General features: G+C 44.8%; 114 protein-coding genes, 2 pseudogenes and 1 other annotated feature (1 of these 117 cut by a window edge). Of the genes and pseudogenes, 38 read left to right on the top strand and 78 right to left on the bottom strand.

What is annotated here, in order from left to right:
• The 12 genes from WKT17_RS05520 to WKT17_RS05465 form a co-directional block, all read left to right on the top strand.
• Window positions 1-1,117, top strand: the 3' portion of a protein-coding gene (locus WKT17_RS05520; RefSeq protein WP_173749736.1) for a sn-glycerol-1-phosphate dehydrogenase. It extends 224 nt beyond the left edge of the window; only the last 1,117 of its 1,341 coding nucleotides appear in the window; its start codon lies beyond the left edge, outside the window; the stop codon is at window positions 1,115-1,117.
• A 118-nt stretch (window positions 1,118-1,235) separates the two neighbouring features.
• Entirely contained in the window at window positions 1,236-2,129 is an 894-nt protein-coding gene (locus tag WKT17_RS05515; RefSeq protein WP_173749735.1) for an aldose 1-epimerase family protein, read from the top strand.
• A gap of 24 nt (window positions 2,130-2,153) precedes the next feature.
• Complete coding sequence (locus WKT17_RS05510; RefSeq protein WP_173749734.1) at window positions 2,154-3,545, top strand: TrpB-like pyridoxal phosphate-dependent enzyme; 1,392 nt, start codon at window positions 2,154-2,156, stop codon at window positions 3,543-3,545.
• A 128-nt stretch (window positions 3,546-3,673) separates the two neighbouring features.
• Window positions 3,674-4,348 carry a response regulator transcription factor gene (locus WKT17_RS05505; RefSeq protein WP_173749733.1) on the top strand — a complete coding sequence of 225 codons (675 nt, stop codon included), beginning with the start codon at window positions 3,674-3,676 and terminating at the stop codon, window positions 4,346-4,348.
• Window positions 4,321-5,559, top strand: a complete 1,239-nt coding sequence (locus WKT17_RS05500; protein ID WP_173749732.1) for a sensor histidine kinase — start codon at window positions 4,321-4,323, stop codon at window positions 5,557-5,559. Before WKT17_RS05505 ends, WKT17_RS05500 begins: the two co-directional genes overlap by 28 nt.
• A 145-nt stretch (window positions 5,560-5,704) precedes the next feature.
• Window positions 5,705-7,768: a HelD family protein gene (locus WKT17_RS05495; RefSeq protein WP_173749731.1), complete on the top strand. Its 2,064-nt coding sequence runs from the start codon at window positions 5,705-5,707 to the stop codon at window positions 7,766-7,768.
• 51 nt (window positions 7,769-7,819) lie between these two features.
• On the top strand, window positions 7,820-8,389 hold the full coding sequence (locus WKT17_RS05490; RefSeq protein WP_173749730.1) for a flavodoxin family protein: 570 nt from the start codon (window positions 7,820-7,822) through the stop codon (window positions 8,387-8,389).
• A 109-nt stretch (window positions 8,390-8,498) separates the two neighbouring features.
• Window positions 8,499-9,173 carry an ABC transporter ATP-binding protein gene (locus WKT17_RS05485; RefSeq protein ID WP_173749729.1) on the top strand — a complete coding sequence of 225 codons (675 nt, stop codon included), beginning with the start codon at window positions 8,499-8,501 and terminating at the stop codon, window positions 9,171-9,173.
• Window positions 9,170-11,635, top strand: a complete 2,466-nt coding sequence (locus WKT17_RS05480; RefSeq protein WP_294460525.1) for an ABC transporter permease — start codon at window positions 9,170-9,172, stop codon at window positions 11,633-11,635. Before WKT17_RS05485 ends, WKT17_RS05480 begins: the two co-directional genes overlap by 4 nt.
• Window positions 11,636-11,801: 166 nt before the next feature.
• Window positions 11,802-12,173, top strand: coding sequence for a GntR family transcriptional regulator (locus WKT17_RS05475; protein WP_340271893.1), 372 nt, complete (start codon window positions 11,802-11,804; stop codon window positions 12,171-12,173).
• Between the two features lie 3 nt (window positions 12,174-12,176).
• Window positions 12,177-13,028 (top strand): ABC transporter ATP-binding protein, encoded by an 852-nt coding sequence (locus WKT17_RS05470; protein WP_340271892.1) that lies wholly within the window; start codon window positions 12,177-12,179, stop codon window positions 13,026-13,028.
• The gene (locus WKT17_RS05465; protein ID WP_173749725.1) at window positions 13,025-13,675 is read left to right on the top strand and encodes an ABC-2 transporter permease; all 651 of its coding nucleotides are present in this window, start codon (window positions 13,025-13,027) and stop codon (window positions 13,673-13,675) included. The genes WKT17_RS05470 and WKT17_RS05465 overlap by 4 nt, the downstream gene beginning before the upstream one ends.
• 100 nt (window positions 13,676-13,775) lie before the next feature.
• Here WKT17_RS05465 and WKT17_RS05460 read toward each other — a convergent pair whose 3' ends face one another.
• On the bottom strand, window positions 13,776-14,480 hold the full coding sequence (locus WKT17_RS05460) for a FadR/GntR family transcriptional regulator (protein ID WP_173749724.1): 705 nt from the start codon (window positions 14,478-14,480) through the stop codon (window positions 13,776-13,778).
• 268 nt (window positions 14,481-14,748) lie between these two features.
• Between WKT17_RS05460 and WKT17_RS05455 the strand changes: the two genes are divergently transcribed.
• The 3 genes from WKT17_RS05455 (at window position 14,749) to WKT17_RS05445 (ending at window position 18,263) form a co-directional block, all read left to right on the top strand.
• Complete coding sequence (locus WKT17_RS05455; protein ID WP_173749723.1) at window positions 14,749-16,107, top strand: GntP family permease; 1,359 nt, start codon at window positions 14,749-14,751, stop codon at window positions 16,105-16,107.
• A gap of 111 nt (window positions 16,108-16,218) precedes the next feature.
• Window positions 16,219-16,449: a binding site (T-box leader), on the top strand.
• Between the two features lie 83 nt (window positions 16,450-16,532).
• Window positions 16,533-17,573, top strand: a complete 1,041-nt coding sequence (locus WKT17_RS05450; protein ID WP_173749722.1) for a bile acid:sodium symporter family protein — start codon at window positions 16,533-16,535, stop codon at window positions 17,571-17,573.
• Window positions 17,574-17,591: 18 nt separating this feature from the next.
• On the top strand, window positions 17,592-18,263 hold the full coding sequence (locus tag WKT17_RS05445; RefSeq protein ID WP_340271891.1) for a response regulator transcription factor: 672 nt from the start codon (window positions 17,592-17,594) through the stop codon (window positions 18,261-18,263).
• Window positions 18,264-18,267: 4 nt separating this feature from the next.
• On the opposite strand, the pseudogene WKT17_RS05440 reads toward WKT17_RS05445, so the two are convergent.
• The 3 genes and pseudogenes from WKT17_RS05440 to WKT17_RS05430 all read right to left on the bottom strand — a co-directional run bounded on the left by WKT17_RS05440 (window position 18,268) and on the right by WKT17_RS05430 (window position 22,365).
• Window positions 18,268-20,482: pseudogene (locus tag WKT17_RS05440) on the bottom strand (FtsX-like permease family protein).
• Window positions 20,472-21,239: an ABC transporter ATP-binding protein gene (locus WKT17_RS05435; RefSeq protein WP_330027371.1), complete on the bottom strand. Its 768-nt coding sequence runs from the start codon at window positions 21,237-21,239 to the stop codon at window positions 20,472-20,474. The pseudogene WKT17_RS05440 and the gene WKT17_RS05435 overlap by 11 nt, the downstream one beginning before the upstream one ends.
• A 112-nt stretch (window positions 21,240-21,351) precedes the next feature.
• On the bottom strand, window positions 21,352-22,365 hold the full coding sequence (locus tag WKT17_RS05430; protein ID WP_294460508.1) for a sensor histidine kinase: 1,014 nt from the start codon (window positions 22,363-22,365) through the stop codon (window positions 21,352-21,354).
• 182 nt (window positions 22,366-22,547) lie between these two features.
• Here WKT17_RS05430 and WKT17_RS05425 point away from each other — a divergent pair, with 182 nt between their 5' ends.
• From WKT17_RS05425 to WKT17_RS05350, 16 genes are all read left to right on the top strand, one after another.
• Window positions 22,548-22,997: a MarR family winged helix-turn-helix transcriptional regulator gene (locus WKT17_RS05425; RefSeq protein WP_180211140.1), complete on the top strand. Its 450-nt coding sequence runs from the start codon at window positions 22,548-22,550 to the stop codon at window positions 22,995-22,997.
• A complete protein-coding gene (locus tag WKT17_RS05420) occupies window positions 22,987-24,351 on the top strand; it encodes an MATE family efflux transporter (protein WP_298060853.1) in 1,365 nt (454 codons plus the stop codon). The genes WKT17_RS05425 and WKT17_RS05420 overlap by 11 nt, the downstream gene beginning before the upstream one ends.
• Before the next feature lie 75 nt (window positions 24,352-24,426).
• Window positions 24,427-25,740 (top strand): bifunctional folylpolyglutamate synthase/dihydrofolate synthase, encoded by a 1,314-nt coding sequence (locus WKT17_RS05415; RefSeq protein ID WP_173749716.1) that lies wholly within the window; start codon window positions 24,427-24,429, stop codon window positions 25,738-25,740.
• Window positions 25,733-26,290: a GTP cyclohydrolase I FolE gene (gene folE / locus WKT17_RS05410; protein WP_207718895.1), complete on the top strand. Its 558-nt coding sequence runs from the start codon at window positions 25,733-25,735 to the stop codon at window positions 26,288-26,290. The genes WKT17_RS05415 and folE overlap by 8 nt, the downstream gene beginning before the upstream one ends.
• Before the next feature lie 2 nt (window positions 26,291-26,292).
• The gene (locus WKT17_RS05405) at window positions 26,293-26,775 is read left to right on the top strand and encodes an HD domain-containing protein (RefSeq protein WP_173749714.1); all 483 of its coding nucleotides are present in this window, start codon (window positions 26,293-26,295) and stop codon (window positions 26,773-26,775) included.
• A 20-nt stretch (window positions 26,776-26,795) separates the two neighbouring features.
• Complete coding sequence (gene folP / locus WKT17_RS05400) at window positions 26,796-27,608, top strand: dihydropteroate synthase (protein ID WP_294460564.1); 813 nt, start codon at window positions 26,796-26,798, stop codon at window positions 27,606-27,608.
• Between the two features lie 3 nt (window positions 27,609-27,611).
• The gene (gene folK, locus WKT17_RS05395) at window positions 27,612-28,448 is read left to right on the top strand and encodes a 2-amino-4-hydroxy-6-hydroxymethyldihydropteridine diphosphokinase (protein ID WP_173749713.1); all 837 of its coding nucleotides are present in this window, start codon (window positions 27,612-27,614) and stop codon (window positions 28,446-28,448) included.
• A 2-nt stretch (window positions 28,449-28,450) separates the two neighbouring features.
• Window positions 28,451-29,149 carry a VanR-ABDEGLN family response regulator transcription factor gene (gene vanR, locus WKT17_RS05390; protein WP_173749756.1) on the top strand — a complete coding sequence of 233 codons (699 nt, stop codon included), beginning with the start codon at window positions 28,451-28,453 and terminating at the stop codon, window positions 29,147-29,149.
• Window positions 29,139-29,564: a hypothetical protein gene (locus tag WKT17_RS05385; RefSeq protein ID WP_340271887.1), complete on the top strand. Its 426-nt coding sequence runs from the start codon at window positions 29,139-29,141 to the stop codon at window positions 29,562-29,564. Before vanR ends, WKT17_RS05385 begins: the two co-directional genes overlap by 11 nt.
• Window positions 29,565-29,576: 12 nt before the next feature.
• Complete coding sequence (locus WKT17_RS05380) at window positions 29,577-30,296, top strand: sensor histidine kinase (RefSeq protein ID WP_330606206.1); 720 nt, start codon at window positions 29,577-29,579, stop codon at window positions 30,294-30,296.
• Window positions 30,297-30,405: 109 nt separating this feature from the next.
• Window positions 30,406-31,356 (top strand): D-alanyl-D-alanine carboxypeptidase family protein, encoded by a 951-nt coding sequence (locus tag WKT17_RS05375; protein ID WP_173749711.1) that lies wholly within the window; start codon window positions 30,406-30,408, stop codon window positions 31,354-31,356.
• A gap of 170 nt (window positions 31,357-31,526) precedes the next feature.
• A complete protein-coding gene (gene larB / locus WKT17_RS05370) occupies window positions 31,527-32,288 on the top strand; it encodes a nickel pincer cofactor biosynthesis protein LarB (protein WP_173749710.1) in 762 nt (253 codons plus the stop codon).
• Entirely contained in the window at window positions 32,285-33,103 is an 819-nt protein-coding gene (locus WKT17_RS05365; protein ID WP_173749709.1) for a LarC family nickel insertion protein, read from the top strand. Before larB ends, WKT17_RS05365 begins: the two co-directional genes overlap by 4 nt.
• A 137-nt stretch (window positions 33,104-33,240) precedes the next feature.
• A complete protein-coding gene (locus WKT17_RS05360; RefSeq protein ID WP_294460489.1) occupies window positions 33,241-34,827 on the top strand; it encodes a DEAD/DEAH box helicase in 1,587 nt (528 codons plus the stop codon).
• Between the two features lie 38 nt (window positions 34,828-34,865).
• Complete coding sequence (locus WKT17_RS05355; RefSeq protein WP_173749707.1) at window positions 34,866-35,522, top strand: endonuclease III domain-containing protein; 657 nt, start codon at window positions 34,866-34,868, stop codon at window positions 35,520-35,522.
• Window positions 35,523-35,534: 12 nt separating this feature from the next.
• Window positions 35,535-36,683, top strand: a complete 1,149-nt coding sequence (locus tag WKT17_RS05350; protein ID WP_340271886.1) for a M20 metallopeptidase family protein — start codon at window positions 35,535-35,537, stop codon at window positions 36,681-36,683.
• Between the two features lie 56 nt (window positions 36,684-36,739).
• Here the strand turns inward: WKT17_RS05350 and WKT17_RS05345 are convergent, their stop codons facing one another.
• From WKT17_RS05345 to rbr, 12 genes are all read right to left on the bottom strand, one after another.
• A complete protein-coding gene (locus tag WKT17_RS05345; protein WP_340271885.1) occupies window positions 36,740-37,759 on the bottom strand; it encodes an XdhC family protein in 1,020 nt (339 codons plus the stop codon).
• Between the two features lie 13 nt (window positions 37,760-37,772).
• Window positions 37,773-38,282 (bottom strand): nitroreductase family protein, encoded by a 510-nt coding sequence (locus WKT17_RS05340; protein WP_173749704.1) that lies wholly within the window; start codon window positions 38,280-38,282, stop codon window positions 37,773-37,775.
• A 51-nt stretch (window positions 38,283-38,333) separates the two neighbouring features.
• Window positions 38,334-39,227 (bottom strand): sensor histidine kinase, encoded by an 894-nt coding sequence (locus tag WKT17_RS05335; RefSeq protein ID WP_173749703.1) that lies wholly within the window; start codon window positions 39,225-39,227, stop codon window positions 38,334-38,336.
• Window positions 39,228-39,263: 36 nt separating this feature from the next.
• Complete coding sequence (locus tag WKT17_RS05330) at window positions 39,264-40,088, bottom strand: ABC transporter permease (protein ID WP_173749702.1); 825 nt, start codon at window positions 40,086-40,088, stop codon at window positions 39,264-39,266.
• Window positions 40,081-41,019 (bottom strand): ATP-binding cassette domain-containing protein, encoded by a 939-nt coding sequence (locus WKT17_RS05325; RefSeq protein ID WP_302229499.1) that lies wholly within the window; start codon window positions 41,017-41,019, stop codon window positions 40,081-40,083. Before WKT17_RS05325 ends, WKT17_RS05330 begins: the two co-directional genes overlap by 8 nt.
• A gap of 70 nt (window positions 41,020-41,089) precedes the next feature.
• Window positions 41,090-41,401: a winged helix-turn-helix domain-containing protein gene (locus WKT17_RS05320; RefSeq protein WP_308781677.1), complete on the bottom strand. Its 312-nt coding sequence runs from the start codon at window positions 41,399-41,401 to the stop codon at window positions 41,090-41,092.
• A complete protein-coding gene (locus WKT17_RS05315; RefSeq protein ID WP_291683584.1) occupies window positions 41,316-41,741 on the bottom strand; it encodes a response regulator transcription factor in 426 nt (141 codons plus the stop codon). The genes WKT17_RS05320 and WKT17_RS05315 overlap by 86 nt, the downstream gene beginning before the upstream one ends.
• A gap of 108 nt (window positions 41,742-41,849) precedes the next feature.
• Window positions 41,850-43,073 carry an ABC transporter permease gene (locus tag WKT17_RS05310; protein ID WP_291683585.1) on the bottom strand — a complete coding sequence of 408 codons (1,224 nt, stop codon included), beginning with the start codon at window positions 43,071-43,073 and terminating at the stop codon, window positions 41,850-41,852.
• Window positions 43,070-43,942, bottom strand: coding sequence for an ABC transporter ATP-binding protein (locus WKT17_RS05305; RefSeq protein ID WP_291683586.1), 873 nt, complete (start codon window positions 43,940-43,942; stop codon window positions 43,070-43,072). The genes WKT17_RS05310 and WKT17_RS05305 overlap by 4 nt, the downstream gene beginning before the upstream one ends.
• On the bottom strand, window positions 43,918-44,628 hold the full coding sequence (locus WKT17_RS05300; protein WP_173749699.1) for a hypothetical protein: 711 nt from the start codon (window positions 44,626-44,628) through the stop codon (window positions 43,918-43,920). Before WKT17_RS05300 ends, WKT17_RS05305 begins: the two co-directional genes overlap by 25 nt.
• Window positions 44,625-45,086: an RNA polymerase sigma factor gene (locus WKT17_RS05295; protein WP_173749698.1), complete on the bottom strand. Its 462-nt coding sequence runs from the start codon at window positions 45,084-45,086 to the stop codon at window positions 44,625-44,627. Before WKT17_RS05295 ends, WKT17_RS05300 begins: the two co-directional genes overlap by 4 nt.
• Before the next feature lie 100 nt (window positions 45,087-45,186).
• The gene (gene rbr, locus WKT17_RS05290; RefSeq protein WP_173749697.1) at window positions 45,187-45,789 is read right to left on the bottom strand and encodes a rubrerythrin; all 603 of its coding nucleotides are present in this window, start codon (window positions 45,787-45,789) and stop codon (window positions 45,187-45,189) included.
• Between the two features lie 115 nt (window positions 45,790-45,904).
• Here rbr and WKT17_RS05285 point away from each other — a divergent pair, with 115 nt between their 5' ends.
• Both WKT17_RS05285 and WKT17_RS05280 read left to right on the top strand, forming a co-directional pair.
• Complete coding sequence (locus WKT17_RS05285; protein ID WP_173749696.1) at window positions 45,905-46,384, top strand: OB-fold nucleic acid binding domain-containing protein; 480 nt, start codon at window positions 45,905-45,907, stop codon at window positions 46,382-46,384.
• A gap of 170 nt (window positions 46,385-46,554) precedes the next feature.
• Window positions 46,555-47,985 carry an FAD-dependent oxidoreductase gene (locus WKT17_RS05280; protein ID WP_294460467.1) on the top strand — a complete coding sequence of 477 codons (1,431 nt, stop codon included), beginning with the start codon at window positions 46,555-46,557 and terminating at the stop codon, window positions 47,983-47,985.
• Here the strand turns inward: WKT17_RS05280 and WKT17_RS05275 are convergent.
• From WKT17_RS05275 to WKT17_RS05265, 3 genes are all read right to left on the bottom strand, one after another.
• Window positions 47,982-49,046 (bottom strand): tyrosine-type recombinase/integrase, encoded by a 1,065-nt coding sequence (locus WKT17_RS05275; RefSeq protein WP_291683589.1) that lies wholly within the window; start codon window positions 49,044-49,046, stop codon window positions 47,982-47,984. The genes WKT17_RS05280 and WKT17_RS05275 overlap by 4 nt on opposite strands.
• A 226-nt stretch (window positions 49,047-49,272) precedes the next feature.
• The gene (gene dtd, locus WKT17_RS05270) at window positions 49,273-49,725 is read right to left on the bottom strand and encodes a D-aminoacyl-tRNA deacylase (protein WP_173749693.1); all 453 of its coding nucleotides are present in this window, start codon (window positions 49,723-49,725) and stop codon (window positions 49,273-49,275) included.
• Entirely contained in the window at window positions 49,722-51,026 is a 1,305-nt protein-coding gene (locus WKT17_RS05265) for an AI-2E family transporter (protein WP_173749692.1), read from the bottom strand. The genes dtd and WKT17_RS05265 overlap by 4 nt, the downstream gene beginning before the upstream one ends.
• A gap of 154 nt (window positions 51,027-51,180) precedes the next feature.
• Here WKT17_RS05265 and WKT17_RS05260 point away from each other — a divergent pair, with 154 nt between their 5' ends.
• A complete protein-coding gene (locus WKT17_RS05260; RefSeq protein ID WP_173749691.1) occupies window positions 51,181-51,912 on the top strand; it encodes a tRNA lysidine(34) synthetase in 732 nt (243 codons plus the stop codon).
• A gap of 85 nt (window positions 51,913-51,997) precedes the next feature.
• Here the strand turns inward: WKT17_RS05260 and WKT17_RS05255 are convergent, their stop codons facing one another.
• The 8 genes from WKT17_RS05255 to WKT17_RS05220 form a co-directional block, all read right to left on the bottom strand.
• Window positions 51,998-52,627, bottom strand: a complete 630-nt coding sequence (locus WKT17_RS05255) for a cytidylate kinase-like family protein (protein ID WP_173749690.1) — start codon at window positions 52,625-52,627, stop codon at window positions 51,998-52,000.
• Window positions 52,628-52,738: 111 nt separating this feature from the next.
• Window positions 52,739-53,653: an RluA family pseudouridine synthase gene (locus tag WKT17_RS05250; RefSeq protein ID WP_173749689.1), complete on the bottom strand. Its 915-nt coding sequence runs from the start codon at window positions 53,651-53,653 to the stop codon at window positions 52,739-52,741.
• Window positions 53,650-54,183 (bottom strand): signal peptidase II, encoded by a 534-nt coding sequence (lspA, locus tag WKT17_RS05245; RefSeq protein WP_173749688.1) that lies wholly within the window; start codon window positions 54,181-54,183, stop codon window positions 53,650-53,652. Before lspA ends, WKT17_RS05250 begins: the two co-directional genes overlap by 4 nt.
• A gap of 12 nt (window positions 54,184-54,195) precedes the next feature.
• The gene (aroB, locus tag WKT17_RS05240) at window positions 54,196-55,293 is read right to left on the bottom strand and encodes a 3-dehydroquinate synthase (RefSeq protein WP_294542493.1); all 1,098 of its coding nucleotides are present in this window, start codon (window positions 55,291-55,293) and stop codon (window positions 54,196-54,198) included.
• Between the two features lie 20 nt (window positions 55,294-55,313).
• Window positions 55,314-56,066: a YlmH family RNA-binding protein gene (locus WKT17_RS05235; protein ID WP_173749686.1), complete on the bottom strand. Its 753-nt coding sequence runs from the start codon at window positions 56,064-56,066 to the stop codon at window positions 55,314-55,316.
• A gap of 9 nt (window positions 56,067-56,075) precedes the next feature.
• Complete coding sequence (locus WKT17_RS05230) at window positions 56,076-56,654, bottom strand: cell division protein SepF (RefSeq protein WP_173749685.1); 579 nt, start codon at window positions 56,652-56,654, stop codon at window positions 56,076-56,078.
• A gap of 20 nt (window positions 56,655-56,674) precedes the next feature.
• Entirely contained in the window at window positions 56,675-57,370 is a 696-nt protein-coding gene (locus WKT17_RS05225; RefSeq protein ID WP_330027374.1) for a YggS family pyridoxal phosphate-dependent enzyme, read from the bottom strand.
• A 36-nt stretch (window positions 57,371-57,406) separates the two neighbouring features.
• Entirely contained in the window at window positions 57,407-58,894 is a 1,488-nt protein-coding gene (locus WKT17_RS05220) for an HlyD family efflux transporter periplasmic adaptor subunit (protein ID WP_226853669.1), read from the bottom strand.
• Window positions 58,895-59,035: 141 nt separating this feature from the next.
• Between WKT17_RS05220 and WKT17_RS05215 the strand changes: the two genes are divergently transcribed.
• A complete protein-coding gene (locus WKT17_RS05215) occupies window positions 59,036-59,260 on the top strand; it encodes a DUF378 domain-containing protein (protein WP_173749683.1) in 225 nt (74 codons plus the stop codon).
• Between the two features lie 112 nt (window positions 59,261-59,372).
• Here the strand turns inward: WKT17_RS05215 and WKT17_RS05210 are convergent, their stop codons facing one another.
• The 28 genes from WKT17_RS05210 to WKT17_RS05075 form a co-directional block, all read right to left on the bottom strand.
• Window positions 59,373-59,792: a twitching motility protein PilT gene (locus WKT17_RS05210; RefSeq protein ID WP_173750180.1), complete on the bottom strand. Its 420-nt coding sequence runs from the start codon at window positions 59,790-59,792 to the stop codon at window positions 59,373-59,375.
• A 121-nt stretch (window positions 59,793-59,913) separates the two neighbouring features.
• A complete protein-coding gene (locus WKT17_RS05205) occupies window positions 59,914-60,972 on the bottom strand; it encodes a D-alanyl-D-alanine carboxypeptidase family protein (RefSeq protein ID WP_226853738.1) in 1,059 nt (352 codons plus the stop codon).
• Window positions 60,956-61,351: a methylglyoxal synthase gene (locus tag WKT17_RS05200; protein ID WP_111919756.1), complete on the bottom strand. Its 396-nt coding sequence runs from the start codon at window positions 61,349-61,351 to the stop codon at window positions 60,956-60,958. The genes WKT17_RS05205 and WKT17_RS05200 overlap by 17 nt, the downstream gene beginning before the upstream one ends.
• Window positions 61,348-62,478, bottom strand: coding sequence for an FtsW/RodA/SpoVE family cell cycle protein (locus tag WKT17_RS05195; RefSeq protein WP_173750179.1), 1,131 nt, complete (start codon window positions 62,476-62,478; stop codon window positions 61,348-61,350). Before WKT17_RS05195 ends, WKT17_RS05200 begins: the two co-directional genes overlap by 4 nt.
• A gap of 29 nt (window positions 62,479-62,507) precedes the next feature.
• Window positions 62,508-62,777 carry a cell division topological specificity factor MinE gene (minE, locus tag WKT17_RS05190; RefSeq protein ID WP_226853736.1) on the bottom strand — a complete coding sequence of 90 codons (270 nt, stop codon included), beginning with the start codon at window positions 62,775-62,777 and terminating at the stop codon, window positions 62,508-62,510.
• An 11-nt stretch (window positions 62,778-62,788) separates the two neighbouring features.
• Window positions 62,789-63,577 carry a septum site-determining protein MinD gene (gene minD / locus WKT17_RS05185; RefSeq protein ID WP_173750177.1) on the bottom strand — a complete coding sequence of 263 codons (789 nt, stop codon included), beginning with the start codon at window positions 63,575-63,577 and terminating at the stop codon, window positions 62,789-62,791.
• A gap of 59 nt (window positions 63,578-63,636) precedes the next feature.
• Window positions 63,637-66,531 (bottom strand): penicillin-binding transpeptidase domain-containing protein, encoded by a 2,895-nt coding sequence (locus tag WKT17_RS05180; protein WP_173750176.1) that lies wholly within the window; start codon window positions 66,529-66,531, stop codon window positions 63,637-63,639.
• Window positions 66,516-67,049 carry a rod shape-determining protein MreD gene (mreD, locus tag WKT17_RS05175; protein WP_173750175.1) on the bottom strand — a complete coding sequence of 178 codons (534 nt, stop codon included), beginning with the start codon at window positions 67,047-67,049 and terminating at the stop codon, window positions 66,516-66,518. The genes WKT17_RS05180 and mreD overlap by 16 nt, the downstream gene beginning before the upstream one ends.
• Complete coding sequence (mreC, locus tag WKT17_RS05170) at window positions 67,049-67,906, bottom strand: rod shape-determining protein MreC (RefSeq protein ID WP_173750174.1); 858 nt, start codon at window positions 67,904-67,906, stop codon at window positions 67,049-67,051. The genes mreD and mreC overlap by 1 nt, the downstream gene beginning before the upstream one ends.
• Before the next feature lie 27 nt (window positions 67,907-67,933).
• Complete coding sequence (locus WKT17_RS05165; RefSeq protein WP_173750173.1) at window positions 67,934-68,923, bottom strand: rod shape-determining protein; 990 nt, start codon at window positions 68,921-68,923, stop codon at window positions 67,934-67,936.
• A gap of 30 nt (window positions 68,924-68,953) precedes the next feature.
• The gene (gene radC / locus WKT17_RS05160) at window positions 68,954-69,631 is read right to left on the bottom strand and encodes a RadC family protein (protein WP_294460430.1); all 678 of its coding nucleotides are present in this window, start codon (window positions 69,629-69,631) and stop codon (window positions 68,954-68,956) included.
• Between the two features lie 106 nt (window positions 69,632-69,737).
• The gene (locus WKT17_RS05155; protein WP_173750171.1) at window positions 69,738-71,327 is read right to left on the bottom strand and encodes an NAD(P)/FAD-dependent oxidoreductase; all 1,590 of its coding nucleotides are present in this window, start codon (window positions 71,325-71,327) and stop codon (window positions 69,738-69,740) included.
• Window positions 71,321-72,523, bottom strand: coding sequence for an aminoacetone oxidase family FAD-binding enzyme (locus WKT17_RS05150; protein WP_173750170.1), 1,203 nt, complete (start codon window positions 72,521-72,523; stop codon window positions 71,321-71,323). The genes WKT17_RS05155 and WKT17_RS05150 overlap by 7 nt, the downstream gene beginning before the upstream one ends.
• Before the next feature lie 7 nt (window positions 72,524-72,530).
• Window positions 72,531-73,823 (bottom strand): methionine gamma-lyase family protein, encoded by a 1,293-nt coding sequence (locus WKT17_RS05145; protein ID WP_173750169.1) that lies wholly within the window; start codon window positions 73,821-73,823, stop codon window positions 72,531-72,533.
• Entirely contained in the window at window positions 73,811-74,767 is a 957-nt protein-coding gene (miaA, locus tag WKT17_RS05140; RefSeq protein WP_173750168.1) for a tRNA (adenosine(37)-N6)-dimethylallyltransferase MiaA, read from the bottom strand. The genes WKT17_RS05145 and miaA overlap by 13 nt, the downstream gene beginning before the upstream one ends.
• A gap of 9 nt (window positions 74,768-74,776) precedes the next feature.
• The gene (gene mutL / locus WKT17_RS05135; protein WP_173750167.1) at window positions 74,777-76,732 is read right to left on the bottom strand and encodes a DNA mismatch repair endonuclease MutL; all 1,956 of its coding nucleotides are present in this window, start codon (window positions 76,730-76,732) and stop codon (window positions 74,777-74,779) included.
• Between the two features lie 6 nt (window positions 76,733-76,738).
• Complete coding sequence (mutS, locus tag WKT17_RS05130; protein WP_294542490.1) at window positions 76,739-79,414, bottom strand: DNA mismatch repair protein MutS; 2,676 nt, start codon at window positions 79,412-79,414, stop codon at window positions 76,739-76,741.
• Between the two features lie 7 nt (window positions 79,415-79,421).
• Window positions 79,422-80,897 (bottom strand): tRNA (N6-isopentenyl adenosine(37)-C2)-methylthiotransferase MiaB, encoded by a 1,476-nt coding sequence (gene miaB / locus WKT17_RS05125; protein ID WP_291683773.1) that lies wholly within the window; start codon window positions 80,895-80,897, stop codon window positions 79,422-79,424.
• Between the two features lie 77 nt (window positions 80,898-80,974).
• On the bottom strand, window positions 80,975-81,421 hold the full coding sequence (locus WKT17_RS05120) for a GNAT family N-acetyltransferase (RefSeq protein WP_173749545.1): 447 nt from the start codon (window positions 81,419-81,421) through the stop codon (window positions 80,975-80,977).
• Window positions 81,422-81,766: 345 nt separating this feature from the next.
• Window positions 81,767-82,318 (bottom strand): 5-formyltetrahydrofolate cyclo-ligase, encoded by a 552-nt coding sequence (locus tag WKT17_RS05115; protein WP_173749546.1) that lies wholly within the window; start codon window positions 82,316-82,318, stop codon window positions 81,767-81,769.
• Window positions 82,296-82,517 (bottom strand): DUF896 domain-containing protein, encoded by a 222-nt coding sequence (locus WKT17_RS05110; protein ID WP_294542488.1) that lies wholly within the window; start codon window positions 82,515-82,517, stop codon window positions 82,296-82,298. The genes WKT17_RS05115 and WKT17_RS05110 overlap by 23 nt, the downstream gene beginning before the upstream one ends.
• 15 nt (window positions 82,518-82,532) lie before the next feature.
• A complete protein-coding gene (gene proB / locus WKT17_RS05105; protein ID WP_291683779.1) occupies window positions 82,533-83,387 on the bottom strand; it encodes a glutamate 5-kinase in 855 nt (284 codons plus the stop codon).
• An 81-nt stretch (window positions 83,388-83,468) separates the two neighbouring features.
• The gene (locus WKT17_RS05100) at window positions 83,469-83,957 is read right to left on the bottom strand and encodes a hypothetical protein (RefSeq protein ID WP_173749549.1); all 489 of its coding nucleotides are present in this window, start codon (window positions 83,955-83,957) and stop codon (window positions 83,469-83,471) included.
• Window positions 83,958-84,039: 82 nt separating this feature from the next.
• On the bottom strand, window positions 84,040-84,534 hold the full coding sequence (gene ybeY / locus WKT17_RS05095; RefSeq protein ID WP_294542486.1) for an rRNA maturation RNase YbeY: 495 nt from the start codon (window positions 84,532-84,534) through the stop codon (window positions 84,040-84,042).
• A gap of 2 nt (window positions 84,535-84,536) precedes the next feature.
• Complete coding sequence (locus WKT17_RS05090; protein WP_173749551.1) at window positions 84,537-85,556, bottom strand: PhoH family protein; 1,020 nt, start codon at window positions 85,554-85,556, stop codon at window positions 84,537-84,539.
• Entirely contained in the window at window positions 85,549-86,778 is a 1,230-nt protein-coding gene (locus tag WKT17_RS05085) for a sporulation protein YqfD (protein ID WP_173749552.1), read from the bottom strand. Before WKT17_RS05085 ends, WKT17_RS05090 begins: the two co-directional genes overlap by 8 nt.
• A gap of 13 nt (window positions 86,779-86,791) precedes the next feature.
• Complete coding sequence (locus tag WKT17_RS05080; RefSeq protein ID WP_180211132.1) at window positions 86,792-87,073, bottom strand: YabP/YqfC family sporulation protein; 282 nt, start codon at window positions 87,071-87,073, stop codon at window positions 86,792-86,794.
• Window positions 87,074-87,106: 33 nt separating this feature from the next.
• On the bottom strand, window positions 87,107-87,646 hold the full coding sequence (locus WKT17_RS05075) for a DUF2284 domain-containing protein (RefSeq protein ID WP_173749554.1): 540 nt from the start codon (window positions 87,644-87,646) through the stop codon (window positions 87,107-87,109).
• Between the two features lie 99 nt (window positions 87,647-87,745).
• Between WKT17_RS05075 and WKT17_RS05070 the strand changes: the two genes are divergently transcribed.
• The gene (locus WKT17_RS05070; RefSeq protein WP_291683802.1) at window positions 87,746-88,198 is read left to right on the top strand and encodes a DUF2726 domain-containing protein; all 453 of its coding nucleotides are present in this window, start codon (window positions 87,746-87,748) and stop codon (window positions 88,196-88,198) included.
• 89 nt (window positions 88,199-88,287) lie between these two features.
• On the opposite strand, the gene WKT17_RS05065 is transcribed toward WKT17_RS05070, so the two are convergent.
• On the bottom strand, window positions 88,288-88,485 hold the full coding sequence (locus tag WKT17_RS05065; RefSeq protein ID WP_294462005.1) for a hypothetical protein: 198 nt from the start codon (window positions 88,483-88,485) through the stop codon (window positions 88,288-88,290).
• Window positions 88,486-88,583: 98 nt separating this feature from the next.
• On the opposite strand from WKT17_RS05065, the gene WKT17_RS05060 reads away from it, so the two are divergent.
• A complete protein-coding gene (locus tag WKT17_RS05060; protein WP_294462009.1) occupies window positions 88,584-88,931 on the top strand; it encodes a hypothetical protein in 348 nt (115 codons plus the stop codon).
• Here the strand turns inward: WKT17_RS05060 and WKT17_RS05055 are convergent.
• Together WKT17_RS05055 and WKT17_RS05050 are read right to left on the bottom strand one after the other, a co-directional pair.
• Window positions 88,928-92,401, bottom strand: a complete 3,474-nt coding sequence (locus WKT17_RS05055; RefSeq protein ID WP_294580913.1) for an SbcC/MukB-like Walker B domain-containing protein — start codon at window positions 92,399-92,401, stop codon at window positions 88,928-88,930. The two genes, WKT17_RS05060 and WKT17_RS05055, sit on opposite strands and share 4 nt — an antisense overlap.
• On the bottom strand, window positions 92,367-93,608 hold the full coding sequence (locus WKT17_RS05050; RefSeq protein WP_173749558.1) for a metallophosphoesterase family protein: 1,242 nt from the start codon (window positions 93,606-93,608) through the stop codon (window positions 92,367-92,369). The genes WKT17_RS05055 and WKT17_RS05050 overlap by 35 nt, the downstream gene beginning before the upstream one ends.
• Before the next feature lie 185 nt (window positions 93,609-93,793).
• Here WKT17_RS05050 and WKT17_RS05045 point away from each other — a divergent pair, with 185 nt between their 5' ends.
• Window positions 93,794-94,543: a prolipoprotein diacylglyceryl transferase gene (locus WKT17_RS05045; RefSeq protein WP_173749559.1), complete on the top strand. Its 750-nt coding sequence runs from the start codon at window positions 93,794-93,796 to the stop codon at window positions 94,541-94,543.
• A gap of 249 nt (window positions 94,544-94,792) precedes the next feature.
• On the opposite strand, the gene WKT17_RS05040 is transcribed toward WKT17_RS05045, so the two are convergent.
• The 20 genes and pseudogenes from WKT17_RS05040 to WKT17_RS04945 form a co-directional block, all read right to left on the bottom strand.
• Window positions 94,793-95,455 (bottom strand): YkgJ family cysteine cluster protein, encoded by a 663-nt coding sequence (locus WKT17_RS05040; RefSeq protein ID WP_291683608.1) that lies wholly within the window; start codon window positions 95,453-95,455, stop codon window positions 94,793-94,795.
• Between the two features lie 27 nt (window positions 95,456-95,482).
• A complete protein-coding gene (locus WKT17_RS05035) occupies window positions 95,483-95,953 on the bottom strand; it encodes a hypothetical protein (RefSeq protein WP_173749561.1) in 471 nt (156 codons plus the stop codon).
• 27 nt (window positions 95,954-95,980) lie between these two features.
• Entirely contained in the window at window positions 95,981-97,999 is a 2,019-nt protein-coding gene (locus WKT17_RS05030; protein ID WP_291683607.1) for a HelD family protein, read from the bottom strand.
• A 14-nt stretch (window positions 98,000-98,013) separates the two neighbouring features.
• Window positions 98,014-98,679 (bottom strand): MFS transporter, encoded by a 666-nt coding sequence (locus tag WKT17_RS05025; RefSeq protein WP_330027378.1) that lies wholly within the window; start codon window positions 98,677-98,679, stop codon window positions 98,014-98,016.
• A gap of 13 nt (window positions 98,680-98,692) precedes the next feature.
• A pseudogene (locus WKT17_RS05020) lies at window positions 98,693-99,148 on the bottom strand (MFS transporter); the annotation flags it as partial.
• Window positions 99,149-99,374: 226 nt separating this feature from the next.
• Entirely contained in the window at window positions 99,375-100,388 is a 1,014-nt protein-coding gene (locus WKT17_RS05015; RefSeq protein ID WP_173749564.1) for an aldo/keto reductase, read from the bottom strand.
• Between the two features lie 33 nt (window positions 100,389-100,421).
• Window positions 100,422-100,721, bottom strand: a complete 300-nt coding sequence (locus WKT17_RS05010; RefSeq protein WP_173749565.1) for a Dabb family protein — start codon at window positions 100,719-100,721, stop codon at window positions 100,422-100,424.
• A gap of 82 nt (window positions 100,722-100,803) precedes the next feature.
• Window positions 100,804-101,865, bottom strand: a complete 1,062-nt coding sequence (locus tag WKT17_RS05005; protein ID WP_173749566.1) for an FUSC family protein — start codon at window positions 101,863-101,865, stop codon at window positions 100,804-100,806.
• Between the two features lie 89 nt (window positions 101,866-101,954).
• Window positions 101,955-102,563: a peptidylprolyl isomerase gene (locus WKT17_RS05000; protein WP_173749567.1), complete on the bottom strand. Its 609-nt coding sequence runs from the start codon at window positions 102,561-102,563 to the stop codon at window positions 101,955-101,957.
• Window positions 102,564-102,587: 24 nt separating this feature from the next.
• Window positions 102,588-103,637, bottom strand: coding sequence for a 16S rRNA (cytosine(1402)-N(4))-methyltransferase RsmH (rsmH, locus tag WKT17_RS04995; protein WP_173749568.1), 1,050 nt, complete (start codon window positions 103,635-103,637; stop codon window positions 102,588-102,590).
• 26 nt (window positions 103,638-103,663) lie between these two features.
• Window positions 103,664-104,683, bottom strand: coding sequence for a sugar kinase (locus tag WKT17_RS04990; protein WP_173749569.1), 1,020 nt, complete (start codon window positions 104,681-104,683; stop codon window positions 103,664-103,666).
• 29 nt (window positions 104,684-104,712) lie between these two features.
• Entirely contained in the window at window positions 104,713-105,054 is a 342-nt protein-coding gene (locus WKT17_RS04985) for a PD-(D/E)XK nuclease domain-containing protein (RefSeq protein WP_226853654.1), read from the bottom strand.
• A 301-nt stretch (window positions 105,055-105,355) separates the two neighbouring features.
• Window positions 105,356-105,835 (bottom strand): 23S rRNA (pseudouridine(1915)-N(3))-methyltransferase RlmH, encoded by a 480-nt coding sequence (rlmH, locus tag WKT17_RS04980; RefSeq protein ID WP_173749570.1) that lies wholly within the window; start codon window positions 105,833-105,835, stop codon window positions 105,356-105,358.
• Window positions 105,836-105,848: 13 nt separating this feature from the next.
• Window positions 105,849-106,394 carry a DsrE family protein gene (locus WKT17_RS04975; protein WP_173749571.1) on the bottom strand — a complete coding sequence of 182 codons (546 nt, stop codon included), beginning with the start codon at window positions 106,392-106,394 and terminating at the stop codon, window positions 105,849-105,851.
• A gap of 16 nt (window positions 106,395-106,410) precedes the next feature.
• On the bottom strand, window positions 106,411-107,124 hold the full coding sequence (locus tag WKT17_RS04970; protein ID WP_173749572.1) for a DNA alkylation repair protein: 714 nt from the start codon (window positions 107,122-107,124) through the stop codon (window positions 106,411-106,413).
• 94 nt (window positions 107,125-107,218) lie between these two features.
• Window positions 107,219-108,613, bottom strand: a complete 1,395-nt coding sequence (gene gltA, locus WKT17_RS04965; RefSeq protein ID WP_173749573.1) for an NADPH-dependent glutamate synthase — start codon at window positions 108,611-108,613, stop codon at window positions 107,219-107,221.
• Entirely contained in the window at window positions 108,613-109,500 is an 888-nt protein-coding gene (locus tag WKT17_RS04960; protein WP_173749574.1) for a sulfide/dihydroorotate dehydrogenase-like FAD/NAD-binding protein, read from the bottom strand. The genes gltA and WKT17_RS04960 overlap by 1 nt, the downstream gene beginning before the upstream one ends.
• 194 nt (window positions 109,501-109,694) lie before the next feature.
• Complete coding sequence (locus tag WKT17_RS04955; protein WP_291683603.1) at window positions 109,695-110,825, bottom strand: chitobiase/beta-hexosaminidase C-terminal domain-containing protein; 1,131 nt, start codon at window positions 110,823-110,825, stop codon at window positions 109,695-109,697.
• A gap of 19 nt (window positions 110,826-110,844) precedes the next feature.
• Window positions 110,845-113,400 (bottom strand): FtsK/SpoIIIE family DNA translocase, encoded by a 2,556-nt coding sequence (locus WKT17_RS04950; protein WP_294542483.1) that lies wholly within the window; start codon window positions 113,398-113,400, stop codon window positions 110,845-110,847.
• 19 nt (window positions 113,401-113,419) lie between these two features.
• The gene (locus WKT17_RS04945) at window positions 113,420-114,292 is read right to left on the bottom strand and encodes an undecaprenyl-diphosphate phosphatase (protein WP_173749577.1); all 873 of its coding nucleotides are present in this window, start codon (window positions 114,290-114,292) and stop codon (window positions 113,420-113,422) included.
• Between the last annotated feature and the right edge of the window lie 93 nt (window positions 114,293-114,385).

Below are 114,385 nucleotides of genomic sequence, written 5' to 3'. Positions count from 1 at the left end.
ATACAACTTTAGCAAGGTTCTTTATCATGAGCCGGAACTGGTGCCGGATGAACAGGCCTTGATTTACCTTTTTACACAGGTACCTCAGGACTGTGATTTAATCATAGCTGTAGGAAGCGGAACGATTAATGATTTGTGCAGGTACGTCAGTTATAAAATGAAAATAGATTATTATGTTGTGGGAACAGCTCCTTCTATGGATGGGTATGCCTCAAATGTCTCTCCACTGATTATCCGTCATTTAAAAACAACTTATACAGCAAGACCGGCCAGAGTGATTATCGGAGATTTACAGGTACTTTGTGAAGCACCCATGCATATGCTTGCTGCAGGCGTCGGGGACATTATTGGGAAATATGTATGTTTGGCAGATTGGCAGCTGGCTCATGAAATAAATGAGGAGTATCTTTGTCCGGAAGTGACAGCATTAGTTCGAAAATCGATAGAGAAAGTAACAGAAAATGCCGAGGCAGCAGCAAAGAGAGAGAAGAATGCAGTAGCTGCTCTTATGGAAGGACTGGTTTTAAGCGGTATTGCAATGAGCTATATTGGAAATTCCCGTCCGGCTTCAGGAAGTGAACATCATATGTCTCACTATTGGGAAATGATGTTTTTGCTGAGACACCAATCTGACCCTTTGCACGGAACAAAAGTAGGAGTGGCAACAGTGGCTGCCCTGCGGTTATATGAAATACTGAAAGAGAAGAAAAACATGGGGCTTTCGCAGCAAGTATCAGCTTTTTCGTATAAAAAGTGGGCAGAAGAAATTGAGGAGGCCTATGGTCCGGCAGCGCCGGAAGTTCTAAAGCTGGAACAGGAGGTTGGGAAAAATGCGGATAATGAGGTTCTGAGAAGACGAAGCGTGTGGGAAGAAAAACAGGAAGAAATCGGGTCTGTTCTGGAAAATCTTCCTTCTGCAAAGACGGTTGCACAGATTTTAAAATCGATGGGAGCACCCAGTTCTCCGGCAGAAATCCAAGTGTCTTTGGAAACTTTTAAAAAGGGGATTTATTTTGCAAAAGATTTGAGGAATCGTTTTGGACTGCTGCAGATTTTGTTTGATTTCAGTTTACAGAAAACATGCAGTGAAATCCTGGAAGAAGAGTTTTACAGATGATATTGTCTGAAATTGCAGAGCCTTTTAAAGACTTTCTTGTATCCCTTGTCCGGCTGTGATAAACTATAAAAAAGTGAAAAGATTACAGACTTGGTATCTGGGAAAGGGAGTTTTTACAATGTACAAGATAGAGAACCAGTATTTAAAAATTGTAGTTTCCTCAAAAGGAGCAGAGTTACAGAGTCTTTTTGATAAGGAAATGAACAAAGAAGTTTTATGGTATGGAGATGAAAAGTTCTGGAAACGCCATTCGCCTCTTTTATTTCCCAATGTAGGGCGTCATTATAAAAATTGCTGCTATTACAACGGAAGGCGCTTTGATACAGACCTACATGGCTTTGCAAAAGATTCAGAGTTTATATGTATAAAACAGGAAGATAATCTTTTGACATTTTCTTTGAGAGATGATGAAGCTACCAGAGCTTATTTTCCATTTTCTTTTGTTTTAAATGTGACTTATCGGCTGACAGAAAGAACGTTGGAGGTTGTCTGGGACGTAGAAAACAACAATGAAGAAAAGATGTACTTTACTATAGGAGGGCACCCGGGATTTAATGTGCCGATTTTGGAGGATACCCGGCAGACAGAATATAAGCTTCTCTTCAACAGAAAAGAAGCACTGGAATACCGCCTTGTCTATGGAGATTCGTGCAATGCAGATGGGGAAAAAACTTACAGGCTGCCTTTAGATACATACGGTGCTTACAGCGGATGTGCGATTACGGAGCATATGTTTGATAAAGATGCTTTGATTTTTGATGGTTCTCAGATTACGCTTGCAGGGATTGCGTATCCGGATGGTACTCCATATATTCTTATGGAATGTGAAGGATTTACGAATTTTGGTATCTGGAGTCTTCCGGGCGCACCTTATATTTGCCTGGAACCATGGAGAGGAAGATGTGATGATTACGGTTTTGAAGGAGACATTTCAGAGAAACCAGATATTGTCTCTGTAGAAGCGGGAGACGTATTCCATCAAAATTACACGATAACCGTATATAAAAAATAACCATAGAAATACAGGAGAAAGCCTATGTCGAATATAAAAAAGGAAATTCCCTATAAAATTTATCTGGAAGAAAGTGAGATGCCAAAAGAATGGTATAATGTCCGGGCGGATATGAAAAACAAACCAGCGCCTCTGTTAAATCCTAAGACTTATCAGCCTATGACGGAGGCAGAATTGGGACAGATTTTTTGTGAGGAACTGGTAAAACAGGAGCTTGACACCACAACTCCTTTTATAGAAATACCGGAAGAAATCAGAAACTTTTATAAAATGTATCGTCCCTCCCCGCTAGTTCGGGCGTATTGTCTGGAAGAAAAGCTGCAGACGCCGGCTAAAATTTATTATAAGTTTGAGGGAAATAATACCAGTGGAAGTCACAAACTGAACTCTGCGATTGCACAGGCTTATTACGCAAAAGAGCAGGGATTGAAAGGGGTTACTACAGAAACCGGAGCAGGACAGTGGGGGACTGCACTGTCTATGGCCTGCGCCTATCTTGGATTGGACTGCCAGGTATATATGGTAAAATGTTCTTATGAACAAAAACCATTCCGAAGAGAGGTAATGAGGACTTATGGTGCTGCAGTCACACCATCGCCTTCAGATACGACAGAGGTAGGAAGAAAAATTTTGAGGGAACACCCAGGCACATCGGGAAGTCTTGGCTGTGCCATTTCAGAGGCTGTGGAGAGGGCTGTACAGCAGGAAGGCTACCGCTATGTTTTGGGAAGTGTGTTAAATCAGGTGTTATTGCATCAGACAGTGATTGGACTGGAGACAAAAACAGCTTTAGAAAAATATGATATCCAACCAGATATCATTATTGGTTGTGCCGGAGGTGGTTCTAATCTGGGAGGTCTGATTTCTCCGTTTGTGGGAGAAAAATTAAGAGGAGAAAAGGATTATCAGATTATTGCAGTGGAACCTGCTTCCTGTCCGAGCCTTACCCGAGGAAAGTTTGCCTATGATTTTTGTGATACAGGTATGGTTACGCCTTTGCAGAAAATGTATACATTGGGCAATAATTTTATTCCTTCTGCCAATCATGCAGGGGGACTTCGCTATCACGGCATGAGTTCCATTTTATCTCAGCTGTATCATGATGGCCTGATGGAAGCCCGGGCGGTAGAACAGACATCTGTATTTGAGGCTGCAGAGCAGTTTGCAAGAATAGAAGGAATTCTGCCTGCGCCGGAAAGCGCACATGCAATTCGTGTGGCTTTAGACGAAGCAATTCGGTGCAAAGAGACTGGAGAAGAAAAAACCATCGTTTTCGGATTGACCGGAACTGGATATTTTGATATGTACGCATATGAAAAATTCAACAATGGGCAGATGACAGATTATATTCCCACAGAGAAAGATTTGGAACAGGGATTTGCAGGAATTCCCAGATTTCCGGGGAATGAATTTTAAATGACAAAGTTCTGAACATATCTTAAAAGGAGTTGCGGCTGCTGCATGAAGCAGGAATATTCTTGACAGGTACTTAATGCGGCAGCCGTACCTTTGTCTATATCATATCTGTTTTAGGAGTGCAGACGATGAAACGAATATTATTACTGGAAGATGATAAAGCCTTAAATAGGGGAATTTCTCTGAAACTGGAAAAGGAAGGATACGAAGTTTTGTCCGCTTTTTCTCTCAAAGAAGCAAAAGCGCTGTTTCAGAAAGGGAGCATAGATTTGGTTATTAGCGATATTACGCTTTCCGATGGCAGTGGAATGGATTTTTGCAGAGAGGTAAGACAAAAAAGCGAAGTTTTTATTATTTTTCTTACTGCCCTGGACCAGGAAGTGGACATTGTCAATGGATATGACTGTGGTGCAGATGACTATATGACAAAACCTTTTAGTCTTTTGGTATTGATTTCCAAAGTAAATGCATTAATGCGCAGAGCCGGGCAGCAAGAGGGACAGATTTTGCTTTCGGATGGCATCGAAGTGAATTGTCTTACTATGCAGGTATACAGGCAGAAAGAGCCTGTAATATTGAGTAAGAAAGAGCTGCAGCTTTTAATTTGTCTGATGGAACACGCAGGGACCGTTATGACAAAGGAGCAGATACTGGAAATGGTATGGGACAGAGAGGGACAGTTTGTAGACGAAAATACGGTGACCGTTAATATTAGCCGGCTGAAAAGCAAACTGCATACCAATGCCATAGAAAATGTAAGGGGATTGGGATACATATGGACAGACACGGTAACAAAGAAATAAAAAGCATGGCCGCAGTGCTTGGGTGTGTGATGGCAGGAATTTTATTGCTGTCTTCGGTTTATCTGGTGTATCGTTATGAGGAGAGGAACAGGCAGGCAGCACAACTGGCTTTGCGGTATCCATGGTCAGAAGGTGTCTGGATAGAAATCAGAGAAGCAAAGAATACTGCCGATACCAAACAGGCGGATCGAGAAAAACAGAAAGAACTGCAGGAAAAATACGGATACTATTTTTTCTCTGCAAAGGAAAGCAAAGAAATTTTGCTTTTGTTTGCTTCGGAGATACTGATAATTGCAGGGATTTTTGCAGGTGCGGTGTTTTTTATCAGAAAAAGAGCAAAAACAGAAGAAAATCTGGAACGGGCGCAGATAAAAGTATTGGAAGACAGTATGGAACGCTTTATGGATGGAAATTTTGATACCGCAGAACTTTTGAACATCCAGTCAGATTATTTGTGGGGCTTAAGAGAGAAAGAAGAAAAGCTGGGAACTTACATAGAAAATATGAAGGAGCGCCTGGAACAGGAAGAGAGCAGTACAAAAGCCCTGATTACGGATATTTCCCATCAGTTGAAAACTCCTTTTGCAGCTTTCAGAGTATGCTATGAAATGATGGAGGATGATACACTTACAGAAGAAGAGGGGAAGGAGTTTTACATACAGGGAAAGCAGGAATTGGAGAACCTGGGAAAACTCATGGAACTGCTGCTGAATATGTCCAGGCTGGAAGGCAGCATGATTCATTTGGAGCCGCAGGTGAGAAGTCTGAAGAAAACCATTCTTGGAGCAGTCAATACGGTGATTATGAAGGCTGTAGATAAAAACATAGAACTTTCGGCAGAACTGGAGGACTGTTATTCAAATCATGATTTTCGCTGGACCCAGGAGGCCATGATTAACGTTCTGGACAATGCCATTAAGTATTCAAAGCCAGGGAAGAAAGTAGAAATACGCATGCGGAAGCTGACCTCTTATGTACTCATTGAAGTATTCGATGAGGGAATTGGAATTCCGAGAAAGGACAGAAACAAGATTTTTCAGAGGTTTTATCGTGGTGAGGAAGCGAGAGAAATGGAACGTGATGGTGCAGGCGTAGGTCTTTATTTGGCCAGGCAGATTCTGGAACAGCAGGGGGGCACCATTTGCGTCAAAGATAGAAGCGGTATTTTAGGAAGCTGTTTTCACATTATGCTGCCCTTGGCTGAAGCTTGACAAAGAGAGGATAAAACTTCTGGTATTTTTTTCAATCCTGTGCTATAATGGTAAACCGCCTAAACTGGAGGATGCTGTAAAATTTGAGAAAACGGTGTCCGAGTCAGATTTTAGAGTGAAATTTGCGAATAGTGAGGGAAAGAAAATGGAAAAAAATCAGGATATGCTGTTAGAACAACAGCGTCTATTGTCGTGTCTGGAAATCATCCGGGAAAACATTCGGGAGTATGAAGAAAAAGAAGCGGTCAGTAAAAAAGAAGTGACACAACTTTTTCAGGCTGTGAAGAAAGGGGAGGGTGACTCCTTTGGTCTGCTGGAAGCGGAGAAAAATATTCTGGAGCACATACAGAATTCTCTGCGGAAAAACAGGGCAGCGCTGAACAAGGCATACTTTGGCAGAATTGACTATGATGACGAATCTTATGGTGTGACAGAAAGCCGTTATATCGGAAAAAACGGTGTTACACGAAATTCCAATGAGGTAATGATTGTAGACTGGAGAGCCCCGGTTTCCAGTGTTTATTATGAAAATGAACTGGGAAAAGGCAGTTATGAAGTACCGGGGAGTGAGCCTGTAAACATCCGGCTTTTCAAAAAGAGAACTTATGATTTGCAGGGAGAGAAGCTGCTGGGATTTTATGACAATGATACAGCGGCCAGTGATGAACTTTTGGTAAAATATCTTTCTCAGCATAAGGAAGCCGTGCTGGGAGACATCATTGCAACCATTCAGAAAGAACAAAATGAAATTATCCGTGCTACGCCATATAAAAACATGATTGTACAGGGCGTGGCAGGCAGTGGGAAAACCACAGTGGCACTTCACAGGATTTCTTATATTCTGTATAACTATGAAGAGGTATATAAGCCATCGGAATTTTGTATTGTGGGAAGCAGCGATATGCTTTTGAACTATATCAGCAGCGGTTTGCCGGAACTGGACGTGAACCATGTGCGTCAGATGAGGATGGACGTGTTCCTTCCTTACCTCATGGAAAAGTCCTGGAAGAAAAAGTTCAGCATCATAGAAGAAGACACCAAGGCCTGCAAAAAAAGCAGACTGGATTTTGTATATGCACTGGAATGCTTTTTGAAAAAGTGGATAGAGAAACATTTGAATTTACAGGATATTCGGGACCGGGAATTAGGTGTGATACTGTCTCAAGAGAATATGCAGGATACCAGAAGCCGAAACCCGGAGCTGTCCCTGTTTCAGTTAGAGAAGCTGTTGAACCAGCGAACCCGTCAGCGAATTCAGTTTTTGTGTACGGAAAAGGAAGAGGGATTTCGCAAAGAAAAGCAGAAAGCGTACCGGAATTATTTTTGTTCTTCTAAAAATAAGTGGACAGAAATACAGATATACAGAACGTTTCTGGAAGAACTGGAACAGGCAGGCGATGAAACACATAAATTTGAAGGCGGGTATAAGGAAACCATAGCGCATGTGGAAAAGGGGCAGATGGATTTGTATGATACAGCGGCGCTGTGTCTTATCCGAAAGAGAATTTTTCTGAAAAAAGAGACGGATGAATTCAGTCAGATAATTCTGGACGAAGCCCAGGACTTTGGAGAGACGGTATACTATGTACTTCGTCAGGTGCTTCCCCGCTGTTATTTTACCATTATGGGAGATGTATCTCAGAATATTCGGTATGAGACAGGTTTAAATGACTGGGAAGATTTGAAAAAGATTCTTCTAAGAGATGACAGGGATAGTTTTTATCTGCTGGCTAAGAGTTACCGAAACACCATTGAAATTTCCCAGTACGCAGGAAGAGTCTTGGAAAAAGCCTCTCTTGGGAATTATAAAATACAGCCGGTTATCCGCCATGGAAATCCGGTCTGCGTTCAAATGCAGCAAAGAAAAGACATTGGAAAACAACTGAAAGCATTGCTGGAAAACATACAGCAGAAAGGCTTTGAAACGATTGCTGTCATCTGCAGAGATGAAAAGGATACAGAGACTGTACGGAAAGTTCTGCAGACAGAACAGGAAGAGGGCTTTCATAATGGAATTATGGTACTTCCGGTTACGCTGACAAAAGGATTGGAATTTGACGCCGTAGTTTTATGGCAGCCGGATACATTGCGATACGAAATGAATGTAAAGGAAGCCAAACTGCTGTATGTGGCTATTACCAGAGCTTTGCATGAGTTGTATCTGCTGGGAGAAAATGAACAGACGGAATTGCTGAAAAGCCGTTCTTAGAGTATAATAAGATAGAAATTTAAAAGTTATGGAGAAAGGAATGAAAATAATATGAAAGTATTGTTATTAAATGGAAGTCCCAGAAAGGCAGGCTGTACCTTTACAGCTTTAAGTACAGTTGCAGAGGCATTAAAGGAAAATGGTATTGAGACAGAAATTTTTCAGGCAGGAAATCCGGATAAAGAGCTGGTAAAGGAAGCTGCTCTGAAGCTGAAAGAAGCAGATGGTATTATTGTAGGTTCTCCGGTATACTGGGCTTCTCCCACAGGGCAGATTATAGAATTCATGGATAAGTTGTGTTCCCTGGCAGGAAAGGATATGCTGTATAAACCGGCTGCTGCCGTAGCTTCTGCCAGAAGAGCCGGCACAACCGCGACCTTAGATGTTCTGACAAAATATTTTGCCTTTCATCAGATGCCAATTATCTCCTCCAATTACTGGAATATGGTGCATGGAAATACACCGGAAGAGGTAAAACAGGATGAAGAAGGACTGCAGATTATGCGTGTGCTGGGAAAAAATATGGCATGGACACTGAAATGCATTGAGGCCGGAAAAAAAGCGGGAATAGAAGCACCCAAGCCGGAAGAAAAAATCAAAACAAACTTTATTCGCGGATAATTACAAAAAGAATTACAAAACTGTAAGGTTCCTGTCAGCAAATTGCAAGTCTTCTGTTGTATTATGCATAGTAGAGACAGAAAGAACAGAACAGAAGGGAGCATGACAGATGAAACCAATGGTAGAAATCAGAAATTTAAAGAAATATTACGGAAAGGGAGAAAATCTGGTAAAGGCAGTAGACCATACGAATCTGACGATAGAGAGAGGGAAGTTTACAGCGATTGTAGGAAGGTCCGGTTCCGGAAAAAGTACCATGCTGCATTTAATGGGCGGTCTGGACAGACCGGATAAAGGCAGGGTGTTTATTGACGGGGAAGACATTTTTAAACTGAAGGATGAACAGCTTGCAGTATTCCGAAGGAAAAAAATAGGTTTTATTTTTCAAGACTACAATCTGCTTCCTTCTTTGAACGTATGGGAAAATATTGTACTTCCTCTGGGATTGGATAATAAAAAGGTTGACCATAATTATGTTATGGAAATTATAAAAACCATTAGCATCGAGGATAAGCTGAAAAATCTTCCCAATGCTCTTTCCGGAGGACAGAAGCAGAGAGTGGCCATTGCCAGAGCACTTGCTTCACGGCCTTCGATTATTCTGGCCGATGAACCCACCGGAAATCTGGATTCCCGGACAGAATTGGAGGTTATTGCACTTCTGAAAACCTGTGTGACCAAATACGGACAGACTTTGGTGATGATTACCCATGATGAAACCATTGCTCAGATGGCAGACGAGATTATTGTCATTGAAGACGGTAAGGTGGTGACGGCAGAATGAAGACGGTAACCAGAACGGCTTTCTCCAATATCAGGGCGAATAAAAGCCGAAATATTTTAACAGGTATCGCCATTTTTCTCACCACCCTTCTGCTGTTTGTGATTCCCGGCGTTGGATTTGGTGTTGTGAATCTGGAATTTGCGGCAGTAAATCAGGTATATCCAACCTTTCATGGGCTGTATCGCGACGTGTCTCCCCAGACTGCACAGAATCTGAAGGCTTCGGACCGTCTGGAAAGTATGGGCCTGCGGTGTGACCCGGCTGTTATGGTAAACGAAACATACACCATCAGTATGGTGTATCTGGACGAAACTTGTGCCGAACTGAACAAATCAGAATTAGCAGAGGGGCATTTTCCACAGAAGGAGAATGAAATTGTGGTGTCCGAAGGACTGTTAAAGGCCATGGGACTGGAGGGAAGGATAGGTGATACTATCCGCGTGCCCTACCAGCCTATAACAAATGAAGGCCTGGATTACAGCAGGGAAAAGGATTTCGTTATTTGCGGTATGACAGCAGACAGCCAGATAAATGAAGACAAGAAGTTATACAGCGCCTTTGTTTCTGAAGAATTTGTGAAGCAGAATTTTCCCGTGACAGATATTTCCTACCGCGTCTATTTTCGCCTTCCAACGGTACCTTCAGCTACAACAGATGACATGGAAGAGGAGATGAAAGACATTGCTGCTGCCTTTGAGATTCCTGAAGACAGCCTGGTGGTAAATACAGAATATCTGGCAGCCAATTATGTGGATCCCTCTACCATTCCTATGATTATAATGATTATGCTGATTGTGGTACTGGCCGGAGTGATTACCATTTACAGTATATATTATGTATCCATGATTCATAAGGTACAGGAGTACGGCCGATTAAAAGCCATAGGAGCCACAAAACACCAGATTCGCCAGATTGTTCTGAGGGAAGGATTTTTTACGGCAGCGTTTGCCATTCCGGCAGGTCTGTTGGCAGGAACAGCTACATTGGAGGGAGTTTTTCCTTTGATGTATAAAATCATAAATGCGGATAAGAAAGAAGACATGGTGATAACTGCCATATCTGAGATTGTAAAGAATCACAAAGTACAGTATCTTCATGCATGGCTGTATTTTCTGGCTGCAGGTGTGGCGCTTATGACCGTTTACCTTTCACTTTTGAAGCCTATGAAAATTGCCGCCCGAATTTCTCCCATAGAGGCGCTTCGCTATAACGGAGAAGGCCGTAAGGGAAAAGGAACGAGAAAGGGTTACGAATATCTGAACTTGTTCCGCCTGACCTGCTCCAATCTGTCAAGGAATAAAAAGAGAACAGTGATTACCATTGTTTCCATGGCGATTACCGGAGTTTTCTTCGTGACCGTGTCTGCCGGTTTATCCTGCGCAGCTCCCAGAGAGTCTGCTGCTTCCAGTATTGACGGACAGTATTATCTTTCTGTTATTACAGAATCCGGAAATAAAGAACATCCGGAACTGGAATGGAGTCAGGTTCAGCAGAACAATCCTCTGACACCGGAATTTATCCGGGGAATTGAGAGTCTGGATGGTGTGGAGAAGACAGAAGTAAAACCGTGTATTCCATTGAAGAATAAAAAATTTGAAGAACAGTTATCCCTTGTAGGTTACTCGGAAAATTATGCTGAAATACTGGAAAAGGGTATTGTAGAAGGAAAAGTAACTTATGAAGAACTGCAGAAAGGCAATAAAGTCATTCTTTCTAAGACAGCGCTTCACTGGTATCCGGAACTGAAAGTAGGAGATAAAATTACGTTCCAGTATTCGGACGGCAATGTAGAAAAGGAGAAAAGCCTGGAGATTGCGGCAATTGGGAATTATTCAGAGGGTATTGTCAATTATTCAACTTTTCTCACTGCCAAGAGCGCAGTCAATGCTATGAGCCAATACAATGTCAATGACGCCCTGAGTATTTTTGCAGACAAGGACTATGATGCAGAGTTGGAAAAGGCCTTGGTTGCTGCCTGTGAAAAGGCCGGTGGTATCGAGCTTGCAGATTCCTGGCAGAAGGGGTATGAAGAATATAAAACATCTATGTCCTTTATGTATCTGTCCTGCTATGTTTTCCTTGGAATCTTAGGTGTTATCTGTATGATGAACATGATGAATACCATGATAAACAGCATTCATGTGAGGAAGAAAGAACTTGGTATGATGCAGGCCATCGGCTTGTCAGATAAACAGCTTGTGAAGATGCTGAATCTGGAAGGACTGTTCTATACCATGGGAACTCTGCTTTGCTCTGTGAGTCTGGGCAGTTTTACAGGTTACCTGTTTTTCCTCTATGCAAAAGAAAACCATATCATGGGGATTCAGTATTTCCATTATCCTACCCAGGCGATTCTTGGTCTGATTATTGTGATGATACTGCTTCAGGTTATCCTCAGTACGGCCATTGGAAAATCTTTGAAAAAAGAGTCTTTAATGGAAAGAATTCGCTTCAGCGAATGACAAATAGATTGGAAACATAGAGTTGCAGGAAAAACCGCTGCGTGAGACAGAAAAATGTCTGTCGCAGCGGTTTTTCTCTTAAAAAATAAAAAACAGTATATAACAGTATAAAACAGTTGACAACAGTTCTATGCTGTTATATACTGTTTACAAGAGGAGGAAAACCATGAAGATTATAATCCATCACTCATCCATGGTCCCCATTTACGAGCAGCTCGTGGACCAGATAAAAACTATGATATTAAACGAAGAATTAAATCCGGGAGAGATTCTTCCTTCTGTGCGCGGTCTGGCAAAAGAATTGAAAATCAGCGCCCTCACAGTAAAGAAATCTTACGATACCCTGGAGGCAGAAGGCTTTACCATTACCGTACACGGAAAGGGGACTTATGTGGCCCAGGTCAACCGGGATGCCAAGCTGCAGGAGCAGCAGAAGGAAATAGAGGCAGAATTTGAGCATGCCATAGAGAAAGCCAGAAGGTACGGCATGACAGAGGAAGATATCCGGGCAGTTTTCGACCTGATTATGGAGGAATAGAGTATGTTGAAAATCAAAGATTTAAGAAAGTCTTACGGAACCTTTGAGTTAAATTGTTCCATGGAAATTCCCGCAGGCTGCATTACCGGACTGGTGGGCTCCAACGGTGCGGGAAAGAGCACAACCTTTAAATCTGTTTTAGGGCTGATTTCCATAGACGGAGGAAGCATAGAGGTTTTCGGAAAGGAGATACATACCTGGACAAAAGCGGAAAAGCAGCGGATGGGAGTGGTGCTGGCAAATGGGGGATTTAATACATATCTTACGATGAAAGATATGGAAACCGTGCTTTCCCGGATGTACCCCCGGTTTGACAGAGCCATGTTCCGGGAATACTGCCGCCGCTATCAACTTCCGGCAGACAAAAGAATCAAAGAGTTTTCCACAGGTATGCTGACAAAGGCGAAAATTCTGGCAGCCATTACTCATAAAGCAGATTTACTGCTTTTGGATGAGCCCACCACCGGACTGGATGTTCTGGCCAGAGAAGAGTTGTTGGATATGCTGCGGGCCTACATGGAGGAAAACGAAGAGAGAACCATTTTGATTAGCTCTCATATTTCTACAGATTTGGAGGGGCTTTGTGATGATTTGTATATGATAGACAACGGAGAGATTGTACTTCATGAGGAAATGGATGTACTGCTGGGGCAGTACGGTATTTTAAAGGTGACACAGAGCCAGTTCGATGCCATGGAAAAACAGTATTTGCTGCGGGTAATGAAAGAAAGCTATGGTTATCGTTGTCTGACCAGAGAAAAGCAGTTTTATATGGAAAATTATCCTAACCTTGCGTTAGAAAAGGGAAACGTGGACGAAGTGATTGCCATGATGGTGAAGGGAGAAGCAATATGAAAGGATTATTACTGAAAGATTTTGCCCTGATGAAGGGACAGCGAAGATTTTTTTTGATGTTGCTGCTGATTGGAATGATTCCGGCGCTGGCCGGAGGCAATGTGGGTTTTCTTACCGTCTATCTGCCTTTTGGCTTCTGCTTTTTTACCATATCTACTATCAGTTATGATGAGATTGACAATAGCCTGCCCTTTTTGCTGATTCTTCCGGTTAGCAGAAGAGAATACGCAGGAGAAAAATATGTGTACGGCATAATCTGTGGAGTTGGAACTTTGGTGTTATGCCAGCTTTTGGGTATAGGATATGGCATATTCCATGATGATTTTCTGATGATTCCCTATTTTGTTCAAGGAGGAGTCACAGCTGTAATTATGATAGTTTTTTTTGCAATTATGATTCCCATACAACTGAAATTTGGGAGTGAAAAGGGAAGAATTTTTCTCTTTGCTATTGTGATAGCAGTAATGGGAAGTATAGCTGTGCTCAATCGTCTGCTTCATCTTAGCATAGAAGCAGAGAAAGCCGTGGGATTTTTGGCAGATATTCCCGTATGGGGATATATTTTGGGCAGTATCGTGTTGTGTGTACTGGCATTGGGAATCTCCTACAGTATCAGTGTCAAAATTATGGAGAAAAAAGAGCTGTAGAGGAAAAATATTTTTAGCAATGAGCGAAGAGAGACTTTTTTCAGATAGACCCTGGAGGGCTGCTGAGAAGTCTCTCTTTTTATCTGCGGGCCAGAAAATATCAGGTTTCTGCCATTTTCTGAATCAGTCGCCGGTTATAGACTAAATGCAAGTACATGGCATCCTGCGCACGGACAGAGTCGTGGGCGCAGATAGCTTCTGTGATTTCCCTGTGAGTTTCTATCGTCTCTGTGTAGAGACGGCTTTTGGTTATTTCCACAAACAAAGGAATAGAACTGTTAATGACAGGAATCAGGCGGGGAACCACCAGATTCTTGCTGCTCATGGCAATGGCCGTATGAAATTCAATATCTTTTTGAATGTGATTTTTCTGTTGGAGCAGTAAATCTTCCACTTCGCTGCACAAAGCAGTGATTTTCCGGATGTCGTTTTCATCTGCCCATTTTGCAGCCATTGCAGCAATGGAAGGTTCAAGTAAAAAGCGTACGTCCAGCAAGTCTGCCACCAGTTTCTTTTTATCGCCTATAAAAGTGAAACCAAGAGGGTCTTCTACCATTCCGGGAGAAGCAGCTACATAAGTTCCGGAACCCTGACGGATAGTGACAATATTTCGGGAAGCGAGAAGCTTCATGGCTTCACGAATGGAACTGCGCCCGGCATGGAGCCGATTCGACAGGTTTGATTCGTTAGGCAGCTTGTCTCCGGGCTGCAGATGTTCTTCTAAAATCAATGCAATGATATCCTCGGCTATTTTCTGCGGAAGACTTTTTTCATCTAAAGCGTCTGGTGAGATCGGATTGGTCATACGTTTTCCTCGTTTCTTTTAAATGTATCCTTTGTTCTATATAATAAAGTAGAAGGAGATTTCTTGTCAAATCGTGAAAATGCACAAAAAACAAAAGTGAAAATTGGATAAAATTACGATGTTGTTTTTTGCAAATGAAAAAATTATAATGTTAAACATCGGATGAATTTGGAGAATAAATAGATTGCAATGAAGTAAAAACAAAAAAACAAAGTGAAAATCAAAAAAAACATGAAAAAACATCAGATGATTTAGGAGGAATACAAAAATGGCAGATACAACATTTACAGCCGACCCAACAAGACTGATGGTGGCTGCCGCAGTTGGAATTGTAGTTTTGCTGGTGCTTATTATCAAAATGAAATTGCACCCGGTGTTATCTATGATGATTTCCGCTATTCTCATTGGAATCGGAGCAGGCATGCCGCTGTCTATGATTTCTGAGACTGTGGAAAAGGGAGTGGGAGAAACCCTTCAGGGAATTGCCTTACTGGTAGGACTTGGCTCTATGTTTGGAGGCATTCTGGAATCCAGCGGAGGTGCGAGAGTAGTTGCCCAGACGTTAATCAACAGATTTGGACAGAAAAAGGCAGGGGCAGCGCTGGCTATCACCGGACTGGTCATTGGAACTACAGTATTTTTTGAAGCCGGAGTTGTGGTATTGATTCCGCTGGTTTTCAGCGTGGCAAAGCAGACCCGAAAGTCCACCCTGTATTATGCGATTCCTCTTCTGGCAGGATTGGCCAGCGGATATGCCTTCGTGCCGCCTTCTGCTGCGTCTGTGCTGGTCTCCGATGCTCTTGGCGTAAATCTGGGAACTATGATTTTACTTGGCGTTCCTACAGCAATTCTCAGCATGACCACAGCAGGAATTATCTGGGGCAGATTTATTGGAAATAAGATTTTTACCGAGTTACCCCAGAATGTAAAGGAAATTCATGATGAAAAGGAGGAAACCTTTCCTTCTTTCGGACTTGTGCTGGGGGTTATTCTGGTGCCGCTGGTATTGATTCTTTGCAGTACACTTGCAGAATACATGCCTTTTCCACAAGAAGTTAAAGATGGATTGAAATTTTTAGGAGAACCTTTTCTGGCACTTACGATAGCTACTTTATTCTCTATGTATTTTCTTGGAATACGGAGAGGAATGTCCAAAAGTCAGTTGAAGCAGATACTGGAGCACTCTTTGCGCCCGGTTGGCATGATTCTTCTGGTGATTGCCAGCGGTGGTGTTATCCGCTGGATGCTTCAGGATTCCGGCCTGGGAAATGTGATTGGACCTATGCTGGAGAACAGTGACTTACCTCTGATACTTGTGGCTTTTTTCATTGCGCTTCTTGTGAGAGCGTCTGTAGGAAGTTCTATTGTAGCCATTACTATGGCATCAGGTATCATGGCTTCTATGCCGGCGGTCATGGGAGAGAATATGTTGTACCGCGGGGCTATGTGTCTGGCTATCTGCGGGGGAGCTACGGCTTTGAGTCATGTGAATGATGCAGGTTTCTGGCTGGTGGGAACATTTCTGGAAATTGATGAAAAGACTACATTGAAAACCTGGACCATTATGGAGACAATCGTAGGTGTTACAAGTTTGCTTGTAGGACTGGTCGTTTCTATGTTTGCATAAGCTCCATGATGAAAGGAAAATGGCGGAAAATAAAAAAAGTAGTTGACATTTCAGAAATCAGGGCTATAATGGTTATTAAATCAATTACAACATATTAATGTGATAAAACACCGAAATCCGATGAAGGGAACAAGGTCATATTTCAGAACGGTATTTCAGAGAGTCTGCGTTTGGTGAAAGCAGATATAGCGGGAAATGTGAATATCCTCCCTAAGGAGCTGACTGAAAGAAGCAGTAGGTTCAGCCGGAATCCTCCGTTAAAGGGAAAACATATGAAGTATGTGAGCGCTGCAGGAAATCTGCAGAATGAGGGTGGTACCGCGGATTATATTCGTCCCTTTCGGCAAGAGCCGGAGGGGGCTTTTTGTCGTGTGAAAGTTCATGAAACTTTTCTTGGGTGTTTGCACAGAAGAAGGAGGATTTCTATGAAAGCATTACAAAAAGCAAGCAAATTTCTATCCAATTACACTTCGGCCGTGGTGATTGCCATAGCGGTTGTCACCTTTTTCCTTCCGGGGCTGATGGGCTGGGTCAACTTCCAGTTGTTTACAGATATGGTGGGCAATAAATTTACCAGCCAGTCTTTGATTATCGGAATTATCATGTTCAGTATGGGACTGACACTGACGACCCAGGATTTTAAAATTTTGGCGCAGCGTCCTCTGGATATCTGTATCGGTGCAGCTGCCCAATATCTGATTATGCCGTTTCTGGCTTTTGCGGTCAGCCGTGCCCTGCATTTGCCGGATGGCATTGCCCTGGGACTGATTTTAGTAGGCTGTTGTCCGGGGGGAGTTTCCTCCAATATCATGTCCTACCTGTGCGGCGGTGACGTGGCCTTTTCTGTGGGCATGACTACGGTATCCACACTGCTGTCCCCGATTATGACACCGCTTCTGGTTTCTTTTCTGGCAAGCGGAACAAAAATCAATATTCAGGGGCTGCCCATGTTTGTGTCCATTATCGAAACCGTGATTCTTCCTATTGCCGTAGGATTTCTTCTTAACTATCTCTGGGGAAAGAAAAAGACTTTCCAGAATATCCAGAAAATGATGCCCGGTGTTGCTGTATTGGGTCTGGCCTGCGTAGTAGGCGGTGTTATTTCTTCACAGAGCGCAAACTTCTTCAACTCAGGTGTTGTCATTTTTGTAGCTGTTCTGCTTCATAACGGACTGGGCTATCTGTTGGGCTACGGTGCCGGTAAACTGACAGGCATGAACACTGCGAAGAAAAGAACAATCTCTATTGAAGTGGGTATGCAGAATGCGGGACTTGCCACCAACCTGGCCACTACTACGGCACAGTTTGCCAGCACCCCGCAGTCCGCAATTATCTGTGCGGTATCCTGTGTATGGCATTCCATTTCCGGAACCTTGATTGCCGGTTTCTTTGCAGGTCTTGACCGTAAAAAAGAAAAAGCAGAAAGCACGGTGGGAAGCGGAGCCATTCTTTCTGAAAATGAATGATTTAAAGGAATTCTGAAAATGAACTATAAAATTTTGATTATAGAAGATGATTCTGTCATACAAAAAGAACTGAAAACACTTTTAAAAGGCCACGGATATGAGGTGCAGGCTGTGGAAGATTTCCGTCAAACCATAGAAACGGTAAAGCAATTTTCCCCCCATTTAATTCTCCTGGACGTTAAACTGCCAGGAGAAGATGGATTTTCCCTATGTGCGAAAATCCGCAGCTTTTCCGCTGTGCCCATTGTGTTTGTCACCAGCTGCAGCACAGATATGGATGAATTGAACAGCATTATGCTGGGAGGAGATGCATTTATCACAAAACCCTATCATACAGCCATTCTTCTGGCAAAAATGGATTCCCTTCTCAAAAAAGCCTATCCAAGGGAACAGAATACCTGTCTGACACACAGAGGTGTCACCCTTCATCTGGAGGACAGCACCATATCCAGGGGAGAAGAGAGTGTAGAATTGACAAAAAAAAATGAAGTGAAAATTTTATATTATCTGTTTTGCCATGCAGGAAGTATCTGCGCCAGAGGGGATTTGATAGAATACCTGTGGGACAACCGTCTTTACGTAGATGACAATGCCCTGAGCGTGAATATCAATCGTATCCGGGAGAAACTTTCCTGCATGGGAGTACAAGACTTTATTATTACAAAACACAGACAGGGATACCGGATATAATGCCTTATGAATGGATGGAGCGGCTGAAAAGTATCCATGTACTTATAAAATAGCAGAGGAATAAACCGGCCAGAATACTTACAGTTGTGCCTGCCTGCAGCAGCAAGGCGGTAACCCCAATATACGCAGAGATTTCTGCTGATATAGATTGTACAAAATAGGCAATCACAACAGCAGCAACTATGACAGCTACAAGGACTGGAAGGCCAAACCAGACACCTAACTGCTTCAGCACCAGTTTCTGTATACGCGGCTCCTCCACGCCTAATTTTCTAAGTACGGAGAAGCGGTATTTGTACTGGTCTGCGTCCAAAAGCTGCTGCAGGGAAAGTATCGTAAGGCAAATCACCATGAGTACCACAGCACCATAAAGCATTGCAGCCTGTAAGATGAAATTACTTGCTTTTGTGCTGTTAATCTGCAGGGTGCTTAAACGAATTCCATAACTGGTTTCTTTATCTGTCTCTTCTGGATATTCTGCTGTGAAAATTTTTTCCAGTTGGCGGGCGTTTTCATAAGAAATCGTTTCCTTTGTTGTAATATAGCGGTTTTGCATAACCGGAAGCAAGCGCTCACACACCTTATCCGGGAACACATAAAGGACATTGGTATAGGAATTGTAGGCCGTTTCCCCAATGGGGTCTTCATAAAAGGACTGCTTAGAGAGCGTTAATGTTCCGGCGTCTGTTGCAACATGGGTATGACTTTCCAGAAAGCGGTCTATTTCTTCCGTCTCTGCAATGGACTTCCACTGCGTGGTAAACGCATTTTCTGCCAGAGAAACAGGAGTATATCCAAGCATTTCCCGTATGGCATTGTAGTCGCTTAAAGAAATTGCCGCAACAGGAAAATCGTATTTTGAGCGGCTGTGAAAATCATCTTTGTTTGGAAGGTATAGATGAAAAGTGCAGTCGTATGCCGCTTCAAGCTTGTGTTCTGCCAAAAAATCTGTCACCAGGTCATAAGTATCATGGGGCAGATTTTCTTCTTCATATACGTCGTTGTATCCGGAATAAATCTGCACATCATACATAGAGCGTATATCCAGATAACCGGAAGCCCAATTCACCAAAATGGGGGCCGCAATGAACAGAAAAACAGCAAGCACTAAGGTTATACAGATAAGAGTCATGGTCTTGCTGGTTGTATTCAGCTTCGATAAAATCTGTCCAAAAAAGAAAAGAGCTTCCTGGCGGTATCTGTGTTTGGACGATTTCTCTTTCCAGGCCAAAAGGAAGCTGCCGGCAAGGTAAAGGAAAGCACAAATAAAGAAAAGCAAATCCATCAGGACAAATACCAGATATTGATGGATGGTTCCGCTGCCTAAGGCCAGATAGTATTCCTTTGTCAATGCGGGGACACTGGCTGCTGTGCATGCATTTAGAACAGAGCATACAAGCAAACCTGAAAGCAGTGTAGAATCACTTGCTTTTTTCTTTTTTATCAGGCACAGCACAGACCAAAGCAGAGTCATGGCCGGAAAGAGAATGTTTCCCCAGAACATGATTTGTACAGGAAGGGCGAATCGGGAGTCATAGTAAAACCAGACTTTTTGTATTCCTGTAAGGAGCATCCACACGGACAATCCTTCAAAGAGGATGATCACACCAGAAATCCAACGACTCCTTTTTAATGCAGGCTCGTTTTCCCTGCCTGATAAAAGCATATCCATTATTTTTGCCTTTTGGATGGCGTGGGTATTCCACATCCCCACAAGCAGGAAACTGCATACAAAGAAGCAGACAGTCAGCAAAACCGTATCTGGAAACAGGATCCATGTCAATTCATAACTTTTCCCATAGGAGGTCAGCAGCAGGGCAGTGATAAATTGGGAACAGAACACACCAAGGAAAATTCCAATCACAATAGAGAGTGTTCCCATGAGAAAGGTTTCGGCAAAGAAAATCCTGCCAATGATTTTTTTGTTCCATATCCATGACGGACTGCACTGCAAATTCTTTTTGCCTGCGCTGAAGCATATAACGATTGACAAAATGTATCAAAAACAGCACAAGCAATGTAATGAGGCAAATGGCTGCTTTCAAGCCGTCACTTAAGAGTGTGAAGTCGTATTCACTTCCTATATCCGGCCTGTAATAGCTGCTGGCAATGGACAGGAAAGAATAAAACAGGGCAACGCAGATAGTCATGGTTACAATGTAGATTAAATAGTCTTTTACAGACCGGCGGGCATTTTTGAGAACAAGTTTAACATACATGGCTTTGCCCTCCTCCAATCATGGTAAGGACATTCAGAATTTTATTGAAAAAAGCACTTCTGCTGTCATGTCCCTTACACAGTTCCGTGAAGATTTCCCCGTCCCTGAGAAAGAGGATACGATTGGCATAGCTGGCTGTAAAAGCGTCATGGGTTACCATGAGAATCGTAGCGCCCATCTGTTCGTGGATACCTTGCATGGTGGACAAAAGCATTTGAGAGGAATGGCTGTCCAAAGCTCCTGTGGGTTCGTCTGCCAAAAGCAGCCTGGGATTGTTGATGAGAGCCATTGCACAGGCGCAGCGCTGTTTCTGGCCGCCGGATACCTGGTAGGGATATTTGTTTAGAATATCACAGATATTCAGCTTTTGCGCCATATCCCAAATGCGGGGTTCCACATCCTGAGCCGGGGTTTTATGAATGGCCAAAGCCAGGGCAATGTTTTCGGAAATTGTCAAGGTATCTAATAAGTTAAAGTCCTGAAAGACAAAACCTAAGTTTTCTCTGCGAAACCGGGCAAGAGACTTTGGCTTTATCTCCGTAATGTCTGTTCCTTCTAAATAAATGTGGCCTGCGCTTACGGTATCAATAGCAGAGATACAGTTAAGCAGCGTTGTTTTTCCGGAGCCGGACGCCCCCATAATACCGAGAAATTCTCCGGCCTCAACGGAAAAGCTGATATCCTGAATGGCCTTCGTGATATTCCCTTCATTGCCATAGTATTTTTGGATATGTTCCAATTTCAAAATGGTACTCATGTGTCTGACCTCCTTAAGTCTTTTCTGTATTGGATTATAAATGGCCTGGGAATTTTTTTGTATCAGGTTTTCTTACACAGTTCTTACAGAAATGTAAGAATTGCAGAGCCTGTCAGTTCTGTACCCCGGTAACAAAATCGTTGACAGGAAAAGACAGCGTAAGAGTTGTCCCTTTTTCTTTCGAGTAAGCAGTCAGCCCAATTCCAAGCTTATCACAAAGACGCTTGCACAGATACAGCCCAATTCCAGTGGAATTTCTGCCGGTTCGTCCATTCTGTCCGGTAAAGCCTTTTTCAAAAATGCGGGGCAGGTCGCCTGGGGGTATGCCGATTCCGTTGTCTTCTATACATAAAAGAATATGCTCCTGCTTTCTTACCGTAAAAAAGTGTAAAGCCGGCTGTTCTGTACCATACTTGACAGCATTGCTGATAAGCTGGTTTAAAATAAACCGTATCCATTTATCATCCGTATAAACACAGTGCTCCAGGTTGTCTGCAGTAATTCTCATATTGCTCTGCCGCAAAAGATATTTGTTGTCTGCAATGGCGTTATGTACCACATCACTTAGCTGGATTTCCCGTATAGAGTAATCTTTTTCTGTATGTTCACTACGGGCATAGTAGAGCGCCTGTTCTGTAAATTGCTGGACATTTTCCAATTCTGCCAGCAGTTCTCGGGTAAAGGAGGAACGGTTATTTTCGCAAAGCAGCTTCATGGCTGTGATTGGGGTTTTGACTTCATGTATCCACTGCTCGATGTATTCCTTATATTCTTTTCGTTCCCGTTGGATTTCCCCTATTTTTTCAATCATAGATTTTTCTGCCATTTTCATAATCTGGTAGAAGACCTGATCGGCGGCTTTCTCCGGTACAGCCATGATTTCCGGTATTAAGTACCGTTCCTCTAACTGCTCTGCCATGTCTAACAATTTGTTCAGACGAGTCTTTTGCATACAGCAGACAATGACTAAGTATGAAAGCAAAACAAGCAGCCAGACCATAAGAATAAACAGAACCGTCTGTACGGCATTGCCATTGGCCAGTAAAAACAGGGCAAGTGCCAGCATACCCAAAACATGGATAAAAATAACGGGCAGTTGATTTCTCAGATATTGTTTTACGCGCATAAGGTATCCCCTTTCCTGTTGTCTGTCTTCCTAAAGATGTCTTTCTGTTACTCTATTATACTGTGCAGGAGAGATTTTCTCAATATGGCAAAGTCTTGACAAAAAAGAAAAAAGGCCTATAATAGTTCTTTGCAAAACGGTTCTTTTTAAAACTATCAGCAACGGGAAAGGAGAGGTGGAAAATGAGGCCGGAAGCATCAGATATGCGGCTGTTGATGCGGTGTGTGACAAAGCTGTATGAGCAGTGTCTAGAAAATATTCGGGGAGAATATGGGCTTTCACAGATAGAAATCGCCATTATCGGATTTCTGTATAACAATCCGGGAAAGGATACTGCTGCAGAGATTGTGGAGCTGCGAAGGCTTCCCAAGGGAAATGTATCACAGGGCGTGGAACTTTTGGTAAAAAAAGGGCTTGTAAAACGAAACGCTGATACAACGGACCGCAGAAAAGTGCATTTGTCTTTGGAGGAGGCGGCAATTCCCATTTGCAGCGGAATTGAAAAGGTGAATCAAAAGTTTGAGGAGCAGCTTTTTGCCGGTCTTTCCGGAGAAGAAAAAGAGATATACGAGAGAATCAACAGACAGCTTATGGAAAATATTGAGAAAGGAATGAGTTTTCATGAAAAGTGACAAAGATTTTCTGGGTACACAGCCCATTGGAAAATTGCTTTTAAATCTGGCGCTGCCCACGGTTGCCGCGCAGATTATCAACATGCTTTACAACATTGTAGACCGTATTTATATCGGACATATTCCTAAGGCGGGGGCCATGGCGCTGACCGGAGTGGGAGTCTGCATGCCTCTGATTATGATTGTGTCTGCCTTTGCAGCACTGGTTGGAAACGGCGGTTCTCCCAGAGCTTCTATTGCCATGGGGAAAGGTGACAATGAGTCTGCAGAGAAAATTTTGGGCAACTGCTTTACTTTGCAGATAGTGATTTCCACTATTTTAACAGCCGTGCTGCTGCTTTGGAACCGAGATTTTCTCATGGCGTTCGGGGCCAGTGAGGATACCATTGAGTACGGTGTCAGCTATATGAATATTTATGCACTGGGAACTATTTTTGTACAGCTTACCCTTGGTATGAACGCTTTTATTACAGCTCAGGGATTTGCGAAGACGGGTATGCTGTCTGTGCTGATTGGTGCGGTTGCCAATATTGTCCTGGACCCCATTTTTATTTTTGGTCTGGACATGGGGGTAAAAGGAGCGGCCCTTGCCACCATCCTTTCTCAGGGATTATCCTGTATCTGGGTAATGGCATTTCTTTTCGGAAAGAAAACATTCCTGCGTATTCAGAAGAAGAATCTGAAACTGCAGAGGAAGGTCATTTTTCCGTGTATTGCTCTGGGTTCTTCTGTTTTTGTTATGCAGGCCAGTGAAAGTATTATCTCCATCTGTTTTAACTCTTCTTTGCAGAGATACGGCGGAGATATTGCCGTAGGCGCCATGACGATTCTTACCAGTGTGATGCAGTTTGCCATGTTGCCGCTGCAGGGACTGGGACAGGGAGCGCAGCCCATTATCAGTTATAATTACGGTGCCCGCAATGGAAAACGTGTAAAATCGGCGTTCCGTCTGCTCTTGAAAGTCAGTTTGTTTTATTCCCTGCTGCTGTGGGGACTGGTGATGCTGTTCCCAAGGGCTTTTGCCGGAATGTTTACTTCTGACGGAACCCTGATGAATTTTACAGAGACCGCGCTGCGTGTCTATATGGCTGCTCTGTTTATTTTCGGTATTCAGATGGCGTGTCAGATGACTTTTATGTCTATCGGAAACGCAAAGGCCTCTATCCTAGTAGCCGTTATGAGAAAATTTGTGCTCCTGATTCCTCTGATTTACCTTATGCCCTTGATTTTTGACGGGGATAAGACGAAAGCAGTCTATATGGCAGAGCCGGTGGCAGACACGTTTGCCGTGATTTTTACGGTGGTTCTTTTTGCCCGTCAATTTAAAAAGGCACTTGCTGAAATATCCCGTTGAGATATGGGGGAAAAAGGGATATAATAGGGGTTGTAATAGATTAAGAGGTGGGAAACCGTCTCGGATAGGAGTAATATGAATTACGAAGAAGCAAGAGTATATTTGGACGAAATTTCCAAATACGGAAGTGTACTTGGCTTGGAGAATATGAAAGAGCTGCTGGTCAGACTTGGTAATCCCCAGGAAGATTTAAAGTTTATCCACATTTCCGGAACAAATGGGAAAGGGTCTGTGCTGGCTTATCTTTCAACGATACTGTCCGGCGCGGGATATCGCACAGGAAGGTACATATCCCCTACACTGTTTTCTTATCGGGAGCGGATTCAGGTCGATGAGAAAGAAATTGAAAAAGAATCTCTTGCCCGTCATGTGACAGCCATTTCAGAGGCTGTGAAAGATATGGCGGAGCAGCATGCGGGAACACCTACGATTTTCGAGGTGGAGACTGCTCTGGCTTTTCTCTATTTTAAGGAGAAAAAATGTGATGTGGTAGTGCTGGAGACAGGGCTTGGAGGGGCTCTGGACGCTACCAATGTGATTACTACCACACTTTTGGAGGTCATTGCCTCTATCAGTATGGACCACATGGAATTTCTGGGAGATACCCTGGAGAAAATTGCCGTGCAGAAGGCGGGCATTATTAAGCCCCATACCCAGGTAGTCTGTGCAGCCCAGAAGGAAGAAGCCCAAAAAGTGATAGAAGAAACCTGCAAAAGGCAGCATTGCTGCCTGCGGACGGTAAAGCAGGAACAGATAAGCCAGATTTCCTATGGACTTTCCGGGCAGAGTTTTACCTACGGCAAATGGGAAGAGGTGAGAATTTCCCTGGCCGGAAGTTATCAGGTGGAGAATGGCGCTCTGGCGCTGGAGGCTGTGGAGGCTTTGCGGGAAATAGGCTTCCTTCTTTCTGACGAGCAGGTTCGGGCAGGTATGCACAAGGCCTGTTGGAGAGGCAGATTTACACGGATTGCCCAAAATCCGGATGTGATTCTGGACGGTGCGCACAATCCGGCTGCAGCTCTGGAATTAAAGCGTTCCATAGAACTGTATTACAAGGACAGAAACCTGCACTATATTTTCGGTGTGTTTAGGGATAAAGACTACCGGAAAATCATTGCATTGACCGCACCTTATGCAAAGGACATTATAACCGTGGAAACACCGGGAAATCCCCGTGCCCTGCCGGCTGAAGAACTGCGGGATGCGGTGGCAGAGGTGAATCCGTCTGTGGAGGCGGCCAAAAGTATCAAAGAAGCAGTCCAAAAGACTCTGGAACGCGCGGACAAAGAAGACGCAGTGATTATCTTTGGTTCCCTGTCTTTTTTAAAGGACGCAGTAAAAGCAATTTCATGTGAGGGTAAGGAAAATGACGAAGAACAAAATGGATAAAGAAAAAATCGAAGAAGGCGTAAGACTGATTCTGGAAGGAATTGGAGAAGATATTAACCGGGAGGGACTTTTAGAGACTCCGGACCGGATTGCCAGAATGTATAAGGAACTGGCAGCAGGCTATACAGATGATGCGGCAAAACACCTGAAAAAGAGATTTCATGTAGATAACAACGATATGGTATTGGAAAAGGATATTCCTTTTTATTCCTTCTGCGAACACCATATGCTGCCTTTCTACGGTACCGCAGCCATTGCCTATATTCCAAATGGCGAAGTGGTGGGACTGAGCAAAATGGCAAGAACCGTGGAAGTGTTTGCAAAGCGTTTTCAGCTTCAGGAACGTCTGACCGCGCAGGTGGCGGATGCTTTTATGGAGGAGCTGAAACCTCAGGGCGTTATGGTGCTTGTAGAAGCAGAGCATATGTGTATGACTATGAGAGGCATTAAAAAACCGGGTACAAAAACGGTTACTGTGGTTACCAGAGGCGTCTTTGATGACAATGAAAAGCTGCAGAACAATTTCTACCGTATGCTGGAAAGACGGTAAATATGGACAGAGTAAATAAAATCTGCAGTCATGCGCTGTGGCAGCAGGCGGTGGCCAAGATACAGGAACTGGAAAAAGAGCGGGTTTTCTGCGGGCATGATGTGGCGCATTTTTTAGATGTGGCAAGATTGGCCTATATTGAAAATCTGGAGAAAGGTCTGGCTCTGGATAAGGAACTGATATATGGTGCTGCCCTGCTTCACGACATCGGCAGAGGGCTGGAATACACCCAAAACATACCCCATGACCAGGGAAGCCAGCTTCTGGCAGAAAAGATTCTGCCGGACTGCGGCTATACGAAAGAAGAAGAAAACGCAATTCTGGAGGCAATTTCCGGCCACAGAACAGCAGATACCGGAACCAGAGCGGATTTGGCGGGACTCTTATACCGCGCAGACAAGAAATCCAGGACCTGTCTCTTTTGTTCGGCACAGGCAGAATGTAAATGGAGCACAGAAAAGAAAAATCTTACCATAGAGGTGTAAGCTAGGAGGAACTTCTTATGATGAAAATCGGAAATCGTATGTTTGATGTGGAACAGGACTGTTCCATTATGGGAATTCTCAATGTAACCCCGGATTCTTTTTCTGACGGGGGCAAGTGGAATGATATAGAAAAGGCAAAAAAGCACACAGCAGATATGATTGCGGAAGGTGCGGCCATTATTGATATTGGCGGAGAATCCACCCGCCCCGGTCATGTGCAGATTTCCATTCAGGAAGAAATTGACCGGGTAGTGCCGGTGATTGAAATGGTAAAAAAGGAATTTGACATTCCGGTATCCATTGACAGCTATAAAGGAGAAGTAGTGGAAGCGGCTTTAAAGGCAGGGGCTGACCTGGTGAATGATATCTGGGGACTGAAATATGACGCAAAAGTTGCCGAACTGATTGCCGAATATCAGGTGCCTTGCTGTCTGATGCACAACCGGGAGAAAGCGGAATACAACAACTTTTTAGACGATATGTGCCAGGATATGCGGGAGTCTCTGGCTATTGCGAAAAAAGCAGGCATTGCCGATGACAAAATCATTCTGGATCCAGGCGTTGGATTCGGAAAAACATATGAGCACAATCTGATGGCCATTCATCATCTGGAACGTCTGGTGGAATTAGGCTATCCGGTACTGTTGGCCACTTCCCGGAAATCCGTTATCGGAACGGCTCTGGACTTGCCTTCTGACGAGCGCGTGGAGGGTACTTTAGCGACTACGGTTCTGGGAGTACAGAAAAGGGCAGCTTTTGTCCGTGTCCACGATGTAAAAGAAAATTTAAGGGCTATCCGCATGACGCAGGCCATTTTAAGGGAAGGAAAATAAGCCATGAAAACATTGCAGTATGATGAAATTCATGTGGAAAATCTGGAAGTCTTTGCGAATCACGGAGTCTTTCCGGAGGAAACCAGTCTGGGACAGAAATTTGTGATTTCCCTTACCATGTATGTGGATACCAGAAAGGCAGGGAAAACGGACTGTCTGGAAGAATCTGTGCATTACGGGGAAGTCAGCAGCTTTATGACGGCCTATACAAAAGAACATCCCCGGAAACTCATTGAGGCGGCAGCAGAAGACCTGGCAGAAACGGTGCTGCTGCAGTATCCTCTTTTAAAAGGTGTGACACTGGAATTGAAAAAGCCCTGGGCGCCGGTGGGACTGCCTCTGGAGACGGTTTCCGTGAAAATTACCCGGTTCTGGCACACGGCTTATCTGGCCCTCGGCTCTAATCTGGGAGATAAGGAGGGCTATTTAAATCAGGCTATCAAAGAACTGGACAGCGCAAAAGACTGCCAGGTGGAAAAGGTATCTTCCTATCTGGTGACAGAGCCTTATGGGGGTGTGGAGCAGGATGATTTCTTAAATGCCTGCCTGAAACTGAAAACCCTGCTGTCCCCTCAGGAGCTTTTAGAACGTCTGCATGAAATTGAACAAAATGCCCACAGAGAACGGTTGGTTCACTGGGGACCCAGAACCCTGGATTTGGATATTCTTCTGTACGATGACGAAGTACTGGAAACAGAGGATTTAATCATTCCCCATGTGGAAATGCAGCTTCGGGATTTCGTATTAAAACCCATGTGTGAAATTGCACCGTATAAAAGACACCCTCTTTTAGGAAAAACCATGACACAACTTTTGTGTGAATTGGAAGAAAAGGGCTGATGATGAAAGAAAAGATACTGGTTGCAGATGATGAACAGGAAATCGCAGATTTGATAGAGGTCTACCTGGAAAATGAAGGTTTTCAAGTACGGAAGTTTTACGATTCCAAAGAGGCTCTGGCCTGCATTGAGACCGAAGTGCCGGATTTGGCTGTCCTGGATATTATGATGCCAGATATCAGCGGTCTTACCCTTTGCAGGAAAATCCGGGAAAAACATAATTATCCCATTATTATGCTTACGGCCAAAAATGGGGAACTGGATAAGATTAACGGTCTGGCTCTGGGGGCAGATGATTATATGACAAAGCCTTTTCTGCCGTTGGAACTGGTGGCGCGAATTAAAGCCCAGCTTCGCCGGTACAAGCGGTATAATACCGGAACCGTGCAGGACGCAGGGGATATTCTTACACATAAGGGATTGGTGCTGAATAAGAAAACTCATGAGTGTACTTTAAATGAACGCCCGCTTTCCCTGACGCCTACGGAGTTTGCCATTTTGGCAATTCTCTGTGAAGAAAAGGGGAAGGTAGTCAGCTCCGAGGAATTGTTTCATCAAATCTGGAAAGACGAATATTACAGTAAGAGCAACAATACCATTACAGTTCACATACGGCATTTAAGGGAAAAAATGCAGGACTCCTTCGAAAAGCCCAGGTACATTAAGACAGTCTGGGGGTGTGGCTACAAAATTGAAAACTAAAGGACGGAGAAACAAACGTCTTCGGTATATCAGGTTATTTGCTGCGCTTATAGCGGTTCCCCTTATCTGCTATACCATTTACTATATAGCGGATGTGTTTTTTAACGGGGCTTTTGTGGACTGGTTTACCCATCGGTTTGTGTATGAGCAGACCGTTTATGAGGGGGAGACGGCTTATGTAGAGCGTCAAATTGCCTGGAATGTGTTAAAACCTTTTCTGGCAAAAGTTTTTTTGCTGGCGGCGGCGTTCTTTGCCCTGTCTTTGGCGTTTGTCTCTTATTTCAGTCAGAAGCGAAAAGCAGAGAAACTTCTTTTGGATACCAGCCGGAAGATTCATCAGTATATGCACAGTGAACTGGAAGCAGAAGAAATTTTTCCTTCGGAATATGCCCAGGTCAGTACCCAGATTGTGTAGATAAAGGCGGACATGCAGCAAAAGGAACGGCGCTTAAAGGAAGAGGCCCAGAAGAAGAATGATTTGATTACCTATCTAGCCCATGATTTGAAAACCCCCCTGACTTCGGTGCTGGGATACCTGAATCTTTTAGAGGAGGCGCCGGATATGCCTGCTGCACAGAGAGAAAAATATGTGCACACTGCCCTTGGAAAGGCAGAACGTCTGGACAGTCTGATAGAGGAATTTTTTGAAATTACCCGGTATAATCTGCAGAATATGGTGCTGGAAAAAGAAAATCTGGATGTGTCTTATATGATGATACAGATGACGGAAGAATTTTATCCTGTGTTGTCATCCGGGCATAATACGGTCCGTCTGGAATTGCCCCAGGAATTTTTCGTGTACGCGGATTCGCAGAAGCTGGCCAGAGTTTTTAATAACCTACTGAAAAATGCCATTGCTTACAGTTATCCGGACACAGAAATTGTAGTAAGAGGAGAGCAGCAGGGGGAACAGGCTGTGATTTCTTTTGAAAATCATGGAAAAACCATTCCGAAGCAGAAACTGGATTTGATTTTTGAGAAATTTTTCCGTATGGATGAGGCCAGAAAAAGCAATACGGGAGGGGCAGGTCTTGGACTTGCCATTGCAAAGGAAATTGTGGAGCTTCACGGGGGAAGTATCTCGGCGGAAAGTAAGCAGGAGAAAACCGTTTTTCGGGTGACACTGCCGGAAAAACCCTCAAATTAATAAAATCTTAGGAAATACACAGGAAAATCTTAAAACACCATTCTTTTGTGTTTGTTACATTAGATACAGAGAGAAATCTGTAGAACAAACGAAAAGGATGGTGTTTTTCATGTCAAAAAGACGAAGAAGGAAAAGAAGAAAGCATATGCTGATGGGGTTTATCCTGTTTCTGACAGTGACGTATGGGCTGCTGGCATTGGGAACCTGGGCGGTGGGAAATTTACTGCAAAAGAACAGGGAAACAGAACAAGGAGTCCTCTCTGAAACTCTAAATCTCCAAAAACTCTCCAGCAAAGCAGCCGTGCTGACGGACCTTTCCACTGGAAAAATTCTGGCTGAAAAAAAGGGCGATGAACGGATTTATCCTGCGTCTCTTACTAAAATCATGACGGTGGTTCTTGCCATGGAGAAATTGGATAATCTGGATGATACAACGGTTCTTGACGGAGATATGTTCCGGGAGTTATATGCCCAGGGAGCGTCCATGGCGGGTTTTGCCCCTCAAGACCAGGTTTCTTACCGGGATTTGCTTTACGGTGCTCTGCTGCCTTTAGGCGCGGAGTGTTGTGAAGCTTTGGCAAGGGTCTGCGACGGTTCGGAGGAGGCCTTTGTAAAAGAGATGAATCAGAAGGCAAAGAAACTGGGAATGAAACATACCAATTTTAAAAATGTAACCGGACTTCATGACAAAGACCATTACACCACAGCAGAGGATTTATCCCTGCTTCTGGAATATGCGTTAAAAAATCAGGAGTTTTATGAAATTTTCACTGCAAAAAGTCATAGCATGGCTCCCACAGCTTCCCATCCGGAAGGATTTACCGTGTACAGCACCATGCGCCAGGAAATGGAGCAGAACGGAATTTCGGAGCCGGGAATTCTGGGCGGAAAGACAGGTTATACCTCGGAAGCCGGACTTTGTCTGGGAAGTCTTTTAAGCTTAGGGGGGAAGGAGTATATTCTGATAACCGCAGACGCACCGGGGAGTCATGAGACGGAACCCAGCCATATTTTGGATGCGGCAGAGGTCTGCCGGCAGTTGTCGCTCATTGGCAGTTGACAGAAAAATCAGGTTCCGGTAAAATATAAAGTAATGCAAATAGGAGAAAAATCAGAAAAACAGGATAGCTCAAACGTTTGACGCAAACCTTTGAGTAAAAAATGCTTGCCCTGGAGCCGGGTCTAAGGAGTATGATAGAGGTAAGCAAACAGAAAAGGAGCCTGAGATACATGGACAAAAAAGAGCTGCAGAATTTGCTGGAGCAGGTAGCCGGAGGACAGGTAAAGCCGGAAGATGCTCTGCTTCAGATAAAAACAGAACCTTATAAGGAAATGGGCTTTGCCAAGCTGGATACCCACAGGGGAATCCGTCAGGGCATGGCAGAAGTGATTTACGGTGCGGGAAAAACAAAAGAACAGATTTTAAAGATTGCCCAGGCCATGGTGGAAGAAAGGGAAAAGACGGTGCTGATTACCAGAATGAGCAAAGAGGCGGCGGAATATGTGGGCGCTTCCCTGGATTTGCATTATGACGACCTTTCCCGGACAGGCATTGTGGGACAAATACCGAAACCGGACGGGGTGGGCAAAATTGTGGTGGCTACCGGAGGAACCAGCGATATGCCGGTGGCAGAAGAGGCGGCTTTGACTGCCCAAGTGTACGGAAATGAAGTGGTTCGTCTTTACGATGTGGGTGTGGCGGGTATGCATAGGCTGATGGACCATATTGAGGATATTATGAGTGCCAGGGTGATTGTAGCCATTGCAGGTATGGAAGGGGCTCTGGCCAGCGTCATCGGCGGTATGGCAGACTGTCCGGTGATTGCAGTACCCACCAGCGTAGGATACGGGGCGAATTTCGGAGGACTTTCCGCTCTTTTGTCCATGCTGAATTCCTGTGCCAGCGGTATCAGTGTGGTAAATATTGATAACGGATTCGGTGCGGGGTATCTGGCAAGTATGATCAATCATCTGGAGGGGAGAAAAGAATGAAAACCTTATATTTAGAGTGCAATATGGGGGCCGCCGGAGATATGCTCATGGGCGCTCTTCTGGAACTGATTCCGGACCGGGAAAAATTTCTGAAAAAACTGAATCAGGCTGGCCTCCCCCATGTGAAGGTGTCTGCAAACCCGGCAGTGAAATGTGGGATTACGGGAACGCACGTTTCTGTGCATGTAGACGGCGCCGAAGAAGAGAGTGAGGAGGTATCCTTACAGGGAAGCGGACTTGAATCTCAGGAAGTGCATGAACACCACCACGGGCATACACACGCCCATGGACATCATCACCATGCGGGGATGAAGGATATTACAGAGCAGATTGACCGGCTGCAGACAGATGAGGCTGTCAAAGAAGATGTGAAGAATATTTACCGTATCATCGCCCAGGCGGAAAGCCAGGTACATGGCCGTGACATTACAGAAATTCACTTTCATGAAGTGGGTACGGCAGATGCTCTTGCGGATATTACAGGCTGCGTCATGCTGATACATGAACTGAAGCCGGAACAGGTGCTGGTTTCCCCTGTTACCACAGGATTTGGACAGGTGCGCTGCGCTCACGGGGTACTTCCGGTTCCGGCCCCTGCCACGGCTCGGATTCTTATGGGAGTGCCCTGCAATGCGGGAAGGATGGAAGGGGAACTCTGTACTCCTACAGGTGCGGCGATTCTCACCTATTTTGCCTCTGCTTATGGCAGAATGAGGGAGATGAAAATGGAAAAAATCGGCTATGGAATGGGGAAAAAGGACTTTCCAGCCGCAAACTGTGTCCGGGCAGTTTTGGGAGAGGCTCCCGCTGTTTGACAATTTGATACAGTTCTGGTATGATAGAAAAACGATTGCTTGATTTATGGAGTTGTTGCATTGATTGCATGTCGAGAATGTGCGGTGCGGCAACTCCATTTTTATGAGTAGTTAGAAAGAAGAGGTAAAGAATAAATATGGAAAATGTGAAATTTGAAAATCTGCAGCTTTGCCCGGAGATTTTAAAAGCTGTGAAATATATGGGCTTTGAGGAGGCTTCTCCCATTCAGGCTCAAGCGATTCCTACTATTATGGAAGGAAAGGATATCATTGGACAGGCCCAGACCGGTACGGGCAAGACCGCAGCCTTTGGAATTCCCCTGCTGCAGAAAATCAATCCTAAGGAAAAAAAGCCTCAGAGTATTATCCTGTGCCCCACAAGGGAACTGGCTATACAGGTAGCAGAGGAAATCCGCAGTCTGGCAAAATATATGCATGGCATTAAAGTTCTTCCTATTTATGGCGGCCAGGAAATTGTAAAGCAGATTCGATCTCTGAAAAGCGGGGTGCAGATTATTGTAGGAACACCGGGTCGTGTCATGGACCATATGCGGAGAAAAACGGTGAAAATGGACCAGATTCATACCGTGGTTTTAGATGAAGCAGACGAAATGCTGAACATGGGATTCCGGGATGATATTGAAACAATCTTAAAAGGGGTGCCGGAAGAGAGGCAGACCATCCTGTTTTCTGCCACTATGCCGAAAGCCATTATGGAAATTACGAAAAAATTCCAGAAAAAGGCAAAGGTTATTAAGGTTACCAAGAAAGAACTGACTGTGCCCAATATTGAGCAGTTTTATTATGAAGTAAAGCCCAAGAATAAAGAGGAAGTGCTGACCCGCCTGCTGGATATTTATACGCCAAAGCTTTCTGTTATTTTCTGCAATACGAAGAAGCAGGTGGACTTGCTGGTGACTGCCCTTCTGGGGAGGGGCTATTTTGCAGCAGGGCTTCACGGAGACATGAAGCAGGAGCAGCGTGACCGGGTTATGCAGGGCTTCCGCAGCGGGAAAACGGACATTTTGGTGGCAACGGATGTGGCAGCCAGAGGAATTGACGTGGATGAGGTCGAGGCGGTATTTAACTATGACCTGCCGCAGGATGACGAATACTATGTGCACCGCATTGGCCGTACCGGACGTGCAGGCCGTATTGGCCGTTCTTTCTCCTTTGTATCCGGAAAAGAGGTTTATAAGTTAAAAGAAATTCAGCGCTACTGCAAGACCAAGATTTTTGCGCAGAAAGTGCCGTCTTTAAATGATGTGGCAAATACTAAGATTGAAAATATTCTGGATTATGTGGAAACCATGATTGCAGAGGAAGATTTGACTGCCATGATTGATGCTATTCAGGACAAGCTGAATCATTCGGATTATACGGCTATGGATATAGCGGCAGCCTTTCTGAAAATGCAGAGCGGCATGTCTGAGATAAAAGAAGAGGAAGAGCCAGACTTCGGAGATACCGGGGCAGAAGAACCGGGGATGGTGCGGCTGTTTATTAATATCGGCAAGAAACACAAAGCAAAACCGGGAGACATTCTGGGAGCGCTGGCAGGTGAAAGCGGCATGCCGGGTAAACTCATTGGTACCATTGATATGTTTGATAAATATACCTTCGTAGAAGTACCTCAGGAATATGCAAAATCTGTGCTGTATGCCATGAAAAATGTGAAGATCAAGGGGAAATCCATTGCTGTAGAACCGGCGAACCAGAAATAACAGACAGAGAAAATGGCAGAAAGGAGAGAGATAAGGTTATGGCGAAGAATACAGAAGAAAGGAAGCGAACACTTGCGCTGGAAATCATTCAGCGCCTGAAACAGGAATATCCGGATGCCGGGTGTACGCTGGACTATGACCAGGCCTGGAAACTGCTGGTGGGCGTTCGTCTGGCCGCCCAGTGTACCGATGCCAGAGTGAATGTGGTGGTAGAAGAACTCTATAAGAAATACCCGGATGTGCAGGCTCTGGCTTTGGCTAAACCAGAAGAAATTGAAGAGATTGTCCGTCCCTGCGGACTTGGAAAAAGCAAGGCCAGAGATATCAGCGCCTGTATGAAAATCCTGTGGGAGGAGTATCAGGGAAAGGTTCCGGAGGACTTTGACGCGCTTTTAAAGCTGCCCGGCGTAGGCAGAAAGAGCGCCAATCTCATTATGGGCGATGTGTTTCACAAACCGGCCATTGTCACAGATACCCACTGTATTCGCCTGGTGAACCGTATGGGGCTGGTGGACGGATATAAAGAACCGAAAAAGGTGGAGATGGCTCTTTGGAAAATCATTCCTCCGGAAGAAGGCAGTGACTTTTGCCACCGTCTGGTTTATCACGGCAGAGACGTGTGTACGGCAAGGACAAAGCCCCACTGCGAGAACTGCTGTCTGAAGGATATTTGCGCCAGAAACGGCGTGGACTGAGAGAGGAAACCTATGAGAACGTGTCAGGAATATTACGGGGAACTTCGAGAATTCCGCCATTGGCTGCACCGCCACCCGGAGCTGAGCATGGAGGAAGAGGAAACCAGCTGTTTTTTGCTGGAACATCTGCAGAAATGGGGAATTCCCTGCCGCAGGACGGGCAAAACCGGAGTGATTGCCGATATTCAGGTAAATCCCCAGTGGAAAACCGTGGCTATCCGAAGCGAAATAGACGGACTTCCCATACAGGAACAGACGGGATGTTCTTTCGCTTCTGTTTATCCGGGGAAAATGCATGCCTGCGGCCATGACGCCATTACAGCGGTGAATTTGTGTCTGGCGAAAGCGCTCTGGGAAAACCGCAGCGCTTTGTCCTGCAATGTGCGTTTTCTCTTTGAGCCGGGTGAAGAAACCGGAGAAGGGGCAGCGTATATGATGGCGCATGGAGCGTTGAAAAATCCCGAAGTGAGGGAAATTCTGATTTTTCATTTCGCTAATCAGGAATCCAGGAGTATGGAGATTCAAAAGAGTATTACCACAGCAGCTATTGGCGGTATTACCATTTCTGTGAGGGGAAAATCCAGCCACTGGTTTCAGCCAAAAGAGGAAATTGATGCCTTGTATGCAGCGTCCAGACTGGCTGTGGAAATTCATAGATTAAATGAAACGCTGCAGACGGAATATCCCTTTGTCCTGGGATTTGGACAGATGTCTGCCGGAACGGCGGGGAATATTGTAGCAGGTGAGGCGGTATTAAAAGGCTCTCTTCGGGCTTTTGCAGAACAGGATTTCTCCTATGTGTGGCAGCAGTTGGAAAATACAATACGACAAATAGAAGAAGAAACAGGTGCGGATATTTGTCTGGAAATGAAAAAGAAAATACCGCCGATGATTAACGATGCAGAACTGGTAAAACGGGGCGCTGCCATCGGCCGGAAACTGCTTCAGGAGAAATTTTCTCTGGGAGAAAAGCCCTTTCTGGTAGGGGATAATGCAGCCTTTTATATGGAACAGATTCCTGGTATGCGGGTTGTGTTTCTGGCTGGAAAAGAGGATGAAAAAAATTATCCGGTGCATAATCCGGGGTTTGACATAGAGGAAAGCAGTATGGAAGACGCGCTGGAATTTTTGTATGAAATGGTGACGGGAGAATTTGCATAATATTTGAAAAAACAGGCATAGGAATAAAATCCTATGTCTGTTTTTTGAGGGATATTTTATCCGTTCTTTGCCCGTATCTGTATCAGTTCTCCTGCAATGCTCACAGCAATTTCACTGGGAGTTTCTGCCTGAATATTCAGTCCGATAGGGGTGGTAATTCGTGCCAGTTCTTCCGGTGTAAAGCCGTCGTGCAAGAGTTTTTCCCGTATAATGGCTTTTTTCCGTTTGCTTCCCATGACACCGATATACTTTGTAGGTGTCTTTAAAACCTGCTGCTGCACCAGATAATCGTACTGGTGTCCTCTGGTCATAATGCAGACATAATCCTCCGGCGTAATTTCAAAATAGTCGGAAAGCCGGGTGAAATCTCCGGTAATGCACTTTGCGGCAGCAGGAAAAAGCCGGGGACTGCTGAAGTGTTCCCTGTCATCGAAGACAGTGCAGGAAAACTCCAGATGTGTCAGCAGGGGAACCAGCTCCTGCGCTACATGGCCGCCGCCAAAGATGTAAACCATGCCTTTTCGTACCAAAGGTTCACTGTAGTATCTGCGCCCGTCTAGAACCGCCTGTGCAGCATTGGGCTTTAAAAGAGGGGCCGGATTTGAGAGGGAGAGCCCCCAAAGACCACTGTTTTCCTGGTAATAACCAGACTGCCATGCAGTTTCTTCCGTAATATCCAGAAGCAGCCAGGAATTTTCATTTTTGTTCCAGTCCGCTAAAAGTCTGCTGCACAATTGATAAAAATCTTGATTTTCCCATGAAATATATTGAAAATAAAGAGAGACGTCACCGCCGCATATCATACCCAGGTCAGCGGCCTGATTTTCTCTTAACCGGTAGGCCCGACAGGAAGATTTTTTCTCTGTCAGAGCTTTCTGGGCCTCTAAAACAGAAGTATGTTCTACACTGCCGCCTCCTATGGTGCCAAAAGAGGTTCCGTCCGGCAGCACCAGCATGCGGGAACCGGCGCCTCTGGGGGTAGAGCCGGAACTGGCAATCACGGTAACAAAGACGAAATCTTTTTGCTGTTCCATAGAAGCTTTCGCGATTTCAAATAATTCCTTCAAGTTTTTCATAATCCGGCAGCTCCTATTCGATATAAGTGACCCGTTCCTTATCAAAGAAACCACGGGTTTTCGGCTCTTCATCGGCTTCTCCTACGGCAATGACTGCCAGAGGCACACTGGAAACCTTCAGTAAGTCCCGAAGCTTTTCCACACGTTCCATAACCGGATAAAAACCGCACCAGCAGGTGCCGTAACCCAAATCCGTTGCCTGTAAAAGCAGGTTCTCAATGGCAGCTCCACAGTCCTGAGGGAAAAATCCGCTGCCTCTTCCTTCCTGCAAATCCGGTCTGGCGCAGACCACAATGGCAAGGCTGGCGGTCTCCAGCATTTTGGTGTAAGGGCTGATTTCCATAATCTGTTTTCGAATCTCCGGATTTTCCACGACTGCAAATTCCCATGGCCGGGTATTGCAGGCGCTTGGGGCCATCATAGCTGCTTCCAGCATGGTTTCAATATCTTTTCGGGGAATCTGCACCCCTTTTTTGTATTTTCGGACACTGTGACGGTTTCGTATTACTTCTGATGTATTCATAATGTAAACCTCCTGCTTTTTTTCTCTATTATAAACGTTTTTGGAAAAGGTTTAAACCCCTGTTTTTTCTTTTGCAAAGGTAAGGGTAATCCAAAGACGGCCGTCTTTGGATTCCGCACAAATATTTCCCTGCATTTTTAACATCAGCTCTCTGGAAATGGAAAGCCCAAGTCCCGCATGATTTCCCTGCCTTGCCTGGTCTGTCCGGTAAAAACGTTCAAAAAGCAGCTTGGGATGAACCGTCTCCCAGGTTTTGGTTTCATTGACAAAGGACAGAGTATTCCCTTTCTGATAAATAAAAAGCGTTCCTTGTCCATGGGTCAGAGCATTGGAAATCAGATTTCGGAGAACTCTTCTAAGCTGTGCGGGGTCCGCCTGTATCTCTGCATTTTCCTGCTCAAAGGAAATAGAAGGAGCTCTGTTCTGCGCCTGAAAATGGGGATAAAATCCTGCAAGGGCGTCACATAAAACAGGAAATAGCTGTATCTTTTTCATTTCTATGGGAAATTCATTTCCAGTCAGTCTGGTATAGAGAAACAACTCCTCCAAAAGTGTTTCCAAATCCTCCAGCTTCTGTCTGACAATCCGGCAGTATTTTTCACGCTTATCCGGGTCCTGGGTTCGCTCCAGAAGCTGCATATAGCCCGCTGCTCCGGTAAGCGGAGTGCGAATATCGTGGGATACACAGGACATGGTGTATTTTAAATCTTTTTCCGCTTCTTCCGCAGTCAGAACCGCCTGCTGCAAAACGTCCATAGACCGGTTTATCTGGCTGCAGAGGGCAAGATGTTCCCGGTCACGGAGAAAGCAGGTCAGACGCTGGTTGCTGTCAGGGCTGAAGTCCTGCAGCTGCCCGGTAAACTCCCGGAGCTGCTTTTTAAAGAGCATGAGCCGGAAGAAGAGAAACAGTACCAGTCCAAAAAGAATAAGAATAAGCAGTACCATGGTTTTTCCTCATCAGACAGGCAAAGAAACTGCCTGTCAGCAAATATCGTTTTTATTTAATACTACACAGGAGAGCTTTGTATAAAAAGCAGTCCAGAGAAAGGCCACCAGCAGAGCACCGCCTGGCTGCAGGAATGCACCGCTTTGAAAGGTTTTTGCCAAAGCGGGTGTTGCCAGTACATTCAGCGGCGGAAAAAGCAGACTGATGTGAACGCCGAAAAGGCCCGCCATAAAATCTGCTGCTGCGCCAAACAGCCCCAGTGCGCAGCTTACAGAAAGCAGAACGCTTACAAGCACCCGTCTGGTCAGCATACAGAACAAAAGATTCTGAGCGCAGAGACTGAAAAGCCCTGCCCAGCCAAGAACCAGCATGGCGGCCAACTGTACCGGATTGCCCAGAGGATTTTGAAAACCTGCAGCAGGAAAGAGCAGAAGCGTTGCACCTGTTAAAAACAGCAGGAAAAATCCGCTTACAAATCCCAAAGTCAGAAGTTTGCTGAAAATATAATCTCTTCGTTTAGGATAGTAGGAAAAAATGTTTTTTCCAAATCCTGTAGTAAAATCATCACACACAATCACAGAACTGACAATGACTATGAGAGTGCTCATAAGTCCTCCGGAGAAAAGCAGACTTCCCAGAAAATCAGACTGTGTCTGTTCCTGAAAAGCAAAGGCGTCAGACACATCATCTGTGGTAATCTCCATACCGGCCTGACGGGCTCTCTCTGCAAGCGCAGGGTCAGAAACCAGCCGCATGGTTCCAAAGGCAATAAGAAGTACGAAACAAAGAATTGCGGCTGTAATATAAAGACCTTTTTGGCGAAAGACAGCGCGAAGCTGCATACGAAGAAGGTTAAGCATAGAAGATACCTCCTTTCTCCTGACTTTTGTTTTGCTCCATTAATTCCAGGAAATAGCCTTCCAAATCCTGATGATGTGTATAAATGGCCTGGACGGAAATATCTGCGGAAGTCAGAACGCTGGTGACAGCCGAAGAATCCAGTTTTTGATAGATACGGATTTCTCCATTGGGGTGTACCTCATAACGGGACAGGCCAAGCTGCTGTTCTAAAAGTACAGAGGCTTTCTTGGAATCGGCAGTTTTTACACAGAGGTAATCCCGGCATTTGTCATTGAGTTCTTCGGAGGAAAGTTCCTGAATCAGACAGCCATCTTTGATAATGCCGTACCGGGTGGCCATTTTGGACAGTTCTCCTAAGATATGGGAACTGATTAAAATCGTGATACCTTTTTTTCGGTTTAAATCCATGAGAATCCGGCGTACTTCATTCATGCCCTCAGGGTCCAGTCCATTGATAGGTTCGTCCAGAATCAGTAAATCCGGCCCGCCCAGCAAGGCCATGGCAATTCCCAGACGCTGCTTCATGCCCATGGAAAAATGCCGGGCTTTCTTTTTGTCTCCGGGATTGAGTCTTACCAGCCTTAACAGTTGGCAAATCTGCTTTTCCGGGTCTACAATGCCCATAAGCAATGCTTTTAATACCATGTTCTCGTGAGCCGAGCAGGAAGGCTCCAATCCGGCAGTTTCAATCAGAACCCCCATACGCCTGCGGACGGAAGGCGTATCCGGAGATTTTCCAAAAAGAGAAATGCTTCCTTCCGTAGGATGGGCCAGGTTGCAGAGCATTTTCAGCGTGGTGGATTTTCCAGCGCCGTTTCTTCCAATAAAGCCATAAATATCGCCTTTTTGTACATGCATATTCAGAGACGATACTGCTGCTTTTCCTCTGTAGCTTTTACAGAGATTTTGTGTTTCAATAACGTATTCCATAAAATCCTCTCCTTTTCTGTTTCTTTCCATACAGTATCTCTCAGAAATTTTCAAAAAGCGCAAAGAAAGATTAAAGAAAAGGTAAAGATGGTTCCGCCAGTTTAAAGCCAATTCCCCATACTGTCTGGATATAATGGTCTGTCTGGGTTTTTTTTAGCTTGGCCCGTATATTACTGATGTGGACATGTATGGTTTTGTCCTCCACAAAATAGTTTTCCTGCCACACCAGTTCAAAGATTTCCTGCTTGGTAAAAACCTTTTTGGGATGCTTTACAAGAAGTTCCAGAATCCCGAACTCATGTCCGGTAAATTCTACGGGGATACCTTTTGCGGTAAAGGTGTGTTCTTTGAGATTTAATATCCAGTCCTGATAGCGGAGCATTTCCTGGGCAGCAGGAGATGGACTGTGGCGGCGCAGCTGTACCTGGATGCGGGCTTCCAATTCTTCTAACGCAACCTACCTTGTCTTCCAGAGCAGACCGGGCAGAGAGTACAATCACCGGGGTTTGGGTATGTAAACGGATATACGTCAGAAGGTCTTCCCCTTTCATTCCCGGTATCATTAAATCCAAAAGGATGAGGTCAAAGGTTTCCATATCTGCCAGAAGTTTCCCCTCTGTGCCGGAAAAAGCCTGTCTGCAGAGATGCCCGTTGTCTGTGAGGAATTCGTATATCAGGCTGTTAATGACAGAATCGTCTTCTACAATTAAAATCTGCGCCATGAGATTGGCCTCCAATCGTTGAAAATTTATATTTAATCTAGCAAAAGGTATGTAATGATAAATTCAAACCATATTATAGGGCTTTTCCATATCCTGTGCAATAAAAAATTATGCGATTTCATGACGCTGAAAACCTCTGTAGGCCAAAGGCAGCACAGCCGCACAGCATACCACAGAAAAAACCGGAAACATAATATACGGCGGAACGACCAGTCCGGCAAATTCGTATGGTATCATGTGAAAGATATTAAAATAAGCCATACTGTTTGCAGGCAGCAGATGAAACAGACGGAACGCAGAAATGGAGTTCTGGGAAATCTGCACCATCATAGGGAAGATTAAAAATACGGACATCAGTATCATGACGCCGAAAGGCGATTTTAATTTGGCGGAGAGCAGCATGGTCAGTCCTGCCATCAACATACAGCCGCCGAAAAAGCAAAGTCCGCCCAGAAATCCGGCCTGTCCCAGGGTAAGGGGATAAATACACAGCACATCAAAAATCTGGACAGGTGTACTGCTGCCGTCAAAACCAAAGGTGAGCATGCACTGGAAATAGGTCTGTAGCAGAAGCAGAAGGCTGAAGCCTGCGGCAAAGGAAAATCCCGTAAACAGCTTGGCACGAATCAGTTTTCCCTTTCCATATCGGGAAGAAAGCAGAAGCTGGTCTGCGTGGCTGGTGTATTCCCCTGCAAACAGAGGAGAAAGACATATTGCTATGACAAAAGCAGACAGAATCCCTGTACTTTGCATAAGCGTGAGGAAACGTCCATAGCCCTCGGTATTGGAATAGGTAAAGGGTGTCTGCACTTTTTCGGCAGTTTTCAGGGTATGTTCTTTGGCGGTTTGACTCATAGTGGTATTTGCTATAGTATTTTTCAGCAAGGATGCTCTTTTTTCATAAAAATGGTTGGCGTCTCTTTTGGTCAGAGCCGCCATTTCCTCATAAGAAAACTCTTCTCCCGAAGCCCGGTAGACGCGCCCTGCAATGCCGTAGATGGAGCTGTAGGGTCTTGCATAGGTCTCATATTCTTCCAGACCAATGTAGGGGATTTCCGTATTTGGGGGAATCTGTGCATAAGCGTGGGCAGCTTCCAGAAGAAGTGCAGTATCTAAAGTTCGTCCGTTTAAATCCTTTGCATATTGGAGGTCTTTGAAGGTGGCCTCATAATTGGATTCCGAAACTTTTCCGTTTATGTAAGTGCTGCCAAGCAGGGGCCCCCACACGCTCAGTATGGATACCAGAAGGCCGACGGACATGGCCAGAATGGCGGATTTTCGCTTCCATATTTTTCGGTACTCAAATTCTACTAAAGTAAAAAAATGTTTCATAGGGATGCCTCCTCACTGAAATAATAAAGATACAGGTCTTCCAAAGTAGCAGTGACTGCCATGGCGTCTTCGGAAGGCTTTTGGCTGCTTACCAGGCGAAGAAGCACGTTTTCTTCTTCTTGACGGATATTAACGATGGGAAAGGATTTTTCTGTACAGAGTTTTTCTGCATATGCCGGAGGCAGCAGACATTCCCAAACCTTTCCTTCCAACACCTGTAGAATTTTCTGGGGACTGCCCTGATGAAGCAGTTTTCCGTCTTTCATGAGAAATATAGTATCTGCGATATATTCCACATCTGAGACAATATGGGTAGATAAAAGGACAATGCGCTCTCTCCCCAGACGGGAAATGAGATTGCGGAAACGTACCCGTTCTTTTGGGTCTAATCCGGCTGTGGGTTCGTCCAGTACCAGAATGGAAGGATTGTTGAGCATGGCCTGGGCAATACCCAGCCGCTGTTTCATACCGCCGGAGAAGGTTTTGATTTTCCGTTTTGCCTCTTTTTCCAGGGACACTACGGAAAGCAGCTCCAGCGTTTTCTTTTTGGCAGTGGTTCTGGACAGTCCTTTCAGGGAGGCCAGATAAAGCAGAAAGTTTTGTGCGGTAAATTCCGGGTAATACCCGAAATCCTGAGGCAGATAACCGAGTCTGTCCCGGTACGCCTCACTATGTACGTCTGCCTGATTAAAAGTAATGGTACCGCTGGTAGGCTTTAATACTCCGCATATCATGCGCATTAGCGTGGTTTTTCCTGCTCCGTTGGCGCCCAGAAGTCCGTAAACACCGGGAGTCAGCCGCAGACAGATGTTGCTGCAGGCCATTTTTGTTCCATATTGCCTGCTTACTTTATCAAGAATAAGTTCCATGGTGATTCCTCCGTTTTCTTTAAAAAGATAAAAAGCTGCAGAATAGTTGTGGCTGCAGAGAAACATGCTGCAAGCAGCCAGAATATCAGGCGGTTGCTCTGGTAAAAGGCGTCTGTATTTTGAAAGATTCCATTGCTGATACTGACCATGCACGTCACTGCAGCACAGCCGTAGATTCCTTCTGTGCCTCTTAAAATGTTTAAAACCAGGAGGGAAGCGGCACAGGTAAGAAGATAAGGTGTCAGAACATACAAAAGAATCTGCGCTGTATCAAAAGCAGACAGTTTCCCCACGGTAAAAAGTCCCATCAAAAGAACTGGGAAACTGCACAGACCCAGCCAGAACATGCGGGCAAGCAAAACCTGAGAAAGATTGAAACGGCAGCTCATTTCAAGTTCTGCCATTCGGCAGCAGGAAGAGCGAGCCAGTTCGGTTATGCCTATCAGTGCCAGAAAGGGAAGCAAAGAGGGAATAGCCATCCAGTTTTCCCTTGGGGAGACGAAAAATACGGCAAAAAGCAGACAGGAAACGAGCCATGTGCGCTTTCTTATGTAAGGAAGCTGTTGCAGCAAAAATTCTCCAAAGCTTTTTTTCTGCAGGGGAAGATTCCGCAAAAACTCTTCCCGATGAATCGGATTTGGAGGCTCAAAGGCATCTTTTAACGCATATCTTAATTCTTTTTTCACAGAAAATCCTCCTTTCGCAAATGCTGCCTTAATTTATCCAGAGCCTGTCCGGACTTTCGGTAAACCGCAAAGCGGGACAGGCCGGTAATAGCTGAAATCTGTTTCACGGAAAGCTGTTCTGCATAGCGCAGAAGCAGCAGCTCTTGCTCCTGGTATGAGAGTAAACAAAGTGCCTGGCGCACACACAGCTTTAGCTCTGCCCTGTGCAGCAGGACTTCCTCCGTGCCAGCGTTTTCATCCAGAGGGACAAAGGCTTTCCGGCGGAAAGTATCCATGCAGAGATTTCGGGCTATGGTATAGAGATATGCCAGTTCTTTTCCACGTTCCACATAGGTATTCTGAGAGATATATTTCAGAAAACATTCCTGTGTCAGGTCTTCAGCCAGAGCAGCGTTTTGGGTTTTAAAATAGCAGTACCGGTAAATTTTGTCATATTGTTCTTCTATGTCTGCAGACATCTGAAATCCCCCCTTCCTAATGTCTAACGGATTACTCCGGGAAGATGTGCGGTAAAATTAAATTTATTTTACCATAATCTGCAGTTTGTTTTGAAAAATTTTATACCGTCTGATTCACGGCACAGGGCAGCAGTTCCAAACGGATATAATAGCCTCTGTCATGTCCGCATACGGGGCATTTTTCCGGTACCTGCAGTCCGGCATAGATATTTCCGCATTTCAGGCACATCCAGGATGTTTCAATCTCTGACACGAACAGTGTGTTCGATTCCAGCATTTGGGCCAGAAGACGAAACCGCTCTCCGTGGGTTTTCTCGATTTTTCCAATCATATGAAAAGAAGCGGCAATTTCTGCAAATCCTTCTTCCCTTGCTTTTTCCTCAAATGCCTTATACACATCGTCGTGTTCTTCCATTTCGTTCTTTTCCGCAAAGCGCAGAAGTTTTGCCACATCCTGAGAAATATCCACGGGGTAATTGCCGTCAATGGAAATGTTTTTCTCTGCCAGAGCTGTCAGATGTTTATAAAAAATTTCAGCATGTTCCCGTTCCTGATTGGCGGTAAAGGTAAACACTGCTTCCACAACAGCCAGTTGATTCTTTCTGGCTTGTGAGGCTGCCATGGTATAGCGGTTTCTGGCCTGACTCTCTCCGGCAAAAGCCCGCATGAGGTTTTCTTTGGTAATACTGTTTTTTAATTCCATAGTTGTTTTCCTCCTGTTCCTTGTACTAGTATGTCCCGGACAGAGCGAATCCATGCCTGTCTTTGGAAGAACCTTTTTGTGAGAGGTACATAGGATAAAAGAAAAAGGATTTTTTATGGCATACGAAACCTATGGGAAAGTTGTTGGTGTGATACGAAATATCAGCAGGGGCAATTCCTGCTGCAGTTTTCTGGCAACGATACAGACAGAGACGGAAACGGTGAACTTTGTAGTGACCGGAGAAACCATGGTCATCGATCAGGTGCGGCTGAGAAGAGGGATGCGTGTAGCTGCTTTCTACGATACCAGCCTTCCGGCCCCGGCTATTTATCCGCCCCGGTATCAGGCAGAGGTGGTAACGGTTTTGCGGCAGAACCAGGATGCAGCATTGAATTATTTTGACGCAACTCTGACAGCAGAAGACAATTCTCTGAAACTGAATCTGTCTTCTGCAACCCGTATTTCCACTGTAAACGGGCAGCCCTTTACCTGTCATCCGGGAAATCAAGAACTGCTGGTTTATTATACAGCCACTACTTTTAGTATTCCTCCCCAGACCACACCTCAAAGAATCCTTGTTATGTGTCCTTCTTAAGTGCATAAGGAGAAGAACTGGGACTGCTGCAGAATCCATGGTTTTGTGTTCTTTCAGAGTGGGGGATTTTTTCCTGCGGCAGTCTGCAGAACACCCTGGTTTTAGGAAGAATGGTATGAAAAGGAAGAAAACAGGGCATGCTGTAAAGAAAAGGTTATAGGAGAAGCAGCATGAAATCTATTTGGACAAACTCCTGTATATTAAAAAGATGGGAGAATTTAAACAGGGAAATCGAAACAGAAATTGCCGTTATCGGAGGAGGCATAACGGGGATTCTGACCGCGTATCTGCTGCAGAGAGAGGGCAGGAGAGCAGTAGTGTTGGAGAGATACTTTATTGGCAGCGGCCAGACCCAAAATACTACGGCAAAAATCACATCCCAGCATGGGCTGTGTTATGCAGGTCTTATAAAGAAATATGGAATAGAGAAGGCCAGACAGTATGGATTTGCCAACGAAGAGGCGCGAAAGGAGTATGAGCGTCTGATAGAAAAGGAACAGATAGCCTGTGATTTTGAAACAACTTCTTCTTATGTGTACGGAAGGAGCGCCCGGGGATTGGAAGAAGAGGCGAGGGCAGCAGGCAGTCTGGGGCTTCCCGCAGGTCTTCGCAGGGAAGGGCTGACCCTGCCGTTTCCTGTATGGGGGGCGGTAGAATTTCACAATCAGGCTCAGTTTCATCCTCTGAAATTTCTTTCTTCTCTGGCAGAGCAGGTACAGGTGTATGAAAACACTCCGGTAGAGCGCGTCAGAGAGAACGTACTGTTCACTCCGGAGGGAAGGGTAAAAGCGGAAAAAATTGTTTTTGCCTGTCATTTTCCTTTCGTAAACTTTCCGGGGCTGTATTTTGCAAAAATGCACCAGGAGCGTTCCTATGTAGTAGCCCTGGAAAATGCCATGGAAGTAAACGGTATGTATATCGGTGCAGAAAAGCGGGATTTCTCTTTTCGCAGTTATGGGCCGTATCTGCTGTTGGGAGGAGAGGGACACCGCTGTGGAGACAAGACAGGACAAGCGGCAAGATATGAGAAATTGAGGGAAAAGGCGGCCCGGTGGTTTCCCGAAAGCCGGGAAGCGTGCTGTTGGTCAGCCCAGGACTGCGTTACCGCGGATTCTGTGCCTTTTATCGGCAGATTTTCCGGCAGCAGGCAGAACTGGTATGTGGCTACAGGCTTTCAGAAATGGGGCATGACAACAGCTATGACGGCAGCCATGCTCATTCGTGACGATATCTGCGGATTTACCAATCCCAATAGGGAAGTTTTCCGGCCCGGGAGATTACCTGTAAAGGATTTGGACTTTTTTCTTTCTGATGGCGTCCGTTCTGTAAAGGAACTGGCAAAACCGTTTTTTTACGACCCGCAAAAGACAGCCCGGGATATTCTGCCGGGACATGGCGGCATTGTCACCTATAAGGGGCGAAAAATAGGTATTTATAAAGATGAACAGCAGAATATCCATGGGGTTGAAATCCGTTGTCCCCATCTTGGCTGTCAGCTTTCCTGGAATCCGGATGAGAAAAGCTGGGACTGTCCCTGTCACGGTTCACGATTTGATTATGAAGGAAAACTGTTAAACGGTCCGGCGCAAAGCGGTCTTTAATCCTGCTTTTCCCGCAGCACCACGGCTTTGGAGGCAGAACGCCTCCGTTCATCGCTTAATTTGGCATAGTGCTTTTTCGTGGTATTGACATCAGAGTGTCCCAAAACGTCTGCCACCAGATAAATATCCCCGGTTTCCCGATACAGAGCCGTACCGTAGGTGCTTCGCAGCTTATGGGGAGTAATCGTTTTGACAGAAATGGCAGAAGCGTACTTTTTCACCATTTTTTCCACGGCATCCACGCTGATACGTTTGCGCTGGCCGGAGAGGAAAAGTGCTTCTTCATGCCCGGCGACCGGGGTAATGGCAGTTCTGGAGATTTCCAGATAATCTTTCAGAGCCTGTTCCACCTCTGTACCGAAGTAGACAATCATTTCATTTCCTCCTTTTCGCAGAATCCGGATGCCATTATTTTTGAAATCTACATCACCTATATTCAGTCCCACCAGTTCGGAAACACGAACACCTGTTCCGAGCAGGAGAGTAATCATGGCAATGTCGCGGTACTTTTGCTTGTTATAGTGATAAAGCTGTACGCCGGTCAGTTGATTTCCATAATTTTCAATATGGTCCAGAAGATTGGCCACCTCATCGGGATCTAACTGAATAATGGCTTTTTCCTTGATTCTGGGCATATCCACAAGGCGGACAGGATTAGACTGTAAAAGCTGGCGTTTGCACAGATAATCATAAAAACTGCGCAGACAGGACATTTTTCTGGCAATTCCTGTACGGGAGTTGGTTTCCAGTTTGTTGTCCGGGGTTTTGTAGGCCTTTAAATATTCCTCAAATTCTTCAAAATCCACAGGTTGTAAAAGGGATAAATCCTGGATAGAAATATCAGTCATGGGTTTTTCTTTTAAAGCAGGATTTGTAAGCTGCAGAAAACGAAAAAACACACGCAAATCGTATGCATAAGACAAACGGGTTTTGTCAGAGGTCGTGGGTTCCTTGGCGCGGAAATAATCCTTGACGTATGGAGGAAGTTCCATAAGGAATTCACGAAGTTTTACGGTATTTTCAATTTTTTCCTGTTCACGGTATGTAATTGGCTTTGCCATAAGAAAACCTCCAAAATGATTGTTTTGAGAGTAGTTTATCACAAATAAAGGAAAAAAGCTATAGTTTTTCGGTTAAATCTGTATTTGTCCGCTAAACTATTTTCAGAAGAAACAACTACTCTTGTGTATCTAAATTCATAGAATACATAACATATTTATGGTAAACTTAATAAAGCAAAAAAATAATAAGCACTCTTTCACGGAGCACCTATTATTTTTGTCATTTTTATCTCGCAAACGTATTTTCATCTAAAAGAATGGTAAACGGTCCGTCATTAATCAGGGAAACCTTCATGTACGCTCCGAATTTTCCGGTTTTGACTACCGGAACGCTTTCTTTGACTTTTTCAACCATGTATTCATACAGAGCCTCTGCCTCTTGGGGATTTCCTGCGTCAAAGAAACTGGGCCGATTGCCTTTTTTGCAGTTGGCATACAGGGTAAACTGTGATACCAACAGAATTTCTCCGTTTACATCTGCCAGGGAAAGGTTTGTCTTACCCTCCTCATCTGCAAAGATACGCAGATTTATCATTTTCTTTACATACTGGTCAACGGTTTCTCTGGTGTCTTCTTTTCCAATGCCCACCAGCACCAGAAAGCCTTTGTTGATAGATGAAATGCAGTTTCCCTCTGTTTCTACAGAAGCGCTGCTTACCTTTTGTATAACAAGTTTCATAAATGTGTATCCTCACTTTCATTTTCTTTACTGCTGTTCTGCTCTGAATTTTTGTTTTGGGAAAATTCTACCGGCTGCAGGGTTTTTGGGTCAATATACTGAAGGTTTTCATACATTTTCTCGTCTGTTGGCATAGATTTTTTTCGTAACTCATGGTCGCGGAAATGCCTTACACCTGCTACCATAACAGCCCACAGAGGAACCCCGATAATCATGCCGGGAATTCCCATAAGCCCGCCGAACAGCAAAATAGCAACAATCACCATGAAGCTGGAAAGTCCCGTGGAATTTCCCAGAATTTTCGGTCCCAGAATGTTTCCGTCAAATTGCTGTAAAACCAGAATAAAAATCAGGAAATACAGACACTGCACCGGGTTTACCATAAGGATGATAAAGGCGCTGGGGATGGCACCAAGATAAGGTCCGAAAAAGGGAATCACATTGGTGACGCCTACAATAACGCTGACCAGGAGTTTGTAAGGGGTTCCAATCATGGAGGTGCCAATATAGCACAGAATCCCGATAATGAGGGAATCCACAATTTTGCCGCTGATAAAACCGCCAAAGGTTTTGTGGGTAAAACGAAAGGCTCTGATAATACTGTTGGCGCGTTCTGTATCGAACCATGCATACACCAGCATTTTAGACTGGGTAACAAACGCTTCTTTTCCGGCCATCAGGTACACGGAAATAATCAGACCGATTAACAGGTTTTTGATAAAGACCAAAGTTCCGAACACCCCTGTGGTCAGGGACTGCAGAACCGCCTTTGCCTGCGGCAGCACTTCAACATTTAAAAAGGCTTCCACTTTGGGAGAATAACGGTTCAGATAGTCAAAGACAATGGTCTTCCACTCCGGATTGTCCTTTAAAAGGGCTTCCAGCCAATGCCGGATATTCTGGACATATCTTGGCGAATCGTTAATAATACTGATAATACTGTCCAGAATACTTGGTACAATCATGGACAAAAGAGAATAGATAATCAGCAGGGCAAAAAGCAGTGACGTACTGATACACAGATATCGAACCATTTTTTTGTGCCCCGGCTCCAAAGTCATCTTCTTTTTCTCTGTAAAATACCGAAAGATTTTCCTCTCCTGAAAATTCAGCACGGGAATTAGAAGATAGGCAATCACTGCGCCGCAGATAACGGGCATCATAATGCTTATAAATCTTCGGATTCCGTTAAACAGCACATGCATACGGAAAATGACAAAATAAAACAACAGGCTGGCACAGATTACTGCAAAAGCTGTCATTCCCCAGTACAGATATTTTTTGTTCCAACGAAATTTCATGTTGGGCCTCCGTTCTTTTTTTGAATTCTTCGCTAGGAAACAGTATATCATGAATTTTCCCGCCTGTGGGGAAAACTGCAAAAAAATGTTTCTTTTTTTCAGTATTTGTGCTATGATTCAGAAGACTTATACAAATTGGAAAGGACTGTGTTGTATGAAATTACAGAAATTATTGAGTCTTACCAGAAAGGCGGTAGACGAATTTCAGCTGATAGAGGAAGGGGATAAAATTGCCGTGGGAGTTTCCGGCGGGAAAGACAGTCTGTCTATGCTCTATGCCCTTCATGGACTGATGCGCTTCTATCCAAAAGCTTTTACCATAGAGGTCATTACAGTAGATTTGGGACATCCTGATTTTTCCCTGGATAAGATTGAAAATCTGTGCAAAGAATTAGATGTGCCCTTTCATGTTGTAAAAACAGATATTGCGCCTATTATTTTTGAGGAAAGAAAAGAAAGCAATCCCTGTTCTCTTTGTGCTAAAATGAGAAAAGGCGCTTTGAACACAGAAGCCAAGCGGCTGGGCTGCAATAAAATTGCTTACGCTCATCACAAGGATGATGTGATAGAAACCATGCTGCTCTCTCTCATTTACGAAGGCAGATTTCATACGTTTGCCCCGAAAACCTATCTGGACCGTATGGATTTAACCGTCATCCGCCCTCTTCTGTTCGTTAATGAGGCTGATGTGATTGGATTTAAAAACATGTATCATCTGGAAATTGAGAAAAGCCCCTGCCCTGTGGACGGCTATACCAAGCGGCAGTATGCCAAGGAACTGCTGGCCAGCTTAAACCGGGAAAATCCAGGTGCCAAGGAAAGGATGTTTACTGCTATTTTGAACAGTAATATCAATGGGTGGCATGCGGTAAATAATCATAAGTAAGAGGATGCCAAATAAAAACCCGTCAATAAACAACGGTAAAAAAGGTTGTTTATTGACGGGTTAGTTCTGGTATTTTACTCAAACACTAGAAGCTCCGCCTTTTGATTTCCAGCATTTTCTTAATCATTTCCACACAGCCGTCAATTCCCAGAACGGAACTGTTCAGGCAGAGGTCATAGCTGTCTGCGTCCGCCCATTTCTTGCTGGTATAATAATTATAATAGCTGGCTCTCTGTTTGTCCGTTTTATGGATTCGGTCCTTGGCCGCAGCATCGGTAAGCTGATATTTGTCTGCGATACGGCGAATTCGTTTGTCCATATCTCCGTGGATAAAAACGCTGAATGCACCGTTAAAGTCTGCCAGAGCATAGTCTGCACAGCGTCCGACCATAACGCAGGATTCCTCTTCTGCCAGCTTTTTGATGGTGTCAAACTGAGCCAGGAATACCTTGTGGTTAATGGGCATATCTGCGAATGCTGCGGAAGAATAACCAAAAGAATACGTATCCATAACTAAGGAATATAAAAAGCTGTTAGTCGGCTTTTCATCATGGTGCTCAAATAATTCCTGACAGATACCACTGTCTTTGGCTGCACGGTCCAACAGCTCTTTATCATAGCACTTGATACCTAAATCCTGTGCCAGTTTCATACCGATTTCCCGTCCCCCGCTTCCATATTGACGTCCGATTGTTATAACTGTAGTTGCTGCCATAACCATACACTCCTCTCTTGAAAATTCTTATGTTATATCCATTATAATCTATTTTTGTGAAAATGTATATAAAATTAGAAAATTTTCTTGGAGATATCGTCACAATTTTATTTATCTTAACTTTTTCAGCAAATTCTCAAAATACTCCGGCAAAGGCGCTTTAAATTCCATATATTCTCCGGTTACCGGATGTTGGAAACCAAGCACCATGGCGTGAAGTGTCTGCCCGGTAAGTCCCCCGTAAGGACATTTTTTAGGTCCGTACAGCATATCTCCCAAAAGGGGATGTCCAATGCTGCTCATGTGTACGCGAATCTGATGGGTGCGGCCAGTTTCCAGCTGACACTCTACATAGGTGAAACTGCCGAAACGTTCCAGTACCCGGTAATGGGTTACTGCCGGTTTTCCGTTTCTTACATGCACCGCCATTTTTTTTCGTTCTACCGGGTGTCTCCCGATATCTCCTTCAATGGTACCCTGGTCCTCTTTTAAATTTCCGTGAACAATGGCCCGGTACTTCCGGGTAATGCTGTGTACCTTCAGTTGTTGGGCCAGGCTCTGGTGAGCCAGGTCGGTCTTACACACCACCAGGGCACCTGTTGTGTCCATATCGATGCGGTGGACAATTCCCGGACGCAGAACTCCGTTAATGCCCGAAAGGCGGTCTTTGCAGTGGAACATCAGGGCATTGACCAGCGTTCCCGTATAGTGTCCGGCGCTTGGGTGTACCACCATGCCCTTGGGTTTGTTTACCACCAGAACCTGTTCATCTTCATAGAGAATATCCAGAGGGATGTCTTCTGCCAGAATATCCGGTTCCTGACTGTCCGGCACCTGTACGGTGATTTCATCGTCCTCTGCCAGTTTATAACTGGCTTTCACCGGCTTTTGTCCCACGGTTACATTCCCTTCTTTCAGCTGTTTCTGTAAAAAAGAGCGGGAGTAATCATTCATTACTTCCGCCAGATATTTGTCAATCCGTTCTCCTTCATAAGCGGCCTCAGCCTGTAAACAAATCTGTTTCATGATTCCTGCTCCTGCTGTTTGGGGGATTTCCATTTTAAAAACTGAAAATCTTCGTCTTTATAGTAAAATAAAACCAAAAGGAATAAAAGCACCATACTGACAGTAACATAGATATCCGCTATATTAAATACCGGAAAATCAATGGGGGAAAAATAGATAAAATCTACCACATAGTTCAGACGCAGACGGTCTGCCAGGTTCCCGATTCCTCCGGCTGTGATAAGAAAACACAGTATTTTTAAAGGCAGAAAATGTTTGCCTTCCGGCAGCTTCCACAGCACATAACAAACACCAATCAGAATCAGGGATGTGAGCAGTACCAGGAAAACCTTTTGATTCTGAAACATACCAAAGGCAGCACCGCGGTTTTCCAGATAATGCAGGTACAGCACATTGGGAATTAAAGCAATGTCTGCCTGGTCTTTTAAGTGCTTTACTGCCAGAAATTTTGTCCATTGGTCAAGTCCCGTAAGGGCAGCGGCAGACACAGCCAGTTCCAGAAAGGATTGTATTCGTCGTTTTTGTTCCATAGATTCCTCCTTTTAATCTGCAGCCAGTACAGCGTGAATACCGGACAGCAAATCCCTATCTGTCAGGGTTCTGTCCACCACAGCATTTCCCCAGCCCTTCAGCAGGATAAATTTCACAGCCTTTCCATCCATTTTTTTATCGGATTTGGTAGTCTGCAAAATGTCCTCAGGAGACAGCCCGGTTGTCTCTACAGGCAGATGAAAGGCCTCTAGCTGCCGCAGAACGCCTTTGTAATCTTCCTCTGTAATCCAGCCCTTTTGCATAGACAAAAAGGCGGACGCAGCGCAGCCTACGGCTACACAGGCTCCGTGGGACATGGTGAAGTTTTTCAGTTTTTCTATTGCATGGCCGATGGTATGTCCCATATTTAAGACGGCTCGTTCGCCCTGTTCGGTGGGGTCTTTTTCTACTACTGTTTTTTTAATCATACAGCTTCGGTAAATCATTTCCAGACAGGTCGATTCCTCTCTTTCCAGGATGGCTTCCCGGTTGCAGGCCAGCCATGTGCTGTAACCTTTATCACGGATAAGTCCGTGTTTAATGACTTCGCCCATACCGCTTGCAAATTCTGCATCGGGCAGGGTTTTCAGCACGGCTCCGTTGGTATAGACCAATAAAGGCTGATGAAAGGCGCCTACCATATTTTTGTATTGCCTGAAATCCACTCCTGTTTTTCCTCCGATACTGCTGTCTACCTGGGAAAGAAGGGTTGTGGGAATCTGTATAAAATCAATGCCCCGCAGATAAGTGGCGGCTGCAAATCCGGTCATGTCTCCCGTGACACCGCCGCCCAGGGCTGCCAGCATATCGTTTCGGTCGAAATGTTCCTGAATCAGATGTTCATAGATTCCCTGAATCTGGTCCAGATTTTTGTTGGATTCTCCTGCAGGCAGAATATAAGTAGTTACTTTCATACCGCATTTTCCCAGCTCTTTTGTGACTGTATCCAGATATAAGGGCGCTACATGGCTGTCCGAAACCACGCAAATACGGCGGCTTTTTTTGGAAAGAGAGAGAACTTCCTCGGAAAGGGAAGAAAAATCTTTTCGGAACACAATGGGGTAGTGAAACGTACCCTCTCGCTGCACCAGTATACGTTCTTCTGTCATAGCGGCTAGACCTCCTTTTCTTAACAGTATTTGTATAGGACCACATGGTAACGGTCCTTTTTGGTTTTGTTGGTTACAGTGCCGAACTGGAATTTGCCTTTTCCCCGGACAGAAATAATATCTCCGTCTTTCAGGGCATATCCGTTGGACACCACATTCCTGCCATTGACAAAGACTTTGCCCCCTTCAATGAAAGGCAGCATACTGCTTCTGGAAGTCCCAAAAGCCAGGGCAATGATACTGTCCAGACGGGGAGAAGCTACCGTACCGGAAAGCTCTTCTCTTCTGGGAACAGGAAAGTCCGTGATTTCTGTAATGCGCTCTGCTTTTACGGATGTGTGGCGGATACGGCAGATTTCCTCTATGAGAAAGTCACACATAGAAGTGTGGCAGAATACACAAGCGCTTTCCGCCTCCATGAGAATATCTCCGATTTTACTCCGGTCAATGCCCAGATTCAGAATGGCTCCCAGATAGTCCCGGTGTGTCAGTTTGTCCGAAAATTTTCGGTTTAAGGGCTGGATTCGGAGACAGGACAGAGGATAATCTTCTTCACAACAAAAAGCATCAGGGACAAAGGCTGCCATCTGACGCTCTGCTGTTTCATAACCGCCCCAGAGTTTTACGGAAACACCTGTATCTTTCAGGGAAAGACTCTGAAGCATAGTCTGTTCATTTAAGTCGAGAAAGTCGGAGAAAGTAAGAATGCCTCTGTAATAGGCCTTCTTACTAAGCTCTGTCATACGCTTTTTGAATAATACATCTTTTTCCATAAACGCTCTTTAAATCCCTTCGTACATGGAACCGCCGGTAATGTCATTCAAAAACTCCTGGGAATCTCCGGTAATATCCACACCTTCTGGTGTCAGAATGAAGATGTAGGAAGAAACCTTACGGATACTTCCGTTGATGGAATAACTTGCACCGGAAGTAAAGTCAATGATATGCTGGGCCAAATTGATATCCAGTCCCTCTAAATTTAAGATTACGGTGCAGCTGTCTAAAAGCGCGTCCACAATCTCAGTAGAGTCATCAAATTGCTTTGGTTTAATTACGCACACTTCGTTGGAAGGCATTTTCTTTTTCACATTATACATAGGCGTCACCTTACTGGAAGAAGAGGCTGGCTGTTTCTGAGGCTTTGGAGCCTTTGCGGCAGCAGTCTGCTTCTCTGCTTTTTTATGGCTTTTTACAGAAGATAAATCATCGTCGTAGTCATCAAGGTCTTCATCCAGCTTTTTAAAGAATCTCTTTTTGGGCTTTTCATCTTCAAAATCGTCATCTACATCATCTAAAAAGTCGTCATCATCAAAATCCTCATTTACCTTTACTGCGTCCAAAAATTTATCTAAGATATTCATAATATCAATCTCCAATCTTTCTATATACTGTAATCTCTTTCTCCGAAGATGCCGATTCCTACACGGACGTGGGTGGCTCCTTCTTCGATGGCGACTTCATAATCACCGGTCATGCCCATGCTCAGGACACTCATAGTAACATTATCAATATTTTTCTGTGCAATGTCAACACTTAATTTTCTTAAATTTCTGAAAAATATCCGATTATCTTCCGGATTTTGAGTATAAGGAGCAATCGTCATCAATCCTTTTATCTGGATATGGGGCAACTTTGCAATTTCCTGTGCAAGAGAAAGTGTTTCCCCTGGGGTAATTCCGAATTTGCTCTCTTCTCCCGCTGCGTTGACTTCCAGAAGGATGGAGACCGTGACCTGTTTCTTTCCCGCTTCTTTGCTGATTTCCTCTGCCAGACGCAGGGAATCCACGGAGTGTATGAGGCAGGCCTTGTCTACTACATATTTTACTTTGTTTCGCTGCAGATGTCCAATCATGTGCCAGTGTATTTCAGGGGAAAGACTTTCTGCTTTGGCAGTCAGTTCCTGCACTTTATTTTCTCCGAAATCCCGGACACCCAGAGGCAGGAGTTCCTCTATCATGGACATGGGTTTTGTCTTGCTTACGGCAATCAGCGTAACCTCTTTTGGGTCTCTGCCGGCTCTTTTGCATGCCTGTATTACTTTTTCTTCTACGTTTTTATAATTCTCACAGACACTCATAGTTCATACCCCTTTCTTTTGTATCTGAGTAACTTGCTAATAGAGAATTTCTTCCTCTTTTACACTTTCTCCATCCAAAACAATGTAATCAAAAGGCTGGAGACCGTAGGAGGTTCCCTGTGCAACAATACAGTATTCTTCATTCTGGTCTAAAATTTTAATCTGGCGGAAAACGGCATATCCTTTATTCATACAATAAACACCTTCCAGATAATCCACCTCCCCGACTTCAAAGGTTTCAGTAGAGTCCTGTTTTTTCAGAATATCACCGTCCTGGAAGGTCTCCTTATCCACATAACAGTAACCGCCGGAATCATCTTCTGTTTCGGATTCAGAGGTGATTTCATTGCCGTCTGCGTCTGTTTCTTTATAGATAACAGCTTCTACAAATTCTGTAACCGGAGAGTCGCTGTTGCTGTCCAGTTCCCTAATAAAACCTTCTCCCTCACTGTTGTCTCCTTTTGCAAGAAAATCACGGGGAATGAGGTAGAATTCTTTGGTTACAATAGAACTTACCGGTATTTTCAGACCGCTTTGTGTATTTACAACCAGTTCAATTTCCAGAAAACGGTCAGACGCATAACGTACCATACCGTTTTGCAGCTGGATTTGGGCAACTTTCTGGTCTCCGATGCTGATAATGGAAAGCGAACCATTCTGACTTTCCCCGTCCTTGGTAAATTTGACCTTGATACTGGTACGGTCTGCAATCGCTGCCGCCAGTTTATCGGTGAGGGGAACCATAAGGGTCCATTTTTCGCTGGTAATTACTTTGTAGACAGAATCTCCTGCTTTTATTTCTTCGCTGGTTAAAAGGTCTGTCTTTTTGTAAGATTTTTCATTGAAATCCTCCTCTGTAAGGTTTTCAACGGTTTTATCCTCGTACCCATCTGTAGAATATACAATCACACCTGCTTCCGGAGAAGTGTAGACGGTCTGGCTGCCCAGGGATACAGCAGTTCCCACAGCCTGTCCGGTAATGACCTGGGAGTCGCTGTCTTCGTCTGTATCGGCAGCTTCTTTATCGGTCTGTTCGGTCACTCCTGCAGCCTGGAGAATACTTCCCTCTAATTCATACTTAAAGCTGTAGGTATCATAGAAATCGCTGCCATCAAAGGCATAGGAAAACTTAGCCATACTGGACCGGAGTTTTTCCAGTTGCTCCTCTGTGAGGCTGACATTCTGCACCTCCTGCCTGGCGCTGGACAACCCATATACAGAACCGTTTTTCCGTACCTCCATGCCTTCTCGTGCATAATATTCCGTGTATCCGGTGCCGCCCGCCTGTACCACCTGCTCTTCCCGGAGTGCCAGCGCTGTACATACCGGATTCTTTGTCAGCGGACCGGAGGTAACCTGATAGGAGGTTACATGGGGGGAGGTGGCATACAAAATTACGGTAATTATCATATAGATAAACAGGGCGCCGAACATGATGGTTGTAATATTAAAAGTCAGCAGCCGTTTTAAAGCTGAAAAGAATTGTTTTATTTTTTTACCAAAACTGTTTTTTTTGCCTGACAAGTTTAATCTCCTTTAATCTCCGTTCATTTTCTGCACTACCTTGTATTTTACCATTTTCAGGTGGGAATCACAATAGCTAAATTTTTTGCATAAAAAGGAATGGGATGGAAATACTAGATAAGGAAAAAGGAGGCTTGTATTATGAACAGCAGAATTTTAGATTATACGGCACTGGTTGTTACCGTTATCGGTGCGGTAAACTGGGGATTGATTGGATTTTTCCGATTTAATCTTGTTACCTTTTTATTTGGCGATATGACCTGGATTTCCAGAATTATTTATGCACTGGTAGGTATCTGCGGGTTGTATTTGCTCAGCCTTTTCGGAAGAGTGTCTTCCTTTTCAGACGATACCGAACGTCTTTAAAAAGAAGAAGCCCTTTTGTCTGCGCTGTCAAAAAGAAGAGCTGCCGCTTTAAGCCTCTTATTCTGCTTAAAACGACAGCTCTTTCATACTTGCTGTAACGTAGGAAATCCGATTAAATGGAAACCAGAATCATCTCTTTGACGCTTTCGGGAAGTTCCTTTTCGTCTTTGGAAACGCTTAATACAAAAGATACGTTGTATTTTTCACCCATATCCTTCAGGCGTGCCATCACATCTGCAAATGCTTCATCTGTTACCCGTGAAATTTTAATGAAACTGTCGAGATACATTCTTTCCAGGTCATTGTCCTGAGAAACTACACCGGAGAGAAATCCCAGAAATTCACTGCTATTTTGAATATCGTAGTCAGACATATCAATTAAACGTACCTTATTATTTAATTCATACATGTGCTTTCTGCTTTTATCCAGATATACCAGTGTTCCGTTTGCTTCTTTGACCTCTGTATTTACTTTATCCAGAAGTACCTTTGTTTTTCCTTTACCCTTTTCTCCTACAATTAACTGAACCATCGCAATTTCCTCCTTAGCCGCACGTAATATGTAATTTTACTAAAACCGTGGTTATTGTTAAATTAATTATAGTGCATATCGTTCAAAAATACAATGGTAAATTCAAAATTTATAGCAAAAATTAAGAATTAATCTTTTCCAGCATCTGGCAGATACGGTTGTTCATTTCCGTTTCGCTTTCTGACTGGAAAACAATAGCTGCAAAAGCATTTCCATAATTGTTCTGCACCAGCAAAGCGGTATATCTTTCCGTATCAGAAGAGAAAAATTTTCCTCCTAATACGGTTACGCCTCTGGGAACAGTGATTCGGCCTGTGGCATAGAGATTGTCACAGCTAAGCCACTGCTGTTTGGCAGTACCGTCAGCCTGGCTGTAATTCAGGATAAATTCCGACAGCCCCATGGCATTGGTAAGGTCCGGATATTTTAAAAGTTCATTTAAAAGCAAATAGATATCGTAAACCGTGGTATACTGATTTTCGTCCGAAACACCGGTTGCATTTACGAAGTTGGTGTTGGTCATGCCAAGGTCCTGGGCTTTCTGGTTCATCAAGTCCACAAAGGCATCTGCGCTGCCTCCTGCGCTTCGTGCAAGGGCCAGACAAGCGTCTTGTGCCGAAGATACTAAAACGGCATTTAAAAGCTGCTTGACGGTGATTTGATTGTCTGCAGACAGTCCGCAGGTATTTCGGTTCTGACCGTATACCATATCCTCCTGGGAAATGGTGACCGTATCGTCGGGATTCAGCTTTTCAAAGGCCACCAGTGCAGTCATAAGCTGTGTCACCGTACCTGGAGATACTCTTTCATAGAGTCCGGTTGAAAAGGAAATTTTTCTGCCATGGATATCAAAAAGTCCGGCCCGTTCCCCTTCTTTGGCTTCTACACCCTCCAGGGAAGTTTCCGCCTCTCCTACGCAAAGATTCTGGGACAGCCCATCAGCTACGGGATAATCCTCTCCTGCTGTGGTTCCGAAAACACGCTGGCTTCGGTCATACGGAAGGATTTCTTTTAACTGTCTGTTTTTTCCAATAAGGATAATGGCAAGCAGTCCCAGCAGCAAAAAAATTATTAGAAGGAGAAGCAAAAATAAGGTTTTTCTCACCTTCTGCTGATGACGCTTTTTAAATCTTCCTGTTCTTTTTTGGGGTTTTTTGAAAAGTTTATCGATACATCTCACGCCAGTCCAGCTCTCCTCTGCCCAAAGAACGAATCATCATTTCCGCAGTGGCCAGGTTGGTTGCCATGGGAATGTTGTGGGTGTCGCAGAGCATGAAAATACGTTTTACGTCAGGGTCATGCTTCTGCGGCTCCAGAGGTTCTCTTAAATAAATCACCAAATCCATGTCATTTTGCTCAATCATGGCTCCAAGCTGCTGTTCTCCGCCCAGATGTCCTGCCAGAAACTTGTGTACGGTCAGATTGGAAGCTTCTTCAATAAGTCTTCCGGTGGTTCCGGTGGCATAAAGGTTGTTCTTTGATAAAATATTTCTGTAGGCAATGCAGAAATTCTGCATTAATTTTTTCTTTGAATTGTGTGCAATTAATCCGATGTTCATGATTTTTCTACCTCCCTGTAAGTTCTGTATCGCTGTAAGCCCACATTCAGCACAAGTCCCATTCCGATATAAAGGCTGACCATGGAAGTCAGACCGTAGCTGACAAAAGGCAGCGGCGTTCCGGTGTTGGGCATAATCTTTGTGACAACGGCCACATTGATGAAGCCCTGGACAGCCACAATGGATGCTACCCCGCAGCATATAATCTTTCCGGCAGTATCTTTTGCCCGCAGACTTGTTCTGATACATTCAAAAATAATCAGCAGCAACAGCAGTAAAATTGCCACGCACCCGATGAATCCCAGTTCTTCTCCGGCAACAGAGAAAATAAAGTCTGTCTGGTTTTCAGATACGAAATTTCCCTTGTTTGCAGATGCCACTTCATTGTTGTTCAGACCTTTTCCCGTAAGCTGACCGGAACCGATGGCCATGACGGAATTTTCCTGCTGGTTTACAGCATCGGAATACTCATCGTCTTCAGAGTTTAAAAAGGCCATAATACGGTTTCTCTGATAGGATTTTATCAGCTTCTGGTCCGGTTGGACAACGATAAAGAGAAATACAACAGCAAGAGGAATGACAATCAGCAGTGCGCCTCCTATAATTTTATAGCTTAATCCTGCAATATAAAGCAGTATACAGAAAATTATAGCAATAGTTATGGTATTTTTCAAGTCTGGCTGTTGCAGAATCATGGCAAGAGGCACAGCAATCAGTACCGCTGATTTGACCAGCGTTCTCAAGGTATTAATATCCTCCTCGTGGTCCATAAAGTACTTAGCAAAGAAAAGGATAATAATAATCTTGGAAAGCTCGGTAGGCTGAAACTGAAAGCCGCCAATGCTAATCCAGCGGGTAGCGCCATTGGCATCGGTTCCCAGCAGAATAACCAGAAGCAGAAGGAACAGGTTTCCGCCGTACATAATCCAGTTGAAATTTAAAATCCAACTGTAATCCATCAGCGATACCACCACCATTACAATCAGTCCCAGAATCATACCTGCAAACTGTTTTTTCTGAAGAGAGGGGTCCGCGCTTCCTACCAGAAGTACGCCAATAGAGGTGAGCACTATCAGCACAAGCACCAGTCTGAAATTGTAGTCCTTTAGTTTATATTGTCTAATCATGAAAACACCTTTTTTCCTAATCTCAGTTGTTATCTCCAGAGGGATATTCCTGGAGAGGAATGTTCAATATCGGTCTGTAAGGGGATTTTTGCCATAAAAGTAGCAGTTTCTTTCCGGTAACGGATTTCCACGTTCTGTTCTCTTACGGCAAAATACTTATTTACAGCCCGAATCATATCGTTTTGCAGCATTGTCATCATTTGTGGAGTACAGTCCAGCCGCTCGGAAGTCAAAAGCAGCTTTAAACGGTCTTTTGCGATAAGACCGGAACGTCTGCCAGGAAATCTTAACAATTCCATGTCCTCCTTTATTATTTTCTGAAAATGCCTGAAAGACGCCGAAAGACGCCTTGTTTTTTCTGAAATTCCAGGAAAGGAACTTCTTCGCCGGAAATTCTGCGGCAAATATTTTCAAAAGCTCTGCCGGACAGGGAGTCTTTTCCGCAGAGAGGCTCTCCCTGGTTGGTGGCAATGACTACGGCCTCATCATCAGGAATTGCACCGAGAAGGTCTACGGCAAGAATTTCTGTCACATCTTCTATGGACATCATTTCACCCCGCTGAATCATATCCGGTCTGAGACGGTTGATGACAAGCTGAATCTGCGGCATTTCATTGGCCTGCAAAAGCCCGATGATACGGTCTGCGTCCCGGATAGCAGAAACCTCCGGAGTAGTGACCACAATAGCCCGGCCTGCGCCGGCAATGGCATTTTTAAAGCCCTGTTCAATACCTGCGGGGCAGTCCAGAATAATATAGTCAAATTCTTCGGACAAATCCTCAGTAAGCTTTACCATCTGTTCCGGTGTAATAGCTGTCTTATCCTTTGTCTGTGCAGAAGGCAGAAGAAACAGGGTATCGCACTGCTTGTCTCTGATCAGCGCCTGTTTCATCCTGCAGTTTCCTTCAATGACATCAATGAGGTTGTAGACAATGCGGTTTTCCAGTCCCAGCACTACATCCAGGTTGCGAAGTCCGATGTCTGTATCCACTACAACTACTTTTTTGTTCAGTCTGGCAAGACCAAGGCCGATATTGGCTGTTACCGTGGTCTTGCCTACGCCTCCTTTTCCGGACGTCACTACAATAATTTCACTCATACCAAATCCTCCTGATATTTTCTTTTTGCTGCTTCCTGTGTACTTTGCAAATTGACAGCTTAATCGTTTCGTGTTGTTGTCGTGTCAGCAGAAGATGCTGTACCGGTGACAATTTCAGATTCATCTGCAAGGTTGTACTTATAACGGAGGATATCTTTTGCTACGTCAACCGCATTGCTGGAAGCATAACCGTTTCCAATGCGGACGGCAATGCCCACTTCCGGATTCTCATAAGGTGCGAATCCCATAAAGAGTGCATGGGAGGGCCGGGTTAAATCTTCCTGTGCAGTACCTGTCTTGCCGGCAACAGAAACACTGAGAGAGCTTAAAGAAGCGTTATTTTTCGCAACTCCTCTCATACCTTTCTGTACAGTAGTCCAGGTATGGTCTGCAACGTCCATGTCTCCTTTGACTTCCGGAGTGTAATCTTCGATTATTTCTCCTTTGGAGTCAGTTACTTTATCAAGAAGGGACAGCTGATAGCTGGTGCCCCGGCTCGCAATAGTAGTCACATATCTGGCGAGCTGAGAAGTCGTAACAGACAAATCGCTCTGTCCGATAGAAGTTCTCAGCGCATCGGAAGTAGACATTTTCGGTGATACTTCCGTAATTTCCAGACCTGACTTTTCGTTCAGACGGAATAAATTGGCGTATTTCATCAGTTTTTCCACACCCAGAGAGTCGGAATATTTTCCGTCCGCATCTGTACCCAAATCATAAGCTACCTGGTTCATAAATACGTTACAGGAATTGGTGATACCGGAAACCGCGTTCATATAACCATGACCGGAATGCAGCCAGCACCAGGGTGCATTGGCAACTTTATCGAACTGGCCGGTACAGACAGCACCGTAACTGTCATTTACAATTCCCTCTTCCATACCAGCCACAACAGTAACTACTTTAAAGGTAGAACCTGGAGCTGTGAGCTGCTGGGTGGCCTTGTTATAGAAAGGACCGGATAAATCCTGGGACAGCTTGGCAAAATATTCGGTGTCCATGTTGTTGGCAAGCCGGTTGTTGTCATATCCAGGATAGGTCACACAGGCCAGAGTTTCGCCTGTGTTGACATCTGTAATAACCACGGAACCGGAGCAGGGGTCCAAAGCCAGCTGGGCCGGTGTGATTTCCAGATTACGGATTTTGTTTATCATAAAATCATAGGCTCTCATAGAACCGGATTTTAAAGCCTGATATGTGGCATCATCTTTTTCCAGAACATTCTGGTCGTACAAGAGCATACAAAGCTGGGCACCGGAGATGGTGTCTTCATGCAGCATATATTTATACAGGATTTTGGAAAATCCCTCATCATCAGCCAGGGATTCGGTCAGATAATCAGCCAGTGCGGTATATACCTCATTGGAATCCAGGTATTCGTCCTCAGAGGAAAATTGGGAAATATCAATCCAATTCTTTCCAGCTGCATAAGTCAGAAATTCCTTTAAACTGATAGATTCTTCCTTGGTCCAGGCTTTGTAGACGGAATCAGAGGAATCAATAGAATCTTTGGATAAAATACCCTTTTTATTCATAAGGAAATCATTCACAATGTAGCTCTGGTATTCCTGCATTTCTTCGGACAAGTCTTTATAAGCCGCGGGATTTTCCTTGGTCAGCTCTTCTTTTACCTGGGCAAAAACCTCAGACTGCTTTTGCTGAAATCGTTCGTATACTTCTTTTTCCAGTTCTGTGGCATCGTCCTCTTTGAAATGTGAGATGTCCAGAACACTATTGTTTATCAGGGCATTGTATACATCATAAATAGGCGTTTTAATAGCTGCCGTATCCATGCCGTCTTCTACTTTAAATTCCTTGGCGTTGATAATGTTGGCTACTAAAATTCCGGCAATTTTCTGTTCCAGGATATCGTAGGTGATACGCTGCAAATCCTTGTCCAGAGTCAGGTACACATCATTGCCGGACTCCGGCTCTTTTCTGGAATCGCTTTCAATTTTCAGAACTTTTCCCATAGTATCCACAAAGACAGTTTCTGAGCCGTCTTTTCCCTGCAGTTTGGTTTCCATTTCCTTTTCTATGCCGGCTTTACCTACCACAGCGTCGGTGGAATAATCATAGCCCTGGTCGCGGAGGCTTTCCAGTTCTTCTGAGTCGGCTTTTCCTGTATAGCCGATAATGGAGGCAAAACTTTCTGCCTCGTCGTAGACACGGATAGAATCCTCTGTAATATCCACGCCCTGCAGTTTGTCCTTGCGCTCCATAATTTCCGCCACAGTCTCTTCACTGACATTGGTGGCAATGGTAACGGGCACATATTTTTTAAAGCTGTTGGTGGATAAAATATAGCGTATTTTTACCAGCTCTAACGTTTCCTCCGGCGTAAAGCTTTCCGGCAGCCCATAGGACTCCAGTTCTTTTTTTGTATAAGGTTTTTCCTTGTTTACCAGTCCGAAACGCTCCTCTCCTGCCAGATACTCCATGATTTCATCAGCAGTGGCATTGAGCTGTTTCTTTTTCAAATCTTCAATCTTCGCTTTTCCGTATACGTCTGCTTTGAAACGGTTCAAGGTAAAACCTGTGGCATCAAAGGCATATTTTCCATCTTCGTCCAATACAATGTGAAAAGTAATATCTGTACTCTCATTGTGGGACTTCAGAATGTTTAAGAGTTCATAGGCCACATAGTTCAAGGTCAGATTTTTCTCTCTGGTGGAGTCATAAGTTCCGTTGTCCTCTAAAATGACGGAATAAGACAGTTGGTTGTAAGCCAGAGGCTTGCCGTTTCTGTCCAGAATATTGCCGCGGGTTCCTTTTAAAGTTCGTTCTTTTGTGATACTCAGATTGAAATTTTCCGCGTATTCCTCTCCATGAAGAATCTGCAGGGAAAAAAGCCGCTGAATCAGCACTGCAAACATGGCGCAGAATACGAGAATAACAACGGTTGTTCTTTTCAGTCCGATTTTTTTGATGAATTTTTTTATTTTCTTAACCAAATGGAATCTCTCTCTTTCATTTCCAGTTCGCTTAGCTTCCTGTTCAGTTTGAACAAAAGTTTGTAAAGAATGACAGTAACTAACACAGTATAAATCATTTCGGGAATCATAATGCGTCCGAAATAGTAAAAAATCTGCAGTCTTCCCCGCATGAGAAACTGCATTCCGTATACCAGAATTCCGTAGAGGATATCTCCTGCCGCCACCAGAAACAAGGGGACACGGATTTCCTCATCGTAGAAAATTTTGCAGCAGCATCCTGCCACATATCCAATACACAGATAAATCAGGGCATAAAAGCCCAGTAGATTTCCATAGAAAACATCTTTTAAAAGTCCGCAGAAAAGTCCGGTCCAAAGTCCCGAAAGCTTTCCACGCATAAATCCAAAGGATACTGTGACAATCAACAGGAGATTCGGCACAATAGAGCCAATGGAAAGACTTTGAAATACGGTGCTCTGGAGAATAAAGCACACCAGAATCACCAGGCCTTGTACGGCTCTTCTCTTTATCCGCATCAGGAATCCCCTTTCTGCTGTTTCAGTTCTTTGATTACCAGTACCTCGCTTAAATGTTCAAAATCTACAGCCGGTGTCAGAGTTCCTGTCTTTGTCAGATTGTTGGGGTCCTCTTTTATTTCGCTGACATAACCGATGAGAATTCCTTTCAGGAATTTATCGCTGACATCGGAGGTGACAATCTTTTCGCCCTCCTGGATTTTGTCATCTTCGTCTTTTAAGTGGATAAACTGCAGCTTGCCTTCGTCAATCAGACGCAAATCTCCCGCCACAATACAGCGGTCAGAAGTGCTCATGGTCATGGCACTGACATTGCTGGTGTCGTCAATAATAGAACGGACCGTAGCCCAGTTTTTGCCCACTTCCGTGACAATGCCTACCAGTCCGCTGCCGGCGATGACGTTGCAGTCCTTCTGGATGCCGTCATCCGTACCCTTGTTGATGGTAAAGCTGTTAAACCAGTTGCCTGTATCTTTAGAGATAACATTAGCTGCCACCTTATCGTACTGACTGTAATCCTGATCCAGCTTGTATAATTCCTGCAGGCGTTCCAATTCTGTAAGCCCCTGGGTCAAGCGGCTGTTTTCTGCAGTCAGTTCATCGACTTTTTCCTGAAGTTTTTTATTTTCTTTTACAAGCGCCTGCTTATTCTGAAAGCCTGCGGTGGCATCGTCAAGAACAGCGCCCACTTTATTGATGCCTTTCTGGAATGGTACAATGATATACCCCGCTGTATTTCTCACCGGTTCAATGGGAAATTTCGCAGCAGCGGCGAAAATCATCAGACCGACACAGCCCAGAACCATGGCCGCAAGCACATGCTTGCTTTTAATCGTCCAATTATGCTTTTTCTTCATTCTCAAAACCTCAGCTTTTCTTTCCGGCTACCTGACCCATTTCCAAAGGGTGCGGTTTCCAATAATTTCTTTCAGCCCATATATGGTGCAAAGTTCATAATATCCCGATAATCGTACTTTTTGCCCGGTGGCCTGGCTCAAGAACCAGTCCATATCAGGGATTCTGGCACATCCTCCCGCCAGAAAGATTCCCTGGTCCTGAATATTCTGATACATCTGCGGAGGTGTTCTTTCCAGGAAAAACTGAATTTCTTCGCAGATAGACCGAATAGGGCCTAAAATTGTTTCGTATATCATATCAGAGGGCACAATCCCTTCCCGGGGCAGACCGCTTAAACTGTCGATCCCCACAATTTTTCTGGCCTCCCGGATATCTTCTTTTAAATAGGCCAGAGAGAACTTCAGTCTTCTGGCGGTCCGGTTTCCGATATAGAGGTTGTGCTGTTTGCGAACCTCGTTGACAATGGCTTCGTTCAGCTGTTTGCCCCCGATTTCCACAATTTTGCTCAAAACCACTCTTCCCTGTTCAATGACAGAGATTTCCGTACTTTGTGCCCCGATATTGACAATCATGCTTCCTTTTGTATGATTAATGGGAATCCCAAGGGCCACCGCATCGGCGATGGTTTTGTTGACCATATATATTTTGTTCTTTCGGTTGGAATTTCCAATGGTGTAATAGGCCCGCTGTTCAATTTCCGACAAATCCGAAGGAACTGCCAGATATAAACTGTTGCTGAAGACACTGCCGGCATTTATCTTATCCAGTAAAGCCTGTAAAACCATCTCTGTGTGATTGACATCTGCAATTTTTCCATAAGCCATGGGCGAAATTACAGATACATTAGACGGATTCTTTTCAAAAATCCCATATGCCTCATTTCCGACTGCCAGAATCTGCTTCTGGTTGCGAATGGCTATCATGTTTTTCTCCGTTAAAATAGTATCCTGGTCCTGTGAATAGATTTTCACCGTACTGGTTCCCAGGTCTACTCCAAACGTTTTATGCAATGGCATGTAAACTTGTCCCCTTTAACTTTTTAACATTTAAAAAATCCCCTGCTGGCGAAAACTCAGATATTTGCAGTCCCCAATAATAATGTGGTCCAGAAGCGGAATTCCAAGGAGTTCTCCTGCTTCTGCAATACGCTGTGTAACGTCCAAATCAGCCTGACTGGGAGTAGGGTCTCCGCTGGGATGGTTATGTACAAGAAGAATTCCCACGGCATGATAAGACATGGCGGTCAGGAATATCTCTCTTGGGCTGACGAAAGAACCGTTCACAGTTCCTTTGAAAATCATTTCCTCCCCCAGCAAATGATTTTTAGTGTCCAGCATCATACAGATAAGCTCCTCCTGTTCCTTGTGGCGCAGCCGCTCCATGTAATAATCCGCAATGGTTCCGGGCTGGGTAAACTGAAGCCCTTTCCTGGCTGTTGTCTGAGCAATGCGTTTGGAAAGCTCTCCGATGCATTTTATCTGTATTGCTTTTACTGTTCCGATACCTTTTACGGATTTTAATTGTGCAAGGCTTAAAGTGTGAAGTCCCAGAAGCCCCTTTCTGTCTTTGGAAAGACTGAGAATTTCTTCCGCCATATGCACAGAAGGGCTGCCTACCGTACCGGTTCTTAAAAGGACGGCAAGAAGCTCTGCATCAGTAAGGGACTGGGCGCCCAGCCGGACACATTTTTCGTACGGGCGCTCGTCCTTTGGTATCTGTTTCATGTTTTTAAATTCTGCCATACTCTATATTGCGATTTCTTTGGCATATTTTTTCGCATAGGGTTTTCGCAGATTCATTGTAGCACAGATTAAAAACGATGTATATGCCTTACGAAAAATTTATGAGATTTTTCATAATTGCCTCACCGATTTTCAATCCGTCCATGGCTGCCGAGGTGATTCCTCCGGCGTATCCGGCACCCTCTCCACAGGGATAAAGGCCGGATACGGAGCTGTGAAAATGTTCATCTCTGCAAATACGCACCGGGGAGGAGGTTCTGCTTTCGATACCGGAAAGCACCATATCGGCACGGGAAAATCCAGGGATAATCTGTTCAAATGCCTGTATGCCTTCCATAAGGGCTTCATTTAAAAATTCCGGCATCAAATCTCTCAGATTGGCAAAAGCATATCCGCCCTTCATACAGGGGGTGACTTCTCCGAAGTTGTCAGAGGTCTGATTTTGACAGAAGTCACCGTATTTTTGCACCGGAATTTTGCCCTGTCCCAATTCGTATGCTTTCTCTTCTAATCGCCGCTGAAATTCCATTCCGGAAAGCACGTCATCCCCCGAGAAATCTTCCGGAGTTACGGTTACAATCAGGGCACTGTTGGCATTTTTTGAGCCGCGGTCCTGGTAACTCATACCGTTTACTGCAAGTCGTCCCTCTTCGGAGGAAGCGTTGACTACATAACCGCCGGGGCACATACAAAAGCTGTATACCCCTCTTCCATTGGTTCCCCTGTGGGTCAGTTTATAGCTGGCTGCCCCAAGCTGCGCTGCCTGTTCCTGTCCGTACTGATACTGGTTAATCAGACTTTGCGGGTGCTCTGCCCGCAGGCCTACAGCGAAAGATTTTGGCTCCATGTGTATCCCCTTTTCTTTCAAAAGGGCAAACGTATCTCTGGCGCTGTGTCCCACAGCCAGTACCAGGGTATTGGTGGGAATCTTTTGGGTATGGTTTACTGTAACAGAAGCAATTCTGCCGTTTTCTATATGCAAATCTGTCATTTTAGAGGAAAAGCGGATTTCCCCGCCGGCCTGTTCAATAAAATGACGGATATTTTTTACGATATTTATCAGAGCGTCAGTGCCCAGATGAGGCTTCTGCTGGTAGAGAATTTCCTTTGGCCCTCCGGCCTCTACGAAAATTTTCAGGACCTCCCGGTTCCGGCCTATGGGATCTTTTACCAGCGTGTTCAGCTTTCCGTCGGAAAAAGTTCCTGCCCCGCCCTCTCCGAACTGCACATTGGATTCCGGATTTAACCGGCCGGTCTTCCAGAAATCTTCCACAGTCCGCAGACGGTTATCTGCGTCTTCTCCCCGCTCTAGAACCAGGGGTTTTAAGCCTGCTTTCACCAGATAGTAGGCACAGAACAGCCCGGCGGGGCCGCTTCCTACGATGACGGGGCGGCTGTTGGTTTCTTCCTTGATGCGAAGATAAGTGAATTTCTTAGGAGTCAACAGACTGACGTTTTTGGAACGGACTTTTTTCAGCACTTTGGCTTCTTTTTTTACGGACACCTCCACAGTATAGACAAAGAAAAGTTCCGGCTTTTTCCTGGCGTCCAGAGATTGTCTGGCAATGTTCCAGGAAAGCAGTTCTTCTCTGGAAATTCGCAGAACAGAGAGTATTTTCTTTTCCAGTTCTTCCTGCGTATGGGTAACGGGAAGTTTTATCTGACAGATATTCAGCATTTGGCTGCCTCCTTTCCTGCAAGGGCGCCGGTGGTCCATGCCCACTGAAGATTATAGCCGCCGCAGATACCGTCTGTGTCCAGCAGTTCTCCGGCCAGATACAGTCCCGGCACTTTCCGGCTCTCCAGAGTGTGCGGATGGACTTCCGTAAGAGAAACTCCTCCGGTACAGACCTGGGCGTTTTTAAAAGGTTTGGTTTTCTTTATTTTTATAGGAAATTCTTTTATCCTTGCCGCAAGAGCGGGGATTTCCGGTTTGTTCTCCATCAGCACGTCGCAGAGCTTTTTGGGGAAAAGCCCTGTGAGCAGGGCCGCTGTGGACTTATACGGGCACTGCTTTCTGCGGCTTTTTAAAAGCTGCTCTGTTTCTGCCAGATTACAGGAAGGGAGAAAATCCAGTACAGCCGTAACCTCAATGCCCTTATCCAGCAGTCTGGCAGCCAGACCGCTGCACTGAAAGACCGGAATACCGGAAATACCGTAATCCGTAAGCTGCAGTTCGCCTTCCTGCGTGTTCAGCACTTTTTTTTCGGCCACAAGAGAAATTCGTCCCTCGATACGGGTGCCTGCCCATTTGGAAAAATATTTTTCTTTTCCCATAAGGGGAACCAGAGCCGGCAGAGGTTTCTCTACAGAAAGTCCAAGGGATTTGGCCAGGGTATAGCCGCTGCCATCCGCCCCTTCTATTTGAGAAGCACGGGAGCCGCAGGACAGAATCACAGCGTCCGCCTTATACTGCCAGGTTTCGGTACGCACCAGAAATGAGGGCTTGCAGGAGGCAGTCTGTTCCGGGCGGATTTCCTTTACGTTCTCCCGGCATTTGATTTTTACCTTACGATACCGGGCTTCCATTTCCAGAAGCTCTTGTACGCTGGAGGCCTGCATGGAGGCAGGATAAAAATAACCGTTTTTTTCTTTTACGGAAACGCCGATTTCTGAGAAGAACTCCAGGGTGTCTGTCAGAGAAAACTGCTGTAAAATTCCCCATGCAGTTTCAGGCTTCTGGCTGTGATAGCATTCCCTGCTCTGGTAACGGTTGGTCAGATTGCAGCGGCCGTTTCCGGTGGCCAGAAGTTTTCGTCCTGTTTTCTCATTGTGCTCTAAAAGTGTGACAGCGGCTCCTGCCCGGGCGGCCATAATAGCAGCCATCATGCCTGCAGCGCCTCCGCCTATGACACAGATTTGTTTTTTTTCCATATTGCTCCTATTCTTCCGGAAGAGTCACCAGATTTTTGTCTGCCAGCTTCTGCAGAGACATAAGGATACCCAGCTTTGCGTGATACCAGGTGAGGCCGCCCTGGAAATATACCGTGTACGGCGGCTTAATGGGGCCGTCTGCAGAAAGTTCAATGGAAGAACCCTGCACAAAAGCGCCGGCAGCCATAATTACATCGCTGTCATAACCCGGCATAGCCCATGGCTCCGGCTCTACATAACTGTCCACAGGTGCAGCGGCCTGAATGCCCTTGCAGAATTCTACCACGCCCTCCGGTGTGCCGAAGGTTACGGCCTGAATGATATCGTGACGGCTTTCCGTGCCGTTTGGGGTTACCGAAAATCCCAGTTTTTCGTAGATGTTGGCTGCGAAAATTGCGCCTTTTAAAGCCCCTGCTGTTACAGTGGGAGCCAGGAAAAAGCCCTGATAGAAGGCAGGATTTACCCCTAAAGTGGCGCCCACTTCCTTTCCGAGTCCCGGACAGGTCAGGCGGTAAGCCGCATTGTCCACGTATTCTTTCTTTCCTGCAATGTAACCGCCGATAGGCGCAAGACCGCCGCCGGGATTTTTTATCAGAGAGCCCACGATTAAGTCTGCGCCTACGTCACTTGGCTCAATTTTTTCCACAAATTCTCCATAGCAGTTGTCTACCATACAAATGATGTCCGGCTTAATACCCTTGATAAAGGCAATCAAATCCCCAATCTGGCTGACAGAAAAAGTGGGGCGGGTAAGATAGCCCTTGGAACGCTGAATTTCCACCATTTTTGTCTTTTCTGTAATGGCATTTCGGATGCCTTCGTAGTCAAAACTGCCGTCTTCTAAAAGTTCTACCTGACGGTAAGTCACGCCGTATTCAGCCAGAGAGCCTTTGGAGGGACGGATACCGATAACCTCCTCCAGGGTATCGTAAGGTTTTCCCACAGGGGAAAGGAGTTCGTCTCCGGGACGGAGATTTCCTGCCAGAGCCACAGCCAGGGCATGGGTGCCGCAGGCTAAAAGGGGACGCACCAGAGCTGCTTCGGTGTGGAAGGCGCTGGCATAGACCTCTTCTAAGGTATCTCGCCCAATATCGTTATAGCCATATCCGGTGGACGAATACAGGCAGGCTTCGCTGACTTTATTTTTCTGCATGGCATGCAGCACCTTTAACTGGTTGTATTCTGCATTTTCATCAATGGCAGTGAAACGCTCTTTTAAACCTGCCTCTATTTTATTTCCAAAATTCAGTACCGCCTGGCTGATACCAAGCTGCTGGTACATTTCATTCATTTCCTGCATGGTATGATTCCTCTTTTCTCACAGTTTTCCAATATATCATTCAGGATGTCTTCTTCCTTGTATGCGAATTCATTTTTGTTTATCCAGATAACATCCTTTTCACGCTTAAACCAGGTAATTTGCCGCTTGGCAAAGTGCCGGGTGTCTCGTTTCAAAATATAGACCGCCTCATCCAGGGAACAGGTGTGGTCAAAATAAGACAGGATTTCCTTATAGCCAAGGCCCTGCATGGAAACCATATCTTTGGTGTATCCCATGTCTGCCAGCTTTCGGACTTCTTCTACCAGCCCTTGCTTTAACATTTCGTCTACCCGGCTGTCAATGCGTTTGTAAAGCCGTTCCCGCACATCGTTCAACACAAAGTATGCCGTGTTATAGGGCGACTCTTTTTCTGCCTCCCGAAGGTTGTGCTCAGAGATGCGCTCTCCGGTCAGTTCATAGTATTCCAAAGCGCGGATAACACGCTTTACGTTGTTGGCATGAATTTTCTGGGCAGAAGCCGGGTCTGCTTCCTGTAATCTGGCATGGAGAAATTCGCTGCCCTTTTCTTCGGCCAGTTTTTCCAGTTTTTCCCGCACCGTGGATTTTTCCGTGTTTTCAGAAAAATCAATGTCTTTTACCACGGCTTGGATATAGAAGCCCGTGCCGCCTGTCAGAATAGGGATTTTTCCCTTGGCATAGATTTTTGCCATGGCCTTTTTTGCCATTTCCTGAAAACGGACTACATGAAACTCTTCTTTTGGGTCCAGCACATCAATGAGGTAGTGGGGGACGCCTTCCATCTCTTCTTTTGTAATCTTTGCAGAGCCAATGTCCATATATTTGTACACCTGCATGGAGTCCGCAGAGATAATTTCACCGTCCACGGCCTTTGCAAGGGCGATGGAAAGCCTGGTCTTTCCCACGGCCGTGGGACCTGTCAGTACAATCAAAGGTTTTTTCAAAATATTCACCTACACAATCCGTTTGAATTTCTTTTCCAGTTCGTATTTGGTCATGGAGATAATGGTGGGTCTTCCATGAGGACAGTGATATGGATTGTCCAGTCCTAAAAGTTCGTCAATGAGTTTGTCTGCTTCCTGCACAGACAGGGTGTTGTTTCCCTTTACCGCAGCTTTGCATGCAGCGGTTGCAATGCGTCCGGTGAGAATATCCAGCGGCTGCCTGGCATTTTCGTTTTCCAGGCTGTCCAGAAGTTCTACAAAGAAATTCTGGACGGAAATGCCGTAAAGATTGGCGGGTACGCCGTGGATACTGTATTCTCTGCCGCCGAATTCCGAGATTTCAAAACCGAATCTTTTAAAAAGTTCCATGTGGGTTTTCAAAAGCAGGTCTTCCTGGAGATTCAGAGAAATCACCTGGGGCGGCGAAACCATCTGCGTTACAATTTCCCGGTTGGCAAATTCTTTCATGAAACGCTCGTATAAAACTTTTTCATGAGCTGCATGCTGGTCAATGATATAAAATTTATTGTCATATTCCACCAGCCAGTAAGTTTCAAAAAGCTGCCCAATAATCCGGTGGTGAAGCCGTGCTTTTTTGGATAAAAGCCGGTCGTCAAAAAGCTCCATCTGGACAGGCTTTTCGGGAGAAACAGATGGTTTTTCAGAAACCGTGGGTGTGTGTACTTCTGTCTGGGGACGTACACTGCCTGGCAGTTCGCTTTTTACCGTGGCTGCTTTCCGTGCCGGCTCTGCCATGGCCGGTTGAAGTCCTGTTTGAGGCACAGAAGGAACCGGTATGGAAGGCTTTTGGATGGCTGGCTTTAAATCGGCTGCCACGTAAGGGGTCTTTGCTTCTTTTATGCTGCTCTCCCATTTCTTTGCCTGCTGTTTATATCCGGTTTCAAAAGGCTCCGGCGGAGCTGTTTTTTCTTGTTTCGGTTCGGTTCGCTTTTCCAGTTCCACCTCCGGTATCATTTCCCGGTGGGACAAAGCGGCGGTAATCATATCATAAGTGGCATTGTAGACGGCCCCCTGATTCTGGAAGCGCACTTCCATTTTCGTGGGATGGACATTGACGTCAATCTCCTCTCCTTCTATGTCATAGTGCAGGCACACAAAAGGATATTTATGCTGCATCATATAGGGCTTGTAGGCCTCTTCAATGGCTTTCATCAAAATTTTGCTCTTTACATATCTGCCGTTGATGTAATAATTTTCAAAATTCCGGTTTCCCCGGGCAATCACGGGTTTCCCGATAAAACCCTCAATCGAAATACCGGGTTTTTCAAAAGCAACCGGCACCAGTTCTCTGGTAATGTCTCTGCCGTAAATGCCGTAAATCACATCTTTTAGATTGGAATTGCCGGAGGTATGCAGCTTGGTCTGACCGTTTACCATGTATTTAAAAGAAATATCCTGATGGGACAGGGCAAGCTGTTCCATGTAACCGCTGACGTATCCCGTCTCTGTCATGGCGGTTTTTAAGAATTTTCCTCGGGCCGGAGTATTGAAAAACAGGTTTCGCACCAGCATGGTGGTGCCGTTTGGCGCCCCCACTTCTTCCAGTGCCTTTTCTCTTCCGCCCTCAATGACATAGTGCACACCCGTCAGGGCTTCCGGGGTTTTGGTAATGACTTCCATCTGGGAGACCGCAGAAATACTGGACAGTGCCTCTCCGCGAAAGCCCAGAGAAGAAATCTGCAGCAAATCCTCTACCTTTTCAATTTTGCTGGTGGCATGACGCAGAAAGGCCAGAGGCACCTGCTCTTTTTCAATGCCTCCGCCGTTGTCTGTTACGCGGATAAAGGAAATCCCGCCTTCCTTTATTTCTACAGTAATGGCAGTAGCTCCTGCATCCACAGCATTTTCTACCAGTTCCTTTACCACAGAGGCAGGGCGCTCTACCACTTCCCCTGCCGCAATTTTATCAATCGTATTCTGGTCTAAGACCGCAATTTTTCTCACTTTTTATCACCATCTGTTCTTCAGCTTGTTCTGAAGCCGGTATAGAATGTTGAGAGCGTCTACGGGCCGCAGTTCGTCCACCTGGATGGATTTTAATTCTTCCAGAACATCGTCGTCTTTTACGGTGTCGAAAAGGGAAATCTGCTCCATATCCACTTCATCATAGTGTACCGCCGGCTTCGTCTTTGGTTTTCTGTTTTCTGAGGCAATATTTTTTACCGTAGCCGTAATATCTGCGCTGACCAGTTCCTCCACCAGCTCCTTTGCCCGGTCAATAACCGTGTCGGGAACTCCGGCCAGCTTGGCTACCTGGATACCATAGCTTTTGTCTGCTCCGCCTTTTACAATTTTCCGTAGAAAGACAATATCATCTCCCCGTTCTTTCACGGCAATGCAGTAATTGTTCACTCCCGCCAGTTTGCCTTCCAGTTCGGTGAGTTCGTGATAATGGGTGGCAAACAGGGTTTTGGCGCCTAAAAGCCTTGTATTGCTGATATGCTCAATCACTGCCCAGGCAATGGACAGGCCGTCGAAGGTACTGGTTCCTCTGCCGATTTCGTCCAGAATCAGAAGACTCTTGGAGGTGGCGTTTCTGAGAATATTAGCGACCTCCGTCATCTCTACCATAAAGGTACTCTGACCGCTGGCTAAATCATCGGAAGCTCCAACACGAGTGAAAATCCGGTCTACAATCCCGATATTTGCCTTATCTGCCGGGACAAAGGAGCCAATCTGCGCCATAAGTACAATCAGGGCAGACTGTCGCATATAGGTGGATTTTCCAGCCATATTCGGGCCGGTAATGACAGAAATCCGGTTTTTGCCATTGTCCAGATAAGTGTCATTGGGAATAAACATATCATTGGAAATCATTTTTTCCACAACTGGATGCCGTCCGTTTTTGATGTCAATGACCCCTTTTGTGTTGATTTTCGGCCGCACAAACTGATTGCGGGAGGCCACAAGGGCAAGAGAAAGATAGGTGTCCAGCCGGGCAATGGCCTTGGCTGTCCGTTGAATCCGTTCTACCTGAGCTGCTACCTGATTGCGGACTTTCACAAATTCGTCGTATTCCAGAGCATACAGCTTGTCTTCTGCGCCTAAAATCATATCCTCCAGTTCTTTCAAACGAGGGGTAATATATCGTTCCGCGTTGGTCAGCGTCTGTTTTCTGGTATAATAATCCGGCACCATATCTTTAAAAGAATTGGTAACTTCCAGATAATAGCCGAACACTTTGTTGTATTTTACTTTTAAGGTGCGGATTCCGGTCTTCTCTTTTTCGGAAGCTTCCAATTCCGCCAGCCAGGTTTTTCCTTTGGTTTTGGCCTCACGGAAATGGTCAATCTGTTCCTGATATCCTTCTTTAATAATACCGCCCTCTTTCATAGCCAGAGGCGGGTCTTCCACAATGGAAATATCCAGAAGGTCGTACAAATCCTTCAAATCATCCATTTCTTCATAAACTTTTTTTAATTCCCCGCAAGTAAAAGGTTCTAACAGCTTTTTGATATGGGGAATCATGCCAACGGAGGTTTTAAATGAAATCATATCTCTGGGATTGGCGGACTGGTAGCTGACACGGCTGACTAATCGTTCCATGTCATACACGGGATTCAGATATTCCCGCAGTTCTTCCCGATCCATTTCATGCCGGTTGATTTCTTCGACGGCATCCAGCCGTCCGTTGATTTCGTCCTTATCAATCAGAGGCTGTTCCAAAAAGGTTCGGAGCATACGGGCCCCCATGGCAGTTTTTGTCTTGTCCAGAACCCAGAGAAGAGAACCCCTCTTGCCTTTTTCCCGCATGGTTTCTGTCAGTTCCAGATTACGTCTGGTGGAACTGTCAATGAGCATATACTTATCGGTAATGTAGGGGGTAATAGCCCGCATGTGTTCCAGTGAAGTTTTCTGAGTCTCCAGCAAATAGGAAAAAAGCGCCCCTGCCGCAATCACGGCGCAGGCATAATCCTTCAGACCCAGCCCTTCCAGAGTTCCCACATGAAAATGCTCCTTTAAAGTGCGGGCGCACAGCTCGTCATCAAAATACCAGTTTTCCAGTGTGGATACGGAAATGTGCAGACGGTTTCTCAGTTCGTCCATATCGGCGCCGCACATGCAGAATGCCTCGTTGCATAAAAGTTCAGCAGGAGAAAATTTGTAGATTTCGTCCAGCAGCTTGCGGATATTTTCCACTTCCGTCACCATAAAATCGCCTGTGGTAACATCAGCAATGGCAATGCCAAAGCGGTTGGAAAGATATACCACAGACATAATATAATTGTTCTTTGTTTCGTCCAGCGCCTGGGTGTTTAAGGTAGTTCCCGGTGTCACTACGCGGATAACTTCTCTTTTTACAATACCTTTGGCCTGTTTGGGGTCTTCTACCTGTTCGCAGACAGCCACTTTGTACCCCTTGCTAATCAGACGGTTGATGTAAACCTCTGCGGCGTGAAAAGGGACACCGCACATGGGCGCCCTTTCTGCCATACCACAGTCTTTTCCTGTTAAAGTCAGCTCCAGTTCCTTTGAAACTGTCTGTGCGTCCTCAAAGAACATTTCATAAAAATCACCTAAACGGTAAAATAAAATACAGTCGCTGTACTCTTCTTTTGTCTTTACATAATGCTGCATCATCGGTGACAGAGATGATACATCTACATCTTTTATCGAAATTCCCATTCTGTCTTTATCCTACTTTCGTACCCATGTAATAGAAGCCTCTGCATTCATCTAATCGTACCTGGCAAATGGTTCCCACAAGGGAAGTATCCCCTTCAAAATGCACCAACAGATTGTTAGACATCCTTCCGGTCATCAGATGTGTGTCCTGGCTGTTCTGTTCTTCTACAAGAACTTCCTGTACTGTTCCCGTATACCGAGCCGACATGGTTCTTCCAATCTCCTGAACCCGGGAAAGAAGACGGTCAAAACGGTCTTTTACCACATCTTCTGATATCTGATTTTCCATAGCTGCAGCCGGAGTACCGGTTCTCTTGGAATAAATAAAAGTAAAAGCACTGTCATAGCGCACTTTTTCCACCACGTCTACCGTTTCTAGAAAATCTTCTTCTGTTTCCCCGGGGAATCCCACAATAATATCCGTAGTCAGAGAAATATCCGGCATGGCTTTGCGGATTTTTTCCACCAACTCCAAATACTGGTTTTTGGTATATTTCCGATTCATTTTCTTTAGAATCTCACTGCTGCCGGACTGAAGCGGCAGGTGCAGGTGGCGGCAGATTTTTTTACTGTTTTTCATGACTTCAATTAATTCGTCGGATAAATCCTTGGGATGAGAGGTCATAAAGCGAATACGTTCCAATCCTTCGATTTTTTCAACCTCCTGTAAAAGCTGCGCAAATGTCATAGGCTCTTCCAGAGTTTTGCCGTAGGAATTTACGTTCTGACCGAGAAGCATAACTTCTACCACGCCGTCGGCCACCAGATGTTCAATCTCTCTTACAATATCCCTCGGATTCCGGCTGCGTTCCCGTCCGCGCACATAAGGAACAATGCAGTAGCTGCAGAAATTGTTACAGCCAAACATAATGTTCACCCCTGATTTAAAGGGGTATTTCCGCTCGCTTGGCAGGTCTTCCACAATTTTATCCGTATCCTTCCAGATGTCAATGACCATGCGGTCATTTGTAAGGGCAGATACCACCAGTTCGGCGAATTTGTAGATGTTATGGGTACCGAAAATCAGATTTACAAAGGAATAGCTCTTTTTCAGCTTTTCCACTACCTGGGTTTCCTGCATCATACAGCCGCACAACCCTATCAGCATATGTGGATTTTTCTTTTTCAGACTGTGGAGATAACCAAGGCGTCCATAAACACGCAAATTGGCATTTTCCCGCACGGTACAGGTGTTGTAAATGACAAAGTCTGCATTTTCGTCCGGGGCTTCCACGTAGCCGATACGCTCCAGTACTCCTACCAGTTTTTCAGAATCTCTGGCATTCATCTGGCAGCCGAACGTATTGACACAGAAAGTTAAATCCCGGTTCAGTTCTTTCGATTTTTCGTTTACAAGCTGTCTTGCTTTCTTCATAAACCAGTACTGGCGGTAAGGTTCTTCTGTGGGAGCCTCCTTTGTCAAATCTGCACTTTCAATTAATTTATCTATGTTACTGTCAAAAATCAGTTCTTTGTTTTCCATTTTCCTAAGTCCTTTCAGGGCATTATTTTATAAGTATATAGTATCGTTTTGAATTTTTCAACCGATTTTTCTGACGTTTATCGCTCTAACTGCACCAGATATTCTATCGTTCCCTCTTCCAATTTTTTCTGCCCGTTCAAAAGAAATCCATGTCTTTGATAAAAAGAAACAGCCCGTTTATTTTTTTCCAAGGCCCATAGGGTGCGAACTCTGTGCTCTCGGATTGCATATTCTATCAGCGCACTGCCGATTCCTGCGCTTTGAAAAAAAGTATCTATATACAATTTACAGATTTCTAATCCGCTGATTTGAATAAAGCCCTTTATCAGTCCGTCATCATAAACGTAAATTGTGTTTAGAATTTCTTCTTTTCCGAAATAATGGTCAACCAAGGGAACTACCTGCAGCTCTTTAAAAGAAAATTCAGGGTCCTTAAAAATCGGGAAAAAGTTTGTGCGGTTATTGAAAACAAAAATTTCAGCGATTCTTGATAAATCTTTTCTTTCAGCTTTTCTTATATGCATATAGTGTACTCCTTCTCTACATTTCGGATAATATCATCAATACGTTCTTTTTCAGCAAGTGTATCACATTTTTTGCTGTTTTGATTTGCCCATTTATGCTATATAGTAAAATTAAGTTTTGAATTTCATACTCTTTTCATATGGAGGGTATAAACGGAAACCTGGAGGTGTGTATATGGCTAAAATATTGATTGTTGAAGACGATAAAAGAACGAATGAAGCTATTTGCGAGTATCTGAAACCAACGGGACATGAAATTGTTTCTGCTTATGATGGAGACGAGGCAGTGACAGGGAACCGGCAGCTTTGTCTATCCCATCTATTTACAACCGTTTTACTCTTCCGCTATTCTATCACTCGCTTTTCCGTCACAACTTTGTCCGGAAAGATATCTGTGGCTTCTGCCGGGATTTCCTCTACTATCTGAAATTCAAACGCAATGGCCGCTGTCTTATGCTTTGGATGCATACTTAAATACCGGTCATAAAATCCCTGTCCATATCCGGCCCGGTGGCGGTTTTTGTCAAAAGCGACACCCGGGACAATGAGAAAAGCATTTTCTTCCTGAGCTTCCGCTCCTTCCTCCGGTTCCGGAATCTGGAAATATCCGGGAGATAACTGGTCAAAGGAGGTGATATAATAATATTTCATTTCGTGAGCGCCCGTCACTTTCGGTACAGCCACTCTCTTTCCTGCTTTCCAAGCCTCTTCTATAATGCCTCTGGTGCTCACCTCTTTGTTATAATCCGCATAGGCATAGACACACTCTGCTGCCAGAAATTCCGGCAGAGAAGTCACGGTATCACAGATAAGCCGGCTGTTTTTTTCCACTTCTTCTATGGAAATTTCTTTCCTTTGAGCGAAAATGTATTTTCTAATTTCCTTTTTTGAGACCATATTTTTCACCTAAATTCGTAATGCTGCCGTCTTCTTCCTGTACGCTGATGTTGTCCAGCTGTGCTCTTAAGTTCATGCGGATGGTGGCAACATATTCGGTACGAAGTTTTTTCTGTTCTTCCTTCTCTGCCGGTGTCAGTCCTTCGCTTTTAGACTTTCTCGCCAGCTCATTGATTCTGTTGATTTTTTCCTGATTCATATATGTAGTACTCCTTTATAAATTTTCAAACATTTCCTGCAGCCCTGTCTCATTCCGGTCACGGGAAAGGAACAAAGTGCCATGGTTTCGGCCCTGCATAATTTTGTGAATGACATGGAAATCACAGCCATTGGCAATCACCATATCCGTACCTGCTGCTGCCGCAATCTGTGCTGCCGCCAGCTTTGTTGCCATGCCTCCGGTTCCCACACTGCTGCCGGAAGAGCCTTTTCCCATTTCCAGAAAATGCTTATCCAGTTCTTCTACCACGTCAATAAAACGGGCATCTGGATTTACATTAGGGTCATCGGTAAACAGTCCGTCAATATCTGAGAGCAGAATCAGCATATCCGCTCCGGTAAGAGCTGCCACCAGAGCGGACAGGGTATCGTTGTCCCCAAAGGTATTGACATATTGGATTTCATCGGTGGAAACCGTATCGTTTTCGTTTACCACAGGAATGGCCCCCATTTCCAGCAGACTGTTGAACGTGTTTCTGGCATTTTCTCTTGTGGTATCATTAATCATGGTATATTTCGTCATCAGCACCTGTGCGGCGGTCTGGTTATATTCCGCAAACAGTTTCTGGTAAATCATCATCAGACGGGCCTGTCCGATAGAGGCGCATGCCTGCTTTTGTGCCAGCTTGGTGGGTTTTTCATGTAGGCCCATAACGGCCCGCCCCACGGCAATGGCTCCGGAGGATACCACAATCACGTCTTTTCCCTGATTGTGCAGGTCGGCCAGTTCCCTTACCAGAATTTCCATTTTTATCAAATCCAGTCTTCCGGTTTCCTGATGGGTCAGGGAGGAAGAACCGATTTTAATGACAATGCGCTTTTTGTCTTTTAGTTTTTCTCGAACATTCATCTTATACGGTACCTCATTTGTTTCTTTTCGTATTGTTCTAATAGTACACTATTTTTACCCATTCGTCCAGACGGTGATTTTTCAGCTGGAATAGTTTTCCAGGAAGCTGTACAGTTCGTCCAGTGTCTTTAGGTCTTTTCCAAGAAGAACTTCTGCCTGCAAATCTTTTGGCAGAGCCTCCAGCGGAATATCCGTATATTCAAAAACCGTGTTGTCTGCCTTTTCATATACGACTACGCAGCCGTTTTCCAGCCGGAGCTGATACCCTTCTTTGGCATTTTCGGATACTGTTTCTGTATTTTCCCGGCGCAGAATCACCCGCTGTTCTCCATAAGCGGTGATGCGGTAGCACTCCTGCTTTAAGATTCCCTCCTCATAGCGCTGAAAAATAAAATCCTGTCCTTTAGGATTTGCTGAAACCGCGGACACCTGCTGCTGTACCTGGGCGCTGCTTTCCTCCAGGTCGTAAATCCGGTCTTTTAAATCCGCTACCTGATAACTGAGCATAAAACCAGTGCAGAGGAACAACACAATAAGAAAAAAGCCGACACTATAGATTATTCTTTTCATAAGAACCTCCCTTATCTGAATCGTTGTTTCCATATCTTTTCAGAATATAGTATCGGCTGATTTTTTTTCTTTATTCACTTTCTTACCGGGTAATTTCCAGGTTTTCCAGTATTTCTGCCTGCTTCTTTTCCATAACGGCTGCTTCTTCCGGCGTCATGTGGTCGTAGCCCATGAGATGTAGCATACTGTGGGCAATGAGAAAGGCAAATTCCCGAATCTGTCCGTGACCGTAGCTTTGGGCCTGCTCCTGCATTCTGGGAATACAAATCATAATGTCACCAAGCAGCAGTTCCCCGGTATCCGGGTGAAAACAGGAATCGTCTTCTTCTGCATGGGAAAAATCCCCCGGTGCATCAAAGTCCAGCATGGGGAAAGACAGCACATCGGTAATGCGGTCTATGTCCCGAAATTCCCGGTTGGTACGCTGAATTTCTTCATTTCCGGTCAAAACCAGATTGATTTCTGTCTCATAAGGGCAGTGTTCATAGTCCAGGGCTGCCTCTGTAACTTTGCGGGCAATGTCTTCCCAGTCAAATTCCAGAGGGGTTTCGTATTCCATCTCAATATTTAAAGTCATACTCATCTTCTCCTGTCAGTTCTGCCGAATTTTTCTTTTCGTGTTTCTTTCTTTTCCGGCTTTTCTTTTTTCTCGTAATCGTCATAAGCCTGTACGATTTTCTGCACCAGCGGATGACGCACCACGTCTTTGTTGGTCAGTTCGCAGAAGGCAATATCTTCTACTTTGCGAAGAACACGCAGGGCCACATCAAGACCGGAACGGGTACCGGAGGGCAAATCCTTCTGGGAAAGGTCTCCTGTGACAATGACCTTAGAGCCGAAGCCGATACGGGTCAGGAACATTTTCATCTGGGCCGGTGTGGTGTTCTGGGCTTCGTCCAGAATGATAAAGGCATTGTCCAGGGTACGTCCTCTCATATAAGCCAGAGGAGCGACTTCAATCAACCCCTTTTCCATGTTTTTGGCAAAGCTTTCGGCTCCCATGATTTCGTACAGGGCGTCATAGAGAGGACGCAGGTAAGGGTCAACCTTGCTCTGCAAATCCCCCGGCAGAAAGCCCAGCTTCTCCCCGGCTTCAATGGCGGGACGGGTGAGAATAATTCTGCCCACTTCGTCATTTTTAAAAGCGGTAATAGCCATAGCCATAGCCAGATACGTTTTTCCCGTTCCTGCAGGGCCCATGCCGAATACAATCATCTTTTTTCGTATCTCGTCTACATAGGCTTTCTGACCCAGGGTTTTGGGCTTAATAGGTCTTCCGTTTAAAGTATGGCAGATGCAGTCCCGGTCAATTTCCGTGATGGCAGAGGTTTTCTCTTCCATGGCTAATGACAGGGCGTAATTCACATTCTGCTGGGTAATGGTATTTCCTCTCTGGGACAATTCCAGAAATTCTTTCAGTATTTTAACGGCCTGGTCACAGGATGGCTTTGGACCCAGAATTTTAATCTGCCCGTCTCTGGAAATCACAGTGACGCCCAGGGTTCTCTCCAGTTTTTTTACATGCTCATCAAACTGACCAAACACATTTCTCTCATGCTCTGCAGGCAATTCCATTTTTTCTTCACAAATATTACTCATTTAAGTCTGTATTCCTTTCTGTCGGCTGCTCTGGAATCTGTACAGGGATTTGCTGTCCTGCTTCTTCAATTACCGACACGGTCCCTTTGGCAGTGCAGATTCCATTCTGTATTCCTATTTTAACATGATTTGCAGATATTTGAACCCCCTTTTCCGTTAAACTTTGTAAAACCGTGTTTAAATGCAGGGTGGCCCGTTCTTTGGCTTCCTGTTCCGAATAAGTGAAAATACGGGTTTCATAGGCACAGTCTGTGCTGGTTCCATAGTAAATGGGAAGTCTGAAATTTTCGGTCAGGCGAACCTGCTTTAAATCCGTCACGGTGTCAAATTCCTGCCAGGAAACGTTTTTCTTTGTATTCAGACAGTAATTTCCCAGCTGCAGCAGATAGCCTTTATTTTCTTTGCCGGTATAGACCGGTTTTTCGTATTTCATGGAAAAGGCGTGATAATATTGCAGCGGATATTCCACCAGAACGTCAGCGTCTGCCAGGGTATATTCCTGGCGGATAATTTCTTTGCTGTCATTTTGAATATCCAGAGTTCCCCGGACCAGAACTTCCCCTTTTACACAGGTCTCTCCTGTTTTTTTTACGGGTGTGCCGGTGCGGGTTATCATAGAAACAATCTGCCCCGTTTTGGTGGAAATCAGGTCGCATGCAGATGGTTTCTGCTGTTTTTTTTCATAGATGTTGTCATTTTCCTGAATTTCCAGAATCAGTCTGCTGCCGGAAATCCGGGCAGATACCCAGGTGATATCGGGAAATTCTGCCCGCAGCTTTTGGGCAATCCAGGCGCAGTCCAGGTCTTTTTTCAGAACGCCGTGTTCTATCTGAAGCTCTTCTAAATAACGCAGAATGGTCTGGGTGCTGTTATGTACATTTCCTTCCACATGAATGTTCCAGATATGGCGGGAAAGGGCAGCTACCAGGAAAAGACTGAGACAAATGCCGATAAAAAACGCCTTTCTTTTTTTGCTGCGGTAAAAAAAGAAGGGCAGTCCGTATTTTCCTGTAATTTTCACCCGTGTATGGGTCTTCCTGCAAATATTTTTCAGTTTGTAAAAATCTTTTACCGTCAGATTCATTTCATAGCTGTTATGGTTCTGCAGCAGATTCCAGACACGGATTTTGTGATAAGCGCACAAATTCAAAAACCGCTCCGGGCTGTCCGCCTGTACCTGAATGCGCACATACCCTTTGCGGTAGTATTTCCAGTCCTGCAAGGTGCAACCTCCCTTATAAAAATAAAATTCTGCAGATATTGCCGGTTATCTTCATTTCTACATCTGTGTAGTAAGCAATCACCAGATGGCTGCCTTCTATCTGAATTTTATTTTGTCTGGACAGCAGGATAATACAGGTGTCCTGATACTGGCGGATACATTTATAATTTTCAATATACAGTTCCCGTGAACCGGTGAGAGTCAGTACAGATTCTCTGTAGGAAAGGTCTTTGGGAATCTGCAGGGAGTCCCCTAACCGGCCTGTGAATTCGTTCAGTTTTCCTTTCACCTTCATGCCCCTGGAACGTCTTCTCCTTACAGCATATGTCTAGTTGATGAAAAGAATACCAAACCACAGAATCTGATTGGCGCTTAAGGTAAATTCCATATCATATTTTTCTGCCAGCTCAGAAACGATGATTCCGTGACTTTCCACACAGGGGTGCATTTTTTCCGGAAAACGGCAGGGAAGCCCCTGGGGAAAGGTGCAGGATTCGCAGATGTCGCAGGATTCTGTGGAAAGGGCCATGCACGCACTGCCCTGCTGTCGTATAAAACTTTCAATGGCAGCGGTAATGGCTTCGTGCTCTTTCCGGGTAGCCAGCGTTTCCTCAAAATTAATGACATCAGAAACTTCTGCAATGGTGGAAAATAAGAAACATTCCCGATAGCCAAGACAGCGCTTCCGGCACTCTTCTACGCTTCCCACAGCAGGCGGACAGGCCCAGGTGGAATTGTACCGTTCACACTCTTTTTCACAAATCCAGCGTACCCGGAAGGAAAATTCAATTTCTTCTGGCGGGAAAAAGGCGTATTGATAGACCGGATACTGGCAGATAAATTCTTCGATTTCCTCATGTGTAATCATTTTTGTTTTCTCCTTGCAATTTTGGTTGAAATGATTTAAAATGGAAGAAAGGCGAACATACATTCGCTTTGTATATTCATTTTACGGAGGTACAGACAGTTGAATCATCTTTTGTATATACCATGCGTGGGTATTCTCCTGCTTTTGGTGCTGACCTTGGTGCTGTATCGCAAAAAGAATTATTATCCCTATGCAGCCAGACATCTGCTCACCAAAAGAGAATACCGCTTTTATCTTCTCTTAAAAGAAGTGGCTGATGAGTATCATTATATCATATGTCCCAAGGTTGGTGTAAAAGATTTGCTTTCTGTAACGGATAAAAAACAGTACATGAAATATTTTCATAAAATTGCCCAGAAGCATGTGGATTTTGTTATTTGTGATAGGGATTTATATGTACTTTTTGTCATTGAATTAGATGACAGCACTCATGAAACCAGAGATGCGAAAAAGCGGGACCGCTTAAAGAATAAGGCCTTTGCCGCCGCGGGGATTCCCTTAAAGAGAATCACGGATATTGATAAGCGGCAGATACGCAGGCTCTTTCCATAAGCGGCTGCGGTCCAAGTCATTCATCCGAAAGTGCGGAAAGCTGCTGGAGAAGGATTTCCCATTGCCTGAAAATACAGGCGGGTGCAAATTTATCCTGGACTTTTCCTGTGTTTTTGGAAAAAGCTTCCCGCAAAGTCTTGCATGCAGTATTCATGACGGCTTAAAACTTTGGGTGCAAGTTCTGCCAGCATATCGATACCTTTTACATGCGTGAGACGGCCTACGGTAATCAGTATCTGCTCCCGGCGCATTCTGTAGTTTTTCGTATCCCGTTCCGTCAACGTCACAAGATAGTCCGCATATCTGGAAGTAAAGCGGGAAATCCCTTTCCGGAACATGCGGTACAGGAGCGAGTGCCAGGCATAATCATAGTTGAAATGTTCACATGCCGGAACAGCGAAAGCTGGGAGATGTGGACCTTTACATCCCTGCACGGGAAGAACTGGCAAAAGCCCAAAAGATACTGGAACACCATGGTTATAAACAGGAGGAGGAAGTCAGCGGACATCACCTGACTTATCTGAAAGAAGGACATCTGCAAATGAAAGTACGGTTTCCCAAGCTGAGCAAATGTCCTCTTTTGTGTATTTTCTTCACAATACCTATCGTCTGCGCAGAACTACTTTCCGGCAGACTCTGGGAGATTTCCGGAAACACAATCACTCTACCAGAATCGCCCCGATTTTTGAAAATAGTAAGGATGAGCGCTAGGCTGTCTTCTTTTGCGGCCTAAGCTTCTTCAATATGAACCCGGCTGCCCCCTTCGCCCATGCGGGCCGGTTCTACAAGCAGATGCATGGGAATTCTCGCCTTAATGTCTTCCACATGGGTGATGATTCCCACGCTTCTCTGCCGGTTTCTGATTTTTTCCAGAGATTCCATAACCACATCCAGACAAGTTTCATCCAGTGTGCCGAAGCCTTCGTCCAGGAAGAAAAATTCCAGAGGGGCGGCGCCTTTCATCTGAATCTGAGAAGATAAGGCAAGGGCCAGCGCCAAAGAAGCCATAAAAGTTTCTCCGCCAGAGAGCGTAGAGGCGGGTCTGGAAACCCCGCCGTTTTTATAATCCCGGATAATAAACATACCGCTGCCGTCGGTTTCCAGGCCGTAGCTGCTGCCAGTCATTTCTTTTAACTGGGCATCGGCTTCTCTGGAGACGTATTCCAGATAGTACCTGGAAACGTATTCTACAAACCGTTTGCCCCGGAACAGACCTTCCAGTTCAGAGAGAATGTCCAGTGTGTGAGTAATCTCTTTTTTCTTTGCCTCCAGTTTTTCTTTTTCTTTTAGAGCCTGTTTTAGCTGCTGCAGCTGCTGTTTTAGACCGCCAAGTTCCCGGACGGTATCGGAACTTTCTTTTTCCAGAACAGAGACGGCTGTTTCCAGAACAGACAGGGGTTCTTTTGGCTGGGGAAGCGCTGATTTCTGCTGCTTCACTGTTTCCAGACACAGCTGTACCCGGAGACAGGATTCCCGATAATTTTCTGCTTTTTCCCGCATAGCAAGAAGTTCTGTCTCTGCCCGTTGATGAGTTTCTATCCAGTTCTCTTCTGCTATCTGATACTCCTCCATTTTTTCCAGCAAAAGGTTCTGCTTTTGGCGGCAGTCAGTCAGCAAAGCCTGGGTAAGCGCTTCGTTGGCCGCATATTCCCGACAGAGCTGTTCTTCTTCTTTTTGTGCTTTTTCCGCCTGTGCAGTTATCCTGGTACAGGACTGTTGGATTTCTTCCATGATGGTTTCCAGTTCGTGGCAGCGCTTTTGGGGATCTTTGCAGGAACCGGATTTTTCTGTAATCTGTTCGGTCAGTTCTTTCAGCTTCTGTTCATATTGACTCATCTGCATTTCCAGCCGTGCCTTGTCTTCTCTGGTTTTCTGAATCAGCAGATCACCTTTTTCTTTATTTTGTATACGGGCCTGGATGGCAGTTTCTAAAAGAAAAAGCTGTTTTTGTTTTTCTTCCCGGAGACGATTTTTATTTTGCAGTTCCTTGTAGGCCTGAAGAAAATCCTCTGTCTGATTTCGCTTTTTTAATTCCAAAATCCGCTTCTGCTGTTGCACTTCGCTTTGTGTAAGTGCCAGCAGTTCATTTTGCAATTCTTTTTGCCGGGTATTGTGGTGAATCTGTTCTGTTTCGGCTCTGGCCTTTTGTGTCTGAAGCGTCAGAATCTCTGTTTCCAGAAGAGAGCGCTGTTCCTGGGATTGGGCAAATGCCTGCTCAAGGGCCGTTCTTTTTGTTCTTTGAGTCTCCAGCTTTGTTTCCAGTTCCTGCAGATTTTCGTTCAGGAAAGCGGCATTTAAGTTCTGTAAATTTTCCCAAGCGCTCTGTCTCATGTTCCGGCTGTTTTCCAATTGCAGTTCCAAACGGGAAAGTTCTGCTGACAGCTTCTGAAAATGCTGTTCTGTCAGCTGTCTTTTTTCGGCAAACTGTGTCAGGCTGCCCTGTTCTGTCTGGGAAACTGTTTTTTCATGGTGAATACTGCCGCATACAGGGCAAGGCTGTCCTTCTCTCAGTTCTGAGGCCAGTATGGCTGACAGATTATCCAGGTACTGTTTTTCTAACATCGCTCTTTTTTCAAACGCTTTTTCTTTTTCAGCGGTTTTTTCAGCGATTTTCTGACGGAAATCTGTGCACAGTGTTTCCTGTTCTTTCATACTCTGCTGCAAAATGGCGGCTTTTTCCTGCTCAGTCTTTACCAGCAAGAGATGTTCTTTTTGGGCTTCTGCCTCGGGAAGTGCTTTCTGCCTTTCCAGGATGTACGTCGCTTTGTCTGTTTGTTTCTGTAAATCCGCTTCTTTCTTGGCCAACTGCTGAAGGGTCTGTATTTTTTCTGCTTTGGCCTTTTGCTCTTTTTCTGCTAGTTCTGTTTGTTGGGCAGTTATACCCTTTTTGCGTTCCAACAGAGCCTGTTGTTCCATGGTAAGGCGGTATCCTTCTTCCGTTTCCTGCTGCTGCTTTGCCGTCATGGTTACTGCTTCTATTTCCAGAGTCAAAGCTTCCTTCTGAGATTTCAGCTGTTCCATATCCCGTAGCAGCTTTTCCATCTTCTGACCGGAATCTTCTAAAATGCTATCTGTTTTTTGAGCCGCATTTTTTGCTTCTGTCCATTGTGCTTCTGTCTTTTGCCTGCGGTTTAAAAGCAATACGGCTTCCTGTAGTCTTGCCTGCTCCAGCCTGAAAAGCGGCAATTCTTCTTGCACCTGAAGCTGGATCTTTTCTCTTGCGTTTCGGAGTTTCTCGCTTTCTGTCTGTTTTTCGGTCAAAGTGGATTTCAGCAATTCCTGTTTCGTCTGGGACGATGTCCAGGCTGCTTTTGTATTGCGGGCTTCCTGCAGATATATCCAAAGCTGATTGGCCGTTTGTGCCTGTTTTTCTTCTTCCTGAAGAAAATCCATTTCTTCTTTTTGCGCTTTCAGCTTGGCTGCCTGAGACGCCAGTTCCAGCGATTCCTGTTCCAGGGCGGCAAATTTCTGCCCCTGTTCCAGCTGTACCCTGGCTATTTTAAGCGCCGCGGCTTTTTCTTCTGACAGAATCCGGATTTGCTTTGTTTTTTCCTGTAAATCCTGTACATCCTCTGGCCGGATTTCTTTGTAACGGGAAAGTGCACCCTCATTTTCCTGCATCTTTCCATTCCATTGTAAAGCCCGGTCTTTTACCAGACCTGCCAGCTGTTCTCCGTATTTTTCCAGATGGAACAGCCGCTCCAGCATTTTATTGCGCTCCATACCTTCCAGCTTTAGAAATTCTGAAAACTTTCCCTGGGGAAGAACTACGGTGCGGAAAAAATCTTCTCTGGACAGCCCCAGTACATCTCTGCACTTTTCATTTACAGTTCCTACGCGATCTGCCAGAATTTCGGCCTTTCCTTCTGTCAGTTCTGCAAAACGGGCGCTGTCACTGCGGATAGTTCCCTCTTTGGAGCGTTTAAAGCTTCTGAACACCTGGTAAATCCGCTCCTTTTTCTCTTTTACAGAAAAAGTATATTCCACGAAAGCCTTATCTGTACTCACATGGATAAAATTGGCGCTGTTTCTGGCTGTGGTTCCGTAAAGCGCCAGTGTCATACCGTCCAGAATACTGCTTTTTCCGCTTCCGGTAGGACCAAAGATACCGAAAAGCCCACGGCTGGTTAAAAGTTCAAAATCAATTTCCTGAGGTTCCAAAAAACTGTTAAGTCCTTTCAGCTTCATCCTGATTGGTCGCATATGGCTGTACCTCCTTTTCCAGAATGTCCCGAAGCATATCCAGGACTTCCTGCTCCGGCTGTGTTCCTTTTTTCTCCAAATAGTATCCTAAAAATAATTCTTCAAAGCTTTTTTCTGCAAACCGTTCCATGTTTTGTTCTGCCTGTTGCTCAGGAAATAGGGGAAGAACCTCTAAAATGTCATCTTTGTACTTTTTCAGTTCTTTTAGCTGTTCTTCCCGTATATAAGTTTCTGTATAAATCTGCAGATACACATAGCAGGGACGGTTCTGATTTTCCCTGCATTTTTCCAGTGCTTCTTCGTAGCTTTGGCACACCCATTTTTCGATGGGCTTCGGATTATCCAAATAAATTTCCCGTACCTGTACCGGCTGTCTGGGATGCAGCTCTGCCAGACAGCACTGTTTGGCTATAACAGTTTCCTGCAGGCGATAGGGAAGAATAGAGCCGCTGTAACGAATCCGTCCCTGACTTCCGACAGCTTTTTGTGGCCTGTGTATATGCCCCAGAGCCGCGTACTGGACAGCCGGTGGAAATACCTCAGGCGGCAGCAGATAACTATTTCCCAGCACCATCCCTTGCTCAGAACCGTCTTTAATGCTTCCCAGAGTAAATACATGGCTCATCAGCAGATTGATAGTATCCTCTTGATACCAGCGGGCTTTTTCTTTGAAAAAAGCACCTACTTTTCGGGCATAGTCCTGTGCCTTTTTTTCTTCCTCCTCCCCTGCCTGGTATAACACTTCATTTAAAGATTTTTCACTCAAATACGGGACGCAGACAAATACGGCCTTTTCTCCTTTATGAGAAAACGAAAAAGTACAGGCATCCAAAGATGTAATTTCAAAGTGGCCATAAAACCCGGAAGCAATACGGGTCTGCGGTGTTCCGTAAAGGATAATGCCATGCTCCCGAACCAGCGGCGCAATGGCTTCCAGACGAGAGGGCTGGTCATGATTGCCGGCAATCATGACTACCAGTCGCTCTCCCTGTGCAGTTAAATCTTTTAAAGTCCGGTATAGAAGGGCCTCTGCCCCGGCTGACGGATGACCGTTATCAAAAATGTCTCCGGCAATGCAGACTACGTCAGCCTGTGTTTCGTCGGCAATGCGGACAAACTGTTCCAGAACCATTTCCTGTTCCTGCAAACGGCTTTTGCCTTCTAAAAGTTTTCCGATGTGCCAGTCAGCAGTGTGTAATATTTTCATAGGTATTCTCTTTCTGATAAGTTTATCTTTCTGATAAGTTTAAATTAAATGAAAAATGACAGCAGTTTCTGTCTGTAAGTATAGCATTATCTTATAGAAAAAGACAATGATGCTTTTTACAAAAAAAGATGTTATAATGAAACAGACACATAAAAAATTCAACATAGGAAAGTGAGCAGAAAAGTATGAAAAATGAATTATTTTCCGTGGGACCGCTTACCATACATGGATATGGGCTGATGATTGCGCTGGGGATTCTGGTATGTATCTTCATGGGAACGTACCGTGCAAAAAAGCACCATTTGAAAGAGGATGCGGTTCTGGATATTGCTATTTTCAGTATTCTTGCAGGATTTATAGGTGCAAAGCTGTTATTTGTGCTGGTGGAATTTGACCGCTTTTTGGAAGACCCTATGCAGGTGCTGGGAACAGAAGGCTTTGTTGTGTACGGAGGAATCATTGCAGGTGTACTAGCCGCGATTTTGTATTGTCACAGAAAAAAACTTTCTTTCTTGGAATATTTTGATTTGCTGGCCCCCTCCATTGCTGTGGCCCAGGGATTTGGAAGAATCGGCTGTTTCCTGGCAGGATGCTGCTATGGCAGAGAAACCGATGCTTTCTGGGGTGTGACCTTTCCTGAGGGCAGCTTTGCCCCGGCAGGTGTTCCTCTGATTCCCACACAGTTGTTGTCTTCTGCGGGAGATTTTCTGATTATGGCGGTGCTTCTGATTTACAGTAGGCACAGCAAAAAGACCGGAAACACAGGAGCCTTGTACCTGTTGCTTTACGGAATAGGCCGTTTCCTCATAGAATTTCTCCGTTCTGATGACAGAGGAACCGTAGGAATGCTGTCTACCTCTCAGTTTATTTCTATTGGAATTGTACTGATTGCAGTGGGAATGTTCAATAAGAAGCAGCGGAAAAAGTACACTTAACAAATTTTTGTATATAATCTAGCCGAAACAAAACACAGCACAGCTATGACTTTAGGAGGGCTACGATTATGAATAAAGTTTATGAAAAACCTGCAGTTATTGTTGATGAAGTTGCAGCAGAGGGTTCTGGTGTACAGACTTCTGTAACAGGATATACCTATTCTGCAGAATAAGTAAGAATCCTAAAATAGATATTGAAAAAAGGAGTCTGTTACGCCATGTGACAACTCCTTTTTTCGTATTCTGATTTCAAAAAAAATATATTTCCGCCTTTTTCAGCCGTTCTTCAAACTGTTCATAAAAATCAGCTTCTGCTTTATACGGCGTCAGATAAAAAGTTTTCAAAATAAACATACAGACATTTTTCACAGCACTTTCCTCCTGAAATTGTGCAGCGATTTTTTCTGCTTTTTTCAGAAAGGTGTGCCATTGAAGCACAAATCTTTCGTACTCCTGTATCCTTGATATCCCCAGCCATTTGCTGATTTTCACCTTTGTTTTTGGGTTTTGTCTGCATTCATGTACCTGTAGGAAATAGTGAAAACAATCCTCCTCATAAATGCGTCCCAGAGGAAACATTCTGCAAAAACCAGGACGGAAAGCATGAATACTGCACCGTCCCTGGTTTTTTAAAAAGGGGCACTGTTCTTCTTTTTCTGCCATTTTCAGATTGGGCAGAATCAGTCCGTCTGCCATTCGAAGTTCTAAAGCATAAGACAAAAGTGTTTCAAAATTTTGTTCCAGATGACTGCAAAGCTGATAGACATCGAAAGGATCCAGAACAATAGAATCCCCCATTCCGCGGCAGCAGTCTGAGCAGCCTTTGCAGTCGTTGCAGCCCGCCTTTACCATGTCACTTTGGCGGTACAGTTTTCCGTCTGAGACAGCATTTAAATCCAGTTCTCTCCGCATATTTTTCTCCTTTGTTTTACGAATCACTCAGACCCGGTATTTCCAGTAATAAAGGCCCTCTGTGGTTACGATTTTTTCCAGAAGTTCTCTCAGCGCTTCACTTTCGTGGTACACGGCAATGCTTAACACACCGCCGCTGATACTGATAATAGAATCTTCTCCTCCGAGCAGAATATCTATCTGTCCCCGTTTTTTCAAAATCACTTTTTTCAGCAGTTTTACTATCATTTCACACCGTTTGTCTTTCAGCCATCCTTCCCGCTTATTGACCAGGGGTTTGTACTCTTCCACATAAATTTCAAAAGGAAAATAGCAAAGTATTTTCAGTACAATGGCTATGGTTTTATCACAAAATTCCTGCAGGTGTCGATCTTGCAGAAAATACTGCTCCGCCTCTTCATAAAAGCTGTCTTCTCCTGTAGAAACAGCTCTTGGCAGAAAATCTATAATCCGGTAATCTTCTGTAAACAAAAGGCTTAGTTGTTCACTTCTATTCATGCGCATACTCCTCTTATCAGATATCTGTCAGCTTTCATACATATAAAGTTCATGCAGCGCCCTGGTAGCGCAGATGTATTCTGCCTGCAAAAGCAGTCCGTTTTTTTCTTTTCGTCCAAGGGCAAAGACCCGGTCAAACTCCAGCCCTTTTGCCAGATAAAAGGTGGTTACGGTAATGCCTTTTTGAAAAGCGGAACTGTTGCGGTCAATATAAGAAATGTCCTGAAAATACTCTTTCAGATACTGATACGCCATGAGGGCTTCCTGTTCTGTCATGGTCAGAACAGCTGTTGTTTCATAAGGGCTCTCCTGCTGCAGATGGGAAAGCACCTTTTTAAGCGCCTCTTCCTGACAGGCAAACTTCTGCTCTTCAACTTCTTTTCCGTGTCGTTCCAAAAGTTCCATATCCGTAAGCCCTGCCAGCCTGTTGGCATACCGGGCAATCTCCACGGTATTTCGGTAACTTTTATTCATCACAATGGTTCTGGTATGGCGTCCTAAAATACCAGGAAGGAATTTTAAGACGTCCTGCTGCTGCTCCTCCATGGTCTGGGCACAATCCCCCAGAATGGTCATTTTGCAGGGGAACAGTTCTGCCAGAATGGTATACTGCAGAAAAGAATAATCCTGCATTTCATCAATCACCAGATGCTTGATGTTTTTCTGTCCCTTTTTCTGATACAAGCGGTATTTCAGATACAGCATGGGATAAACGTCTTCATAGGCCAGCACTCTCTTTTCATAGGAGACATGGGGCAAAGGTGCAAATCCGGATTCCTCTAAAAGCTGGCTGTACAGCACATACAAGTCTCTGGTCGCATACATTCCCATAAATTCCTGGCTGAGTTTTTCCTCCTCTTCTTCGGAAAGGCGGCGGTTGTATAAGGTTTCATATTCGTCTGTAAAATGTTCCAAAATAGCCTCCATACGGGACAGCAGAGGAAGATCCTGAAATTTGAAATAAAAGAGATTTACCAGTTCTGCTTCTGTTTTCACAATCCCCTTAAAAGAAACTTCGTAGAAGTCCATGAGACTGTCTTCCAGATTTGCCAGAAAAACTTCTGTAAGCCCCAGAAATTCCTCCGACTGTTTCCGGTGCAGACGGTCCTGTGCCTCTGCGTCCGGACATGAGAGTTCTCTTTCAATCTGGTCATAACGGTCCTCACAGTCTATGACTGTGTCCCGCAGTTCCCGGTAGGCAAATAAATCAAAACTCATTTCCTGAATATTCTCCTCTCCCAGTTCCGGCAAAATATGGGAAATATAGTCGGAAAATACACTGTTGGGAGACAGAATTAAAATGTTGGAGGATTTCATATGCTTCCGGTCATGGTAAAGCAGATAAGCAATCCGGTGAAGGGCAATGGAAGTTTTGCCGCTGCCAGCCGCCCCCTGAATCACCAGTATCTTATCCTTGGTGTTGCGGATAATGGCGTTTTGTTCTTTCTGAATGGTGCGCACAATGTTTTTTAACTGTACGTCTCCATTGCTTCCCAGTTCAGCCTTAAGAATGTCATCATCAATTTTGATGTCGCTTTCAAACGCATAAATCATCTTTCCGCAGCGGATTTTATACTGCCATTTGGAATGAATCTCTCCCTCCAGAACGCCGGCCGGAGCTTCATAGCTGGCAGGACCCTTGTCAAAATCGTAGAAAAGACTGCTGACAGGCGCCCGCCAGTCATAGATATAGGGAACCTGTCCCGTTTGTTCCGAAAAGTTCCCGATACCGATATAAAAGGACTCCGGAGTGTCTTCATCTTCATAGCAGAAATCCACTCTGCCGAAAAAAGGTGCGTTCAACATTCTCTCCAGACGATGCTTTAAGGCAAGCTGTTCCTGATTGGCATTTACCTGTTGGAGAAGAGCCTGCTGATTGTCAAAATTTTCATAGCCGTACTGGTCCATTTCCGTATAGTTTTCCCAGTAGTATTCATGCATTCCCTCGATTTCCTTTTGTCCCTGGGAAATGGAGGAGTCTACCTCTTTTAGCCGCTGCTGCAGCTTTTCTATGATAAAGGTCAGATAGCTTTTTCCGTCACGCATAATGTTCTCCTGTTTTAGATAGTATTCTTTTTCCGGCTTCCCCGGCAGTATAAAAAGAGCCCCAGAGTGCAGGCCAATGTCCCTAAAAGCATAGCCAAAGGCAAATGAAAATCTGCTGCCTTCCCAAAGAGCAAATCCACTACGGCAGCTGTGCCATCCATAAAGACCGCATAGACGCTCAGCATGGCAGCCCGATGTCCCGGCACAACCATACGATTTTGCATTTCTGTCTGCAAAGGCTGCAAAAGAGAAAAGCTGACTTGAATCAGCATAACAGCAAAAGCAGAAATTGCCAGACTGTTTGTCCCTGCTAAAATAAGGCAGCAAATACCGGGAATCAGAAAAGCCCCAAGAAACATAGCCGTTTCACTGATTTTTTGGGTAATCCGGGCAGAAAGTCTGCCGGTCATCTCACAAATGGTCAGAAGCAGAAACAGCAGACCAATCTGCTTGTCTGTGGCTCCGCATTTTTGAAACTGCGGCTGATTTAAAACTACGGTTGTCATCTGGTACACTTCTGAAACCAGAGCCATGCTGACAAGAAAGGCTGTCACGTTTCTCCTGCCAAACAGTTCCGGAAGGGTCTGACAAAAAAATCTGCCAGCTGTTTTTTCGTTCCGTCTCTTTTGTTTCTTCCCGGACTTCTGTAAGCCATAGAGACAAAAAAGCGGCAATGCCATAGCTTACAGCTGTCAGAAGTCCTGCCATTCGATAGTCTTTCCCAATAAAAAGGGAATACATACCCGAAGCCAGAAAAAGCCCGGCAACGGACATAGTATTAAAAAATCCAAAGATTCGCTGGGTATCTTTTCCCTTTGCAGAAAGGTATAAAATACTGGTGTCCACCCCGGACAAACCGGAAATCACTGCGTCCAGAAGAATTCTCTCTGTCAGGAAATCGGCGAAGCTGTCTGCTCTCCAGAAAACCAGCTTGGAGACAAAAAACAAAAAGGAACAGATCACAAAAGTCCGTTTATACCCAATTTTATCCGCCAGAATTCCCCAGGGGATTTCCAGTACAATGGTCAGTACCATGGAAAGACTCTCCATAAGAGTTATCTGAAAAAGCGTGACTCCCACGGCCTGACGGTACAAAGTGGAAACAGAACCGTAAAAAACCATGCCCTGCAGCAGGGAAATGGCATACATAAGCACAAGATTTTTGTTAAAATTTAGTTTAAAATACATAAAAATCCTCCATAAAGGAACTGCCTCTGCATTTGCAGCGCAGCTCTCTTTTTCTGTATATTATAAAAAGACAACATAATAAAACCACACCCGAGTCTGGCTTACTGAATTGTATCCTCTTATAATATTCAGATTGGAAGATTTTTTGTATCCATATAAATTTGCTCCTTGGTTATGCTTTTAAAAGTTATAAAAAGGTTTTGTAGTCCTCATAATTTTTGGCTAGAAGTTCCGGCGTATTCAATCCATATGGACATTTTTTCATACACTTATTGCAGTGCATACAGCCGTCAATTTTCTGCATTTTTGCCTGCCATTCCGAGGACAGCCATGCCGTCTGAGGTGCTCTTCGGAGCATTAAACTCATACGGGCACAGTTATTGATTTCGATTCCGGCCGGACAGGGCATACAGTAACCACAGCCACGGCAGAAATCTCCGGAAAGCTGTTCCCTGTCTTTGGCAATTTCCTCCTGCAGTTCTTTGGTCAGCTGCGGGGGACAGACCTCATATGAAAGAAATTCGTCCAGTTCGTTTTCCTTCTGGATACCCCAGATAGGCGCTACATTTGAAAACTGCGGCTGGGCCATAAAGGCATAAGCGGCAGCAGAGTTGTGAATCAGTCCGCCAGAAAGTCCTTTCATGGCAATAAAGCCCATATCTGCGTCCTTACACTGTTCTGCCAGCTTGATATCTGCCTCAGCGGCCAGATAGGAAAACGGAAACTGCAGGGTTTCATATAGACCAGAGGCAATCGCCTCGTCTGCTACTGCCAAACGGTGATTGGTAATACCGATATGGCGGATTTTTCCTTGTTCCTTTGCCTTTAAAGCGGCCTCATAAAGTCCTGTGCCGTCTTCCGGTCTGGGGCAAAAAGCCGGATTGTGGAACTGGTAAATATCAATATAATCTGTCTGCAGCTTTAAAAGGCTCTCATCTAAATCTTTCCAGAAATCCTTTTCATTCTGAGCCGTTGTTTTGGTACTGATAACCAGCTTTTCCCGTGTATAGGAAAAAGCTGCTCCCAGTTTTTCTTCGCTGTCAGAATAAGCCCTTGCAGTATCAAAATAATTGATGCCGTGATAAAAGGCTTTCTGCAGCAGATATACGGCCTCAGCTTTTGTAATTCTCTGAATGGGAAGCGCTCCGAATCCGTTTTTGCTCACTTCAAGTTCTGTTTTTCCAAGTCTTACTTTCTGCATTTTGCTTCTCCTACTATGTAAATCAATGGGAAATTATTCGTAATCCAGGCAAGCTCTCTCTGTAACATAAGGGCGGACATACGTATCTGCCACTTTTACATGCTCCGGGTGGGAACCGTAAACAGCTACATCCTCCGCTTTTTCCAGAGTAGTAACCAGCGCCATATCATGTGTGCTGGAAGGCAGCGGCTGTTCTACAAAGTCGACGGTTAAAAGCCCCGGAACCTTTCCTACCAGTCCCTTTAAATGCTCTGCCATAGCCTGTTTCAGCTGTGGTTTTTGACTTTCTTCGATTTCCGGTTTGAATTTCCACATAACAATGTGATGTACCATAATTTCCATCTCCCTTTTTTGTTAAGATTTTTTCTGCGTCATTATTTTAATACATTAAAATCCCTGCTGTCAACTGCAATCCTCAGGAATCTGCCAGTGTGTTTTTCTGGCTCATCCGGTTTAAGGAACCGTGAAAAAGTTTATCAAAAACCAGCCCATACACAGAACCCAGAATATTGTTGAAAATACGGAAAAATACAGCACCGGGAACGCCCAGGAAGCTGACGGCAATGGCCATAGCACCCAGGGAATTAAATACAGCCTGCCAACCATAAGTTGCGGAAAGTCCTACACCAACGCCGCCGATGACTCCAATATATGGACAAAGACTTTCTGGCAGAAGCGGATATACCAGAAGGAATACAATACCTCCGGCCAGATTTCCGGGAATTCTTCCCTTCACACGCTCTTTCATGTCTCTTCTAAATGGCAGCAGCACGGACATGACTGCAATACCTACCCACATGCTTCTGGGAAGTCCAAGAAGTCCTGCCAGAAAAATGGCGGTGGATACGCCAAAAGTAATGGACAGCTGCCATCTGGTCCGTACAGAGGATAAATCAAATTCCAGAATTAAATGTTTGAACGCTCTTTTATAAGTCTGGTTTTTATGGTTGCGGTAGAACACAATACCGGTAAGCAGAGCGCCTGCACCAAGTCCTGCCAGACGCAGAGCATAATCCATTCCGGTTACATCATACCCGTACAAAAGCAGGTATCCCAGCACCAAAGTAGAATGGTTTGCCATAACCACATTATGACAACCTAACACCATAAGTATAAAAATACATGCCAGATTCACCAGCAGTTCTGTAAAAAGATTTCCCATATTGGCCAGTCTGGGGCCAACCGCCAATATGGCAAACACAGCCATGAGGGAACTTAACGCATGCGGTGTGTAAATTCCGAAATCCGCAAAACGAAACACCATGACGCACAGTAACACGACCACGCCGGTTACACTGTTTTCATCTCCGAAAATCGTGCTGTAGCCAATGACAAAAGCCATGCAGAACGCCATGGTAATAAAAATTTTCAACAGATATACTGCAATGTGACGAACCTTTTCTTTCCGGCTCTGGCTGCTTTTAATAAGCGCCTTAGAGCCCGCTTGATTTAACTGTAATTCCTGATAAATGGTCATACTTCATAACACCTAGCCCTTTCTTCTGTCTTCTTGTTATCGGGGAGGCATTATACCATCTGGGCACAGACTTGTCAATTCAGAAATTTCTATTTTACTACCTTGATACTTTCGATTACGGGCTGATTTTCTGGCAGAACGGTTCCGTTCTGGTCTTCCACAGACACATCTTCGCAAATTTTATCTACCACATCCATACCTTCTGTGACATACCCGAAAGCCGCATATTGTCCGTCCAGATAGGTGCTGTCTTCCTGCACAATAAAAAACTGGGAGCTGGCGCTGTCATAGTCCTGGGAGCGTGCCATGGAAATAGCACCTCTGGTATGTGAAAGAGGATTTTCCACTCCATTTTCAGAAAATTCTCCCTTGATGGTTTCGTCAGAGCCGCCGGTTCCGTTTCCTTTTGGGTCGCCGCCTTGAATCATAAAGCCGTCTATAATACGGTGAAAGGTCAGTCCGTCATAAAAGCCTTCCTCTGTCAGTTTCAGAAAATTTTCCACAGTAAGAGGCGCTGCTTCCTCGTCCAGGGCTACCTCAATGGTTCCATATTCTTTTACTGTGATTTGTACCTTTGTATCATCACTGTTATCTGTCTGACTGCTGTTTTCCTTTTTGCTCTCTCCTTTTGTGCCGCAACCTGCCAAAAGTGCTGCGGTAAAAATTCCTGCAAGTAACAAAGCTGCTGTTTTCTTCATTTTTCTGTCTCCTGTCTGTCACATTTATGCTTTTATGGCCCAGCGCATTTTGGTAGAACGGGCCCGGCTGTTTTGATTGCACTCTTCTTTGGAAGGGCGGATAACCTCTTTGGCAATATCCCGGTAAACACCTTCCCGGTAAAAACTCTGGAAAGATTTTTTTACCATACGGTCTTCCCCGGAATGGAAGGTGAGAATCGCCACTCTTCCCTGTGGTTTTAAAATCCGGGGTAATTTTTCAAGAAAAGCTTCCAGTACTTCAAATTCACTGTTCACATCAATGCGCAGTGCCTGGAAGGTTCTGGCACAGGACTTTTTCACTGCTTCTTTTTGCTCTTCTTTTGGAAGACGGACAAGGGCCTTTTCAATGACTTCTTTTAGCTTTGTAGTGGTGTCAATTACATGCCCTTTTCTCTGTTCTGAGAGAATAGCCATGGAGATTTCTCTGGCATAAGGTTCATCGGAATTTTCCATGAGCATACCTTCCAGTTCTGCCTGTGAAATGTCTTTTAATCGTTCTGCTGCGGAAATCCCTTTTTCAGGATTCAGGCGCAAATCCAAAGGTCCCTCCTGTTTATAAGTAAATCCCCGTTCCGGATTATCTATCTGCATGGAAGAAACGCCCAAATCTGCCAGTACGAAGTCAAATTTCCCTGTCTCCTGTACCAGCAGGTCAATGTCTGCAAAATTCATCTGTTTGACAGTCAGAATGTCCGGACCATACCCCATGCCTTCCAGCCTGGCCTGTGTCTTTTTCATTTCAATGGGGTCTACATCCAGAGCGTAGAGATGTCCCTTCTGCTGCAGACATTCCAGCATTTTGGAACTGTGTCCGCCATATCCCAAGGTGGCATCCAGACCCTGCTGTCCCGGCTGTATCTGCAGAAAATCCAGAATTTCCTGTACACAGATAGAAATGTGCATACCTGCCGGAGTGCCACCCTTGCGAATAACTTTTTCAATGGTATCCGCATATTTTTCCGGCTGCAGCTCCTTGTATTTTTCTTTATAAGTCCGTGGGTGTGTGCCTTTATAGCGTACCCGGCGCTGATGTTTTGGTTCCTGATTTTCCATAATGCTCTCCATTTCCTTCTGTTTTCCTACCTTTGCAGATTTGTATTGGAAGATTTCATAATCCGCAGAATATCCTCTTCTGTGACAATATTAAAATCATACTGTATCATTAGCTTCATTACACTGGCGGTAATGGCAAAATCAATGGTTTTCTGCGGCTCAAAATTCCTGAGAATACCATGCAGCAAGCCCCCTGCAAAAGCGTCTCCCGCCCCTACTGCTTCCAGACTGTGTACGGTGTGAATCGGGCTTTCGTAGAATTTTCCGTCTTTCAAATAAATTCCCATCCAGTCCCCGTCTTCCACCGTATACATATTCCGCAGAACACTGGCCACGGACTTGCAGCCCGGATACTGCTTTAAAATTTCCTCCATTCCTTTTTTATAAGTATCCATCTGCTGAATTCCTGTACGCATATTTCCATCAAAGGCAGGGATGCCTAAAGTTGCTTCAAAATCTTCATCGTTGGCAATGCACAAGTCCACATACTGCATACATTCTTTCATAACCGTCTGAGCTTGCCGGCTGCTCCACATTTTTGCCCGGTAGTTTAAATCACAGACAACAAACACTCCGTGGTTTCGGCTATATTGCAGGGCCTTAAGCACAGCGGTTTTCATATGCGCACTGATAGCCGGGGTGACACCGGAAAAATAGAAAATATCTCCCTCTTCCAAAATTTCTTCCCAGTGAAATTCAGAAGCCTCTGCAAGAGAAAGTGCGCTGTATTCCCGGTCATATACGACATTCGTAGGACGGATGTTGCTGCCTTTTTCAAAATAATAAATGCCCAGACGAGAACCTCCCTTTAAAATATAGGAAGTATCCACCCCGTAATGGCGTACTTCGTTTACCGCTGCCCGCCCTATTGGATTATCCGGAACCTTCGTGACAAAAGATACCGGGTCTTCCAGCATGGCTAAAGACACAGCCACGTTGGCTTCTGCTCCTCCGTAGCTGGCTTCAAAATCTCTGGTCTGCAGAATCCGCAAATGTTCGGGCGTCTTCAGACGCAGCATAATTTCTCCAAAAGTGACTACTTTCATGTCAATGCCTCCATTCAAAATATACTTTCTTATTCTTTTCCAATGAATATTTCTTTTCCACAAAATGCAAACCCATACTTTCGGATCTTTTCCTGTGGAATTCCCTTTGAAGCCAATATCGCTGCATATTTTTTCTCGTCAATTTGTTTCAGCGCATTCTTCGCCGTATCTTCCAAACGCCTCTCACTGTCCGGGTCATGGGATACGGAAATTTTTCTTCCAGTGTCAAAAAAACGGAAGGTCGTCACGGCAACCCGGTTCATATATACATTCATTGCTTTGACATCGTCTGACAATAATGCCTTCACAAAATCATTATAGCCACTGTCATAGTCAGCAAACCAACTCTGTATAATGGTTTCAAACATCATGCGGACTTCCCTATTTGTCAAAGAAAGAGAATAGAGAACTCGTCCCGTTTTCTGAAATTCTACCTGCTCCACTTTTAAATAACCACTGGCCAGAAAAAGACTCCAAATGGCACTTTCTTTTTCCTGCAGTTGTTCATAAATTATCTGCCTTTGATAAATTTCGTTTTATCAATATAAAAAGTATTCAAATCCTGTATTTTGCCAAAATCCTGAAGACCAATACTGACGGTCTTTGCCATAGAAATCACCTTCTTCCTGTTTCCATTATTATACACACCCCGGCAGGAAAACACAACCGCCCCTATTTATGATATGGCGCTCCCTCTATAATCCGATATCCTCTGTATATCTGCTCCAGCAAGATTACCCGCATAAGCTGATGAGGAAACGTCATTTTAGAGAAACTCAGCGCATAGTCGGACCGCTTCAGTACTTCTTCACCTAAGCCGATAGAACCACCGATAACGAAAGTCAGATGACTTTTCCCCTGTACACCCAGCGTTTCGATTTTCTTTGCAAATTCCACGGAATCCAGCATTTTGCCGCCAATTTCCAGAGTAAGCACATAGGCGTCATCCTTTATATACCGCAGAATCCGTTCCCCTTCTTTTTGCCGTATTTGCCGTTCTACGGTCTCACTGGCCATATCCGGTGTCTTTTCATCTGCCACTTCTAATATTTCCAGCTTACCGTATTTGCTCAGTCGTTTGCTGTATTCCGCAATGGCATCTTTTAAGTATTTCTCCTTCAGTTTTCCCACTGTAATAACCGTAATTTTCATAATCGTTGTCCCTTTACGCTTTGATATAGGCAAATCCCTGGCTCTCTTTTTCCACCAGTTCTGCAATGCCGAGTTCTGCCAGTTTTACGCCGGATATCAATTCTGCTCCGGTAAGTGGTATCTGTTCCATGGCTTTTTGACACACTACAAATTTTATGCCTTCTGACTGCAGACTCCGGATTTTTTCATTTTCCTTAGAAGATGCGCGAAAAACAAAAATGCCCGTTCCTTCTGCCAGAATTTCCAGTTCCACACAGAGGCCCTTCCTTCTTCCGTATTTCAGCAGATTTTCGGCATCATCAAGGGCTTTTTGGACGCCGGATTCACTGTCTGCATGAAAGATTGCCCTTTGCTTTTGTGTAAGCTTTGCGTCACTGTTTTCCTCCAAAACTTCATATTCCACCTCATCAAGGGACAGGGGAATACCTGCAGGGCTTTTGACATTTACACCGCCGTACCAGGTACTTTCCACAGTAAAGATATCTCCTTCTTTGTAATCCATGGACCAGTCATTCATTTTATTGATAATTCTGATTTTATCCTTTACTTTTGCCTTCATGTCTTATCCTCATTTCTCACTTTCGTTTTAAGGTGTTCAGCCGTTCTTTGTCTGCTTTTTCTACCCGGTAAGATTCCTGGATTTTCTGAATGGCTTTGTTGTGGGTAAAGTCATCCAGAAGATTCTCTGTAAAGAGTCTTTCTGTCTCCCTGGGAAATTTGATGTAGCAAATAGAAACAGCCCAGGCCACTGCCATTTTTACATAATAGCCTTCCTGGCGAATCTGCGAAAGCAAATCCAGTACCCTCTCCAGAAAAGCTTCACAGATAAAGAAATCCAGCATACACACCACGGCAAAGCGCACCTGGTATTCGCTATGGCTGTATACATATTCTTCCAGGAAAGAAAACCAGTCTTCCTGGTTCTTTTTCATAAATTTATAGGTGGCACAGCAGCAATCGCAAACAGCCCAGTTATTGATATGAGGAACAAATTTTCTCAGTTCTGTTTTCTGTTCTTCCATAGTCAGACAGGCATAGCCGATCATCATGCCTCTTATCATTAATTCCTCATACACGGATAAGTCTGCCTCTTTGGCATATGCGTAATAATCTATTTTTGCCGCCTTTTTCGCGATTTTCCGTATGTTGGGCACCCGGACCCCCAGCATGGATTCCAGACCTGGCACCAGGGATTTGTGAAATTCTCCATATGCTTCCTCTGCATGGCGAAGCAGTTCTTCCCGCACCCAGGCGGTGATATCTGTGTATTCTTCTGTTTTCTTTTCCATGTCACCATCTCCATATAACAAAAGGGACATCGCTTTAAGCCCCTTGTTATGTACTTAATGCGATGCCCTCTATGTATCTTATCTGTTTCTGCAATTATTTTGCTTTGTTTTTGATAAACTCATCAATACCTTTTGCTGCCGCTTTTCCTGCCCCCATAGCCAGGATAACCGTTGCTGCGCCGGTTACGGCATCACCGCCTGCGTAAACACCTTCTTTTGATGTCTGTCCGCTTTCTTCGTCTGCAATGATACATTTTCTTCTGTTTACATCCAGACCAATGGTAGTGGAAGAAATCAGCGGGTTAGGTGAAGTTCCCAGAGACATGATAACAGTATCTACATCCATCTCGAATTCAGAACCTTCAACAACAACCGGACGTCTTCTGCCGGAAGCATCCGGTTCCCCTAATTCCATGCGTACGCATTTGATGCCTTTTACCCAACCGTTTTCGTCTGCCAGAATTTCTACCGGATTTGTAAGAAGGTCAAAGATAATGCCTTCTTCTTTTGCGTGATGAACCTCTTCCTTTCTTGCCGGAAGCTCTTCTTCACTTCTTCTGTATACAACATGTACTTCTGCGCCCAGACGAAGAGCTGTTCTTGCAGCATCCATAGCTACGTTTCCGCCGCCTACAACAACGACTTTTTTACCTGTTACAATAGGGGTATCATAGTCTTCACGGAAAGCCTTCATCAGATTGCTTCTGGTCAGGTATTCGTTTGCAGAGAATACCCCGTTTGATACTTCTCCGGGAATACCCATGAACATTGGAAGGCCGGCACCGGAGCCGATAAATACAGCTTCAAAGCCTTCGTTTTCCATTAATTCATCTACTGTAGTGGATTTACCGATGATGACATTTGTTTCAATTTTAACGCCAAGAGATTTTACGTTTTCCACTTCTTCTTTTACTACTTTGTCTTTCGGAAGACGGAATTCCGGAATTCCGTATACCAGTACGCCGCCCGGCTGGTGCAGGGCTTCAAAGATAGTTACATCATAGCCCATTTTAGCCAAATCTCCGGCGCAGGTAAGTCCGGAAGGACCGGAACCGATAACGGCTACCTTATGACCGTTCTTTTCAGCAGGCGCTTCGGGTTTGATACCGTTTTCTTTTGCCCAGTCAGCTACGAAACGTTCCAGCTTACCGATGGAAACGGCTTCTCCTTTGATACCGCGGATACAAACGCCTTCACACTGGGATTCCTGAGGACATACACGTCCGCAGACAGCCGGCAGTGCGCTGGACTGACCGATGATTTTGTATGCCTCTGCGAAGTTGCCCTCTTTTACTTCGTGAATAAATGCAGGAATGTTGATGGATACCGGACATCCTTTCACACATTTGGCATTCTTGCAGTTCAAGCAGCGGGCTGCTTCTTCCATTGCTTCTTCTTTGTTATATCCCAGACAAACTTCTTCAAAATTTGTTGCTCTTACCTTTGGGTCCTGTTCTCTTACAGGAACTTTTTCTAATACGCTGCCCATTATTCGTCACCTCCGCAGTTTCCGCATCCGCCGTGATGAGTCTCTCCTTCACGTTCTTTTAACAATGCTCTTCCTTCTTCTGTCTTGTACATCTGCTGTCTTTTCATAGCCAAATCCCAGTCAATTAAGTGACCGTCAAATTCCGGACCGTCTACGCAGGCAAATTTCACTTCTCCGCCTACGATGACACGACAGGCACCGCACATACCAGTACCGTCTACCATAATCGGGTTCATGGATACGATAGTAGGAATTTCGTATTTCTTTGTGGTCAGGCAGCAAAATTTCATCATAATCATAGGTCCGATGGCTACACAGCGAGTGTATTTCTTACCTTCCGCAACCAGGTCGTCAATCACCTTCGTAACCATACCGCTGCGTCCGTAGGAACCGTCATCTGTGGTGATATACAGGTTTCCTGCAACCGCTTCCATTTCTTTTTCCAGAATGATTAAGTCTTTTGTCTTGGCACCTACGATAACGTCTGCGTCAATGCCGTGTTCATGCAGCCATTTTACCTGCGGGTAAACAGGTGCAGTACCTACACCGCCTGCAACGAACAGAATTTTTTCTTTCTTTAACTCTTCTAAATCTTCATGTACAAATTCAGATGGACAGCCCAGGGGACCTACAAAGTCCTCAAATGCATCTTTTGCCTGTAATTTTGCAAATTTTTCTGTAGAGGCGCCAATCGGCTGAAATACAATGGTAACTGTGCCTGCCTCTCTGTCATAATCACAGATGGTCAGGGGAATTCTCTCTCCCGCATCATCTAATTTCACAATGATAAACTGACCCGGCTCGCAGTGTTTTGCGACCATTGGTGCTTCGACTTCCATGAGATATACAATCTCATTCAGCTTTTCTGCTTTTAGAATCTTATACATAATGTCCTCCTCATATTTCATCCAAAATACCGGCTTTCTGGCTTTGCATTTCCCAGTGGGTGCATCTTTTGTCGATATATTGTTATGATTACTATTCTCCAGTATAAGACAATCGGACTGAAAATTCAATCCGATTTCTTAGTACCGCACAGAATTTGTGCAGATTGCTGTATTATTTAATTATTTTTACGGATTTATCCATAAAATACATAGATGGCGCTGCTGATCTGGCTGACCTTACCTCTGGAATCTACAGCAATCGCGGAAAAGGTGTGTTCTCCTTCGGGCATCGTAATGGGACCGGTGTACTTTTCGCTTTCTGTGGTGGGTTCTGCGTCGAAGGCATAATAAATATCACAGCCGTCAGGAGCTGTTACAATAATTTCTGCCGCATACTCATATTTGTCAGAAGGTGGCGAAATCTGAGGCTTTTCCGGTGCTTTAAAGGTCAGGTGGTAAGTCTCTTTTCCTACTTCGCTGGAAATACCCTTTTCGTTATAGGCAATGTATTTCAAAGTGAAGTCTCCTTCTTCGTCCAGAAGAATCGAACCGTTATATTCCTGGCTACTGCTGTCCGGGTCTGTGCCATCCAGGGTGTAATACACTTTTGTGCCCGAAGACAGAGTACCCATCTGTATTTTTACTTCTTCACTGTAACTGCCACCTGCGGGAGAAACGGAAGGAAGTTCACAGACATAGCTCTGATATTTTGACTTCATGCTGTCTGTCGCCGTGCTCATCAAATCACGTATTTTATCATATTCCTTATTTTTTTCATACAGACGAAGCACTTCACCGTAGGCATTGGTGCTGTCCGGGTGGTTTTCCACAACGGATAAGAGAATGGAAAGAGCCGCTTCCTCGTTTCCCTCTTTCAGATAAATCTTCGCTTCCAGAATGTTGGCCTCTGCGCTGTCGGGATTTAAAGACAGCGCCCGCTCTACATATTTCAGTGCTTCGCTGTAAGCTTTATTGCTGAATTCTGTTTCCGCCTGGGCCATCTGGAAATCAAAGGAATTTATTTGGGTCTGATACACAAAAAACAGACCTGCACCTACGACTACTGCCACCGCTGCTGCAGTACCTGCCAGAATCATTCTCTTTTTCCTTTTTTTTCTCCGCTCCTGTTCGGCCTTTCGTTGAAGACGTTCTCTCTCTTTATGTGCTTCCAGTTCTTTCTTTCGCTGCTCCTGTTCCTGGAGTTCCTTCTGCCGTATCAGGGTTTCTAAGGTATTGTATTCCGGTACCCATTGAATCTCTTTGCCGCATTTTGGACAAAACAGAGTGCCTTCTTCATACTCTGCTCCACAGTTTCTACATTTCATGTATTTTCATCCTCATTTTCTATAAATACTCATCAATAAACTGCTCGAATTCTTCCATAGACATCAGGACTTTTCTAGGCTTTGTCCCTTCTTCTTCGCCTACAACTCCGGCTTCGCACAGTTGGTCCATGATTCTGGCCGCCCGGTTAAAACCGATTTTAAACATTCTCTGCAGCATGCCGATAGAAGCTTTGTCTTTCTCAATAATAAATTTTCCCGCATCTTTAAAGTAAGCGTCTCGCTCGTTGGCAGTATCTGTCGCTGATGAAGAAGCTTCTTTTACTGCCTCGATTTTCTCCTGGATTTCCTGACTGTAAGCAGCCGAAGGATTCTGGCTTGCAAGAAATTCTACTACTGCGCTGACCTCCTGATCGCTGACGAAAGCGCCCTGTACCCTGGCCGGTTTCTGATAGCCTTGGGGATAAAAGAGCATATCGCCCTTTCCAAGCAGTTTCTCTGCACCGTTCATGTCCAGAATGGTTCTGGAATCCACACCAGAGGATACAGAAAAAGCAATTCTGGAAGGCATATTTGCTTTAATCAGACCTGTAATAACATTTACGGAAGGACGCTGAGTAGCAATAATCAGGTGAATTCCAGCCGCTCTTGCAAGCTGGGCCAGGCGGCAAATGGAATCTTCCACCTCTCCCGGCGCCACCATCATAAGGTCTGCAAGCTCGTCCACAATAATGACAATCTGCGGCAGCCTTGGCGGTTTTTTGTCTGCTTCGATATCCGTCAGGGCATCCACTTTTGCGTTGTATCCTTTGATATCCCGCACATTGTACTGGGCAAATTTGTTATATCGCTCGGTCATTTCCGCTACAGCCCAGTTTAAGGCTCCAGCCGCTTTTTTCGGGTCTGTCACCACCGGAATAAACAGGTGCGGAATGCCATTGTAAACGCTCAGTTCCACCACCTTGGGGTCAATCATAATCAATTTCACTTCTTCCGGTGAGGATTTATATAGAATACTCATAATCAGTGTGTTGATACATACTGATTTACCGGAACCAGTGGCACCTGCGATGAGTAAATGGGGCATTTTCGCAATGTCGGCAATAACCGGTTTTCCGGCAATATCTTTTCCTGCTGCAAAAGCCAGTCTGGATTCGCTTTTCTGAAATGCGTCAGACTGAATCAGTTCCCGAAGCATAACCGTACTGTTGTTGGCATTTGGAACCTCAATTCCCACAGCCGCTTTACCGGGAATCGGTGCTTCAATACGAATGTCTGTCGCCGCCAGATTCAGCTTGATATCATCGGTAAGACTGACAATTTTGCTGACCTTTACTCCTTGTTCCGGCTGCAGTTCATATCTGGTAACTGTAGGGCCGCAGCTGACATTCGTAATCGTAACGTTTACACCGAAGTTATGTAGGGTTTCCTGGAGCTTTCCTGCTGTTTCCCGCAGGTGTGCATTGGAATCCCCATTGCTTTTTGTGCCTTTTTTCAAAAGGGAAACCGGAGGGAAGGTATATTCCTTTTTCTCTTGTACTTCCTTTGCGGCAATTTCGTTTTTGACATCATCCACACCTTTTTGAATCTCTTCCTTAGAAGAGCGAGGATTTTTCCCGTGGCTGCCCTCCGTTTTTTCTGATTTTTGTTCTTTTGCCGGTATTTCTTCAGCTGTATCTTCGACTCCGTCCTCTAAGACGGCAATTTCCTCAATATCCTGCACCAGATGGTCTGCCCTCTGAATAGGGAAAGCTTTTTCCGGTACAAAAGGCTCGTCTACAGGATTTTCTTTTGCAGGTTCCTCTTTGGGCGGTTCTGCAGTGAAGAAAGTAGGAATTTCCCTGCCCTGTTTTTGATGATGCGGCTGTTGCTGTTTTTCCTCCCGGCGCTCTTTTCGGCGGGAAGAGTGTTCTTCTTCGGCCTCCGCCTGCAAAGCTTCTGCCTGTTCCTGACGGATTCTGGCTGCTTCGATTCTCCGGGCACGGCTTTGCGCTGCGTGACGGTAAGCCCATCGGCTGCATTTGCGAATCATGTCAAACATGGATTTTTGGGTAATCAGTACCAAGGAAATCATAATAGCAGCAACGGTAATGGCATAGGTACCTACTGTTCCAAAGGCCTGTACACAGAGCCTGCACAAAAGACCGCCCAGAATCCCTCCTCCGGTCTTGTATTCTGCTGAAACCTGATAATAAGTCAGTATGGAATCTTCATATACTGCCCCTTCTGTCAGAAGCTGCATAAACATACACATGGCAATGAATAAAAGTAAAAATCCCACCATTTTTCGGTAAGCTCTGGGATTTCGGCTATTAGATATGACAAAGGCCACTCCCAGGAACAGAAAGATGGGCAGAGGATAGCAAATCAGACCTACCAGTCCAAAAAAGAAACTGCTGATGGCATTTCCTACAGCCCCGCCTACACCAAAGTTGCTGACTAGAAGGACAATGGAGATTGTCAGTACAATCCACAGAGTAATTTCAGACTCTACAGAACTGGATGTATGCTCAGTTGCCCCCCTCTTTGCCTGTGTTTTCGTATTCTTTTTTCTGTTGCTGGAAGTCTTTGCGGAAGTATTTCTGCTTCCGGTGCTTCTTTTTCTCGCTGCCGCCATAATCATGTTCTCCCCTTACTTATAATACAAAATTGCAGACTGCCGCTGCTGTACCCAGCAGAAAACAGTATCCTGCAAAAAAAGAAAATTTCTTTTTCCGAATAAGCCGCAGCATAAGCCGGATACAGAAATAGCCTGTGATTCCCGCAACAACAGCTGCCGCCAGATAGATACCAAAGGTTCCCGCTGAAATTCCGGAACCGGGAACCTGTATCAGTTCCCAGAATGCTGCACCCAGCACAGCCGGTATTGCGGTCAGAAAAGCGTATTTTATTGCAAATTTCCGGTTAAAGCCGCACATCAGACAGACGGCCAAAGTAATACCAAGCCTGGAAATTCCTGGAAATACGGCAATTCCCTGAAAAATACCAATGAAAAATGCCGTACCATAACCTACATCTTTTGGAATTTTTTTTCCTGCCGGAAAGAAATCAATCACCAGCAGAAAAATACCTGTGATAAACAGTCCTATTGCCGGTGCCAGCAGATTACTCTCTGCCTGCAGTACCAAGTCTTCAAGAAGTATCCCTTCCACAGCCGTGGGAAGTGTGGAAACCAGCAAGAGTAAAAACAGTTTTCGGTAATTATTTGAAATCAGTTTTTTATAGCGGATAGCTTCCTGTTCGTGTCGGTTTTTAAAATAAATTTTAAAATTCCCCGCAAAATCGTAGATGGTCTTGCAACCCTCCAACAATAGTTTTTTCACGTCCTGGCGAAAAGCCGCAAGAAGTACCGCAAGGGTGCCTGTATGCAAAAGTACGGAAAAGATAATTCCTGTTTCTTTTATCTGCAGCAGATTTTTTAAAATGGCCAGATGACCAGAACTGCTTACAGGCAAAAATTCAGTAAGTCCCTGTACCAGTCCGAGTAACAGTGCCTCTATCAATGACATGTCTTCAACCTCTTCCTTTGTCTTTCGTAATTTATCATATTATCAAATGTTTATTTTACCATAAATCCGGATATCATACAACTTTAAAATCTT

The organism is Blautia sp. HCN-20427 (assembly GCF_037890365.1).
In the GTDB taxonomy this organism is placed as follows: Bacteria; Bacillota; Clostridia; order Lachnospirales; family Lachnospiraceae; genus Blautia.
The sequence above is the reverse complement of the archived record's forward strand: the minus strand, read 5'-3'. Positions and strand labels throughout refer to the sequence as shown.

Excerpts from the sequence above, each read along its gene's own strand:
- WKT17_RS05045 (WP_173749559.1), top strand. The coding sequence starts at position 93,794 with ATGAAAAATGAATTATTTTCCGTGGGACCGCTTACCATACATGGATAT.
- WKT17_RS04945 (WP_173749577.1), bottom strand. The coding sequence starts at position 114,292 with ATGTCATTGATAGAGGCACTGTTACTCGGACTGGTACAGGGACTTACT.
- folK (WP_173749713.1), top strand. The coding sequence starts at position 27,612 with ATGAAAACATTGCAGTATGATGAAATTCATGTGGAAAATCTGGAAGTC.
- WKT17_RS05455 (WP_173749723.1), top strand. The coding sequence starts at position 14,749 with ATGGCAGATACAACATTTACAGCCGACCCAACAAGACTGATGGTGGCT.
- WKT17_RS05325 (WP_302229499.1), bottom strand. The coding sequence starts at position 41,019 with ATGGAATACGTTATTGAAACACAAAATCTCTGTAAAAGCTACAGAGGA.
- WKT17_RS05475 (WP_340271893.1), top strand. The coding sequence starts at position 11,802 with ATGAAGATTATAATCCATCACTCATCCATGGTCCCCATTTACGAGCAG.
- WKT17_RS05340 (WP_173749704.1), bottom strand. The coding sequence starts at position 38,282 with ATGAATACATCAGAAGTAATACGAAACCGTCACAGTGTCCGAAAATAC.
- minD (WP_173750177.1), bottom strand. The coding sequence starts at position 63,577 with ATGAGTGAAATTATTGTAGTGACGTCCGGAAAAGGAGGCGTAGGCAAG.
- WKT17_RS05120 (WP_173749545.1), bottom strand. The coding sequence starts at position 81,421 with ATGCATATAAGAAAAGCTGAAAGAAAAGATTTATCAAGAATCGCTGAA.
- rsmH (WP_173749568.1), bottom strand. The coding sequence starts at position 103,637 with ATGGAAAATCAGGAACCAAAACATCAGCGCCGGGTACGCTATAAAGGC.
- WKT17_RS05295 (WP_173749698.1), bottom strand. The coding sequence starts at position 45,086 with ATGTCTGCAGACATAGAAGAACAATATGACAAAATTTACCGGTACTGC.
- WKT17_RS05500 (WP_173749732.1), top strand. The coding sequence starts at position 4,321 with ATGGACAGACACGGTAACAAAGAAATAAAAAGCATGGCCGCAGTGCTT.
- WKT17_RS04960 (WP_173749574.1), bottom strand. The coding sequence starts at position 109,500 with ATGTATAAGATTCTAAAAGCAGAAAAGCTGAATGAGATTGTATATCTC.
- proB (WP_291683779.1), bottom strand. The coding sequence starts at position 83,387 with ATGAATGTTCGAGAAAAACTAAAAGACAAAAAGCGCATTGTCATTAAA.
- WKT17_RS05100 (WP_173749549.1), bottom strand. The coding sequence starts at position 83,957 with ATGAAAAGAATAATCTATAGTGTCGGCTTTTTTCTTATTGTGTTGTTC.
- WKT17_RS05265 (WP_173749692.1), bottom strand. The coding sequence starts at position 51,026 with ATGAAATTTCGTTGGAACAAAAAATATCTGTACTGGGGAATGACAGCT.
- WKT17_RS05210 (WP_173750180.1), bottom strand. The coding sequence starts at position 59,792 with ATGGTTCAGTTAATTGTAGGAGAAAAGGGTAAAGGAAAAACAAAGGTA.
- WKT17_RS05310 (WP_291683585.1), bottom strand. The coding sequence starts at position 43,073 with ATGAAACATTTTTTTACTTTAGTAGAATTTGAGTACCGAAAAATATGG.
- WKT17_RS05090 (WP_173749551.1), bottom strand. The coding sequence starts at position 85,556 with ATGAGTAATATTTGTGAAGAAAAAATGGAATTGCCTGCAGAGCATGAG.
- WKT17_RS05430 (WP_294460508.1), bottom strand. The coding sequence starts at position 22,365 with ATGCGCGTAAAACAATATCTGAGAAATCAACTGCCCGTTATTTTTATC.
- WKT17_RS05010 (WP_173749565.1), bottom strand. The coding sequence starts at position 100,721 with ATGGTACATCACATTGTTATGTGGAAATTCAAACCGGAAATCGAAGAA.
- WKT17_RS04975 (WP_173749571.1), bottom strand. The coding sequence starts at position 106,394 with ATGAAGGCAAAAGTAAAGGATAAAATCAGAATTATCAATAAAATGAAT.
- WKT17_RS04985 (WP_226853654.1), bottom strand. The coding sequence starts at position 105,054 with ATGATGTTTGAAACCATTATACAGAGTTGGTTTGCTGACTATGACAGT.
- WKT17_RS05460 (WP_173749724.1), bottom strand. The coding sequence starts at position 14,480 with ATGACCAATCCGATCTCACCAGACGCTTTAGATGAAAAAAGTCTTCCG.
- WKT17_RS05365 (WP_173749709.1), top strand. The coding sequence starts at position 32,285 with ATGAAAACCTTATATTTAGAGTGCAATATGGGGGCCGCCGGAGATATG.
- WKT17_RS05215 (WP_173749683.1), top strand. The coding sequence starts at position 59,036 with ATGAACAGCAGAATTTTAGATTATACGGCACTGGTTGTTACCGTTATC.
- WKT17_RS05080 (WP_180211132.1), bottom strand. The coding sequence starts at position 87,073 with ATGAAGGTGAAAGGAAAACTGAACGAATTCACAGGCCGGTTAGGGGAC.
- WKT17_RS05260 (WP_173749691.1), top strand. The coding sequence starts at position 51,181 with ATGAAATTACAGAAATTATTGAGTCTTACCAGAAAGGCGGTAGACGAA.
- larB (WP_173749710.1), top strand. The coding sequence starts at position 31,527 with ATGGACAAAAAAGAGCTGCAGAATTTGCTGGAGCAGGTAGCCGGAGGA.
- WKT17_RS05470 (WP_340271892.1), top strand. The coding sequence starts at position 12,177 with ATGTTGAAAATCAAAGATTTAAGAAAGTCTTACGGAACCTTTGAGTTA.
- WKT17_RS05025 (WP_330027378.1), bottom strand. The coding sequence starts at position 98,679 with ATGGCATTGCCGCTTTTTTGTCTCTATGGCTTACAGAAGTCCGGGAAG.
- WKT17_RS05055 (WP_294580913.1), bottom strand. The coding sequence starts at position 92,401 with ATGCGACCAATCAGGATGAAGCTGAAAGGACTTAACAGTTTTTTGGAA.
- WKT17_RS04970 (WP_173749572.1), bottom strand. The coding sequence starts at position 107,124 with ATGGAAAAGAAAACAGAAGAATACACAGATATCACCGCCTGGGTGCGG.
- mutS (WP_294542490.1), bottom strand. The coding sequence starts at position 79,414 with ATGGGAATTTCGATAAAAGATGTAGATGTATCATCTCTGTCACCGATG.
- WKT17_RS05345 (WP_340271885.1), bottom strand. The coding sequence starts at position 37,759 with ATGAAAAACTTGAAGGAATTATTTGAAATCGCGAAAGCTTCTATGGAA.
- WKT17_RS04950 (WP_294542483.1), bottom strand. The coding sequence starts at position 113,400 with ATGGCGGCAGCGAGAAAAAGAAGCACCGGAAGCAGAAATACTTCCGCA.
- aroB (WP_294542493.1), bottom strand. The coding sequence starts at position 55,293 with ATGACAGAAGAACGTATACTGGTGCAGCGAGAGGGTACGTTTCACTAC.
- WKT17_RS05330 (WP_173749702.1), bottom strand. The coding sequence starts at position 40,088 with ATGCTTAACCTTCTTCGTATGCAGCTTCGCGCTGTCTTTCGCCAAAAA.
- WKT17_RS05255 (WP_173749690.1), bottom strand. The coding sequence starts at position 52,627 with ATGGCAGCAACTACAGTTATAACAATCGGACGTCAATATGGAAGCGGG.
- rlmH (WP_173749570.1), bottom strand. The coding sequence starts at position 105,835 with ATGAAAATTACGGTTATTACAGTGGGAAAACTGAAGGAGAAATACTTA.
- ybeY (WP_294542486.1), bottom strand. The coding sequence starts at position 84,534 with ATGACTTTAAATATTGAGATGGAATACGAAACCCCTCTGGAATTTGAC.
- rbr (WP_173749697.1), bottom strand. The coding sequence starts at position 45,789 with ATGGAATTAAAAAACAGTATTACCAAAGAAAACCTCATGCGGGCTTTT.
- WKT17_RS05305 (WP_291683586.1), bottom strand. The coding sequence starts at position 43,942 with ATGGAACTTATTCTTGATAAAGTAAGCAGGCAATATGGAACAAAAATG.
- WKT17_RS05375 (WP_173749711.1), top strand. The coding sequence starts at position 30,406 with ATGTCAAAAAGACGAAGAAGGAAAAGAAGAAAGCATATGCTGATGGGG.
- WKT17_RS05465 (WP_173749725.1), top strand. The coding sequence starts at position 13,025 with ATGAAAGGATTATTACTGAAAGATTTTGCCCTGATGAAGGGACAGCGA.
- WKT17_RS05315 (WP_291683584.1), bottom strand. The coding sequence starts at position 41,741 with ATGGCGCAGATTTTAATTGTAGAAGACGATTCTGTCATTAACAGCCTG.
- WKT17_RS05285 (WP_173749696.1), top strand. The coding sequence starts at position 45,905 with ATGGCATACGAAACCTATGGGAAAGTTGTTGGTGTGATACGAAATATC.
- WKT17_RS05115 (WP_173749546.1), bottom strand. The coding sequence starts at position 82,318 with ATGGTCTCAAAAAAGGAAATTAGAAAATACATTTTCGCTCAAAGGAAA.
- WKT17_RS05450 (WP_173749722.1), top strand. The coding sequence starts at position 16,533 with ATGAAAGCATTACAAAAAGCAAGCAAATTTCTATCCAATTACACTTCG.
- WKT17_RS05415 (WP_173749716.1), top strand. The coding sequence starts at position 24,427 with ATGAATTACGAAGAAGCAAGAGTATATTTGGACGAAATTTCCAAATAC.
- mreC (WP_173750174.1), bottom strand. The coding sequence starts at position 67,906 with ATGAAGAAAAAGCATAATTGGACGATTAAAAGCAAGCATGTGCTTGCG.
- WKT17_RS05110 (WP_294542488.1), bottom strand. The coding sequence starts at position 82,517 with ATGAATCAGGAAAAAATCAACAGAATCAATGAGCTGGCGAGAAAGTCT.
- WKT17_RS05030 (WP_291683607.1), bottom strand. The coding sequence starts at position 97,999 with ATGCGTGACGGAAAAAGCTATCTGACCTTTATCATAGAAAAGCTGCAG.
- WKT17_RS05150 (WP_173750170.1), bottom strand. The coding sequence starts at position 72,523 with ATGGAAAAAAAACAAATCTGTGTCATAGGCGGAGGCGCTGCAGGCATG.
- WKT17_RS05250 (WP_173749689.1), bottom strand. The coding sequence starts at position 53,653 with ATGAAACAGATTTGTTTACAGGCTGAGGCCGCTTATGAAGGAGAACGG.
- WKT17_RS05505 (WP_173749733.1), top strand. The coding sequence starts at position 3,674 with ATGAAACGAATATTATTACTGGAAGATGATAAAGCCTTAAATAGGGGA.
- radC (WP_294460430.1), bottom strand. The coding sequence starts at position 69,631 with ATGAAACAGATACCAAAGGACGAGCGCCCGTACGAAAAATGTGTCCGG.
- mreD (WP_173750175.1), bottom strand. The coding sequence starts at position 67,049 with ATGCGGATAAAGAGAAGAGCCGTACAAGGCCTGGTGATTCTGGTGTGC.
- dtd (WP_173749693.1), bottom strand. The coding sequence starts at position 49,725 with ATGAAACTTGTTATACAAAAGGTAAGCAGCGCTTCTGTAGAAACAGAG.
- vanR (WP_173749756.1), top strand. The coding sequence starts at position 28,451 with ATGAAAGAAAAGATACTGGTTGCAGATGATGAACAGGAAATCGCAGAT.
- WKT17_RS05480 (WP_294460525.1), top strand. The coding sequence starts at position 9,170 with ATGAAGACGGTAACCAGAACGGCTTTCTCCAATATCAGGGCGAATAAA.
- WKT17_RS05230 (WP_173749685.1), bottom strand. The coding sequence starts at position 56,654 with ATGAATATCTTAGATAAATTTTTGGACGCAGTAAAGGTAAATGAGGAT.
- WKT17_RS04955 (WP_291683603.1), bottom strand. The coding sequence starts at position 110,825 with ATGAAATGTAGAAACTGTGGAGCAGAGTATGAAGAAGGCACTCTGTTT.
- WKT17_RS05195 (WP_173750179.1), bottom strand. The coding sequence starts at position 62,478 with ATGATTAGACAATATAAACTAAAGGACTACAATTTCAGACTGGTGCTT.
- WKT17_RS05355 (WP_173749707.1), top strand. The coding sequence starts at position 34,866 with ATGGCGAAGAATACAGAAGAAAGGAAGCGAACACTTGCGCTGGAAATC.
- gltA (WP_173749573.1), bottom strand. The coding sequence starts at position 108,613 with ATGGGCAGCGTATTAGAAAAAGTTCCTGTAAGAGAACAGGACCCAAAG.
- WKT17_RS05485 (WP_173749729.1), top strand. The coding sequence starts at position 8,499 with ATGAAACCAATGGTAGAAATCAGAAATTTAAAGAAATATTACGGAAAG.
- WKT17_RS05515 (WP_173749735.1), top strand. The coding sequence starts at position 1,236 with ATGTACAAGATAGAGAACCAGTATTTAAAAATTGTAGTTTCCTCAAAA.
- WKT17_RS04990 (WP_173749569.1), bottom strand. The coding sequence starts at position 104,683 with ATGAAAGTAGTCACTTTTGGAGAAATTATGCTGCGTCTGAAGACGCCC.
- WKT17_RS05350 (WP_340271886.1), top strand. The coding sequence starts at position 35,535 with ATGAGAACGTGTCAGGAATATTACGGGGAACTTCGAGAATTCCGCCAT.
- WKT17_RS05490 (WP_173749730.1), top strand. The coding sequence starts at position 7,820 with ATGAAAGTATTGTTATTAAATGGAAGTCCCAGAAAGGCAGGCTGTACC.
- WKT17_RS05050 (WP_173749558.1), bottom strand. The coding sequence starts at position 93,608 with ATGAAAATATTACACACTGCTGACTGGCACATCGGAAAACTTTTAGAA.
- WKT17_RS05405 (WP_173749714.1), top strand. The coding sequence starts at position 26,293 with ATGGACAGAGTAAATAAAATCTGCAGTCATGCGCTGTGGCAGCAGGCG.
- WKT17_RS05015 (WP_173749564.1), bottom strand. The coding sequence starts at position 100,388 with ATGCAGAAAGTAAGACTTGGAAAAACAGAACTTGAAGTGAGCAAAAAC.
- WKT17_RS05000 (WP_173749567.1), bottom strand. The coding sequence starts at position 102,563 with ATGAAGAAAACAGCAGCTTTGTTACTTGCAGGAATTTTTACCGCAGCA.
- WKT17_RS05040 (WP_291683608.1), bottom strand. The coding sequence starts at position 95,455 with ATGCGGAGAGAACTGGATTTAAATGCTGTCTCAGACGGAAAACTGTAC.
- lspA (WP_173749688.1), bottom strand. The coding sequence starts at position 54,183 with ATGGAACAAAAACGACGAATACAATCCTTTCTGGAACTGGCTGTGTCT.
- WKT17_RS05335 (WP_173749703.1), bottom strand. The coding sequence starts at position 39,227 with ATGGTACTGCTTATTCTTATTCTTTTTGGACTGGTACTGTTTCTCTTC.
- folP (WP_294460564.1), top strand. The coding sequence starts at position 26,796 with ATGAAAATCGGAAATCGTATGTTTGATGTGGAACAGGACTGTTCCATT.
- WKT17_RS05005 (WP_173749566.1), bottom strand. The coding sequence starts at position 101,865 with ATGACCATTTATCAGGAATTACAGTTAAATCAAGCGGGCTCTAAGGCG.
- folE (WP_207718895.1), top strand. The coding sequence starts at position 25,733 with ATGGATAAAGAAAAAATCGAAGAAGGCGTAAGACTGATTCTGGAAGGA.
- WKT17_RS05445 (WP_340271891.1), top strand. The coding sequence starts at position 17,592 with ATGAACTATAAAATTTTGATTATAGAAGATGATTCTGTCATACAAAAA.
- WKT17_RS05425 (WP_180211140.1), top strand. The coding sequence starts at position 22,548 with ATGAGGCCGGAAGCATCAGATATGCGGCTGTTGATGCGGTGTGTGACA.
- WKT17_RS05495 (WP_173749731.1), top strand. The coding sequence starts at position 5,705 with ATGGAAAAAAATCAGGATATGCTGTTAGAACAACAGCGTCTATTGTCG.
- minE (WP_226853736.1), bottom strand. The coding sequence starts at position 62,777 with ATGGAATTGTTAAGATTTCCTGGCAGACGTTCCGGTCTTATCGCAAAA.
- WKT17_RS05360 (WP_294460489.1), top strand. The coding sequence starts at position 33,241 with ATGGAAAATGTGAAATTTGAAAATCTGCAGCTTTGCCCGGAGATTTTA.
- WKT17_RS05435 (WP_330027371.1), bottom strand. The coding sequence starts at position 21,239 with ATGAGTACCATTTTGAAATTGGAACATATCCAAAAATACTATGGCAAT.
- WKT17_RS05280 (WP_294460467.1), top strand. The coding sequence starts at position 46,555 with ATGAAATCTATTTGGACAAACTCCTGTATATTAAAAAGATGGGAGAAT.
- WKT17_RS05225 (WP_330027374.1), bottom strand. The coding sequence starts at position 57,370 with ATGAGTGTCTGTGAGAATTATAAAAACGTAGAAGAAAAAGTAATACAG.
- WKT17_RS05200 (WP_111919756.1), bottom strand. The coding sequence starts at position 61,351 with ATGAACATCGGATTAATTGCACACAATTCAAAGAAAAAATTAATGCAG.
- WKT17_RS05060 (WP_294462009.1), top strand. The coding sequence starts at position 88,584 with ATGCCGGAACAGCGAAAGCTGGGAGATGTGGACCTTTACATCCCTGCA.
- WKT17_RS05165 (WP_173750173.1), bottom strand. The coding sequence starts at position 68,923 with ATGCCATTGCATAAAACGTTTGGAGTAGACCTGGGAACCAGTACGGTG.
- WKT17_RS05420 (WP_298060853.1), top strand. The coding sequence starts at position 22,987 with ATGAAAAGTGACAAAGATTTTCTGGGTACACAGCCCATTGGAAAATTG.
- WKT17_RS05145 (WP_173750169.1), bottom strand. The coding sequence starts at position 73,823 with ATGCAGGAAATGAATGAAATGTACCAGCAGCTTGGTATCAGCCAGGCG.
- WKT17_RS05155 (WP_173750171.1), bottom strand. The coding sequence starts at position 71,327 with ATGCTGAATATCTGTCAGATAAAACTTCCCGTTACCCATACGCAGGAA.
- WKT17_RS05275 (WP_291683589.1), bottom strand. The coding sequence starts at position 49,046 with ATGGCAAAGCCAATTACATACCGTGAACAGGAAAAAATTGAAAATACC.
- WKT17_RS05235 (WP_173749686.1), bottom strand. The coding sequence starts at position 56,066 with ATGGAAAAAGATGTATTATTCAAAAAGCGTATGACAGAGCTTAGTAAG.
- WKT17_RS05380 (WP_330606206.1), top strand. The coding sequence starts at position 29,577 with ATGCAGCAAAAGGAACGGCGCTTAAAGGAAGAGGCCCAGAAGAAGAAT.
- WKT17_RS05320 (WP_308781677.1), bottom strand. The coding sequence starts at position 41,401 with ATGCTCCGCTATCAGGACTGGATATTAAATCTCAAAGAACACACCTTT.
- miaB (WP_291683773.1), bottom strand. The coding sequence starts at position 80,897 with ATGGAAAACAAAGAACTGATTTTTGACAGTAACATAGATAAATTAATT.
- WKT17_RS05035 (WP_173749561.1), bottom strand. The coding sequence starts at position 95,953 with ATGAATAGAAGTGAACAACTAAGCCTTTTGTTTACAGAAGATTACCGG.
- WKT17_RS05510 (WP_173749734.1), top strand. The coding sequence starts at position 2,154 with ATGTCGAATATAAAAAAGGAAATTCCCTATAAAATTTATCTGGAAGAA.
- WKT17_RS05075 (WP_173749554.1), bottom strand. The coding sequence starts at position 87,646 with ATGATTACACATGAGGAAATCGAAGAATTTATCTGCCAGTATCCGGTC.